93 protein-coding genes and 1 tRNA gene (2 of these 94 cut by a window edge) are annotated in these 115343 nt (G+C 66.0%); 50 read left to right on the forward strand and 44 right to left on the reverse strand.

Annotation, left to right across the window (positions count from 1 at the left end):
- From GGR73_RS01160 to GGR73_RS01180, 5 genes are all read right to left on the reverse strand, one after another.
- A protein-coding gene (locus GGR73_RS01160; RefSeq protein ID WP_184455299.1) for an XVIPCD domain-containing protein crosses the window boundary here: on the reverse strand, positions 1 to 1427 show its 5' portion. 508 nt of this gene lie to the left of the window's left edge; the window shows 1427 of its 1935 coding nt (coding positions 1-1427); it begins with the start codon at positions 1425 to 1427; its stop codon lies off the left edge, out of view.
- 130 nt (positions 1428 to 1557) lie between these two features.
- A complete protein-coding gene (locus GGR73_RS01165) occupies positions 1558 to 3585 on the reverse strand; it encodes a M2 family metallopeptidase (protein WP_184455301.1) in 2028 nt (675 codons plus the stop codon).
- 640 nt (positions 3586 to 4225) lie between these two features.
- A complete protein-coding gene (locus GGR73_RS01170; protein ID WP_104544241.1) occupies positions 4226 to 5881 on the reverse strand; it encodes a phosphoethanolamine transferase in 1656 nt (551 codons plus the stop codon).
- Positions 5878 to 6642: a phosphatase PAP2 family protein gene (locus tag GGR73_RS01175; RefSeq protein ID WP_184455303.1), complete on the reverse strand. Its 765-nt coding sequence runs from the start codon at positions 6640 to 6642 to the stop codon at positions 5878 to 5880. The genes GGR73_RS01170 and GGR73_RS01175 overlap by 4 nt, the downstream gene beginning before the upstream one ends.
- A gap of 101 nt (positions 6643 to 6743) precedes the next feature.
- Positions 6744 to 8477, reverse strand: coding sequence for an ArnT family glycosyltransferase (locus GGR73_RS01180; RefSeq protein WP_184455305.1), 1734 nt, complete (start codon positions 8475 to 8477; stop codon positions 6744 to 6746).
- A gap of 136 nt (positions 8478 to 8613) precedes the next feature.
- On the opposite strand from GGR73_RS01180, the gene GGR73_RS01185 reads away from it, so the two are divergent.
- The gene (locus tag GGR73_RS01185) at positions 8614 to 9330 is read left to right on the forward strand and encodes a response regulator transcription factor (RefSeq protein WP_016901685.1); all 717 of its coding nucleotides are present in this window, start codon (positions 8614 to 8616) and stop codon (positions 9328 to 9330) included.
- The gene (locus tag GGR73_RS01190; RefSeq protein ID WP_046342007.1) at positions 9323 to 10618 is read left to right on the forward strand and encodes a sensor histidine kinase; all 1296 of its coding nucleotides are present in this window, start codon (positions 9323 to 9325) and stop codon (positions 10616 to 10618) included. Before GGR73_RS01185 ends, GGR73_RS01190 begins: the two co-directional genes overlap by 8 nt.
- Positions 10619 to 10795: 177 nt before the next feature.
- On the opposite strand, the gene GGR73_RS01195 is transcribed toward GGR73_RS01190, so the two are convergent.
- The 5 genes from GGR73_RS01195 to GGR73_RS01215 form a co-directional block, all read right to left on the reverse strand.
- On the reverse strand, positions 10796 to 11287 hold the full coding sequence (locus GGR73_RS01195; protein WP_102252572.1) for a hypothetical protein: 492 nt from the start codon (positions 11285 to 11287) through the stop codon (positions 10796 to 10798).
- A 69-nt stretch (positions 11288 to 11356) separates the two neighbouring features.
- Entirely contained in the window at positions 11357 to 11614 is a 258-nt protein-coding gene (gene minE, locus GGR73_RS01200; RefSeq protein ID WP_005994583.1) for a cell division topological specificity factor MinE, read from the reverse strand.
- Positions 11615 to 11616: 2 nt separating this feature from the next.
- The gene (gene minD / locus GGR73_RS01205; protein WP_046342008.1) at positions 11617 to 12426 is read right to left on the reverse strand and encodes a septum site-determining protein MinD; all 810 of its coding nucleotides are present in this window, start codon (positions 12424 to 12426) and stop codon (positions 11617 to 11619) included.
- Between the two features lie 35 nt (positions 12427 to 12461).
- Positions 12462 to 13208, reverse strand: coding sequence for a septum site-determining protein MinC (minC, locus tag GGR73_RS01210; RefSeq protein ID WP_184455307.1), 747 nt, complete (start codon positions 13206 to 13208; stop codon positions 12462 to 12464).
- A gap of 3 nt (positions 13209 to 13211) precedes the next feature.
- Positions 13212 to 13811, reverse strand: a complete 600-nt coding sequence (locus tag GGR73_RS01215; protein ID WP_054590901.1) for a GNAT family N-acetyltransferase — start codon at positions 13809 to 13811, stop codon at positions 13212 to 13214.
- A 226-nt stretch (positions 13812 to 14037) separates the two neighbouring features.
- Between GGR73_RS01215 and GGR73_RS01220 the strand changes: the two genes are divergently transcribed.
- The 5 genes from GGR73_RS01220 to GGR73_RS01240 all read left to right on the forward strand — a co-directional run bounded on the left by GGR73_RS01220 (position 14038) and on the right by GGR73_RS01240 (position 18575).
- On the forward strand, positions 14038 to 15234 hold the full coding sequence (locus tag GGR73_RS01220) for a sensor histidine kinase (RefSeq protein WP_016901692.1): 1197 nt from the start codon (positions 14038 to 14040) through the stop codon (positions 15232 to 15234).
- A complete protein-coding gene (locus GGR73_RS01225; RefSeq protein WP_016901693.1) occupies positions 15234 to 15875 on the forward strand; it encodes a response regulator in 642 nt (213 codons plus the stop codon). The genes GGR73_RS01220 and GGR73_RS01225 overlap by 1 nt, the downstream gene beginning before the upstream one ends.
- A gap of 374 nt (positions 15876 to 16249) precedes the next feature.
- On the forward strand, positions 16250 to 17431 hold the full coding sequence (locus tag GGR73_RS01230; RefSeq protein WP_024939464.1) for a polyketide cyclase: 1182 nt from the start codon (positions 16250 to 16252) through the stop codon (positions 17429 to 17431).
- Between the two features lie 95 nt (positions 17432 to 17526).
- Positions 17527 to 17898, forward strand: a complete 372-nt coding sequence (locus GGR73_RS01235) for a DUF423 domain-containing protein (RefSeq protein ID WP_039815377.1) — start codon at positions 17527 to 17529, stop codon at positions 17896 to 17898.
- Between the two features lie 2 nt (positions 17899 to 17900).
- Complete coding sequence (locus GGR73_RS01240; RefSeq protein ID WP_184455309.1) at positions 17901 to 18575, forward strand: DNA-3-methyladenine glycosylase family protein; 675 nt, start codon at positions 17901 to 17903, stop codon at positions 18573 to 18575.
- A gap of 39 nt (positions 18576 to 18614) precedes the next feature.
- On the opposite strand, the gene GGR73_RS01245 is transcribed toward GGR73_RS01240, so the two are convergent.
- From GGR73_RS01245 to GGR73_RS01260, 4 genes are all read right to left on the reverse strand, one after another.
- A complete protein-coding gene (locus GGR73_RS01245) occupies positions 18615 to 19412 on the reverse strand; it encodes a M15 family metallopeptidase (protein WP_184455311.1) in 798 nt (265 codons plus the stop codon).
- Between the two features lie 173 nt (positions 19413 to 19585).
- Positions 19586 to 19765, reverse strand: a complete 180-nt coding sequence (locus GGR73_RS01250; protein ID WP_024939461.1) for a hypothetical protein — start codon at positions 19763 to 19765, stop codon at positions 19586 to 19588.
- On the reverse strand, positions 19762 to 20046 hold the full coding sequence (locus GGR73_RS01255) for a hypothetical protein (protein WP_016901699.1): 285 nt from the start codon (positions 20044 to 20046) through the stop codon (positions 19762 to 19764). Before GGR73_RS01255 ends, GGR73_RS01250 begins: the two co-directional genes overlap by 4 nt.
- Positions 20047 to 20055: 9 nt before the next feature.
- On the reverse strand, positions 20056 to 20925 hold the full coding sequence (locus tag GGR73_RS01260; protein WP_184455313.1) for an SPFH domain-containing protein: 870 nt from the start codon (positions 20923 to 20925) through the stop codon (positions 20056 to 20058).
- A gap of 127 nt (positions 20926 to 21052) precedes the next feature.
- Between GGR73_RS01260 and purT the strand changes: the two genes are divergently transcribed.
- Entirely contained in the window at positions 21053 to 22252 is a 1200-nt protein-coding gene (gene purT, locus GGR73_RS01265; RefSeq protein WP_184455315.1) for a formate-dependent phosphoribosylglycinamide formyltransferase, read from the forward strand.
- 107 nt (positions 22253 to 22359) lie between these two features.
- Here purT and GGR73_RS01270 read toward each other — a convergent pair whose 3' ends face one another.
- Complete coding sequence (locus GGR73_RS01270; RefSeq protein WP_226426676.1) at positions 22360 to 23589, reverse strand: endonuclease/exonuclease/phosphatase family protein; 1230 nt, start codon at positions 23587 to 23589, stop codon at positions 22360 to 22362.
- Between the two features lie 52 nt (positions 23590 to 23641).
- Positions 23642 to 24556 (reverse strand): arginyltransferase, encoded by a 915-nt coding sequence (locus tag GGR73_RS01275; protein ID WP_046342018.1) that lies wholly within the window; start codon positions 24554 to 24556, stop codon positions 23642 to 23644.
- Between GGR73_RS01275 and GGR73_RS01280 the strand changes: the two genes are divergently transcribed.
- Positions 24447 to 25184 (forward strand): EF-hand domain-containing protein, encoded by a 738-nt coding sequence (locus GGR73_RS01280; RefSeq protein ID WP_456362906.1) that lies wholly within the window; start codon positions 24447 to 24449, stop codon positions 25182 to 25184. The genes GGR73_RS01275 and GGR73_RS01280 overlap by 110 nt on opposite strands.
- A gap of 186 nt (positions 25185 to 25370) precedes the next feature.
- Here the strand turns inward: GGR73_RS01280 and GGR73_RS01285 are convergent, their stop codons facing one another.
- The 4 genes from GGR73_RS01285 to GGR73_RS01300 all read right to left on the reverse strand — a co-directional run bounded on the left by GGR73_RS01285 (position 25371) and on the right by GGR73_RS01300 (position 29078).
- Positions 25371 to 26564: a sigma-70 family RNA polymerase sigma factor gene (locus tag GGR73_RS01285; protein ID WP_184455319.1), complete on the reverse strand. Its 1194-nt coding sequence runs from the start codon at positions 26562 to 26564 to the stop codon at positions 25371 to 25373.
- A gap of 99 nt (positions 26565 to 26663) precedes the next feature.
- Positions 26664 to 27173, reverse strand: coding sequence for a putative signal transducing protein (locus tag GGR73_RS01290; RefSeq protein ID WP_184455321.1), 510 nt, complete (start codon positions 27171 to 27173; stop codon positions 26664 to 26666).
- Positions 27174 to 27321: 148 nt separating this feature from the next.
- Positions 27322 to 28236 carry an acyl-CoA thioesterase II gene (tesB, locus tag GGR73_RS01295; protein ID WP_016901707.1) on the reverse strand — a complete coding sequence of 305 codons (915 nt, stop codon included), beginning with the start codon at positions 28234 to 28236 and terminating at the stop codon, positions 27322 to 27324.
- 71 nt (positions 28237 to 28307) lie between these two features.
- Positions 28308 to 29078 (reverse strand): enoyl-CoA hydratase/isomerase family protein, encoded by a 771-nt coding sequence (locus tag GGR73_RS01300; RefSeq protein WP_046342022.1) that lies wholly within the window; start codon positions 29076 to 29078, stop codon positions 28308 to 28310.
- 53 nt (positions 29079 to 29131) lie between these two features.
- On the opposite strand from GGR73_RS01300, the gene GGR73_RS01305 reads away from it, so the two are divergent.
- On the forward strand, positions 29132 to 29569 hold the full coding sequence (locus GGR73_RS01305) for a copper chaperone PCu(A)C (protein ID WP_456362907.1): 438 nt from the start codon (positions 29132 to 29134) through the stop codon (positions 29567 to 29569).
- 251 nt (positions 29570 to 29820) lie between these two features.
- On the opposite strand, the gene GGR73_RS01310 is transcribed toward GGR73_RS01305, so the two are convergent.
- Positions 29821 to 30228 carry an acyl-CoA thioesterase gene (locus tag GGR73_RS01310; RefSeq protein WP_024940078.1) on the reverse strand — a complete coding sequence of 136 codons (408 nt, stop codon included), beginning with the start codon at positions 30226 to 30228 and terminating at the stop codon, positions 29821 to 29823.
- Entirely contained in the window at positions 30228 to 33194 is a 2967-nt protein-coding gene (gene uvrA, locus GGR73_RS01315) for an excinuclease ABC subunit UvrA (RefSeq protein WP_024940077.1), read from the reverse strand. Before uvrA ends, GGR73_RS01310 begins: the two co-directional genes overlap by 1 nt.
- A gap of 291 nt (positions 33195 to 33485) precedes the next feature.
- Between uvrA and rplU the strand changes: the two genes are divergently transcribed.
- From rplU to obgE, 3 genes are all read left to right on the forward strand, one after another.
- On the forward strand, positions 33486 to 33806 hold the full coding sequence (gene rplU, locus GGR73_RS01320) for a 50S ribosomal protein L21 (RefSeq protein WP_102252555.1): 321 nt from the start codon (positions 33486 to 33488) through the stop codon (positions 33804 to 33806).
- A 12-nt stretch (positions 33807 to 33818) separates the two neighbouring features.
- Positions 33819 to 34079: a 50S ribosomal protein L27 gene (rpmA, locus tag GGR73_RS01325; protein WP_003484326.1), complete on the forward strand. Its 261-nt coding sequence runs from the start codon at positions 33819 to 33821 to the stop codon at positions 34077 to 34079.
- 232 nt (positions 34080 to 34311) lie between these two features.
- Entirely contained in the window at positions 34312 to 35361 is a 1050-nt protein-coding gene (gene obgE, locus GGR73_RS01330; protein WP_016901714.1) for a GTPase ObgE, read from the forward strand.
- 91 nt (positions 35362 to 35452) lie between these two features.
- Here the strand turns inward: obgE and rpsT are convergent, their stop codons facing one another.
- Entirely contained in the window at positions 35453 to 35722 is a 270-nt protein-coding gene (gene rpsT / locus GGR73_RS01335; RefSeq protein ID WP_002807888.1) for a 30S ribosomal protein S20, read from the reverse strand.
- A 116-nt stretch (positions 35723 to 35838) separates the two neighbouring features.
- On the opposite strand from rpsT, the gene murJ reads away from it, so the two are divergent.
- The 13 genes from murJ to GGR73_RS01400 all read left to right on the forward strand — a co-directional run bounded on the left by murJ (position 35839) and on the right by GGR73_RS01400 (position 52393).
- The gene (murJ, locus tag GGR73_RS01340) at positions 35839 to 37431 is read left to right on the forward strand and encodes a murein biosynthesis integral membrane protein MurJ (RefSeq protein WP_184455324.1); all 1593 of its coding nucleotides are present in this window, start codon (positions 35839 to 35841) and stop codon (positions 37429 to 37431) included.
- A gap of 219 nt (positions 37432 to 37650) precedes the next feature.
- Positions 37651 to 38700 carry a bifunctional riboflavin kinase/FAD synthetase gene (locus tag GGR73_RS01345; protein ID WP_184455326.1) on the forward strand — a complete coding sequence of 350 codons (1050 nt, stop codon included), beginning with the start codon at positions 37651 to 37653 and terminating at the stop codon, positions 38698 to 38700.
- A complete protein-coding gene (ileS, locus tag GGR73_RS01350) occupies positions 38697 to 41528 on the forward strand; it encodes an isoleucine--tRNA ligase (protein WP_184455328.1) in 2832 nt (943 codons plus the stop codon). Before GGR73_RS01345 ends, ileS begins: the two co-directional genes overlap by 4 nt.
- 320 nt (positions 41529 to 41848) lie before the next feature.
- Positions 41849 to 42367, forward strand: a complete 519-nt coding sequence (gene lspA, locus GGR73_RS01355) for a signal peptidase II (protein ID WP_046342029.1) — start codon at positions 41849 to 41851, stop codon at positions 42365 to 42367.
- Positions 42368 to 42431: 64 nt separating this feature from the next.
- Entirely contained in the window at positions 42432 to 43382 is a 951-nt protein-coding gene (gene ispH, locus GGR73_RS01360; RefSeq protein WP_184455330.1) for a 4-hydroxy-3-methylbut-2-enyl diphosphate reductase, read from the forward strand.
- A 176-nt stretch (positions 43383 to 43558) separates the two neighbouring features.
- Positions 43559 to 43634 (forward strand) — tRNA-Thr (locus tag GGR73_RS01365).
- 357 nt (positions 43635 to 43991) lie between these two features.
- A complete protein-coding gene (cyoA, locus tag GGR73_RS01370; RefSeq protein WP_024940071.1) occupies positions 43992 to 44927 on the forward strand; it encodes a ubiquinol oxidase subunit II in 936 nt (311 codons plus the stop codon).
- Positions 44927 to 46927 (forward strand): cytochrome o ubiquinol oxidase subunit I, encoded by a 2001-nt coding sequence (gene cyoB, locus GGR73_RS01375; RefSeq protein ID WP_167708606.1) that lies wholly within the window; start codon positions 44927 to 44929, stop codon positions 46925 to 46927. The genes cyoA and cyoB overlap by 1 nt, the downstream gene beginning before the upstream one ends.
- The gene (cyoC, locus tag GGR73_RS01380) at positions 46924 to 47553 is read left to right on the forward strand and encodes a cytochrome o ubiquinol oxidase subunit III (RefSeq protein ID WP_006450194.1); all 630 of its coding nucleotides are present in this window, start codon (positions 46924 to 46926) and stop codon (positions 47551 to 47553) included. The genes cyoB and cyoC overlap by 4 nt, the downstream gene beginning before the upstream one ends.
- Positions 47553 to 47888 (forward strand): cytochrome o ubiquinol oxidase subunit IV, encoded by a 336-nt coding sequence (gene cyoD / locus GGR73_RS01385; RefSeq protein WP_006450195.1) that lies wholly within the window; start codon positions 47553 to 47555, stop codon positions 47886 to 47888. Before cyoC ends, cyoD begins: the two co-directional genes overlap by 1 nt.
- 180 nt (positions 47889 to 48068) lie before the next feature.
- The gene (locus GGR73_RS01390) at positions 48069 to 49949 is read left to right on the forward strand and encodes a M61 family metallopeptidase (RefSeq protein WP_184455332.1); all 1881 of its coding nucleotides are present in this window, start codon (positions 48069 to 48071) and stop codon (positions 49947 to 49949) included.
- 363 nt (positions 49950 to 50312) lie between these two features.
- Positions 50313 to 51704 (forward strand): DNA repair protein RadA, encoded by a 1392-nt coding sequence (gene radA / locus GGR73_RS01395; protein ID WP_016901522.1) that lies wholly within the window; start codon positions 50313 to 50315, stop codon positions 51702 to 51704.
- A gap of 302 nt (positions 51705 to 52006) precedes the next feature.
- Entirely contained in the window at positions 52007 to 52393 is a 387-nt protein-coding gene (locus tag GGR73_RS01400; RefSeq protein ID WP_024940069.1) for a DUF805 domain-containing protein, read from the forward strand.
- A gap of 404 nt (positions 52394 to 52797) precedes the next feature.
- Here GGR73_RS01400 and GGR73_RS01405 read toward each other — a convergent pair whose 3' ends face one another.
- A complete protein-coding gene (locus tag GGR73_RS01405; RefSeq protein ID WP_102581795.1) occupies positions 52798 to 53583 on the reverse strand; it encodes a winged helix-turn-helix domain-containing protein in 786 nt (261 codons plus the stop codon).
- Positions 53584 to 54492: 909 nt separating this feature from the next.
- On the opposite strand from GGR73_RS01405, the gene GGR73_RS01410 reads away from it, so the two are divergent.
- The 3 genes from GGR73_RS01410 (at position 54493) to GGR73_RS01420 (ending at position 60287) form a co-directional block, all read left to right on the forward strand.
- Positions 54493 to 55848 carry a helix-turn-helix transcriptional regulator gene (locus GGR73_RS01410; protein WP_024940067.1) on the forward strand — a complete coding sequence of 452 codons (1356 nt, stop codon included), beginning with the start codon at positions 54493 to 54495 and terminating at the stop codon, positions 55846 to 55848.
- Positions 55849 to 56069: 221 nt separating this feature from the next.
- Positions 56070 to 57938: an ATP-binding protein gene (locus tag GGR73_RS01415; protein ID WP_167762906.1), complete on the forward strand. Its 1869-nt coding sequence runs from the start codon at positions 56070 to 56072 to the stop codon at positions 57936 to 57938.
- Positions 57939 to 57962: 24 nt separating this feature from the next.
- On the forward strand, positions 57963 to 60287 hold the full coding sequence (locus tag GGR73_RS01420; RefSeq protein ID WP_184455334.1) for a hypothetical protein: 2325 nt from the start codon (positions 57963 to 57965) through the stop codon (positions 60285 to 60287).
- Positions 60288 to 61268: 981 nt separating this feature from the next.
- Here GGR73_RS01420 and GGR73_RS01425 read toward each other — a convergent pair.
- Positions 61269 to 62369 carry an NADH:flavin oxidoreductase/NADH oxidase gene (locus GGR73_RS01425; RefSeq protein WP_104647180.1) on the reverse strand — a complete coding sequence of 367 codons (1101 nt, stop codon included), beginning with the start codon at positions 62367 to 62369 and terminating at the stop codon, positions 61269 to 61271.
- Positions 62370 to 62914: 545 nt separating this feature from the next.
- Here GGR73_RS01425 and GGR73_RS01430 point away from each other — a divergent pair.
- From GGR73_RS01430 to GGR73_RS01455, 6 genes are read left to right on the forward strand one after another with little or no spacing between them, the layout of a single operon-like run.
- Positions 62915 to 63757, forward strand: coding sequence for an STAS domain-containing protein (locus tag GGR73_RS01430; protein WP_184455336.1), 843 nt, complete (start codon positions 62915 to 62917; stop codon positions 63755 to 63757).
- 1 nt (position 63758) lies between these two features.
- Entirely contained in the window at positions 63759 to 64121 is a 363-nt protein-coding gene (locus GGR73_RS01435) for an STAS domain-containing protein (protein WP_039511434.1), read from the forward strand.
- On the forward strand, positions 64118 to 64513 hold the full coding sequence (locus GGR73_RS01440) for an ATP-binding protein (RefSeq protein WP_016901512.1): 396 nt from the start codon (positions 64118 to 64120) through the stop codon (positions 64511 to 64513). Before GGR73_RS01435 ends, GGR73_RS01440 begins: the two co-directional genes overlap by 4 nt.
- Positions 64504 to 65514, forward strand: a complete 1011-nt coding sequence (locus GGR73_RS01445) for an ATP-binding protein (protein WP_126965686.1) — start codon at positions 64504 to 64506, stop codon at positions 65512 to 65514. The genes GGR73_RS01440 and GGR73_RS01445 overlap by 10 nt, the downstream gene beginning before the upstream one ends.
- Positions 65511 to 66386 (forward strand): sensor histidine kinase, encoded by an 876-nt coding sequence (locus GGR73_RS01450; RefSeq protein WP_065031873.1) that lies wholly within the window; start codon positions 65511 to 65513, stop codon positions 66384 to 66386. Before GGR73_RS01445 ends, GGR73_RS01450 begins: the two co-directional genes overlap by 4 nt.
- Positions 66376 to 68334, forward strand: a complete 1959-nt coding sequence (locus tag GGR73_RS01455) for a response regulator (protein WP_104568783.1) — start codon at positions 66376 to 66378, stop codon at positions 68332 to 68334. The genes GGR73_RS01450 and GGR73_RS01455 overlap by 11 nt, the downstream gene beginning before the upstream one ends.
- 231 nt (positions 68335 to 68565) lie before the next feature.
- Here the strand turns inward: GGR73_RS01455 and GGR73_RS01460 are convergent, their stop codons facing one another.
- Positions 68566 to 70215, reverse strand: coding sequence for a glycoside hydrolase family 43 protein (locus GGR73_RS01460; RefSeq protein ID WP_184456458.1), 1650 nt, complete (start codon positions 70213 to 70215; stop codon positions 68566 to 68568).
- A 433-nt stretch (positions 70216 to 70648) separates the two neighbouring features.
- Between GGR73_RS01460 and GGR73_RS01465 the strand changes: the two genes are divergently transcribed.
- On the forward strand, positions 70649 to 73018 hold the full coding sequence (locus GGR73_RS01465) for a TonB-dependent receptor domain-containing protein (protein ID WP_184455338.1): 2370 nt from the start codon (positions 70649 to 70651) through the stop codon (positions 73016 to 73018).
- A gap of 156 nt (positions 73019 to 73174) precedes the next feature.
- Here the strand turns inward: GGR73_RS01465 and trxC are convergent, their stop codons facing one another.
- From trxC to GGR73_RS01495, 6 genes are all read right to left on the reverse strand, one after another.
- A complete protein-coding gene (gene trxC / locus GGR73_RS01470; RefSeq protein WP_184455339.1) occupies positions 73175 to 73621 on the reverse strand; it encodes a thioredoxin TrxC in 447 nt (148 codons plus the stop codon).
- 177 nt (positions 73622 to 73798) lie between these two features.
- The gene (locus GGR73_RS01475) at positions 73799 to 74164 is read right to left on the reverse strand and encodes a DUF1428 domain-containing protein (protein WP_046345870.1); all 366 of its coding nucleotides are present in this window, start codon (positions 74162 to 74164) and stop codon (positions 73799 to 73801) included.
- Positions 74165 to 74543: 379 nt separating this feature from the next.
- Positions 74544 to 75674: a hybrid sensor histidine kinase/response regulator gene (locus GGR73_RS01480; protein ID WP_102252541.1), complete on the reverse strand. Its 1131-nt coding sequence runs from the start codon at positions 75672 to 75674 to the stop codon at positions 74544 to 74546.
- Entirely contained in the window at positions 75671 to 76249 is a 579-nt protein-coding gene (locus GGR73_RS01485) for a chemotaxis protein CheB (protein ID WP_184456460.1), read from the reverse strand. Before GGR73_RS01485 ends, GGR73_RS01480 begins: the two co-directional genes overlap by 4 nt.
- 5 nt (positions 76250 to 76254) lie before the next feature.
- Positions 76255 to 77106, reverse strand: a complete 852-nt coding sequence (locus GGR73_RS01490; protein WP_172454412.1) for a CheR family methyltransferase — start codon at positions 77104 to 77106, stop codon at positions 76255 to 76257.
- Positions 77079 to 80243 carry a response regulator gene (locus GGR73_RS01495; protein ID WP_104568779.1) on the reverse strand — a complete coding sequence of 1055 codons (3165 nt, stop codon included), beginning with the start codon at positions 80241 to 80243 and terminating at the stop codon, positions 77079 to 77081. Before GGR73_RS01495 ends, GGR73_RS01490 begins: the two co-directional genes overlap by 28 nt.
- Positions 80244 to 80399: 156 nt before the next feature.
- On the opposite strand from GGR73_RS01495, the gene GGR73_RS01500 reads away from it, so the two are divergent.
- Positions 80400 to 81563: a PAS domain-containing sensor histidine kinase gene (locus tag GGR73_RS01500; RefSeq protein WP_046342045.1), complete on the forward strand. Its 1164-nt coding sequence runs from the start codon at positions 80400 to 80402 to the stop codon at positions 81561 to 81563.
- Entirely contained in the window at positions 81556 to 81924 is a 369-nt protein-coding gene (locus GGR73_RS01505; RefSeq protein WP_102581770.1) for a response regulator, read from the forward strand. The genes GGR73_RS01500 and GGR73_RS01505 overlap by 8 nt, the downstream gene beginning before the upstream one ends.
- Positions 81925 to 81986: 62 nt before the next feature.
- Here GGR73_RS01505 and GGR73_RS01510 read toward each other — a convergent pair whose 3' ends face one another.
- Both GGR73_RS01510 and GGR73_RS01515 read right to left on the reverse strand, forming a co-directional pair.
- A complete protein-coding gene (locus tag GGR73_RS01510; protein ID WP_104568777.1) occupies positions 81987 to 83336 on the reverse strand; it encodes a glycoside hydrolase family 16 protein in 1350 nt (449 codons plus the stop codon).
- A 428-nt stretch (positions 83337 to 83764) separates the two neighbouring features.
- Complete coding sequence (locus GGR73_RS01515; protein WP_039511453.1) at positions 83765 to 84040, reverse strand: DUF2798 domain-containing protein; 276 nt, start codon at positions 84038 to 84040, stop codon at positions 83765 to 83767.
- A gap of 136 nt (positions 84041 to 84176) precedes the next feature.
- On the opposite strand from GGR73_RS01515, the gene GGR73_RS01520 reads away from it, so the two are divergent.
- Complete coding sequence (locus GGR73_RS01520) at positions 84177 to 85142, forward strand: LysR family transcriptional regulator (RefSeq protein WP_184455341.1); 966 nt, start codon at positions 84177 to 84179, stop codon at positions 85140 to 85142.
- Between the two features lie 186 nt (positions 85143 to 85328).
- On the opposite strand, the gene GGR73_RS01525 is transcribed toward GGR73_RS01520, so the two are convergent.
- Positions 85329 to 86912, reverse strand: coding sequence for an alpha-N-arabinofuranosidase (locus tag GGR73_RS01525; protein WP_065031874.1), 1584 nt, complete (start codon positions 86910 to 86912; stop codon positions 85329 to 85331).
- Positions 86913 to 87151: 239 nt separating this feature from the next.
- Here GGR73_RS01525 and GGR73_RS01530 point away from each other — a divergent pair, with 239 nt between their 5' ends.
- Positions 87152 to 88201 carry an aldose epimerase family protein gene (locus tag GGR73_RS01530; protein WP_104568776.1) on the forward strand — a complete coding sequence of 350 codons (1050 nt, stop codon included), beginning with the start codon at positions 87152 to 87154 and terminating at the stop codon, positions 88199 to 88201.
- A gap of 52 nt (positions 88202 to 88253) precedes the next feature.
- On the opposite strand, the gene GGR73_RS01535 is transcribed toward GGR73_RS01530, so the two are convergent.
- Entirely contained in the window at positions 88254 to 89045 is a 792-nt protein-coding gene (locus GGR73_RS01535; protein WP_016901491.1) for a cytochrome C assembly family protein, read from the reverse strand.
- A gap of 429 nt (positions 89046 to 89474) precedes the next feature.
- Between GGR73_RS01535 and ffh the strand changes: the two genes are divergently transcribed.
- The 7 genes from ffh to rplS all read left to right on the forward strand — a co-directional run bounded on the left by ffh (position 89475) and on the right by rplS (position 95090).
- Positions 89475 to 90851 carry a signal recognition particle protein gene (ffh, locus tag GGR73_RS01540; protein WP_016901489.1) on the forward strand — a complete coding sequence of 459 codons (1377 nt, stop codon included), beginning with the start codon at positions 89475 to 89477 and terminating at the stop codon, positions 90849 to 90851.
- Positions 90852 to 90943: 92 nt separating this feature from the next.
- Positions 90944 to 92014 carry an NAD(P)H-dependent flavin oxidoreductase gene (locus GGR73_RS01545; protein WP_104627402.1) on the forward strand — a complete coding sequence of 357 codons (1071 nt, stop codon included), beginning with the start codon at positions 90944 to 90946 and terminating at the stop codon, positions 92012 to 92014.
- Complete coding sequence (locus GGR73_RS01550; protein WP_184455343.1) at positions 92005 to 92802, forward strand: aminotransferase class IV family protein; 798 nt, start codon at positions 92005 to 92007, stop codon at positions 92800 to 92802. Before GGR73_RS01545 ends, GGR73_RS01550 begins: the two co-directional genes overlap by 10 nt.
- 97 nt (positions 92803 to 92899) lie before the next feature.
- Complete coding sequence (gene rpsP / locus GGR73_RS01555; protein WP_011036396.1) at positions 92900 to 93160, forward strand: 30S ribosomal protein S16; 261 nt, start codon at positions 92900 to 92902, stop codon at positions 93158 to 93160.
- A gap of 44 nt (positions 93161 to 93204) precedes the next feature.
- On the forward strand, positions 93205 to 93717 hold the full coding sequence (gene rimM, locus GGR73_RS01560) for a ribosome maturation factor RimM (protein ID WP_184455345.1): 513 nt from the start codon (positions 93205 to 93207) through the stop codon (positions 93715 to 93717).
- Positions 93718 to 93778: 61 nt separating this feature from the next.
- Positions 93779 to 94537, forward strand: coding sequence for a tRNA (guanosine(37)-N1)-methyltransferase TrmD (trmD, locus tag GGR73_RS01565; RefSeq protein ID WP_054590930.1), 759 nt, complete (start codon positions 93779 to 93781; stop codon positions 94535 to 94537).
- Between the two features lie 145 nt (positions 94538 to 94682).
- On the forward strand, positions 94683 to 95090 hold the full coding sequence (gene rplS / locus GGR73_RS01570; RefSeq protein ID WP_005989873.1) for a 50S ribosomal protein L19: 408 nt from the start codon (positions 94683 to 94685) through the stop codon (positions 95088 to 95090).
- 364 nt (positions 95091 to 95454) lie between these two features.
- Here rplS and GGR73_RS01575 read toward each other — a convergent pair whose 3' ends face one another.
- The gene (locus GGR73_RS01575) at positions 95455 to 96930 is read right to left on the reverse strand and encodes an MATE family efflux transporter (protein ID WP_039810029.1); all 1476 of its coding nucleotides are present in this window, start codon (positions 96928 to 96930) and stop codon (positions 95455 to 95457) included.
- A 278-nt stretch (positions 96931 to 97208) separates the two neighbouring features.
- Between GGR73_RS01575 and GGR73_RS01580 the strand changes: the two genes are divergently transcribed.
- Positions 97209 to 97616, forward strand: a complete 408-nt coding sequence (locus GGR73_RS01580; RefSeq protein WP_039528472.1) for an RNA-binding S4 domain-containing protein — start codon at positions 97209 to 97211, stop codon at positions 97614 to 97616.
- Positions 97617 to 97996: 380 nt separating this feature from the next.
- Here the strand turns inward: GGR73_RS01580 and katG are convergent, their stop codons facing one another.
- The 3 genes from katG to mutS form a co-directional block, all read right to left on the reverse strand.
- On the reverse strand, positions 97997 to 100243 hold the full coding sequence (gene katG / locus GGR73_RS01585; RefSeq protein WP_184455347.1) for a catalase/peroxidase HPI: 2247 nt from the start codon (positions 100241 to 100243) through the stop codon (positions 97997 to 97999).
- 363 nt (positions 100244 to 100606) lie between these two features.
- Complete coding sequence (locus tag GGR73_RS01590; RefSeq protein WP_184455349.1) at positions 100607 to 101221, reverse strand: DUF937 domain-containing protein; 615 nt, start codon at positions 101219 to 101221, stop codon at positions 100607 to 100609.
- A 301-nt stretch (positions 101222 to 101522) separates the two neighbouring features.
- Positions 101523 to 104078: a DNA mismatch repair protein MutS gene (mutS, locus tag GGR73_RS01595; protein WP_308632363.1), complete on the reverse strand. Its 2556-nt coding sequence runs from the start codon at positions 104076 to 104078 to the stop codon at positions 101523 to 101525.
- A gap of 878 nt (positions 104079 to 104956) precedes the next feature.
- Here mutS and GGR73_RS01600 point away from each other — a divergent pair.
- Both GGR73_RS01600 and GGR73_RS01605 read left to right on the forward strand, forming a co-directional pair.
- Complete coding sequence (locus tag GGR73_RS01600; RefSeq protein ID WP_184456461.1) at positions 104957 to 106882, forward strand: alpha-L-fucosidase; 1926 nt, start codon at positions 104957 to 104959, stop codon at positions 106880 to 106882.
- Between the two features lie 165 nt (positions 106883 to 107047).
- On the forward strand, positions 107048 to 107401 hold the full coding sequence (locus GGR73_RS01605) for a hypothetical protein (RefSeq protein WP_046342088.1): 354 nt from the start codon (positions 107048 to 107050) through the stop codon (positions 107399 to 107401).
- A 202-nt stretch (positions 107402 to 107603) separates the two neighbouring features.
- Here GGR73_RS01605 and galA read toward each other — a convergent pair whose 3' ends face one another.
- From galA to GGR73_RS01625, 4 genes are all read right to left on the reverse strand, one after another.
- Positions 107604 to 110171, reverse strand: coding sequence for a beta-galactosidase GalA (gene galA / locus GGR73_RS01610; protein ID WP_184455350.1), 2568 nt, complete (start codon positions 110169 to 110171; stop codon positions 107604 to 107606).
- Complete coding sequence (locus GGR73_RS01615) at positions 110168 to 111367, reverse strand: arabinogalactan endo-1,4-beta-galactosidase (RefSeq protein ID WP_184455352.1); 1200 nt, start codon at positions 111365 to 111367, stop codon at positions 110168 to 110170. Before GGR73_RS01615 ends, galA begins: the two co-directional genes overlap by 4 nt.
- A gap of 162 nt (positions 111368 to 111529) precedes the next feature.
- Positions 111530 to 114220 (reverse strand): TonB-dependent receptor, encoded by a 2691-nt coding sequence (locus GGR73_RS01620; protein WP_184455353.1) that lies wholly within the window; start codon positions 114218 to 114220, stop codon positions 111530 to 111532.
- A gap of 362 nt (positions 114221 to 114582) precedes the next feature.
- Positions 114583 to 115343, reverse strand: partial view of a short-chain fatty acyl-CoA regulator family protein gene (locus GGR73_RS01625; RefSeq protein ID WP_046342092.1) — the 3' portion only. It continues 625 nt past the right edge of the window; 761 of the gene's 1386 nt are visible here — the last part of the coding sequence; its start codon lies off the right edge, out of view; the stop codon is at positions 114583 to 114585.

Raw genomic sequence — 115343 nt, forward strand, 5'->3', positions numbered from 1 at the left:
GGATACGGCTCGCCGCCCACATTGCGGGCCATCGCGATCGCGAAGCGTTCGGGTGACTGCGCTGCGGCGTTGCGGTCGCCGACCAGCGCCGTCAGCGAGCTGCCGCCGATCCTGCCGGCTTCGACGCTGGCCTGGGTCTGCTGCATCAGCGCCTGCATCTGCGCCTCGCTGAAGGCCAGCGTGGTCTTCTGCCCTGGCGCAATCGCACCGGTGCCCGCCATGTCGCCGCTCAGCGCGCTGTTGAGATTCTGTGCAATCGCCTTTTCCTCGCTGGCCTCGTTGCGCCCGCCCAGGCGTTGCAGCAGCCCCGGCGCGGCGACATCGCCATCGATCTCGAAGCGGTAGCTGCGTTCCTGCACGCGTTCGGTGTCGTTGCCGTCGTACTGGCGCACGATCGTCAGCGGCACGTTGCCGCCGTATTGCAGCTGCTGTACCACGGTGTAGCCGTCCTGGCCCGGTGTGCTGATGCGCACCTGGCTGCCCTGATTCCGGTTGCCGGCCACATCGGCGCTGAGCGGGCCCAATTCCAGCTGCAGACGCTGCTGCGAGCTGAAACTGATCCGCTCCACCGTCTGTAGCTCATCGACGCCGGGCACGCCCGGTGCCATCTTGCCCTCGCGTATGAACGCGCCCATGGCTGCGCGCGCACGCGGATCGGCCAGGTCGAATTGCGCGCTCTCCACACGCGACTGGCCCAGGGCGTCGGCGCGCCCGAGCAGGGCCTGCGCCGGTCCCACCTTGACGCCAACGGCGTTCACTGCCTCGATGGCTGCGTTGGGCCCGGTCACCACACGCACATGGCGCTCGTCCACCCGCTCGATCAGGTAGCTGCGGCCGCTGGCTTCGGTGATCTCGCTTTGCATGGTGAGGTGTTGCAGGCTCGCCGAGGCGTCGCGCTGGGTGTAGGTCTGGGCGTCCATCACCGCGCGCGCGCCGATCGGCAGGCTCTCCGGCTGCAGCGGATTGACGCGGGTGGCCGCCTCTGCAGGCTGGTCGGCACCGGGCAGCGTCAGTGCGTAACGCATGCGCTGCCCGGCACTGGTGCTGGTCTCGATGCTCAGCTTGCTGTCGCCGAGCTTGGTCTGCAGGCGTTGCTGCTGGCCGGTGTTGGCGTCGGCCTCGAGGTTGAAGGTGGTGGTCTTGGCCTCGGCGTCGCTGAGCTTGCCCAGGCCGAGCGAGCGGCTGCTACGCAGGCTGTTCTCGCCCAGTGGCTGCGTCGGACTGCCGCTGCTCTGCTCGCTGGTATGGGAATACTTGACCGTCTGATCTTCGGGGCTGAGCTCGATGTTGCTGCCGCCCACTTCCAGCGCGTAGTCGCTGCTCTTGCTGCTGTAGATCGGGTCGAATGCGCGGTCGTTTGCGTCGTCGATGAACTGCTTGTTGCGGTCCGCGTCGCGCGGGTCCGGGCCGGTGGAGGGGTTGTTCACTGGATGCATCCTGCATGCTGCGCCGGTGCAGCGGGCGCGCAGTATATCGCCGGCGTTTTGTGCGTTTATCAAATCAACGTTATGCGGCGGCCAGGGTGAGGGCCGCCGCATACTGCGAGAAGCGCGTGCGTCAGTGCGTTGCGGCAGGCACAGGCGTAGCACTGGCGGCCGCGGGTGCGTTCGCCTGCCAGCCGCACAATTTCCCCTGGTTCTGCTGCTTCAGCCACTCGTTCATCGGCGCGAAATATTCCAGCATCGGGCCGGCATCCAGGCGGTCGTTGCCGGTGAGTTCCTTCAGCGTGGTCTGCCAGGGTTGGCTGGAACCCCGTTGCAGCATCGACCAGAACTTCTGCCCGGCGTCCTTGTTGCCGTAGAAACTGCACTCGTACAACGGGCCTTGATGGCCGGCGGCTTCGCACAGGCCCTTGTAGAACTGGAACTGCAGGATGTGCGCAAGAAAATACCGGGTGTACGGCGTGTTGCCGGGCACATGGTACTTGGCGCCGGCATCGAAGAACTCTTCGCCGCGTGGGTTCGCCGGTGCAACGCCCTGGTACCTGGCTTTCAGTTCCCACCAGGCCTGGTTGTAACGCTCGGGGGGGATCGAGCCGTCGAACACGCCCCAGCGCCAGCGGTCGATCATCAGCCCGAACGGCAGGAAGGCAACCTTGCTCAGCGCCATGCGCATCTGCGAATTGAGCAGCGCCTCGCGGCTGGTTTGCTGTTCGCCCACCATGCCGATCGACTGCAGATACTTGGGCGTCATCGCCAGCACGATGGTGTCGCCGATCGCTTCGTGGAAACCGTCGTTGGCGCCGTTCTGGAACAGTGGCGGCAGCGGGTTGTAGGCCAGGTCGTAATAGATGTGCCCAAGCTCGTGATAGATGGTGGTGAAATCTTCTTCGGTCGGCTTGATGCACATCTTGGTGCGCACGTCCGCACCGATGTTCTGCGTCGCTTCGCCGCCCATGTTCATGTCCCATGCGCTGGCATGGCAGACCACGTCGCGGTCCAGCGGTTTGATGAACTGCGAACGCTGCCAATAGGTGTCGGGGAGCTTGGGCATGCCGAGCGAGGTGTAGAAATCCTGCGCACGTTCGGTCATCTGTTTTGCGGTGCGCAGCTGCGCTTCGCGCTCGGCCTGGAAGCGTGCGCCGCTGCCGCCTTCGGTGCCGGTGGTGCCGGTGGTGCGTGCCAGTACCGCACTCAGGTTGCCCTGATACTGTTTTTCCAGCGCAGCGGTGATGTCCAGGTCGCCGGCACCCGGGTACGGCTGCAGCAGGTCCCACAGATTGCTCCAGTCCTGCTGCCACATGTTGCCCATCAGATGTGCGGGCAACATGCCTCCGGCGAGCTCGCCCTTGTCCTTGCCGTACTGCGTATCGAGCTTGCCGCGCGCATAGCACTGCAGTTGTGCGTACAGCGGCTTGACCTGGTCCCAGAGACGGTCGGTCTCGCTGGCCAGTTGCGCTGGCGGCATGTCGTAACCGCTGCGCCACAGCACGCCGACATCGGCAAAGCCCAGCCCGCGCGCGCCCTCGTTGGCGAGCTCGACAAAGCGCTGGTAGTCCTTGCGCATCGGGACTGCAGTGCCATGCCAGCCCTGCCAGGCATCCAGTTGTTCGGCGTAATCACGGCTGCTTGCCAGCACCTGTTCCAGCTCGCCAAGCTGGCGGCAGCGGCGTTGTTCGCCATCGCCCACGCAATAACTGGCCGCACCATAATCGCCTTCCATCTTGGCGGCGATCCGGGTGAGCTCTGCCAGCTTGGCCGGGTCGCGTGGGGCGGGCAGGGCGCTCATCAATTTCAGCAGTTGCAATGCACGCGCGCTGTCGGCCGACATCGGGGTGCCTGCATACTGCTTGGACTGTCCGATCCAGCGGTCCAGTTGCGCCAGCGAGCGTTCGTTGGCCTTGGCGGCCAGCAGCTGCGAGTCGCCGTTGATATAGGTCGAGGACAACCATTGCGCGGCGGTGAGTTCCGGGTACGCGGCCTTGTACTCGGCGCTGATGCGCGCGACGAACTGGTCGGCGCTTTCCTCCGGCGCGGTTTTGGCGGCAGCGGGCTTGGCGGGCGCTGCCGCGTCCTGACGGCAGGCCGACAACGACAGGGTGCCGGCGGCCATGGCCAGTGCCAGCCACAACAAACGAGGATTCACGGGTGGTCCTTGCGGTGAAGTCCGACGCAGGCTAGAGCGCGTCGGGGTTCACCGCAAGCGCTGTCACGGTGTACGCGACTTGGGTGGGCTGCAAATCCATCTGTGCTCGTCAGAGCAAGTGCCACATTGGCGTGCTCATCGCAGGCGGGCACGGCCGTTACCTGTTTGCCCGCCATGTACTGCCAGTTGCTTCAAGACTGGGGGACCGGTGGCATTGGGTTGATGGAGCGGTGCAGGCGGATCAGTTGCAGAGCGGATGATCTGCCGCTTGGCTGCAAGGCCCCCGCCCGCCCACCATCGCGGGACACGCCGCAAATACGTCCGTGTAGGCGCTTACGCGGCATCCATGCCGCGTAAGGTCCCGCGACGGTAGGCGGGCAAGGGCCCGTCGAGATAGTCGGTGTGCACGGTAAGAGCAGTGCCTGATGCGCGTTGTTCGGAGTGTCGTGCGTCCGAAAATCTTTCCATCGCAAGTTGCGCAGCAAGTCTTCAAAAAAGAATCCGACCAACTTACTGGCGCGGTGTCCTTGCCGGCATGGATGCCGCCAGGGCGCCTCCACGGGAAGATTCACGGCGTGTCGCGCGAGCGGCTAGGGCACCGTGCCTTCGATAAGCCATGCTTGAAGAAATCCAGCTGCATTTATCCCGTGCATTGCGCGAACAGATCGCGCTCGCGCGCATAGGCGCTGGTCTTGACCTGCATCAGACCGAGCACCGACGGAAACAGCGCGTCCTGATCGGTGTACTGGCCGGCACGGTGGCGCAGGCAGGTTTCGTCCAGGCCGCGGTCGCGCGCGAACTCCGGCGAGAACCACATCACCATCGGCACGTGGGTCTGTTCCTTGGGTGCGATCGCGTATGGCACGCCATGCAGGTAGAGGCCTTTTTCTCCGAGTGATTCGCCGTGATCGGAGAGGTAGATCATCGCGGTGTCGTAGTCCTGCAGCCCGCGTAGCGTGTGGATGGCCTGGTTGAGGAAGTGATCGGTATAGGTGATGGAATTGTCGTAGGCGTTGACGATGTTCTGGCGGCTGCAACTACCCAGGTCGGCGGTCTTGCACACCGGTTTGAAGCGCTCGAACTGTGCCGGGTAGCGCTCAAAGTAACTCGGCCCGTGGCTGCCGAGTTGATGCAGCACCACCACACGGTCGCCGGGCTTTGCGCGCACTTGCGCAGCCAGGTCGCTCAGCAGGATCTCGTCCATGCAGCGGCCATCGGCGCACAGCCCTGGCGTGGTGGCATCGTCCAGCTTCTGGATGTCCAGGCCATCGCAGACGCCCTTGCAGCCGGACTGGTTGTCGCGCCACAGCGTGGAAATGCCGGCATGTTCGAGCACATGCAGCAGCGACTGGTGACCGCGGATCATGTCCTCGTTGTAATCGCGGCGGCCGAACGGCGAGAACATGCATGGCACCGAGACCTCGGTGCTGGTGCCGCAGGAATGCATGTCGGGGAAATTGATCACTCCGGCCTGCGCCAGCTCGGGCGTGGTCTGGCGCGCATAGCCGTTGAGGCCCCAGTTCTGCGCACGTGCGGTTTCGCCCAGCACCACCAGCAGCAGGCGCGGACGGCTTCCGGGTGCACGTGGTGTGGCCATGGCGTCGTGTTCGACCGGTTGCTTGGGCGCATGCTTGATCGGCGAATCGGATTTGAGGTTCTGCCGCAGTGCCACGATGTAGTTGATCGGCGTGGCCAGGTAACGCACCTCGCGGTGATTGCGCATCAATGCCGAGACGTCCTGCGACGACAGCATCGCGCCGGCCGCGCCGACCACTGCCACCACCAGCAAGAAGCCGGCGCGGATTGCCAGTGATCTGCCGATGCTGCGTGCTTGCAGGCGCGTGCGCCACAACAGCGTGGCCGGAATCAGGAAGTAGCACAGCAGCGGCAGGATCAAGCCGGGCGTGAGCAGTTCACGCGATTCCTTGTGGTCGGTGTGCAGCACATTGCGCAGCATGTCCGCATCCAGGTAGACGTTGTAGCTGTCCATGTAGTGCGCAGCCAGTGCGGTGGTGAACAGCAGCAGCGTCAACAGCGGCTTGGCGTTCCAGCGCCACACCAGCAGGCCCAGCAATAACGCATGCACGGCCACCAGCAAGGCCATCAACGAGATGGCAAATCCGAGACTGCCCGGATGCGTGGCCATGGCCGTGTGCCAGAACAGCTGATTGCACACCAGCGCGAAGAACAGACTCGACAACAGCACCAGAGTCTCGGTCGAGACCGTCGGTCGCGTCGTCCAGCTCAGTGCGCGCAGGCGCTTGAGCCCACGCGATTGCGGTAGATAGGTACTCATGCTGCATCCCCTGATTGCAACACCACATCATTGGCGCGATGCGGTCGAGCCAGCATCACGCAGTACAGTGCAAGTGCAGTTCCCCAACACACCGCCAGCGACCATAGGTCGTGCGACAGAAAATGCGCGCCGCGTAATTGCTGCGCAATCCCGAATAACAACCCTGCCGCGATGCCCAGCCACAATGCAGGAACACGCCACGCAGGACGCAGTGCTAGCGCACAGAAATACAAAGCCACCCACGCATAACCGGCACTGGCGTGGCCTGCAGGAAAACAACCGGACGCAGCAATGCCGTGGCGCGATTCGAATAGCCCGATCATTGGATGGGTGCCGCCATAACGGCTTAAATCCCATGGGCAATCCATCGCCGTCCACGACTTGAGCAAGGACACAAGCGATGTCGACAAGGCGATTGAGGTCGCGAGATATGTCAATGGCCAGCGCATTGCGCGCAGACGTTGGTTGCACCAAGCAAGCACAGCCAGCACCAATACACCGATGGCTGCAGCCGTGCTCAACCACTTTCCAATTCGATGGACGAGGTCGCTGGTAAACCAGTGGTCTTTCAGTAGCCAGTGTCCGCCTTCCAGTCGATACAGCGCATCGGCAATCCATTGGTCACCGCCGAGGTTCATCAATAGCGCACTGAGCAGTGCCACGCATGCCAGCGGAAGCCACAGGTGCAGAGCAAGAAATCGCGTCTGCAGCAATGCGGAAGAGCGCGCTGATCTCGGCGCGTAAATGGGAAGCGTGGTCATCGAAGAATCGGGCTGGTCGTCATTACCCTGCATCTTCGAAAGCGGCATGTCGGAAAGTGGTCGGACCCGAGTTGCGCGAACGTTAACGTTTATCGGGTATATCAATCCGCGTCGGAATCCGCACTTATCTCCTTTTCATCGGATATTCGTGAGATGCAGCCGGCATGCCATGCCGTGCCGTGTATTAACTGCCATTGATTGCGGTTGGACTCGCCAATATCGATCCGTTGCGCCGGATCGATGCACGCCGGTACCGCCTGCTTGAGGACGAACAGCCAACGGCGCTCAGGTGCGTCTGCAAGCCATTGACCTGCCTTGGCCCACTGCTGCTGCCAACTCGCCTTGAAGCCGAAGTCGGTGACCGGTCGATCCGCCTGCAGCATGTTCTGCTCGCGCCAGGCCAGCATGCCGAGCTCGGCCTGCGGGCCGATGCGCTGTCCCACGCGCTGCATCAAGCCAGCGGCAGAACTGTAAGGGTCCAGTGCCGGCATCAAGCCCAGGCCATACACGCTCCATAGTGCGGCGGTCACCACCACCACCGCGGTGCCGGTGCGCTTGCCACGCGACCATGCAATTGCCGCCAGGCCGATCACGCCCAGGCCGATCAACCAGAGACCCACCGATCGCAGCGAGGCCAACTCCATCCCGCGCTGCAGGGCGGTGTTTTCCGCCCAGTGCAGATGCAGTGCGATACCGCTGCCCAATGCAAGAGCGGCCAGCGCAAGCAGCAGCAGGTAGCCGGTCAGCAATACGCGGACGCCACGTTTGCGCAGCAGCCCGGCCAGAAGCGGTGCGGCGGCGATGCACAGGGCCGGCAGCATCGGAAAGATGTAGACCTCGCGCTTGCCCGGGCTGGCGCTGAAAAACACCAGCACCAACATGCTCCAGGCAAGCAGCAACAGATAGCGCGGGTCGCCGTGTCGCAGCCGCCGCCACCAGGCCGGCAGCAGCCAGGGCAACAGCAGGCAGCCGGGCAACCACAGCGTGGCGATCACCTGCAGGTAGTACCAGGCCGGCTTGAGGTGATGCCAGGCGTGCGCATAACGGGTACCGGTCTGCTTGAACAACAACTCGTGCGCGTAGGCATGCAGCGCCGGGTCGTTGCTCTGCCACAACGCGATGCCCAGCGGACCAAGCCACACCGCGGTCCCCGCCAGGAACGCGGGCAGCACCAGCAACCAGCTGCGCCCGGCCTGTGCGCGTGCCGGCAGCACGCGCCAGTGCCTGCGCGGCAGCGCCATCCACGGCAGCAACAGCAGCAAGGGCAGAAAGCCCACGCCCTTGGTCACCGTGCCCACGCCGGCGGCGAACAATCCCAGCGTCCATGCGCGCCAGTCCGGCCCGCGCAGCAGATGCCGCAGCATCCCCCACAACGACAGCGTGGTCAGCGCCACCAGCACCATGTCGATCTGCGCACGCTTGGCCATCAGGCCGAACTGCAGCACCGCAAACAACGCCAGTACCGCATGCCGCGCCACGCGCCGGTTCCACAACCGCCGCGCAATGTCCCAGGTCAGCCATAACGTGGCGAGCGCAGCCAGCAGCGACGGCAGCAGGAACGCGACCGGCCAGTGCGGCACCAGCTCGTAGCTGGCTGCCTGCAACCACATGAAGACCGGCGGTTTTTCGGCATACAGCTCGCTGCCCCGGTGCGGCAATAGCCACTGACCGGTCGCGACCATGCTGCGTGCGGCCAGCACAAAGCGCGGCTCGTCCGGCGGGTTGGGCTGGCGCAGGCCCAGCCCGGCCAGCAGGCTGACGACGATCAGCAACACGGCGGCGAGCAGTGCGCGCTGGCGGGAAGTGGCGGCGGAGATGGCAGGCGACACGCGCACGCCCCGATCGGTGGGGCGCCACACTATCCGGCAAGCAGGTCGGAATTTTGTCGGAGCCATCCAGAGCGGCTGTGTTCGGCCAGGCTCGGTTAGGATGCGCACATCGTCCCTGCCGGGCCGCCCTGGAAACGCGCTCATGCGGCTGCTGGTCATCGAAGACAATCGCAACATGGTTGCCAACCTGTTCGACTATTTCGAAGCGCGCGGGCACACCCTGGACGCAGCGCCCGACGGCATCACCGGCCTGCATCTGGCCACCACCCAGCAGTACGACGTCCTGGTGCTGGACTGGATGATGCCGCGCATGGACGGCCCGGAAGTGCTGCGCCGCCTGCGCGAGCAGCACCAGTCCGAGCTGCCGGTGATCATGCTCACCGCCCGCGACGAGTTGCCCGACAAGATCGCCGGCTTCCGGGCTGGTGCCGACGACTATCTGACCAAGCCGTTCGCGCTGCCGGAACTGGAGGTCCGCATCGAGGCCCTGCTTGCGCGTGCGCATGGACGCCGACGCGGCAAGTTGTTGCAGGTGGCCGATCTGCGTCTGGACCTGTCTACGCTGGAAGCCACCCGCGCCGGCCAGGTGCTGCACCTGTATCCGGCCTGCCGCAAGCTGCTGGAAGTGCTGATGCAGGCCAGCCCCGCCGCGGTCACCCGGCAGCGGCTGGAGCAATCACTATGGGGCGACGATCCGCCCGATGGCGACATGCTGCGCTCGCATATCTACGAGTTGCGCCGCAGCGTGGACGGCCCGTTCGCGCAGAAACTGATCCACACCCTGCCGCGGCTGGGCTATCGCCTGGCGCCGCTGGAAGGTGCCGGCGATCCGGCTGCGGGCGAGTGCAGCGATGCTTAGGCAGCGCCCGTTGGGCCGCCGCGTGCTGGTGTGGTTGTTCGGCTACACGTTGTTGATGGTGCTGGCGGTGTTCGGCACCGCGCAGTATCTGCACGAGCGCGCAGAACACGGCGTGTGGCGCTCGTTGCTGAATTCGGAGCTGGACAGCATCCTGGATCGCAGTGCGCAGAATCCGGATTACCGCTGGCAGGACTCGGACACCTTGCGGCTGTATCGCGTCGACGGCAGCGCGGCAGTGCCGCCGGTGTTGCGCACGCTGCATCCCGGCCTGCACGACGAGCTGGAAATCGCCGGCCGCCAGAGCGCGGTGATGGTGCGCGACACGCCGCATGCCGGGCGCCTGGCGCTGGTGCTGGATATCACCGACTTCGAGGCGCTGGAGCAGTTCATCACCCGCTGGATGCTGGCGGCAGGCGTCGCGCTGATCGGCATCACCTTGCTGATGGGGACTTATGCGATGGCGCGGCTGGTGCGCCCGCTGGTGGAGCTGGCGCGCGACATCGGCGCGCTGCGTCCGGAGCGGCGTGCGCAACGCATTGCTGTTGGCCCGCAGGGCAGCGCCGAGCTGTACGTGATTGCCGATGCGCTCAACGACTATCTCGATCGCAACGGCCAGTTCGTCGAACGCGAACGCGCCTTCATCGACAGTGCCAGCCACGAGTTGCGCACCCCGCTGGCGGTGATCGGCAACGCCGCCGAACTTGCGCTGGAGCAAGCCGGCACACCACCGGCGGTGCGCCACCAGCTGGAGCGCATCGCCCAGACCAGCGCCGCGGTGGAGCAGTTGATCACCTTGTTGCTGGTGCTGGCCAAGGACCCCGGCCGGCTGACGCGCAGCAGCGATACGCTGCGTCTGGACCAGTTGCTGCCGGAGATCGTCGCCGACCACGCGCATCTGCTCGCCGACAAGGACCTGCAGGTACTCACCGACCCGCTTCCGCCATGCAGCCTCACCGCACCGGTGGCGATCGTGCAGACCGCCATCGGCAATCTGTTGCGCAACGCGATCGAGAACAGCGACCGCGGCATCATCCGCGTCTCGCTATCGGCACCAGGTGTGGTGCGCATTGCCGACCCGGGCCACGGCATGACGCCGGAGGAGATCAGCGCGATCTACGCGCGCCTGGCGCGCGGCAACGCACGCCAGGGCAACGGCATCGGGCTGGAATTGATCGGACGGCTCTGCGAGCATCTGGGCTGGCATCTGAACCTGGATTCCAATGCCGGGCAGGGCACGGTGGCGACGCTGGACCTGTCCGGGGCATTGGCCGCGACAGCGAAGGGCTGATGGGGCAGTCACGCAGGCGGTGACATCGCACGTGGTCGCGCACACGCCGCGTGTGCGGCATCTGCCAGCGCCCGACGGCCGTTTACTGCAGCGTGGCAGCCACTGCGTTGAGTGGACCCATCGACTGATCTCGAGAGCCGCATCCAGCGCAACGCCCCTCGACCACGGCGCGGGCACTCAGGCCGGCAGCAAACCGCGCGCGCTCAACCAGCTGCGCGCATTTTCCGCGTCCTGCTCGAACCAGGCGCGCGTGGATCCCAGCCGGTAGGTGTAGCCCCAGGTGTCCATGTCGGTCATCAGGCGCGCGCTGCCCACGCCCGGCAATTGCTCGGCCAGCAGGATCTGCAGATAACAGGTGGCGTCTTCCTCATCCACCGAATCGGTGGCGTCGGTATGCACAGCCGCGCGCTTGTCGGCCGGCAGGACGATCAGGTGCCCGGCCTCGTGCAACAGCGAATGCACCGGCGTGTCGTCACGCACATAGACATCGCAGCCGATGATGCCGGCTTCCGGTTCGCCCCAGAAACTGCCAGGGATCGGCGCGCCGGCTTCCACGCGATGCAGGCGCAGGCCATAGCGGGCGAGCAGCGCGGCCGGTGCGTCCAGGCCGATATCGCCCACGCACAACACGCTGGCTGGCTCGGGGCTGGGAGAGGAATCGATGGTCACACGCAAAGGCTCGCGGTCGGTTCGGGCCGTCAAGGCGGCACCGTGCAAACACGGTGCCGCAGGGGACGCTTACTTGTCGCCGTCTTCGGGCAAGGCAACCGAAATATCGAGCACGTCATGCTCGCCATCCTTGACCAGATCAACCCGCACCGCATCGGCGTCGATGTTGACGTACTTCTTGATCACTTCCAGCAATTCGCGCTGCAGCAGCGGCAGGTAATCCGGCCCGCCGCGGTGGTTGCGCTCCTGCGCAATGATGATCTGCAGGCGGTTCTTGGCCGTCTCGGCGGTGTTCTTCTTGCTCTTGAGAAAATCGAGCAGGCCCATGCTTACCCTCCGAACAGCTTGCTGAAGAAGCCTTTCTTCTCCACGGATGTGAATCGCATCGGGCGCTCTTCGCCCATGATGCGGGCGACCGCGTCGTCGTAGGCCTGGCCGGCCGGGGACTCGGCATCCAGGATCACCGGCTCGCCCTTGTTGGAGGCGTTGAGCACATCGCCGGATTCGGGAATCACGCCGATGGCCTTCAGCCCCAGCACTTCCTCCACGTCGGTGATGCTGAGCATCTCGCCGCCTTCCACGCGGCCCGGGCTGTAGCGGGTCAGCAGCAGGAAGGCCGGCACGGTCTGGCCTTGCTCGGCCTTGCGGGTCTTGGAATCGAGCAGGCCGATGATGCGGTCCGAGTCGCGGACCGAGGAAACTTCCGGATTGACCACCACCACCGCACGGTCGGCGAAATACATCGCCAGGAACGCGCCTTTCTCGATGCCGGCGGGCGAATCGCAGACGATGTAGTCGAAGCCGTCGGCGGCCAGGTCCTTGAGCACCTTCTCCACGCCTTCCTGGGTCAGCGCGTCCTTGTCGCGGGTCTGCGAGGCAGCCAGCACGTACAGGTTGTCGAAGCGCTTGTCCTTGATCAGCGACTGCTTGAGCGTGGCTTCGCCATGCACGACGTTGACGAAGTCGTACACCACGCGCCGCTCGCAGCCCATGATCAGGTCCAGGTTGCGCAGACCGACGTCGAAGTCGATGACGGCGACCTTCTTGCCGCGCCGTGCCAGCCCGCAGGCCAGGCTCGCGCTGGTGGTGGTCTTGCCAACGCCGCCCTTGCCGGAGGTGACTACGATGATTTCAGCCAAAGGATTTCTCCGAATATTTCTGTGGTTGGGCTGCGTCAGTCCAGCGCAGCGATCTTGATCTGATCCTGCTCCAGCCAGACCTGGACGGCCTTGCCACGCAGGTCCATGGGAACATCGTCCAGCACCTTGTAGTGGCCAGCGATGGCAACCAGTTCGGCGTGGAAGTCGCGGCAGAAGATGCGCGCGTCAGGGTTGCCCTGGGCGCCGGCCAACGCGCGGCCACGCAGGGTACCGTAGATATGGATGCTGCCGTCGGCGATGACCTCCGCCCCGGCACCGACCGTACTGAGCACAGTCAGGTCGCAGTTCTCCGCATACAGCTGCTGGCCCGAGCGCACCGCGTTGCGTTGCATGCGTCCAGGCGCCGGCCGCGCCGCGGGCGCTGCGGGTTCGGCACGCGCCGGTGGTGGCGGGGGCGGCGGCGGGCTCACCGCGGTCGGCTCGTATTGCGCACGGAACTTGGCCAGCAGCGGTACGCCGAGCTGCTGCGAGAGCAGGTCGATCTCGCTGGTGCCGTAGGCCAGTGCCACCGGCAACACGCCGGCATCGCGCAGTCCGTCCAGCAGCGCCTTGGCCGTGGCCAGGTCCGGTACCTGCGACAAACCGCCGAAATCCAGGATCACCGCCGCGCGTCCGAACAATTTCGGCGCGCGGATCACGCGCTCGCGCATCTCGCGCACCAGGCGCGGCACGTCCAGCGTGCGCACGCGCAGGTTGGCAATGCCCACCTGGCCGATCTTCAGTTCGCCGGCCTGTTCAAAATCCACATTCACGCTCGCCACGCCTCAGCTCCCCATCGACGGGTTGTCGGTGGCGGCGGCATGACGCGGCCGGCCGACCCACGGCAGGTGGTCGGGCAACTTGCCGGCATAGGTCTCCTTGACCCACGGATAGCTGCACATGTCTTTCATCAGCATGCTGGCGCGCACCTCGACATCGGCCATGGTGTTCTGGCCGACCTCGCGGAAGCCGAAGCTGCCATGGAACAGCAGCGCCGCATCGGCGCCATGGTCCAGGAACACCTCGCAGGCCAGTTGCGGGTAGCGCAACTCGGTGTAGCTCTGCACATCGGCGTAGAACGCACGCCCGACGCCACCGCCGCGACGGCGGCTGGCGACCACGATGCGGTCGATATAGAAGAATTCCGGGTAACGGTCCCGGAACCAGGCGAAATTGCTGCTGTCATGCGCACTGCCGCTGCCGAACCCGACCAGGAACCCGGCCAGGTTGCCGTCGCGCTCGGCGACGCGGAAATATTCGGCCTGCTCGTAGAAACGTTGCAGCTTGGTTGAATCCAGCGGCAGGATTGCCAGTCCGGCATTGTTGTTCAGGGCCAGGACGGAATCGAGCTCGTGCTCGCGCACGTCGCGGATAACGATCGACATTGGGACTCCGTGGGGTAACGCTCTCGACCCGAAATCGGATCTGCGTCGGATTATTGCATGCGTGGCCTGAAGCGGCGACCCGCTGTGTGCCGCCAGCCAGGCATGAGAGCCGACTGCAGCATGCCGACGCCGGCAGCTCCTGCTACCAGGGCCGTCGCGCCATGCCACGCGTATGCATGACTTCCGGCAAGAGGGCAGCCGCCCGGCGAGCGCCTAAGATGCCTGCATGTTGGGATACCTCAGTCATACGCGCGTCCTGCGCTTCGCCGGCCTGTTCACCTGGGCAATGATCGCCATGCCCTTGGTGTACACCTATTGGCCGGCCGCCGAAGAGGGCGACCACCGCAGCGTGGCCGAAGGCTTGCTGATGTCGGCGTTCTTCGTCGGCTTCGGCGCCAGCTACTTCTGGCTGACCCGCGGCCTGAGCAGCGGCGGCCATGCGCATTGGTACGACCGGCTGATCCTGCTGCTGCTCACCATCTTCGCGCTGGCGGTCAGCTATCTGAGCGGCACCGGGCTGGGCAGCATCCTGATGATGGTGGCGGCCGGGGTGATCCCCTGGCTGCTGCCGCTACGCATCGGCGTGGCCTGGCTGGTGCTCAGCCAGCTGGCGGTGCTGCCGGTGTTCTATTACCTGCGCCCGGACTTCACCCTGTTCGCCGCGCTGATGCAGTCGCTGCTGTACGGCGGCTTTTCGATGTTCATCTTCGTGACCAGCCTGGTCGCGCGCCAGCAGACCGATGCCCGCGAAGAACAGCGCCGGCTCAATGCCGAGCTGCGCGCCACGCGCGCGCTGCTGGCCGAAAGCGCCCGCGTCAACGAGCGCACCCGCATCTCGCGCGAGCTGCACGACCTGCTTGGCCACCACCTCACCGCGCTGAGCCTGAACCTGGAAGTGGCCGGCCACATCACCGACGGCCAGGCCCAGGAACACGTGCGCCAGGCGCATACGCTGGCCAAGCTGCTGCTCACCGATGTGCGCGAAGCGGTCAGCCACCTGCGCGACAGCGGCGCGATCGACCTGGAAGCGGCCCTGCGCCCGCTGGTGACCCAGGTGCCGTCGCTGGACATCCACCTGGACATCGCCCAGCCGCTGACCCTGGACGACCCCGAGCGCGCCCACGTGCTGCTGCGCTGTACCCAGGAAATCATCACCAATGCAGTGCGCCATGCCGGTGCGCGCAACCTGTGGATCCAGGTGCGGCGCGATGCCGACACCGTGTTGATCGACGCGCGCGACGATGGCCACGGCGCCGACACGGTGGCGCCCGGCAACGGGCTGCGCGGCATGCGCGAGCGGCTGAACCAGTATGGTGGGCAGCTCGAGATTCAAACCCGGCGGGGTGACGGCTTCGGCCTGCGCATCTCCGTTCCAGGCGCGCCGGCACTGATGCCTGCGGCCGTGACTCAAGGAGTGTTCTGATGATCCGTGTGTGCCTGGTCGACGACCAAACCCTGGTACGCCAGGGCATCCGCTCGCTGCTGGCGCTGGATAACGGCATCGAGGTGGTGGCCGAGGCCTCGGACGGCAAGCAGGCGGTCGAGCAGATCCCGCAGGTCCAGCCCGACGTGGTGCTGATGGACATGCGCATGCCGGTGATGTCCGGCCTGGAGGCGCTGCAGATGCTCTCGCGCAACGGCACGCTGCCGCCGACCATCATCCTGACCACCTTCGACGACGACCAGCTGGTGCTGGCCGGGCTCAAGGCCGGCGCCAAGGGCTACCTGCTCAAGGACGTCTCGCTGGAACAACTGGTCGGCGCGATCCGCACCGTGGCCGACGGCGGCTCGCTGGTGCAGCCGGCGGTGACCCAGCGCCTGCTGTCGGGCCTGGAGCACATGCGCAACGAGTTCGTCAGCCTGGACCGGCCCGATCCGCTGACCGACCGCGAGACCGAGATCCTGCGGCTGATGGCCAGTGGCTTCTCCAACAAGGAGATCGCCAACTCGCTGGGCGTGGCCGAGGGCACCATCAAGAATCACGTCTCCAACATCCTGTCCAAGCTCGGCGTGCGTGACCGCACCCGCGCGGTGCTGAAGGCCTTCGAGCTGCAATTGGTCTGATCGGCAGCGCAGGCGGCGCGGCGTGCGGCATGGCGGCCACGCGTGCGCGACGCTGCGCGTACGCCAGGGCACCCGGCGGGGTGGTCTGGTCGTTTCCGACCTGATCACGCACGCGGCCGGGAGGCAGAACGTGGCGCCGGCGGCAATCGCATCACACACAGGCATCGCGCGATGTGCATGATAGCTGCGCGCAATCTGACCAAACCCTTGTGCAGGTTGGGGTTGCGCAGTCATGGGCTGCGCGGTTGCGCGGTGGATGACACCGCAAGACCGCGCTACCCGTCGCACAACTGAACATCTTTCTCGAAGCCTGCTAGGATGGCGGCTTCGCTTCACTCAACCCGGCCGTGGGATCGGCCCCGGAGACCTCCTGAATGACCCGTATTATCGAGTTCCTGATCGCCTTGGGGATCGTGGCTGGCTTGTTTGTCGTGGTGGGCTTGGTGTTGCCCTCGGAGCGGCAGATGTCCGAGAGTGTTGAGACCAACCGCAGGATGACGATTGTTTACGACACCGTGAACAGCTTCCGTCGTTTCAAGGATTGGAACCCGCTTGTGCTGCGTGACCCGAAGATCCAGCTGAAGCTGGTCGGCCCGAACGAGGGCAAGGGTGCACGCGTCGAATACAGCTCCACCGAAGGCTACATCGGCGACGGCAGCTGGGAGATCACCAACAGCGTCAAGAACGAGCGTGTTGAGATTTCGATCGACGATCCCACCAAGGGCTACGACAAAGTCACCAACTTCACCCTTGCGCCAACCGGCAAGAACAACAAGAACGTCAAGATCACCCAGGACTACAGCGTCAAGTACGGCTGGAACCTGTTCGGTCGTTATGCCGGCCTGTATGTCAGCCGTCACGTGGGCGACGACCTGAAGCTGGGTCTGTCGCGTCTGGCGACCGCACTGGCCACCGTGCCGAATTTCGACTACCGCGCCCAGCTCGACGGCAAGCCGGTGTTGAGCGATCTCAAGCTCGTCGATGTGCCGGCCGAGGACCTGCTGGTCGTCAACGCGGGCAACATCGATCGTGACAACGAGACGATCAAGAAGTCGATCAAGGACAACCAGGAGTGGATCAAGCGCGTGATGGACGCCAACGGCCTCGAGGCTGCTGGTCCGGTCCGCATCGTGACCACTGACTTCGCTAGCGACAAGTACGCGTTCGACGTCGTGCAGCCGGTCCGCAAGCGTGCCGGTGGCGCGCCGAAGACCGATGCCAAGGCCGACACCGCCAAGGCTGATGCCAAGAAGGATGACGCCGCGGCTGCCGCACCTGTGGATGCAACCCCGGTTGCTGCAGCGGGCGAGGAGTTGAAGGTCAACATCCCGTCGGAAGCACCGGTCAAGTACGAGCGCACCAAGGCACACCGTTCCGCGTTTGCGACCTACGCAGGCCACATGGCCGGCCTGGACGCAGTGCGTAGCTCCCTGCGTGCCTGGGCTGCCACCAACGGCAACGACGTGACCGAGCGTCCGTACGAGTCGTGGAAGGGCGGCGTAGACAAGTCGTTTACGCAGGACGGTACCTACGACGTCTACTGGGCCATCAAGTAATCGTCTCACCACGATGATCTGATCCAGACGAAAACGCGCCGCAGTCCTGCGGCGCGTTTTTTTTTGCGCCACGGCGCTGCAATGGAATCGCCTTTATGTCACTGCTCGAACGTCGCAAGAAACATCCGTCGCTGCTGGCGTTTTGCGGCGCCTTGCTGGCCGCCAGCGCGGTGGGCCTGTCGGCCTATGCCTCGCATGGGGTGGCCGATGCGCTGGTGCAATCGCGGCTGCAACTGGCAGCGCTGTATGCCTTTGGCCACGGTGCCGTGCTGACGGTACTCGGCGCCACCGAAACGCGCGCGCTTGGCCGGCTCGGCCTGTATCTGCTGTTGCTCGGCACGCTGCTGTTTGCCGGCAGCCTGGTCGGCGGCGCGCTGCTGCACTGGCCCACCAGCCTTGCACCGGTGGGCGGCGTCAGCCTGATGCTGGGCTGGGCGGTGCTGGCGATCGGCGCGTTGAGGCGCTGAGCATGCCGCGCCATACCCGCGGATTCGATGTGGAGGCCGCCTTTGCGTACCTGAGCCGGCGCGATCGTGCGCTGGGCGCGTGGATGAAGCGCATCGGCCCGATCACCGCGCAGCCGGGTTGGCGCAAGCCGTTCGATCCGGTGGACGCGTTGGCGCGCGCGATCCTGTTCCAGCAACTCAGCGGCAAGGCCGCATCGACGATCGTGGCGCGGGTGGAAGCGGCCATCGGTGCGTCGCGCCTGCATGCAGACACGCTCGGTCGCATCGACGACGCGGCACTGCGCGCGTGTGGCGTGTCCGGCAATAAGTCGCTGGCGCTGCGCGATCTGGCGCGCCGCGAGCGCGATGGCGAGATTCCCTCCCTGCGCAGGCTCGCCTTCATGGACGAGGAAGCGATTGTGCAGGCGCTGATCCCGGTGCGCGGTATCGGCCGCTGGACGGTGGAGATGATGCTGATGTTCCGCCTGGGGCGCCCGGATCTGCTGCCCGTCGATGACCTGGGCGTGCGCAAGGGCGCCCAGCGCGTGGACAGGCAGGAACAGATGCCCACGCCGAAGGAACTGGCCATCCGTGGCGAACGCTGGGGCCCGTACCGCAGCTACGCGGCGTTTTATCTATGGAAGATTGCCGACTTCAGCGTGGCAGCCAAGGTGCCGACGCCGCGCTCGCAGGAGTAGGGCGTTGGATTGCGCGGTGCGTGCGGCTTGCCGCGCGCATTACGCCGCCGACCAACGCCAGTGCCAGGGCTCGTAGATGATGCCGTAGGGATTGTCGCGCGGATAACTCAGCCGGTAGCCAAAGCGATCCGCGTTGTCGCGCAGCCACGCGAAGGCCGGCGTGGTCTCGAAGGATTCTTCCACCGGCGGCTCGCCGGGCGTGCCGATATCCAGTGCATCGCCGCTGTGGTGCTCGCTGAAGCCGGGTGCGGTGTTGACCGCCAGGATCTGCGGCACCGTCAGGCCGCGCGCCAGCTTGCGTTCGAAGATCGCCAGTTGGTAATCGTGGCTGCGATACCCGGACAACGCATCCAGCAGCACGCCAGCGCGTGCAGCGTCGGCCTGCATCTGCCGCCATGCACGGCTTGCGCCGGCGCTGAGCCACAACGGCCGTGCAAAACGATCGCGTCCGGCAAAGTGCAGGGCAGCAGGTTCGGCCACCAGGCTCAGCCCGGTCTGCCGTGGATACGCCTCCACGTCGATTTCCAGTTGCGCCAGCCGCTGCTGCACGCCGCTGACCGGCAACAGCGTGTTCGTACGGTCCGATGCACGCCCGCCTGGCAGTTCCAGCAGCGCCAGTGCCTCGTCCAGCCCCGGCTCGTACGCCAGTCGCGGGATCAACGGCATCACGCCCTGCGGCAGATGCGCGGCCAGGTAGCGTCCGTCGCGCTTGCGCCGCAGCAGCCAGTCGGCCTGCGCCAGCACGCGTGCATCCGCATTGCCGCGCGCACGCGGCAGGTCTGCCGGCCACAGTTCGATGTCGGAGGTGTTGAGCAGAAAGCGTGGGGAGTTGCGCATCGCCGCAGCTTAGCGGGTGCCACGTGAGGGCTGCCAGTCCGGAGCGGCGCGAACGCTTGCCTGCAGCGATAAAGATGCTCCGCTGAGCGGCGGCGGGGCGGATGCATGCGAGCGGAAGCTGATCCGTTCTGACGATCACTCACGCCTGTGCTTGTTCTCAACCGGGCTTACTTTCAGGCATCGGCGTCCTTGTCGCCCTGCGGCTTCGGCAGGCGCCCGGCCTTGCGTAGCGCATCGCGCAGTACGTATTCGATCTGCGCGTTGAGGCTGCGCAGTTCGTCGTCGGCCCAGCGCTGCGCGGCGGCCAGCACGTCGGCGTTGATGCGCAGCGGATAGGCCTTCTTCTCGCTCACTCGCGCTCCTGGCGGCCGCTGTGGCGGCGCAGGTGCATCACCATCGACACGATCAACACATTCACACCGACGAGCATGCCGATCACCACCGCGTAGATGCCGGCGCGGTTGTCGCCGGCCCAGTACAGGCAGGCAGCACCGATCAGGATGACCAGGCTGATCAGGGCCCAGCGCAGCCCCAGGCCGCGCGCGCGGTCGTCGTCGTCCGCACCGATGGAGGCGGCGATTGCCAACGCAGGCAAGCCGGAAAGCGCGACGACCAACGGCACCATGACATTCATTGCATCACCTCAATACAGCGAGCCGGCGTTGACCACCGGTTGGGTACCACGATCAGAACACAACACGGTGAGCAGGTTGCTGACCATATGCGCCTTGCGCTCTTCGTCCAGCTGCACCACGCCGTTTTTCTGCAGTTCGGCCAGCGCCATTTCGACCATGCCCACCGCACCGGCGACGATGCGCGTGCGTGCGGCGATCACCGCATTGGCCTGCTGGCGTTGCAGCATGGCCTGGGCGATTTCCGGCGCGTAGGCGAGGTGGCTGATGCGTGCTTCGATCACGTCCACGCCGGCCTGGGTCAGGCGCTCGTCCAGATGGCGCTTGAGCTGTTCGCTGATTTCGGCCGGATGGCTGCGCAGCGAGATCTGATCGTCTTCGTGCTGATCGTACGGGTAGCTGGTGGCCATCGCGCGCAGCGCCGCTTCGGACTGGATATGCACGAAGCTTTCGTAATCGTCGACGTTGTAGACCGCCTCGGAAGCGTCCAGCACCTGCCACACGATGACCGCAGCGATCTCGATCGGGCTGCCGTCCAGTTCGTTGACCTTGAGCCGGCCGCTCTCGAAGTTGCGCACGCGCTGGCTGACCCGGCGCTTGGCGTAGAAGGGGCTGTTCCAGCGCAGGCCCGGGTCCTTGACAGTGCCGACGTACTTGCCGAACAGGCTCAGCACCGCCGCCTGGTTCGGCTCCAGCGTGTACAGGCCGGCCAGCATGAAGATGCCCGCCGCCACCACCAGCAGCGCAATCAGGAGCCCGGCTGGAGTCGGGCTGCCGGCCGCCAGGGTCGTGAGAATGAACCAGGCGGCGCCCGCGAACGCGGCGCCAGCGGCGAGGATGACCGGGATGCCCGGCAGTGAGCTGATCGGCTTCTCTTTCATGAGGTGGGTGTCCTTGGGGAGTGGAAAAAAGATATCAAAGTGATATCAGTCGATGCAAGTCGCGCAGCCGGCGGCCATGGTGACGGCCCGTTAGAATGGCGGCCCCCTCCCGATCTGGACTGCGCTCATGACTACTCTCGGCACGCCGTTGTCGCCTTCCGCCACCCGCGTGTTGTTGCTGGGCTCGGGCGAGCTGGGCAAGGAAGTGGCGATCGAATTGCAGCGCTTCGGGGTGGAAGTGATCGCCGCCGATCGCTATGCCGACGCGCCGGCGATGCAGGTGGCGCACCGTTCGCACGTGCTGGATATGCTCGATCCCCAGGCACTGCGCGCGCTGATCGCCCGGGAGCAGCCGCATCTGATCGTGCCGGAGATCGAGGCGATCCATACCGAAACGCTGCTCGCGCTGGAACGCGAGCAGGGCCAGCGGGTCATCCCGACCGCGCGCGCCGCACGCCTGACCATGGACCGCGAGGGCATCCGCCGCCTGGCTGCCGAAACACTGGGCCTGCCGACCTCGCCGTATCGCTTCGTCGACACGGCTGCCGAGTATCGCGAGGCGATCGCCGCGGTGGGCCTGCCGTGCGTGGTCAAGCCGGTGATGTCGTCCTCGGGCAAGGGCCAGAGCACCCTGCGTAGCGAGGCGGACATCGAGGCGGCCTGGGACTACGCGCAGACCGGCGGACGTGCCGGTGCCGGCCGCTGCATCGTCGAGGGCTTCATCGACTTCGATTACGAGATCACCATGCTGACCGTGCGGCATGCCGGCGGTACCTCGTTCTGCGACCCGATCGGGCATTGGCAGAAGGACGGCGACTACCGCGAGAGCTGGCAGCCGCAGCCGATGTCAGCGGCCGCCTTGCAGCGCTCGCAGCAGATCGCGCAGGCCATCACCGACGACCTGGGTGGTCTGGGCCTGTTCGGCGTGGAATTGTTCGTCAAGGGCGACGAGGTGTGGTTCAGCGAGGTCTCGCCACGCCCGCACGACACCGGCCTGGTCACGCTGGTCTCGCAGGAGCTGAGCGAATTCGCCCTGCACGCGCGCGCGATTCTCGGCCTGCCGGTCGGTGCGGAAAACGGCGGCGTGATCCGTCAGAGCGGCCCGTCGGCCTCGTGCGCGCTGCTGGCGCACGGTCATGGCGTGCCGGCCTTCGACAATGTCGCGCAGGCTTTGCGCGACCCGGACACCGCACTGCGCCTGTTCGGCAAGCCGCGCGTGGACGGTCACCGCCGCGTCGGCGTCACGCTGGCGCGTGCCGACAGCATCGACGCCGCGCGCGAGAAGGCGCGGGTAGCCGCAGAGGCAGTGCAGATCCGGCTGGACTGAGCGCTGCGCGGGTCATGGCGCGGTTGCGGCGACCAGCCGCAATCGCGCCACGACACAAGCAACCACCCGACGCGTCAAATCCTCAATCCCGAATCACCGTTGCCGAATCACTGCGCCCCAGCCACATCCACCCAAACCGCATGATGATCGCTGCCATCGGCGATCGCCGCTTCCGGCGTGGCGCTGGCGGGCCAGAAGATGCCGCTGCCGACCAGGGTGAACTGGCGCGAAGGCAGCACGTAGTCCAGCCGCATCGTGCCCGCCTGCGGCCCGAAGTCGCCGGTGACCTGGTGCGGGTCGCCCGCATGGGCAATGCCTTGCGCGGCGTATGCGGCGGTTTTTTCCGGGCCGCCTGCACTGTGCGGCGTGGGGTACTGCAGCACCCGCGGGTGCGTGATCAAGGCGCGGATCGCATCGTGCCGGCCGGCGCCGTCGACCGGGTCGTTATTGAGGTCGCCGAGAATGACGAAGCGCGCATCGGCGGGCAGCCCGCCGCAGCGGCCCTGGTCGTCGCACAGCCAGCTGGCGTCCTTGGGATTGTCCAGATACTCGCGCCAGAGCCGCAGCTCGTCGTGGTTGCGGGCGACGTTACGCTTCTCGGCGCCATCGAACACCGGCGGGGTGGGGTGCGAGACCAGCGCGTGCACCACACCGAGCGGCGTGCGCACCGGCACGTCCCAATGCGATTTGGACGACAGCCGCAGTTGCGCCCAGATCGCGTCGCGATAGAACGCTTGTTTGCTGGACGGGTCGGTCGGGCGCAGCGCACCCGGCAGCGCGCTCCATTTCAGCAACTGGAAACTGCGCACCGCCTGCGTGTCGATCGGGTAGCGCGACAGCACCAGCATGCCGTACTGGCCGGGATGCAATCCGTAACCCCAGGCATCGTTGCCGCGGGTGCGGCCATCGCCACCGACGCTGCCGTTGTTGTCCAGATCCAGGCCGCTCGGCACGCCGGTATTGACCGGGGCCAGGTAGCGATACGGGTAGCGCAACGCTGCGCCGCCGCCCGGCTGGGCGACCTGCAGATAGCGCTGCTGAAACAGATCGGCGGCGCGGTGCTCGGGGTCGAAGTCGAACTCGTTGAGCAGCACCAGATCCGGACGCACCCGCTGCAGCACCGCGGCGATCTTGCGCGCATGCGCGCTGTCGCCCTGCAGTTCGCGCACCAGGCCGCCGGCCTGATCCGAATACAGCGAGGTGTTGTAGGTCGCGATGCGCAGCTGGGCCGGCGCGGAGGCGGCAGTTGCCTTGGCGCTTGTCTCCGGAGAGGTCGCCTGATGGGCGCAGGCGGCGCAGAGCGCGGTCAGCGCAAGCAGTAAGAGAGGTCTGATCATCGCGATATTCTCGCATGTGCAAGACGACAGCCCGATGTCGTCCCGGCGGGGTTCACCCTTCCGGTGCAGCGGCAGGAAGCCCGCGCCATTGGCGGCCGTCGTAGGCCTCCAGCGCGCTGAAGCGGCGCTTGTAGTTCATCTTGGCATGGCCGTCGATCCAGTAGCCCAGATACACATGCGCGCGGCGCTCGCGTTGCGCCCACTGGATCTGCTGCAGGATCGCAAAGGTGCCCAGGCTGCGCGCAGTGGCATCCGGTGCGTAAAACGTATAGACCGCCGACAACGCATGCTCGGTGACATCGGTGACCGCAACGGCGAGCAGCCGCCCAGGCGCATGCGCCACCGCCGGTTCGCGGATTTCCAGGAAGCGTCCATGCGACCAGCCGCCGATCAGGAACTGGTCGAATTCGGTGGCGCCATGCTCGTCCATGCCGCCGCCGGGATGGCGGTGCTTGAGGTACTGCCGGTACAACGCGAGTTGTTCGTCGGTGCGCTCGGCAGCAACCACGCGCACCACCAGGTCCTGGTTGCGCGCCAGGCAGCGGCGCTGGCTGCGATCGGGCCGGAACGCATCCACCGCGATGCGCACCGGCACGCAGGCGCGGCAACGTTCGCAATGCGGCCGGTAGACCAGATCACCGGAGCGACGGAATCCCCATGCCAAGGCCTGCGGATAGATCGCACCCAGACGCGGGTCGTGTGGATCCAGCACCAGGTCGCGCGCACGGCGCTCGGACCAGTAGCCACAGGCATGCTCGCCGGTCTGGAACAGGCGCAGGTCGTCATGGGTGTCGGCGTGGATGGCCATGGCGTCAGGATAGCGCCTGCGCGTCGCAACGGCGGCGACTGTCCGCCGGATGAATACGCCCGGTTGCCGCGTCAACGCGCACGCCGATGGCTCGTTGATGTGGGTGTTGGTGGCAGCGCACGGTGGATCCGGATGCGCCACCCACGCGATGCGGCCCATGCAGGTGCCGCGTGTGGTTCCCACATTCCAGGAGTTTCTCATGACGTCTCGCAAACCGTTTTTCGCACTGGCCGTGCTGGCTGCCCTGTCCACCGGCGCGGTGTTCGCCGCTCCGCCCGCAGCCGGCGATGCGCCGCGTCCTGCCAAACTCGACAAGAACGGCGATGGCGTGATCGATCGCAGCGAAGCCGCCGCCGACCCCAGGCTGGCCGCACAGTTCGACACGCTGGACACCAACAAGGACGGCAAGCTGTCGCGCGACGAGCGCCCGCATCATCGCGGCCCGGGGCGCGGTGGACGCGGCGAATGGCTGAGCAAGCTCGACACCAACAAGGACGGCCGCATCAGCCGCGAAGAGGCCAAGGCCGACCCCAAGTTCGCCGCGCGCTTCGATGAGATGGACATCAACAAGGACGGCTTTGTCGATCGCGCCGACCGTGAGCTGCGCATGCAGCAGCATCGCGATGAATGGTTTGCCAAGGCTGATACCGACAAGGACGGCAAGTTGAGCAAGGCCGAGTTCGATGCCGCATCCAAGCAGCGCGGCGAGCATGGCCGCTGGGGTCAGGGCGAGCATGGCGATCACGGCAAGCGTCCGATGCCGGCCAAGCCTGCCGCGGGCAACTGAGTTCATCCAGTCGCTTACCCGGTCGCAGTGCTGCGACCGGGGCAGCACTGACGTCACACGCAGCATGTAAACCGCAACACGCAACAAGGCGCCGATCGACCAACGGCCTCCCGCGCAAGCAGGAGGCCGTTTTTGTTGATTGGAATGGCCGCACTTGCCGCATGCGGCGATGAGCTCACGCCGGGATCAGAGCATCCCCAGCTTCATGTAGTGCCGCACGATGGGCAGCATGACCGCCGCCGTGCTCACCAGCATCGCGGCCGGGCTGAACATGCAGCGATACAGCAGCGGTGCCCGCGTGGTGCCGCGTCGTTGCGCATCGCGTTCCAGCATCGGGCGCATGACGCGTGGCAGCACCCGGATGGATTGGTAGTTGAGCACCGCCATGCCTGCGCCCAGCAACAGCAGCGACGTCCATGCGCCGGCATCCAGGCGTTTGAGCAGCAGCGTGCTGCCCACCACCAGCACCGACGTCAACGTGGTGATGTGCAGGAAACGACGAATCGCCGCTGCTTCGGCGGCGGTCTGCGCAAAGCGCAGCAGATACCAGCACGACCAGTACGTGCCGACGCCGGCAACCAGCACGGCGCCGGCGGCGAACAGCGACGGCAGGCCGAGCCAGAGGCTTAGCGCACCAGCGGCGCCACCCCCGCCCAATGCCGAGCCGGTCAGCCCGCTCACGCCTAATTTGCCCGCGCCCCCCATGCCGGTCAGCACGATGGCCGCGCTCGCCGTCCCCGGCGCGGCCAGCAGGGTTGCCGAGGTCACCGCGGTGGCAGAGGCCACGCTGGGCGCGCTGGCACGGGCGAACTCGCCGAACCGGCGCAGCAGCTCGCCGCGCACGCTGGCACGTGCCCGCGACAGGCGCTTGCGCACGGCCGCATCGCTCAGTCCGAGCAGCGAAGCGACCTGCCGCGAACTCTGGCCTTCGCGATAAAACAGCAGCAGCGTCTCGCGGCTCTCTTCGGGCAATGCAGAAATGATGTCGAGCGCGGCGATCTCTTCTTCCACCTGCAGCAACTGGTCGGCGGGCGAGGGGGCCGGGTCGGCGGCCATCGCGATCGCCAGGTCCGCCGCTTCGCCGCTGAGCGCGCGATGCCGGTTGGCGCGCAGCCAGTCGCGCGCCAGGTTGCGGGTGATCTGCCGCAGCCACGGCAGGAAACTGGCCGGCTGATGCAATTGCGCCAGCCGCTGCCAGGCGCGCAGGAAGGCTTCCTGGGCGATGTCTTCGCTGGCGGCGATATCGCGGGTGATCGCCAGTGCGATGGCGGTCACCGTGTTCTGGCAGGCGCGCACGATGCGGCCGTAGGCCTGCTGGCAGCCGGCGGCGGCGACCGGCAATTCGCGTTGCAACATCAGGTCCAGCGTGTCGGTGTGCATCGGCGCAATCCATGTCCTGGTCCCAGCATGACGCAGGCGAGCAGCGGATGTGACCGAGGCGATGGCGGTGGCGCCTGGCGCAGCGCCGGGTGGCTGCGCTCAGTGCGCCGGCTGGATCCGTACACGCACTTCGTCATCCTCTGCGGCGGGCGGTGCGGTGGTGGCGGGCGCTGGCTGCGCGGCCGGCGGTACCACTGGCCTGGCCGCATCCGGGGCATTGCGATGGCGCAGCACCACGAACATGGCGACCGCGCCGATCACCAGCAGCAGCACCAGCCGGATGCGCCAGGCCCAGCTGCGCGCATTGGTGCTCGAGCCGTTTTCGCCGTCGCGGAAGGTGTACTCCACATTCGGCAGGTCGCGGCGGGTGGTGTCGAGCAGGCGTGCGTCGCGCAGCAGATCGCGGGCACGCGGCTGGTCGTCGGCGTGCACGATCCACACCGTGGGGTAGGCCTGGGCGTTGCCTTGTTCGAGATAGCTGAACTGGCCGCTGCGCTTGCTCTCGTAGGAGCGGCCGTTGCTCATGCGCACGTCGATACCGGCGTTGCGCAGGAGATCGGCCACGCCTTCGGCGGTTTCGATACGTTGACTGCTGAAGATCTTGCGCATGCTTAAGGAGTGCCAGCGATTGCCGAGCAGGGCGCGCTGCGAATGCGCTTGCTCAAGCTGAAAGAAAGGAGCGGCAAGGACGTCGATCCAGGCCGGAAAGTGCAGGCGGCCATCAGCATGCCTGCGCGCGACGAACGCGGTGCAGCGATCAACATGGCGAGTCGTTTGCCGGCACCGCGATCGCGCTGCCGTCGGGCACCACGCGGATCAGGCCTTCCTGGGTGGTGCTGGCGACCAGCACGCCATCGCGGGTGAAGAACTGCCCGCGCGCCAAGCCGCGCGAACCCTGTGCGGTGGGGCTGTCGAGCGAATACAGCAGCCAGTCGTCGGTGCGGAACGGGCGGTGGAACCACAGCGCGTGATCGAGCGAGGCCATCTGCACGTTCGGCGTGTAGTAGCTGATGCCATGCGGAAAGGTGGAGGTGCCCAGCAGCTGAAAATCCGAGGCATAGGCCAGCAAGGCCTGGTGCAGGCCGACGTCGTCGCCGACCGGGTCGCTCAGGCGCAGCCACATCTGCTGGAACGGCGGACGCTTGGGCGGCTTGAGTTCGTCGCGCGGAAACACATGGCGAAACTCGAACGGGCCGCCACGCGACAGCCAGCGCTGCACCTTGGCAGGCAGTTTCTCCAGCACCTCCGCCGCCAGCGGCGGGGTGGGTTCGATGTCTTCGGGCGGCGGTACCACCGGCATCGCGGACTGGTGTTCGGCGCCGTCTTCGCGCTGCTGGAACGAGGCCGCGCAGAAGAAGATCACCTTGCCATGCTGGATCGCAGTGACCCGGCGCACCGAAAAACTGCCGCCATCGCGGGTGCGGTCGACGTCGTAGACGATCGGGTGGTCGATATTGCCGGCGCGCAGGAAATAGGCATGCAGGGAGTGCGCCTGGCGGCCGTTGTCCACGGTGGCCTGCGCGGCGGCCAGTGCCTGGCCCAGCACCTGTCCGCCGAACACGTACTTGGTGCCGATGTCGCGGCTTTGGCCGCGGAACAGGTTGTCTTCCAGGCGCTCCAGCGACAGCAGGCTGATCAGTTCGGAGACGACGGGTTCGGCAGTGGCGGACAAAGGGCTGGCCTGGGCGTGCGACGGACCGCGATTATAGCGGGCCGCCCCCTGCGCGCCGTGCGGGAGCGGCGTCAGGCCTTCTGCAGCCGCGCCACCAGGCCGTGCAGGGCGGCCTGCGCATCCGGCGCGTACCAGCCGTCGATGAAGCGCTCCAGCTGGATCAGCTCCGGCGCCAGTGCCGCGCGCAGATCTGCGCGGGCAATCGCGCGCGTGGCCAGCATCGGCTGGCGCGGCAGCTGCTGCAGGTCCTGCAGCCAGGCCACCGCGCGCGCGGTGACCAATTCGCCATCGACCAGTTCGTCGACCAGGCCGATCGTGACCGCCTGCTCGGCCGGCAGCAGCTGCCCGGAGATCAGCAGGCGCTCGGCGCGGTGCGCGCCGACCACGCGGCGCAGCAGGCGCTGGATGCCTTCCGGCGCAGCCAGGCCCACCTGCACCTCGTTCAAGCCGATCGCATACGGTTTGGCGGTATCGGCGCTGCGTGCCATCACCCGGTAGTCGCAGCACAGCGCCAGCACGCAGCCGCCGGCCGGCGCATGCCCGCCGATGGCCGCGACCACCGGCACGCGGCTGTTGGCCAGCGCCTGCGCGGCCTCGAAGAAGGCCGTCCAGCTGGCCAGCAATGCGGCGCGGTCGGTGCCATGCGCCAGCAGGTGCGGCACGTCCATGCCACCGGAAAAGATCCGCTCGCTGCCCGACAGCACGATGCCGTCGGTCTCCTCGCCGGCCTGCTGCACCGCAACGCTCAGGGCCTGGCACAGCGCGCTGTCCAGTGCATTGACCGGCGGGCGCGCCAGACGGATTTCGCGAAGACGGCCATGGTCTAAGATCTGGATGCTCATTCGGGGCTCCTGGAGGTTGGGTCATGATAGACGGCAGTCGAAGCAGGCAGCGCATGTACGCACGCGTGCTCGGTGCATGGGTGATGCTGGCAAGTGCAGGCGCTGGCGCGCAGTGCCTGCCCGAGTTCAAGGGCGGCTGGATCCGCATTCCGCCACCCGGTGGCATGGGCATGGCAGCGGGCTTCGGGCAGTTCCACAATGGCTGTGCGCAGCCGTCGAAGGTCACCGCGGCCAAGAGCAGTGCGTTTGCCGATGTGTCCATCCACGAGACCACGCAAACCAACGGTGTCAGCCGCATGCGCGCGATGCCGGAGCTGGCATTGCCGGCCGGCAAGTCGGTGCCGCTTGCGCCGGGCGGCCTGCATCTGATGCTGATGGAAGCGCGTGCGCCGCTGCAGGAAGGTGCGCAGGTGCCGGTGACCTTTACCTTGCAGGATGGCCGCGAGATCAGGACCACGCTGCAGGCGCGCAAGCGCGCGCCGGGTTCGTAAACGCGCGCAGTGCGCGGCTGAGCGGAGCCTGGGTCCCGCAGTGTTTGCCGAGCCCACTGCGCGATGTTGCCGATCAAACGCGATGCGTGGTGGCGAGCAGGCTGCCACTTCACGGTGTCGGTCTCGATCACGCGGCCTGTCAGTGGTATCGCGCAGCGGAAGGACAGGAGCGCTGCAAACAACAACGGCGGCTCTCGGAAGAGCCGCCGTCGTCTTATGGCGCTGGCAAGCCAGCGCGCAACTGGCAAGTCTCAGCTGCTGGCGGCGCGTACCGCATCCGGCAGCGATGCGCTCTTGCCGGTCTGCGTATCGATCCACACCACCACCACGTTGCCATCGGAATACAGCACGCCCTCGTCCTTCTGGTCGAGGATGCGGTGGCCGATGGTGATGCTGCTGCTGCCCAGGCGCTCGACGAACAGTTCCACCAGGATGTCGTTCGGCCATATCAGCGGGCGCTTGTAGTTGACGTTGGTGGCCGCAACCACCGGCGCGATGCGGTCGGTCATCGCCACGCCTTCAACGCCCAGCATCCAGCGCACGCGCGCTTCCTCCAGGTACGAAATGTACTTGGCGTTGTTGACATGGCCCATGCTGTCCATGTCGCGCCAGCGCACGCTGATCGGGATGCGTGCCAACACCTTGTGCTCTTCGCTCATCAGCTTGCCTTCTTCTTTGCGGTTTTCTTGGTGGCGGACTTGGCGACTTTCGCCACCTTCTCCGGTTTGATCTTGCGTGGCGGGCGCGCATCGGGCTTGTTGGCCATCGCCGCCGGCCGGGTCTCGCGCGCCTTCACCGATGGCAGCATCTTGGCCAGGAACTGCCCGGTGTAGGACGCCTTGTGCGCAGCCACATCTTCCGGCGTGCCGGAGACCAGGATGCTGCCGCCGCGATGGCCACCTTCCGGGCCCAGATCCACGATCCAGTCGGCGGTCTTGATCACGTCCAGATTGTGTTCGATCACCACCACCGTGTTGCCCTCGTCGCGCAGCTTGTGCAGCACGCCGAGCAGCGCTTCGATGTCATGGAAGTGCAGGCCGGTGGTCGGCTCGTCGAGGATGTACAGGGTGCGTCCGGTATCGCGGCGCGACAGCTCCTTGGACAACTTGACGCGCTGCGCCTCGCCGCCGGACAGCGTGGTCGCGCTCTGGCCCAGCTTGATGTAACTCAGGCCCACATCCACCAGGGTTTCCAGCTTGCGTGCGATCGACGGCACCGGCTCGAACAGCCGCAGCGCGTCCTCGACGGTCATCTGCAGCACGTCGCTGATGTTGAAACCCTTGTAGCGGATCTCCAGCGTCTCGCGGTTGTAGCGCTTGCCGTGGCAGACATCGCAGGGCACGTAGACGTCGGGCAGGAAGTGCATCTCCACCTTGATCAGGCCATCGCCCTGGCAGGCTTCGCAGCGGCCGCCGCGTACGTTGAAGCTGAAACGGCCCGGCGAATAGCCGCGCGCGCGCGCCTCCGGCACCTGCGCGAACAACTCGCGCAACGGCGTGAACATGCCGGTATAGGTGGCTGGATTGGAACGCGGCGTGCGCCCGATCGGCGACTGGTCGATATCCACGACCTTATCGAACAGATCCAGATTCTCCACCTCGCGATGCGCGGCCACCGGATGCGAGGCGCCGTTGATCTCGTTGGCCGCCAGCGAGAACAAGGTGTCGTTGATCAGCGTGGACTTGCCCGAGCCGGACACGCCGGTGATGCAGGTCAACAGGCCGGCCGGAATATCCAGGTCGACATTCTTCAGGTTGTTGCCGGTCGCCCCGCGCAGATGCAGCATCATCTTCGGGTTGGGCTTGTGGCGCTGCTTGGGAATCTCGATACGGCGTTTGCCCGACAGGTACTGGCCGGTCAGCGAGCCGGGCGCATCCAGGATGTCCTGCAACGAGCCTTGCGCACAGATTTCGCCACCGTGCACGCCGGCGCCGGGGCCGATGTCCAGCACGTAATCGGCCAGGCGGATCGCGTCTTCGTCATGCTCGACGACGATCACGGTATTGCCCAGATCGCGCAGCCGCGTCAGCGTGCCGAGCAGGCGTTCGTTGTCGCGCTGATGCAGGCCGATCGACGGCTCGTCCAGCACATACATCACCCCGACCAGGCCGGCGCCGATCTGGCTGGCCAGCCGGATGCGCTGCGCCTCGCCACCGGACAAGGTGTCGGCCTTGCGTTCCAGGGTCAGGTAATCCAGGCCCACGTCGACCAGGAAGCCCAGCCGTTCGCCGATCTCCTTGACGATCTTGCTGGCGATCTCGCCACGCCAGCCCGGCAGCGACAAGCCGCGGAAAAAGCTCAGCGCCTCGTTGACCGGCAGCACCACCAGTTCGGGCAGCGGGCGGTCGGCGACGAACACGTTGCGCGCGGCACGGTTCAGGCGCGTGCCGTTACAGGCCGGGCAGGGCTGCTGGCTGACGTACTTGGTCAGCTCCTCGCGCACGGCCGGCGATTCGGTTTCGCGGTAGCGGCGTTCCAGGTTCGGCAGGATGCCCTCGAAGCGGTGCTTGCGCGTGGTGCGCCCGCCCGCATCGGTGAAGTAAGTGAAACTGATCACCTCATCGCCGCTGCCGAACAGCACCGCCTGGCGCACCTTGGCTGGCAGCGTGTTCCACACCGCGTCCACGTCGAACTTGTAGTGCTTGGCCAGCGAGGCGATCAGCTGGAAATAATAGGCATTGCGCCGATCCCAGCCGCGCACCGCGCCGGCCGACAGCGACAGCTCCGGATGCACCACGACGCGATCCGGGTCGAAGAACTCGGCCACGCCCAGGCCATCGCAGCTGGGACAGGCGCCCACCGGTGCGTTGAACGAAAACAGCCGCGGCTCCAGCTCCGGCAGCGAGTAATCGCAGACCGGGCAGCTGTACTTGGACGAAAACAGGTGCGGCGCCGCGGCCGGGTCGTCCAGCGATTGCACCGCGACCATGCCTTCGCCGAGCTTGAGCGCAGTCTCGAAACTTTCCGCCAGCCGTTGCTTGATGTCTTCGCGTGGACGGAAGCGGTCGATCACCGCCTCGATGGTGTGCTTCTGGCGCAGCGCCAGCGGCGGCACCGCGTCGATCTCGTACAGCTCGCCATCCACACGTACGCGCACAAAGCCCTGCGCGCGCAGCTGCTCGAACACCTGCGCATGCTCGCCCTTGCGCTCGCGGATCACCGGCGCCAGCAGCATGTAACGCTGCTCCTGGTCCTGCGTGAGCATGTGGTCGACCATCTGGCTGACGGTCTGCGCCTCCAGCGGGAAGCCGTGGTCCGGGCAGCGCGGCTGACCGACGCGCGCGTACAGCAGGCGCAGGTAGTCGTAGATCTCGGTGATCGTGCCGACCGTGGAACGCGGGTTGTGCGAGGTCGACTTCTGTTCGATCGAAATCGCCGGGGACAGGCCTTCGATGTGGTCCAGGTCCGGCTTTTCCATCACGCTGAGGAACTGGCGCGCATACGCCGACAGCGACTCGACGTAACGGCGCTGGCCTTCTGCATAGATGGTGTCGAACGCCAACGACGACTTGCCCGAGCCGGACAGGCCGGTGATCACGATCAGTTTGTCGCGAGGCAGGTCGAGGTCGATGTTCTTGAGGTTGTGCGTCCGCGCGCCGCGGATGCGGATGAAATCCATCGCCATGGGGGATCCGATGTCGGGCCGGCGAACCGGCAGTGGTGCGAGCGTGCTCAGCAGGAATGAGTGGCAGTCGATCAGCCTACCCGCCGACCTAGGTGAGGGCAATTACCCCAAATGCCAGTCTGACCGGGCGCCTGTGGCGGCCGGATGATGCGTTGCACGGGTGGATCGGGCAGGGCCATGGCCGGCTGGCCGGCAGGTTGACCCCAAACCCCGCAAGCCCGTACAATCCCGCTCCTGTCTGCCCTAGGGCACGTCAGTGCGACCATAATAACTACAGAGGAAAACCTGGTCATGTACGCAGTTCTGGTAACCGGCGGTAAGCAATACCGCGTCGCGCAGGGCGAAACGCTCCGCGTGGAAAAGCTCGATGTCGAAGCTGGCAACGAGATCAAGTTCGACACCGTCCTGATGCTGGGCGATAGCGATGGCATCAAGCTGGGCGATGCGCTGAAGGGCGCCTCGGTCACCGCCAAGGTCGTGGCCCATGGCCGCGCCGACAAGGTGCGCATCATCAAGTTCCGTCGCCGCAAGCACCACATGAAGCGTCAGGGACACCGTCAGTACTACACCGAAATCGAGATCACCGGCATCGCCGGTGGCGATAAGAAGTAAGGAGAACCAGTCATGGCACACAAAAAAGGCGTAGGTTCCTCGCGCAACGGTCGCGATTCCAACCCGAAGTACCTGGGTGTGAAGATCTTCGGTGGCCAGGCCATCGATGCCGGCAACATCATCGTGCGTCAGCGTGGCACCCAGTTCCATCCGGGCGCCGGCGTCGGCCTCGGCCGTGACCACACCCTGTTCGCGCTGGTCGACGGCAAGGTGGAGTTTTCCACCAAGGGCCCGAAGAAGCGTCGCACCGTCAGCGTGGTTGCCGAGGCGTAATCGCCCGCTCCATGCAGGCCAGTCCGTCAGGCATCGCTGCCTGGCGGACGAGACGGAAAGCCCCGCTTTTGCGGGGTTTTTCGTTTGACGGCCGGGAGTGGGGATTCGGGATTGGGGATTCGCAACGGCGGATTTCGAGAGTTCCGATACTGTCACTTCCTGCTGTTTCCGCGGCTGCCTGGCGGCGTCCTGCGGTGGTGTTACCAATCCCAAATTACGAATCCCAAATCTCATGAAGTTAGTCGACGAAGCAGAAATCCTGGTCAGTGCCGGCAATGGCGGCAATGGCTGTGTCGGCTTTCGCCGCGAGAAGTTCATCCCGCTCGGTGGGCCCGATGGCGGCGACGGCGGTAACGGCGGCAGCGTGTGGATCGTGGCCGACGAGAACGTCAATACGCTGGTCGACTTCCGGCATGAGCGGACCTTCAAGGCGCAGCGCGGCGAGAACGGCATGGGCCGCCAGGCCTACGGCAAGGGCGGCGAAGACCGCATCATCGTGGTGCCGGTCGGCACCGTGGTGATGAACGTGCAGACCGACGAAGTCATCGGCGACCTGACCCAGCATGGCGATCGCCTGCTGGTGGCCAAGGGCGGCAAGGGCGGCCTGGGCAACATGCATTTCAAGAGCTCGGTCAATCGCGCGCCGCGCCAGTCCACCACCGGTGAAGAGGGCGAGGAGCGGTTGCTCAAGCTGGAGCTGAAGCTGCTGGCCGACGTCGGCTTGCTGGGCTTTCCCAATGCGGGCAAGAGCACCCTGATCCGCGCGGTGTCCTCGGCAACCCCGAAGGTGGCCGATTACCCGTTCACCACCCTGTACCCGAATCTGGGCGTGGTCAGTGTCGAGGCATACCGCAGCTTCGTCATCGCCGACGTGCCGGGCCTGATCGAGGGCGCGGCCGACGGTGCCGGGCTGGGCACGCAGTTCCTGCGCCATCTGCAGCGCACCCGTCTGCTGCTGCATCTGGTGGACATTTCGCCGATGGATGGTGGGGTGGAGGCGTCGCCGGTGGATCAGGTGCGCACCATCGAGCGCGAGCTGGAGCGCCACGATCCGGAGTTGCTGAAGAAGCCGCGCTGGCTGGTGCTCAACAAGGCCGACCTGATGTTCGAGGACGAGGCGCGCGCTGCGGCCGAGACGATCGTGGCCGAACTCGGCTGGACCGCGCCGTGGTATCTGGTCTCGGCGCTGGGTCGCGATGGCACCTTCCCGATCATGAAGGACATCATGGCGTTCTTCGACCGTCAGCGCGAGGACGAGCTCGAGGCGCGCAATGCCGGCTGAGCGCATGCGCAGGCACACAAAAAACCCGGCCAAGGCCGGGTTTTTCTATGCCACCGCAAGCCAGGCCTGCGGTGATGCCAGCACGGCTCGCTTACGCGGCCTTGATGGCCTTGATGCGAGCGGTCAGGCGGCTCTTGTGACGCGCAGCCTTGTTCTTGTGAATCAGGCCACGGGCGCTGAAACGGTCGAGGATGGGCTGGGCAACGGCGAAAGCAGCTTCGGCGCCTGCAGCATCGTTGGCGTCAAGGGCCTTGATCACCTTCTTGACGGCGGTGCGCAGCATCGAACGCTGGCCCGTGTTGCGCTCATTGCGCACGACGGTCTGCTTGGCGCGCTTCTTGGCGGACTTGATATTGGCCACGGTGGTGGGTTCCTGAAAAATCGGTGTAGTGGAAAAAGCAAGCGGGAAAGTATGATGGGCTTAGTTATGTACGTCAAGTCAGTTGTCAAGAGGGATGCAGCGTGAGCAAGCCCGGCATGTTGAGAGGCCTGCTCTCATTCAGCAGTATGACCATGGTGTCGCGGGTGTTGGGCCTGATCCGCGACCAGGCGATCTCCACCACCTTCGGCGCCAATGCGGTCACCGACGCGTTCTGGGTGGCGTTCCGGATCCCCAATTTCCTGCGTCGGCTGTTTGCCGAGGGCTCGTTCGCCACCGCCTTCGTGCCGGTGTTCACCGAGGTCAAGGAGACCCGCCCGCATACCGACCTGCGCGAGCTGATGTCGCGGGTGTCCGGCACGCTCGGCGGCATGCTGCTGCTGATCACCGCGCTGGGGCTGATCTTCACCCCGCAGCTGGCGTCGGTGTTTTCCGATGGCGCGGCCACCGATCCGGATAAATACGGCCTGCTGGTCGATTTGTTGCGGCTGACGTTTCCGTTTCTGTTGTTCGTCTCGTTGACCGCGCTGGCGGGCGGGGCGCTCAACAGCTTCCAGCGGTTTGCGATTCCGGCGCTGACGCCGGTGATCCTCAACCTGTGCATGATCGCCGGCGCGCTGTGGCTGGCGCCGCGGCTGGACGTGCCGATCCTGGCGCTGGGCTGGGCGGTGCTGGTGGCCGGGGCGCTGCAGTTGCTGTTTCAGCTGCCGGCCCTGAAGGGCATCGACCTGCTGACGCTGCCGCGCTGGGGCTGGACGCACCCGGATGTGCGCAAGGTGCTGACCCTGATGATTCCGACCCTGTTCGGTTCGTCGATCGCGCAGATCAACCTGATGCTTGACACGGTGATCGCCGCACGGCTGGCCGACGGCTCGCAGTCGTGGCTGTCGCTGGCCGACCGGTTCCTGGAACTGCCGCTGGGCGTGTTCGGGGTGGCGCTGGGCACGGTGATCCTGCCGGCGCTGGCGCGCCATCACGTTAAGACCGACCGCAGCGCGTTCTCCGGCGCGCTGGACTGGGGGTTCCGCACCACGCTGCTGATCGCGATGCCGGCGATGCTCGGCCTGCTGCTGCTGGCCGAGCCGCTGGTGGCGACCTTGTTCCAGTACCGCCAGTTCACCGCCTTCGATACGCGCATGACCGCGATGTCGGTCTACGGCCTGAGCTTCGGCCTGCCGGCGTACGCCATGCTCAAGGTGTTGTTGCCGGCCTTCTACGCCCGTCAGGACACCCGCACTCCGGTGCGTGCCGGTGTGGCGGCGTTGATCGCCAACATGGTGTTCAACTTCGCGTTGCTGGCAGTGGTCTACCAGATTATGGTGACGCCCGAGCTCAAGGCGCAGGGCGTGATGCAGGCGCTGGGCAAGCAGCCGGGTCTGCATCTGGCGCTGGGCATTGCCAGCGCGCTGTCCAGTTATCTCAACCTGGGTTTGCTGTGGTACTGGCTGGGCAAGTCCGGCGTGTACCAGCGCCGGCCGGGTTGGGCTGGCTATGCGCTGCGCCTGCTGCTGGCATGCGCGGCGATGGTGGCGGTGCTGTTGGGCCTGCTGTGGTGGCTGCCATCGTTCACCGTGATGGACAAGTGGGATCGCATCGGCTGGCTGGCGGTGCTGGTCGGCAGCGGTGGGGCGACCTACCTGGTGGCGCAAGTGGCGCTGGGATTGCGGCCGCGGCATCTGCGCGAGGGCTAGTCGTCCGCCGAGCTGGCCGAGCAGGTGCGGAGCCAGCCGTCATGCACGGTGGGTGGGGCCGGTCCCGGGCCGGGAAGGCGCGCAATCGCCTGCCCGCCTCCGGGACGCGGCGGCACAGGCCCGGGGCCGCGCCCATGCGGATTGACAGGCACGGCTATACTTGCGGGTTATGCATCAACGAGGGTCGGCCGGCAGGCCGGCATCTGTTTGGATCGAGGAATGAGCAGGCTGTTTAGAGACGTCGAGGGCGGGACGCTGTTCCCGCACGGAAGCGTGGTCTGCATCGGCGCCTTCGATGGCCTGCACCTGGGGCATCGGGCATTGGTGCAGCACGCAGTCGCGCGCGCGCGCGCGCTGGGGGTGCCCGCGGTGGCGGTGAGCTTCGAGCCGCTGCCGCGCGAGTTTTTCGCCCCGGCCGCGCCGCCGCCACGGCTGACCCTGGCCCGCGCCAAGATCGAAGGGCTGCACGGCTTCGGTGCCGACAGCGTGGGCATGATCCGTTTCGATGGTCGCCTGTCGGCGATGAGTGCCGAAGACTTCGTGCGCCTGGCCCTGGTCGGCCGACTGTGCGCCAAAGAGGTCTGGATCGGTCCGGAGTTCCGTTTCGGCCATCGGCGTGGCGGCGATATCGGCCTGCTGCGCTCGCTTGGTGCGCACTACGGCTTTGCAGCGGGCGAAATCGCGCCGGTGCACCTGCACGGCGAGCGCATCTCGGCCACGCGCATCCGAGAGCTGCTGGGCGCGGGCGAGTTCGCGCACGCCGGGCAATTGCTTGGCCGTCCGTATGCCATCGGCGGGCGGGTGGTGCGCGGCAAGCAGCTCGGCCGCACCCTGGGCTATCCCACCGCCAATCTGCGCTTTCCGCGCACGCCGGCGCTGTCGGGTATTTACGCGACCTGGGTGCATGGCGTGGCCGAGCGGCCGTGGCCGTCGGTCTCGAGCTTTGGCACGCGCCCGACCGTGGCCGGTGTGGAGCCGCTGCTGGAAGCGCATCTGTTCGATTTCCAGGGCGACCTGTATGGCCGGCATATCGAGGTCGAATTCGTCGCCAAGCTGCGCGACGAAGAGAAGTTCGATGGCCTGGACGCGCTGACGGTGCAGATGCATCGTGATGCCGAGCAGGCGCGTGCGGTGTTGGACAGGCACGCAGTTTCTGCAACACATGCGAGTTCCTCGCAACAGCCCGCCTATGATGCGAGTCCCTCGCAAGAGCCCGCACATCCATGTGCGGACTTTTTAAAAATCCAGCGCAACGGTAGAGACCTGTGACCCAAGACTACAAAGCCACTCTCCATCTGCCCGCGACGGAATTCCCGATGCGCGGCGACCTGCCCAAGCGCGAGCCGGCGATGCTGGACCGCTGGGAGCGCGAGGGGCTGTACGCGCAACTGCGCGCCAATGCGGCAGGGCGCCCGCTGTTCGTGCTGCACGACGGCCCGCCGTATGCCAATGGCCAGATCCATCTGGGCCATGCGGTCAACAAGATCCTCAAGGACATCATCGTCAAGTCGAAGTACCTGGCTGGCTTCGATGCGCCCTACATCCCGGGCTGGGATTGCCACGGCCTGCCGATCGAGATCGCGATCGAGAAAAAGTACGGCAAGGTCGGCGTCAAGCTCGATGCAGCGCAGTTCCGCCAGAAGTGCCGCGAGTACGCTACCGAGCAGATCGATCTGCAGCGCCGCGATTTCAAGCGCCTGGGCGTGATCGGCGATTGGGACAACCCGTACAAGACGCTGGATTTCCGCTTCGAAGCCAACGAGATCCGCGCGCTGGCCAAGGTGGTCGACAATGGCCACCTGACCCGTGGCGTGAAGCCGGTGCACTGGTGCTTCGACTGCGGCTCGGCGCTGGCCGAAGCCGAGATCGAATACGCCGACAAGGTGTCGCCGACGGTGGATATCGCCTATCCGGCGCGCGACCCGGCGGCTGTCGCTGCCGCGTTCGGCGCCAGCCTGCCGGCGGGCGTGGGCGTGGCGGTGCCGATCTGGACCACCACGCCGTGGACACTGCCGGCGTCGCTGGCGGTGAGCCTGGGCGCGGAACTGGACTACGTGCTGGTCGAAGGCCCGGCCGATCGCGGCCAGCCGCGCTGGTTGGTGGTGGCCGAGGCCCTGGCCGGCAAGGCGCTGTCGCGCTATGGCGTGGACACGGTGGTGGTGCACGGCCATGCCAAGGGCGCGGCGCTGGAGCAGATGCTGCTGAACCACCCGTTCTATGCCGAGCGCGAGATTCCGCTGCTGCTGGGCGACCACGTGTCGGCCGAGGACGGTACCGGCGCGGTGCATACCGCACCGGGCCATGGCCAGGAGGACTACCAGGTCTCCAAGCAGTACGGCCTGCTCGAGCGTTACGGCGCGGCGCAGATCAACCCGGTGGACGGGCGCGGCGTGTACCTGCCGTCGACGCCGCCGCTGGGCGACACCGTGCTGGCCGGGCTGCACATCTGGAAGGCCAACGACATCATCATCGAGGCGCTGCGCGACACCGGCGTGTTGCTGGCGGCCAGCAAGATGGAGCACAGCTATCCGCATTGCTGGCGCCACAAGACGCCGATCGCGTTCCGTGCCACGCCGCAGTGGTTCATCTCGATGGAGCAGGCCAACCTGCGCGCCGATGCGCTCAAGGCCATCGACAACGTGCACTGGTATCCGTCCTGGGGCCAGGCGCGTATCGCCGGCATGGTCGATGGACGTCCGGACTGGACCATCTCGCGCCAGCGCACCTGGGGCGTGCCGATCGCCTTGTTCGTGCATCGCGAAACCGGCGAGCCGCATCCGCGCAGCACCGAGTTGCTGCGCCAGGTCGCCGACCGGGTGGAACTGGGCGGCGTGGACGTGTGGTACACGCTGGATGCGGCCGAACTGCTGGGCGACGAGGCGGCCGATTACGACAAGATCACCGACATCCTGGACGTGTGGTTCGACTCCGGCGTGACCCATGAAGCGGTGCTGGTGGACCGCGGCCTGCCCAAGCCGGCCGACCTGTACCTGGAGGGCTCCGACCAGCACCGTGGCTGGTTCCAGTCCTCGCTGCTGACCGGCGTGGCGATGGACAAGGCGGCGCCGTACAAGCAGTGCCTGACCCACGGCTTCACCGTGGACGAGCACGGCCGCAAGATGTCCAAGTCGCTGGGCAACGGCATCGAGCCTCAGGACATCATGAAGACCCTGGGCGCGGACATCCTGCGCCTGTGGATCGCCTCGGCCGATTACAGCAACGAGATGTCGCTGTCGCAGGAGATCCTCAAGCGCAACGCCGATGCGTATCGCCGCCTGCGCAATACCGCGCGCTTCCTGCTCGGCAACCTGCACGGCTTCGATCCGCTGCAGCACCTGGTGACGTTGGACGACATGGTGCTGCTGGACCGCTGGATCGTGCACCGCGCGCACGAATTGCAGGAAAAGATCGTTGCCGCGTATGCGCGCTACGACTTTGCCGAAATCGTGCAGGCGCTGCTGAATTTCTGCAGCGTCGACCTGGGCTCGCTGTATCTGGACGTGACCAAGGACCGCCTGTACACGATGGCCGAGGATGCACGCGGCCGCCGCTCGGCGCAGAGCGCGATGTATCACGTGGCCGAGGCGTTCGTGCGCTGGATCGCGCCGGTGCTGAGCTTCACCGCCGAGGAACTGTGGGGCTACCTGCCGGGCAAGCGGGTCGACAACGTGTTGTTCGCCACCTGGTACGACGGCCTGGCGCCGTTGCCGGCCGACGCCGCGCTGAGCAGTGCCGATGTCGACAGGCTGCTGGCCTTGCGCGAGCAGGTGGCCAAGGTGCTGGAGCCGATGCGTGCCAATGGGGCGATCGGCGCGGCGCTGGAAGCGGAGATCACGGTGGCCGCCGATGCGCAGACCGCCGCGCGCTGGCAGCCGCTGGCCGACGAGCTGCGCTTCCTGTTCATCAGTGGCGATGTGACCGTGACTGCGGCCAGCACCGACGACATCTTCGTCAGCGCGCAGCCGACCAGCAAGGCCAAGTGCGTGCGTTGCTGGCACCACCAGGCCAGCGTGGGCAGCGATCCGCGTCACCCGGAACTGTGCAGCCGCTGCGTCAGCAATATCGAAGGCCCCGGCGAGCAACGCCGCTGGTTCTGACGGTGTTGCGTGAAGGCGCGCGGCGGGCAGGTCCTGCCACGCGTTGTCGAGACCCCGTACGGGCTGCGTGCGCCTCTATCGCGGCATCATGGGCAGGCGCTGGTGCCGGATGACGAGTGCCTCGGCGCTGCACGCACGCCCTTGCTGAAGCGTGGCGCATACGGCACGGCGGGGCAGGGTAGCCGGCTCCGGTGCCCATGCCATCCTTGCCTGCCTGTCATCCCGCTTTCGTCAGCTTCATCTGCCACCGCCATCACCTATCGCCATCCAGGCATCTTCTCCGACGTCGGAGAAGTCACCACCAACTGCGACCTTTCGACATGAGTCAACGCCCCAAACCCTCCGCCCTAATCTGGCTGCTGCTGTCGGCACTCGTGGTCGGGCTGGACCAGTGGAGCAAGGCCTGGGTGCTGTCCAGCCTGCCCGAATACACCCCGGTGCCGGTGATCGACGGCTTCTGGAACTGGTACCGCACCTACAATACCGGCGCGGCCTTCAGTTTCCTGAGCGATGCCGGCGGCTGGCAGCTGTGGTTCTTCACCGCGTTGGCGGTGGGCATCAGCGGCCTGCTGGCGTTCTGGCTGTCGCGCACCGCGCGTGGGCAGTGGCGCAGCGCGCTGCCGTATGCGCTGGTGATCGGCGGGGCGATCGGCAACGTGATCGACCGCCTGATGCACGGCCACGTGGTCGATTTCATCCAGTGGTACATCGGCACCCATACCTGGCCGGCGTTCAACATCGCCGACTCGGCGATCGTGGGCGGCGCCATCGGGATTGCGGTATTCGGTCTGTTCGACACGGCCGGCAAGCAGAAGTCGGAAATCGGGAATCGACGCTGAAGTCGCGGCGCACCGGCGCCGCCCGTTCCCATCCTCCAGTCCCCATTCCCGTAGAATGCCCGCCATGGATGTCCTGCTCGCCAATCCCCGTGGTTTCTGTGCCGGCGTCGACCGTGCGATCGAGATCGTCAAGCGTGCGATAGAAACGCTGGGCGCGCCGATCTATGTGCGCCATGAGGTGGTACACAACCGTTTCGTGGTCGACGACCTCAAGCAGCGCGGCGCGGTCTTCGTCGAGGAACTGGACGAGGTGCCCGACAACGCCACGGTGATCTTCAGCGCACACGGCGTCTCGCAGGCGGTGCGTCAGGAAGCCGAGCGCCGCGGGCTCAAGGTGTTCGACGCGACCTGTCCGCTGGTGACCAAGGTGCATTTCGAGGTGGCGCGGCATTGCCGGGCCGGCCGCGACGTGGTGCTGATCGGCCACGCCGGGCATCCGGAAGTGGAAGGCACGATGGGGCAGTGGAGCCGCGAGCGCGGTCCGGGCACGATCTATCTGGTCGAGGACATCGAGCAGGTCGTCACGCTGCAGGTCAGCCAGCCGGAGAACCTTGCCTACACCACCCAGACCACGCTGTCGGTGGACGACACCATGGGCATCATCGAGGCCCTGCGTGCGCGCTTCCCGGCGATGCAGGGGCCGCGCCACGACGACATCTGCTACGCCACCCAGAACCGCCAGGACGCGGTGCGCGATCTGGCGCGCCAATGCGATCTGGTGCTGGTGGTCGGTTCGCCCAACAGCTCCAATTCCAATCGCCTCAGCGAGCTGGCCCGGCGCGACGGGGTGGAGTCCTACCTGATCGACAACGCTGGCGAGATCGACCCGGCTTGGATCGTCGGCAAGCAGCACATCGGCCTGACCGCCGGCGCCTCCGCACCCCAGGTGCTGGTCGATGGCGTGCTGGCGCGGCTGCGCGAGCTGGGTGCCGAGGGTGTGTCCGAGCTGGAAGGCGAGCCGGAATCGATGGTGTTCGCGCTGCCCAAGGAACTGCGGTTGCGTCTGGTCAGCTGACGCCGGGCACGCCGGACTGGCTGAACCGGCGTCCACTGCCTGCAGCAAGTCCGGGTGCCTTACCGTTGCAGGTGGCCATACCGGCCAGCCGCAGCCCGCGTCCGGCGCCGGACATGCCGTCTTCCGCCTGGCGGCGATTGACCCGGCACCGGCTCCGCTCCTACAATTCACGGCTCGCCGGAATAGCTCAGTTGGTAGAGCGGCGCATTCGTAATGCGTAGGTCGTAGGTTCGATTCCTATTTCCGGCACCATCGCTTCAGTACTGGGTCGACCATGGGTCGGCCCAGTTGCGTTTTGGGCCGATCACGCACATCCCGGCACTGCGCCGCCATATACGCCGCACATCACACAGGCCGCAATCGATGGCCGCAACCGCATCTTTTCCGCCCTGCGCAGCGCTGCGACAACATGTCGCACAGTTTTGCGCGCATTAATTGCGGCAGATCATTGCCGATGGGTTTCGTGCAGGTGCAGCAAAGTCTAAAATCAGGGAGCTAACTCGTGTCTTCGGTCTGCGTGGCTGCCTTCCCCCGGGAAGCGCGCCGTCAGGACGAGTCCACATGGATACGACGAACGAGGCTGGCGTTCCTTCGCACTTGGATCGACCGATGATTCCGTTGAAACATCTCGGGCGTGTACTTCGTCCAGGCCTGATGCTGCCGTTCCTGCTGTTGGCAGGCTGCAACTCGGCCATTCTCAATCCGAAAGGCCAGATCGGTCACGACGAGAAGCAGCTGCTGATCACCTCGGTCGTGCTGATGCTGATCGTGGTCATCCCGGTGATCGTGATGACGATTGCGTTCGCGTGGAAATACCGCGCGTCCAACACGAAGGCGCGCTACGAGCCGGACTGGTCGCACTCCACCGCCATCGAAGTGGTGGTGTGGTCGATCCCGTGCGTGATCATCCTGGTGCTGGCGGTGCTGACCTGGCGCTCCTCGCACGCGTTGGACCCGTACCGTCCGCTGGATTCGGACGTCAAGCCGATCACCATCGAAGCGGTGTCGCTGGACTGGAAGTGGATGTTCATCTACCCGGACCAGAACATCGCCACGGTCAACGAGATCGCGTTCCCGGTGCATACGCCGCTGAACTTCAAGATCACCTCCGATACGGTGATGAACTCGTTCTTCATCCCGCACCTGGGCACGATGATCTACGCGATGGCCGGCATGGAAACCAAGCTGCACCTGGTGGCCAACGAGCCGGGCGAATACTTCGGCCTGTCGACCAATTACAGCGGTCACGGCTTCTCGAAGATGAGCTTCAAGGCGCATGCGGTCGATCAGGCCGGCTTCGATGCGTGGGTGGCCAAGGTCAAGGCATCGCCGACCGCGTTGAACGCCGCCGAGTACCAGGTGCTGGCCGCCAACCGCAACGACAAGGAACAGTATCCGGTCACCTACTACTCGTCGGTGCAGGACGGCATGTTCCGCTCGCTCGTCGACAAATACATGAATGGTCCGGGCCATAACAAAGGCCATGGCGACCATCAGGCAGCGGCTGCAGAGCCGGTTGCCATGTGCACTTCTGGAGACAAGTGATGCTAGGCAAACTTACGATCGAGGCGGTTCCGTACCACGAGCCGATCATCATGGTCGCACTCGGTGGTGCCGGCCTGCTCGGCCTGCTCATCGCGGGCGCCATCACCAAGTACAAGCTGTGGGGCTACCTGTGGAAGGAGTGGTTCACCTCGGTGGATCACAAGCGCATCGGTGTGATGTACATCATCGTGGCGCTGGTCATGTTGCTGCGCGGCTTCGCCGATGCGGCGATGATGCGCACCCAGCAGGCGCTGGCGGGTAACGGCGGCGAAGGTGTGCTGCCGCCGCATCACTACGACCAGATCTTCACCGCGCACGGCGTGATCATGATCTTCTTCATGGCCATGCCGTTCATGACTGGCCTGTTGAACCTGATCGTGCCGCTGCAGATCGGCGCACGCGACGTGGCGTTCCCGTTCCTGAACTCGCTGAGCTTCTGGCTGTTCGTGGCCGGTGCGGCGCTGATCAACATCTCGCTGGGTGTCGGCGAATTCGCGCAGACCGGCTGGCTGGCCTACCCGCCGTTGTCGGGGCTGGAATACAGTCCGGGCGTAGGTGTCGACTACTACATCTGGGCGTTGCAGGTCTCAGGCCTGGGCACCTTGCTGACCGGCATCAACTTCTTCGTGACGATCATGCGGATGCGCGCACCGGGCATGACCCTGATGCGCATGCCGATCTTCACCTGGACCGCGCTGATCACCAACATCCTGATCATCGCCGCATTCCCGATCCTGACCGTGGCGCTGGCGCTGCTGGGTGCCGACCGTTACCTGGGCACGCACTTCTTCACCAACGACGGTGGCGGCAACGCCATGATGTACGTCAACCTGATCTGGATCTGGGGTCACCCGGAAGTTTATATCCTGATCCTGCCGGCGTTCGGCATCTTCTCCGAGCTGATCGCGACCTACAGCCGCAAGCGCCTGTTCGGCTACACCTCGATGGTCTACGCCACCTCGTGCATCGGCGTGCTGTCGTTCGTGGTGTGGTTGCACCACTTCTTCACCATGGGTTCGGGTGCCAACGTCAATGCCTTCTTCGGCATCACGACGATGATCATCTCGATCCCGACCGGCGTGAAGATCTTCAACTGGCTGTTCACCATGTTCCGCGGTCGTGTGCACATGACCTCGCCGGTGCTGTGGACGATCGGCTTCATCATCACCTTCACCATCGGCGGCATGACCGGCGTGATGCTGGCGATTCCGGCCGTGGACTTCGTGCTGCACAACAGCCTGTTCCTGATCGCGCACTTCCATAACGTGATCATCGGCGGCGTGGTGTTCGGCTACCTGGCCGGCCTGACCTACTGGTTCCCGAAGGCGTTCGGCTTCAAGCTCAACGAGAAGATCGGCAAGGCCTCGTTCTGGTGCTGGATCATCGGCTTCTTCGTGGCCTTCATGCCGCTGTACGTGCTCGGCTTCATGGGCATGACCCGTCGCATGAACACCTACAACCACCCCGAGTGGGCGCCGTGGCTGTACGTCGCTGCGGCCGGTGCTGCGATCATCGGCCTGGGTATCTTCCTGAACCTGGTGCAGATCGGTTACAGCGTGTGGAAGCGCAAGGAGCACATGGACTACACGGGCGATCCGTGGGATGGCCGTACGCTGGAGTGGGCCACCTCCTCGCCGCCGCCGTTCTACAACTTCGCCGTGCTGCCGCACATCGACGACCGCGATCAGTTCTGGGCCGACAAGCAGAACGGCAAGGGCTGGGTGCGTCCGTCCAAGTACGAGGCGATTCACATGCCGCGCAACACCGGGGCAGGCGTGTATATCGGTGCCTTCAGCGTGCTGATGGGCTTCGGTCTGATCTGGCACATCTGGTGGCTGGCCATCATCGGCCTGGTCGGCATGATCGGCAGCTTCATTGCGCGCACCTTCGATGACGACATCGATTACTGGGTGCCGGCCGAAGAAGTGGAGCGCATCGAAAACGCGCGCTTTGCCCTGCTCGAACAGCAACATGCGGCGCAGGCCGCGAAGGTGGTATGACCATGTCTTCCTCGACCACGCTTGACCACGCCGCCCACGCGGGCGGCCACGATGACCATGAACATCACGACGCCGGTGGCAACACCGTCTTCGGGTTCTGGGTCTACCTGATGAGCGACTGCCTGCTGTTCGCCGGCCTGTTCGCCACCTATGCGGTGCTCTCGGGCGCCACGGTGGACGGACCGACCGCCAAGGAGCTGTTCGACCTGAAGTTCGTGCTGGTGGAAACCTTCCTGCTGTTGTTCAGCAGCCTGAGCTTCGGCGTTGCGATGATCTCCGCGCACAAGCGCAGCATGACCGGGCTGTACGCCTGGCTGGGCGTCACCGCACTGCTGGGTATCGGCTTCCTGTGCATGGAAGTGTGGGAGTTCAACCACCTGATCCATGAAGGGGCGGGTCCGGGGCGCAGCGCGTTCCTGTCGGCCTTCTTCACCCTGGTGGGCACGCACGGCCTGCACGTGGCCTCCGGTCTGTTGTGGATGGCAGTGCTGGTGATCCAGATCTCCAAGAACGGCCTGACCCCGCGCAACAGCACGCGTCTGGCCTGCCTGAGCCTGTTCTGGCATTTCCTGGACATCATCTGGATCGGTGTGTTCACCGTCGTCTACCTGCTGGGAGCGCTGTAATGGCCAATCACCACGCGCATGAAACCGCTGCCGACGCACATGCCGGCGGCCTGAAGTCCTACCTGATCGGCTTTGTGATGGCCGTGATCCTCACCGTCATCCCGTTTGCGATGGTGATGAGCGGGGCGTTCTCCAAGGGCGTCACCGTCATCGTGATCTCGCTGATGGCGGCGGTGCAGATGCTGGTGCACATGGTGTACTTCCTGCACATGGATCGCTCGCCCGAGCAGCGCTCCAACGTGCAGGTGGGCCTGTTCTCGCTGCTGATCATCGGCATCGTGATCGTCGGCTCGCTGTGGGTGCTGCACAACATGAACGTCAACATGATGCATTGAGACGGCGCTGTGCCGGATTACGGCACGCCGGATCCAAGCATGCTGGACAAAAAGCCGCCGGGTCACCGGCGGTTTTTTTGTGTGTGAATCGCTGCGCAGCATGACCTATGGCATACGGGGAAGCGCGGGCAGGCGCTTAGCATCGTGGGCTTGCCTGTTCCAGGTCCCTGCGGAGTTGCGATGAAGATCCCCACCTTGTTGTCCGTGTCGTTGCTGGCGGCACTGTCGTTGCCTGCGGCCGCACAAACTGCCGCGCCGCAGGACGTGCCGTTCGACGGCACCTTGAAGATCGACGTCGATGCCACCGATCTGGCCCATCGCATCTTCAAGGTCAAAACCACCATGCCGGCCCGGCCGGGCCCGATGACGCTGCTGTATCCGCAGTGGATTCCCGGCAATCACTCGCCGACCGGGCCGATCGACAAGCTCGCCGGTCTGGTGATCAAGGTCGATGGCAAGGTGGTGCCGTGGAAGCGCGACCAGTTCGATGTGTATGCCTTCACCGTGGACGTGCCGCAGGGCGCCAGCGAGCTGGTGGCCGAGTTCAAGTTCCTCTCGCCGCAGGCCCCGAACCAGGGCCGGGTGATGATGACCCCGGAGATGCTCAACCTGCAGTGGAACACCACGGCGCTGTATCCGGCCGGCGTCTTCGCACGCAACATCAAGGCCCAGGCCAGCGTCACGCTGCCAGCCGGCTGGAGCTATGCCACGGCACTGGAGACCGACCGCCGGGTTGGCGACACGGTGACCTTCAAGCCGATCGACTTCGACGACCTGGTCGACTCGCCGATGTTCGCCGGCAAGTACTACAAGCGCGCGGAGCTGAGCGGCGGCAAGCAGCCGGTCTACCTCAACGTGTTCGCCGACGAAGCCAAGTCGCTGGAGGCCAAGCCCGAGCAGATCAAGGCGCATGCATCGCTGGTGCAGCAGATGGACAAGCTCTACGGCGCGCGGCATTTCGACCACTACGAATTCCTGCTGGCGCTGACCAAGAAGTTGGGCGGCATTGGCCTGGAGCACCATCGCTCCAGCGAAAACAGCGGCGTGCCGACCTACTTCACCGAGTGGGACAAGAGCTGGACCGGCCGCGACCTGCTCGCGCACGAGTTCAACCATTCCTGGAACGGCAAGTACCGCCGTGGCGCCGACCTGGCCACGCCCAACTTCAACGTGCCGATGGGTGACAGCCTGCTGTGGCTGTACGAAGGCCAGACCCAGTTCTGGGGCGAAGTGATGGCTGCGCGTTCGGGCCTGTGGACGCAGGATCAGGCGCGCGAGATGCTGGCCGGCGTGGCGGCGAACTACGAGCGTGGTCGCCCCGGCATGGCCTGGCGCACCGTGCAGGACACCACCAACGACCCGACCATGTCGATGCGCCGGCCCAAGGCCTACCGTAGCTATCAGATGGCCGAAGACTATTACTCCGGCGGCCAGATGATGTGGCTGGAAGTGGACAGCAAGCTGCGCGCGCTGACCAACAACAAGCGTTCCATCGACGATTTCGGCAAGGCCTTCTTCGGCATGAAGAACGGCGACTGGGACGTCAACCCGTACACCTTCGACGACATCGTCGCCACGCTCAATGGCATCGCCGCCTACGACTGGGCGAGCCTGTTGCGCAGCCGCATGGACGGGCATGGCTCCTTGAACGGCGGTATCGAAGCCAACGGCTGGAAGCTGGTCTATAACGAGGAGCCGAACCTGGCGACCAAGGCCGACGAGAGCGACGACAAGGACGCCAGCCTGACCTATTCGCTTGGCGTGTCCCTGAAGGCCTCTGGCGATATCAGCGATGTGCTGTGGGACGGCCCGGCCTTCAATGCCGGCCTGATCGCCGGCAACACCATCGTGGCAGTCAACGGCCGCGCCTTCAGCAGTGAGGTAATCAAGGACGCGATCAAGGCGGCCAAGGGCACCACCGCGCCGATCGAACTGCTGGTCAAGCGCCTGGACCGCTACGACACCGTGCGCATCGATTACCACGGCGGCCTGCTGTATCCGCATCTGGAACGCATCCCCGGCAAGCCGGATCGCCTGAGCGAGTTGTACAAGCCGCGCTGAGTGGCAGCCGCCCGCTCGCAGCCGTTGAAGCGGGCAATGGCAAGACCTGGAGCTGCATGACCGGCTGCGATCGATCATGCGGCTCCAGACGCTGGTTCTGGTCGGTACCGATGCCGACCGACCAAAAGACAGCGCGCCAGCCAAACGCTCGGCACCATCGATGTCCGAGTGAAAACGCAGCAGCAGGAATGCGCGGTTGCATCCATTCCAGCGCCGCCGCAGCCTGGCCGACTCCCGACTCCCGACTCCCGACTCCCGACTCCCGACTCCCGACTCCCGAATCCCGAATCCCGAGCCAGCGTCGCGCATCCTGAGACCGACGCCGACTATCCTGTCGCTCCAGAAGCGATTGGTTAACTGACGATGGCGAAGGCGAAAACGGCCTATGTCTGCGGCGAGTGCGGCGCCGAATACAACAAGTGGCAGGGGCAATGCACCGAGTGCGGGGTCTGGAACACGCTCAGCGAGATCGTGCTCGAAAGCGCCACGCCCGGCGGCAAAGCCTCGCCTGCGGCATCGCGGCGTAGCGGCTGGGCCGGCAAGGCCGAGGCGCCCAAGATCACCGCGCTCAAGGACGTGCAGCAGTCAGAGCAGGCGCGCGTGTCCACCGGCATTGGCGAGTTCGATCGGGTGCTGGGCGGCGGCCTGGTCGAAGGTGCGGTGGTGCTGATCGGTGGCGATCCCGGCATCGGCAAGTCGACGCTGTTGCTGCAGGCGCTGGCGAGCATGGCCAGCACGCTGCCGGTGCTGTACGTCACCGGCGAGGAATCGCTGGCGCAGGTGGCCGGGCGCGCGGTGCGGCTGGATCTGCCGTTGGAGGGCCTGAACGCGCTGGCCGAAACCGGCATCGAAAACATCCTGCAGCATGCCAGCGTGGCGCGGCCGAAGCTGATCGTGGCCGACTCGGTGCAGACGCTGTGGACCGAATCGCTGACCGCAGCGCCGGGCTCGGTCAGCCAGGTACGCGAGAGCGCGGCGCGGCTGGTGCGCTATGCCAAGGAGACCGGCACCGCGGTGTTCCTGGTCGGCCATGTGACCAAGGAAGGCGGCATCGCCGGCCCGCGCGTGCTCGAGCATATGGTCGATGCGGTGCTGTACTTCGAAGGCGAGAGCGGCAGCCGGTTCCGGCTGTTGCGCGCGTTCAAGAACCGCTTCGGTGCGGTCAACGAGTTGGGCGTGTTCGCGATGGGCGAGAAGGGCCTCAAGGAGGTCTCCAATCCGTCGGCGATCTTCCTGTCCGGTGGCAGCACCCAGCAGCCGGGCAGCTGCGTGATGGTCACCCGCGAAGGCACCCGTCCGCTGATGGTGGAGGTGCAGGCGCTGGTGGACGCCTCGCCGCTGTCCAATCCGCGGCGCGTGGCGGTGGGTCTGGAGCAGAACCGGCTGGCGATGCTGCTGGCGGTGCTGCACCGCCACGGCGGCATCGTGGTGGGCGACCAGGACGTGTTCGTCAATGTGGTCGGCGGCATCCGTGTGCAGGAAACCGCTGCCGACCTACCGGTGCTGCTGGCGGTGTTGTCCTCGCTGCGCGATCGGCCGCTGTCCGAGAAGACCATCGCCTTTGGCGAGGTGGGGTTATCCGGCGAGATCCGGCCGGTGCCCAACGGCGAGGACCGTCTGAAAGAGGCCGCCACCCACGGCTTCAAGCGCGCGATCGTGCCCAAGGCCAACGCGCCCAAGACCACCAGCATCAAGGGCATGGAGATCGTTGCGGTGGAGCGGCTGAGCCAGGCGCTGGAAGCGGCCGCCGAGTGATGCCGGTGCGGTAGGGGGAGCGACTGTCGGCACAGGCGTCGCTCTGCACGCGATGAGCTGACCCCGCACCCCCATGTAGTGGGCGACATGGCTGCCTGCGCCATGCTTGAATGACATCAATGAAGTTTCGGGCTGGCTGTCGCCAGCTCCGGTGACCGTCCGTCGGCCAGCAGGTCGCGATCCGCCATTCGTCGATAAGAAAACGTTTTCAGCGCAGGGTGGCTATGGCAACATGCGCGGCCCGTTGCACTGTGCACCGGATCACGGACAGCGCTCACTGCGCGTTATCAGGAGAAAACACGATGGAATGGATGTTGTTGCCACTCAAGCGCTACGCCGACTTCAATGGCCGCTCGCGCCGTAAGGAATATTGGATGTTCATGCTGCTGCAGGCGATCGTCCTGCTGGTGTTGGGCGGCCTGTTCGGCATCGCGGCTGCACTGATGGGCGGCGAGAACGGTCCTGGTGCACTGGCGTGGCTGGTCGCTGCCGTCATCGGGATCGTGGTGCTGGCATTGATTGTGCCGAGCATTGCAGTGACCGTGCGTCGCTTGCACGACCAGGGCAAGTCGGGTTGGTTCTATCTGATCAGCCTGGTGCCTTATGTGGGCGGCTTCATCGTGCTGGTCTTCATGTGCCTGGAAGGCACGCCCGGCCCGAACGAGTACGGCGAGAATCCCAAGCAGTAACCGGGTGCAAGGCCTGATCGAACAATGGCGCGGAGACTCCTCCGCGCCATTGTCGTTTCTGGAGATGTATGGTTGGCGCAGGCTCACCAACAACACGCGTGCGTTTGAGTGCCGGATTCGGCTCGATTGATGCGTTCTTCAACTGTCGGCAAAAACTTGGACGTCCTGCCAGGGTGTAGGAAGCAGTCGGCCGGCAATGCGCCAAGGCTCTATTTGTATGTTCAATACATTATTGAACTATTAACTGGGTGCGTTTCCACTCAACGTGGCGCCGGCGAACAAGCTCTGTCAGTTAATGCCTGACCAGCTCAACGCATGGCAGCGGCCGAGGCACTGCCATGCAGGCGCCGGTAGCAGATAGCAAGCGCAAGTCGCCGTGCTTCGCTCTTGCATGGCCGCATCGGTCAACAGGCCGCAGCATGATGGCCGGTGCTGGGGCTGACGACCTTGCCGGGCGTCGGTGCGTCCTTGTCCTGCAGGGCAAGTTCCAGCTTGTACCCATGCGAATACACGGTTCTGATGCGCACCACGCCGCTGTGATTGCACAGCTGCAGCTTCTTGCGCAGCTTGTAGATGTGCTGCTCCATCGTGCGGTCGGTGAACTCGGTGTGGCTACCCCACACCGCCTTGGCCAACTGGCAGCGGCGGAAACACACACCGGGGCTGGAAAACAGCAGCCAGGCGATCGAGAACTCGCGTGCGGTCAACACGATCGGCTTGCCGTGCAGGTATACGGTATTTTCGTCGCGGATCAGCTGGTAGGGGCCCACACTGAGCTGCTGGCTCTCGGGGCACGCCTCGGCTACCGGCGACAGCGCCAATGCTGCGCGCACATGCAGCTCGTGCGAATTGAAGGGTAGGGCGAGCACATCGTGTGCGCCGGCGCGGTACCAGGCCAGGATGTCGTGGGCACAGTCGAAACGCCCCAGCACGATCAGCGGCGTGGGATGGCCGCTGTGGCAGCGTTGCCAGGCCAGCAGCGAGCTGTCGTCCGAGGCGACGCAGGTCGCATCGAAGATCAACAGCTCGCAAGGGGAATGCCGCAGCGAGCGCAGAAGTTCGAGTTCATCGGAAAACACCGCAAAACTCGGGGCCAGCGGTGCGAGGCTCGCGTTGACCTGCGATGCCAGACGCGCGTCCTGCGTCAACAGGAAAGCCGATCCGTGCTTGCCGGGAAGGTTGCCGTGCATCAGCCGGCCTTCCCATGTCTGCACACGTACCAGGCGTGCGTCGGATGCCTGTTGCGGACAGCAGGCGTCAATACAAAACCCACATGTAGAGATAAGTGCATCGCCATCGCCTTCGGCTGCCAGGGGATCCGACCTGGGGTCGGACGAATGGTATGTACCATTGCCGAGCCAGAAAGTTTCACTGCTGCGTACTTTTCTTCGGCTTTGGGTAGGCCGGCTTTAACGTACGCTCATCTAGGCGTAAAGCAGCTCTTACATCCAGGGCATGCGTCGTCAGTAACTAACAAAATTCCGACATTGCGCAACGCGCAGTCGGTCGACGCGGCGAGACGACGGGCGCGGTCGCGGAATCCATTCCATTTCGCGTCCAGGTCTATACCACGGTATTGCGATTTGCACGCGCTTGCAGCGCACATGGAATATCTGAGCGATCCGCCGATGCAGCACAACGGCGCGGCCATCGTTTGACGCGCATCTTTCATTTGCTGAAGTACCGCGCATGCGGCCATTGCAACGTCATGCCGGGACAGCACTGAAGCCGACGCAAGGCATGGGATTTGGTTGGCCCTGCCAATCTTCTCTGGCTGCCGCCCTGTCTTCAATACGGTTTCGCATGGCGTGCAATGTCCTATGCACGACAGCGCCGGCGGTATGCAAAAAGTGCCCTTTATCTGCATGCCGCATAACTGGGTTGGCAGGAGACAGAGTGAGGTTTTTTGATTTTCTTAGTGCCTTGGAGTGAGAAATTCCATTGGATCCGCTGCATACAATCGGTTGCGCCAGCCAGACCGGCGCATTGTTGTTTTTGCTCATCCCCCTATGAGAGAGCCCGGCATGATCCTTTCAACCTACTTCGCGGCGATCTCTGCGTTGTCGTACGCAGACCGTCTTCCTACCTATACAAGCAGGATGCTGGTTGGTGCCTGGCCGCAAGGTCTGCAACATCTTCAACAACGCCGTGACGGCCAGGCCGCCGCGGATGGCGCTGACGATGAAGTCGGCCTGCTCGGCGCCAGCGGCGACGCCTTGTTGATCCTCGAATACCAGGAGGAGGCCGAAGATGCCTACCGCCACGCCTTGAAGGCGATGCGCGGGCATCAGCGCCAATTGCGGTTGCTGTCCTGCCGCAATACCGCCTGGTTGATGCTGAGCCAGCGCCGCCTGAGCGCTGCATTGAACTGCTTTGCACAGCTGGCGATGGACCGCGAGACGCCGGCCTGCCTGTGCGGGGAGAGTCTGCTGGGCAAGGCGCTGACCCACTTTCATCTGGGCCAGAGCACGCTGGCGTTGCAGACGCTGGAGCGTGCCAACGACGTGCTGGCGGACCTGGACAGCGGCGCAACCGAGTGGCTGCGCATCGCCAATGCGCTGCGCCTGGACATGATTGCGCAGTTGCGCATCCGGCGCGCCGACCGGATGAGCGACCACGTGTTCTGGCAGGCCACGCTGCGCCAGGAGGATGCGGCGCACGCGTTCGAGCCCAACGAGCTGCGCGCCTGCATCGCCGACCTGGCCGAGAGCATGCCGGTGCTCGCACAGCGCATGCGCCACGTGCGCAATCTGCTGCGCATCGCCGGTGGCGACACCTTCGGGTTCGATGCGCAGATCGACGCGCTGCCGGCCGCCGCCACCGGTTGCCCGCCCTGCGCCCGACAGGACGCGCAGGTGGAGCTGGCGCTTGCCGCATTGGCGGTGGGACGTGCCGATCTGGCGGAGCGCGCCCTGGCCGGCGCCGGCCGGCACCATGCGCCGCGCTGGAATCTGGAGTTCGAGTATTGCCAGGCCAAGATCAGCCAGGCGCTGGGCAAGACCGAGCAGGCACTGCTGCTGTACAACCGCTATGCGCTGGGTGCGGTGCAGTGCCTGCGCAGCGAGGTACAGGCGCCGCGGCTGCTGGAAAGCGGCACGCCGGCGCATGTCAGCGACGACATCTCCGCGCGGCTGCCGGCCAAGTACCGGCGCGCCTACGCCTACATGATCACCAATGCGCACCGCTCGGATCTGTCGATCAACGAGGTGGCCGCGCAGATCGGCGTCACCGGGCGCGCCCTGCAGCAGGCGTTCAAGTCCGCTACCGGGCTGTCGCCGACCCAGGTGTTGCGTCGTTACCGGATGCAGAGCATTCGCGACGAACTGCTGGCCGAAGGCGGCTGCGGCAGCGTGCTGCAGGCGGCCAGCCGCTGGGGCGTGGGCAGCCGCTCGGCGCTGGCCAAGGGCTATCGCCAGCATTTCAATGAGGCACCGATGGAAACCCTGCAGCGCTAGGCCGTTGCGCGCCACGGCCGGGCGTCGATGCAGGCCGTGGCGTGTCGTTTCCGAAGCGCATGCTGCAGTGGCGACCGAACGGCGGGCCAGCCATTGGAAGCCGTGAGAGTGCGGCACGCGTGCGTACGGCGTGGCTTGCGGCTATCCTGTTCGGCTCGCACTGCCACCCAGGAAGGCGCGTCCGAGGATGGGCGTGGCCGCCAAGGAAACGACGAACGATCATGCAAGATCACACCTCCGAGGCGACGGACGCCTCCCAGATCCGCCGTGCAGGCGTCGATCTCAACGGACTGATGTCCGTCCTCAGCAAGCATCTGTATTCCACGCCGGTGGTCGCGCTGCGCGAGCTGGTGCAGAACGCGCACGACTCGATCCTGCGTCGCCGGCTGGAACAACCCGACTGGCAAGGCGAATCGCGCATCGAAGTGCATGCCGACGCTGCCCAGGGCATCGTGCGCATCATCGACACTGGTGCCGGGCTGACCCAGCAGGAGATCCACGATTACCTGGCCACGGTCGGCGTGGGGTATACGCGTGGCCTGCGTCAGGGCGGGCATGAGGACAGCGGCCTGATCGGCATGTTCGGGCTGGGCTTTCTGTCGGCCTTCGTGCTGGCGCGCCGCGTCACCGTGCGCACCACCTCCTACCAGAGCCCGACGCTGGGGCATTGCTATATCTCCAGCAATGCCGAGCAATACACGGTGAGCCCGATCCCGGCGCGTGCGCAGGTCGGAACGGAAGTGGTGCTGGAACTGCACCAGGACTATCTGTCGTTGGCCCAGGAAGCACGGCTGCGCGAGATCCTGTCGCGCTATTGCGCGCTGTTGCGCGAGCCGATCTGGATTGGTGGCGATACCCAGGCGATCAACCCCGAGCCGCCGCCGTGGCGCATGCACGATGCGGTGCCGTTGCATCCGGTGCAGGCCTGGCGGCGCCAACGCGAGTTTGCTGCACGTTTCGAGCGCAACTTCGAACCCTTGTGCTGCATGCCGGTGCGCGCGGAGGAGGGCAGCGATGCGGTCGGCCTGCTGTGGGTGCAGGACGGAGCCACCTACGGCACCAGCGACAACCGCAATCTGTCGGTGTTCCTGCGCGGCATGCTGCTGGACGACAACGCGCGTGAACTGTTGCCGCCGTGGGCGGGCTTTATCGGGGGCGTGATCGAATCCAACCGCTTGACGCCCACCGCCAGCCGCGAAGACCTGCAGCGCGATGCCACCTACGCGGCCGTGCAGCACGCGTTGTCCGAGGCGCTGGTGCAGGGCCTGGCCGATGTGGCGCGTCAGCAGCCGGAAGCCTGGCGGCGCATCCTGCTGCGGCACAACGAGGCATTGCTGGGCGCTGCCTTGTGCGACGAGCGTCTGTTCGAGTTGCTGATGGAACACGTGCGGGTGCCGACCTCGCAGGGCGACCTGCCGGCGCAGCAATTGCCGGCGCGTGGTGCGGTGCACGTGATCCTGGACAGCGATAGCGGTTTCGAAGAAATGTTGTTCCGCGCGATGGGCGTGCCGGTGGCCTACGGAAATCGCTATGCGGTGGTGCCGTTCCTGCGCCGCTGGACGCAGGCCAAGGGCGTGCGCCTGGTCGAGCTGGGCACCGAGCAGGGCAACCGGCAGTTGTTCCAGCTGGACACGCTGCCGGCTGACGAACTGGCCTGGCTGGAACAGCATCTGGGCGATGGCGAAGCGCTGGTGCCGGCGCGTTTCAGCCCCGAGGCGTTGCCGTTGGTGGTGGTGCCCGACCGCGAGGCCGAACTGAAACGCCGCCTGGAGCAGGACGAAAACGACAAGCGGGTGTCCACCGCTGCGCTGCGGCTGGCCCGGCAGTTCACGGCGGGGATCGAAGCACGGCAGACCCAGCGGCTCTACCTGAATCTCGACAACCCGGCGTTGCAGGCGCTGCTGGCGGCGCAACGCGCCGGCAATCCGCAGGCGGCGGTGGCGGCGCGGTTGCTGCGCTCACTGAAGGTCATCGTGTCGGCGCAGGGGCGCACCCAGCCGCAGCCCGGTGCCAACGCATCGGGCGGATCGGATTTGAATCGGGCCTTCGGCGATCTTGCCGAGGCCGTGACCCAATTGCTGGCACGCTGAGCGCCGCATCGAAGGAGCAACACGATGGAAATCTGGAACTGGGTAGAAAAGCTGCAGGACGATCTGGGCGAAGCCGGGCAGCCGCAGAATGCGCAACTGCTGACGCGCCTGACCGACCATATCTGCGACCTGCAGATCGAACGTGCCGAAGCGCTGTTGCCCGAGGCGCGTGCGCTGGGCAAGACGCTGGCCAATCCGTGGCTGGAGGTGTTCGTCGGGCATTGGGAAATGCGCAACCGGGTCGGCAACCTGTGCGAGGGCGAGCGTGCGCTGAGCGATGCGGTGACGCTGTTCGAACGCGCGCACCGCCCCGATGCGGTGGAGTGCCCGCAGTCGGTGTGCGTCACCCAGGATCTGGCCGCGTGCTACGCCAATATCGACGGTCCGGGCTGGGTGGAAGAGCGCATCGAGGTGTGCGAGGAAACGCTGGGCCGCATCGATCCGAGCTGGTCGTGCTACCAGTGCCTGAGCTGCGAAAAAGCCGACGCCTTGCTCGACGACGGACGCGGCGAGGCGGCGCTGAGTTATCTGGACCAGCAGTCGCAGACCATTGTTGCGCATGGCGGGCAGATCTACGACGGCGTGCCGGACATGCGCATCTCGATCCTGCTCTCGCTGGGCCGCGCGGAAGACGCGCTGGCACTGATCGAGCAGCGAGAACGCGAGGCTGCGCGCGAAGGGGCGGAGTGGGCCAACTGCAGTCAGCCGCGGCGTTTGCAGAAAGCCCGCGCCTTGGCAATGTTGAATCGTGACGACGAAGCGCTGGAAGCGTTTCTGCCGTGGCGCGAGGTCGCGCCGCGCTATCGCCTGCACTGGTTGCGTGCGGTGGTGGTGCTGGTATCGCGCCAACCCGAGCGCAATACCTGGGATCTGGGCAGCCGCCTGCAGGTGATGCTCGATCATTACGCGCAGGTCGGTGCACATCGCATCCTGATCGAGGCGGCCGAGATGGCGATCGGGCTGGCCTTGCAGCGTGGCGCGGTGTGGACCGCACGCCGCCACCTGGCGCTTGCGCGTGCGCACGTGCCCAAGTTGCGCCAGGACCGGGGCGCCACGCAACTGCTGGACGGTCTGGCCGTGCGCATCGAAACCGCACCGGCCGGCGAGCCGGCGCCGGTGCCCGCCGAGCAGTTGCTGGCATGGCTGGATGCGCAGGGCGAAGACGTGGCGCGTAACCCCGAGCGCGAGGCGCAGTGGTTGCTGCAGGCAGTGGCCGAGCGACCCGACGATGCCGAGTTGGTGGACACCACGGCGTCGGCATTGAGCGCGTGTGCGGCCGACGACGAGGCGATCGCGCTGCTGTGGTCATTCGTGCAGCGGCATGCCGATCGCGAAACCAGCCCGACCTTCCGGCTGATGAATCTGCTGCTGGGCCGTGGCGACGAGGCCGGCCTGCGCCGGCTGGCGCAGCTGTATCGCCCGCTGGTGCCGGTGGCGGCGCTGTGGTGCGAAGCGCAGCTGGCCCAGCGGCTGGCCGATTGGCCGGCGCTGGAGCAGGCCTGCACCGCGTTGCTGGAACTGTCGCCCGGCTCGCACGGTGCGCGCGGCTTGCTGGGGCGCATGTATCTCAACACCGGCCGCTTCGCCGATGCCACCGAGGTGTATCGACAGCTGACCGAGTTGATGGAAGAGCCGCGCTCGGCGCATTGGGATCACATGACCGCGGCCAGCGCGGCGCAGCAGTGGGACGCGGTGCGCGCCTCGGCGCTGGCGCTCGGCATGGAGCTGAGCAGCACCAGCGGCGTGGTCGAAGAAACCTGGGGTTGGGTGATCGTGCGCTGCGTGGATGACGGCGAGGCAGCCGAGTACTACGCGCGGCGCACCGGCCCGGTCACCGCGCGTATCGTCGAAAATGCACCGGCGCATCGGCGCCAGCACGTCGGCGACTGGGTGGTGTTCGATGCCGAACTGCTGTATCCGCCGCCGGAGGACGAGGCCGAGCGCGAGCGCTTCGTGCCGACCTATGCGCAGGTGCATGTGCTGGAGGCGGGTGGTTACGGCAGCAGCTGGCTGGTGGATGGCGTGCATCCCGGCGAGCAGGCGATCGAGGCCTTGCGCGAGGACATCGAAGCGCGTGGCTGGAAACTGTGGCTGCATAGTCGCGACGACTATCGTGTGGTCGATCCGCAACACGCGGAGGCGTTCGACCCGGAAGATGCGAGCACGGGTCTGCCGGGCGTGCTGTTCACCGTGGCGCTGCCGGAAGCGGCGCCGCCGCTGGAACTGCATCGCGTCCTGCTGGCCACAACCGCGCAGTGGGCGCACCCGATGTGCTGGCTGCGCCTGGCCGAGGCCTGCGATCAGGACCCGCGCCCGCATCTGGACGCAGTGGAGCGTTACGGGCTGTAGGCGGCGATCAAGCTCGTCGTGCAGCGGCTGCTGATGCGGTCGCCGCTGCCGCCGGGATTGGGGATTGGGCATTCGGGATTGGCATGCGTGGTTTGCGTGCCAACTGCTGGCCTGTCGTCAGGAATGGTGATGCTCGGAAGAACGTGCAGCCCATCTGGCTGTTCGCATTTCTTTCCGCAACCGATAGCAATCGGTGGTGCTTGCGCGGTTGCCGGCGTGGGACCTTGCGCGGCATGGATCTCGCGCCAGAGCCTACACGGACGTACTTGCGGCGTGTCCTACGCTGGTACGCGTGCAAGCTCCCTCGGCAGACCGAGGCATTCGCGAAGAACCGGTGGATGTCGTGCGCAAGATTGATCGGTGTGCGGAGTCGTTCGGCGGCGCGGCGCCGCATCCAGTGTCGGGACACGCCGTGAATCCGTCCCTGGAGGCTCGGTGGCGACATCCATGTCGCCATACGGTCCCGCCACCGGACGCGGCGCCACGCTCCCCATATTGCTATCGCTGATCGGCAAGCAATACTTCAAGCAGGTGTTGATGCCTGCGGACTTCGTGGCCGATGTCATCAGTAAGCCTTCCATCTACTGTCACGTCGCCAGGAATGGACGCTAGGAAGAACGTGCAGCTCAGCTGACCCTCCGCATTTCTTTCAGCAACCGACAACAACCGGTGGTGCTTGCACGCGTGCCGGCGTGGGACCTTGCGCGGCATGGATGCCGCGCCAGAGCCTACAGGGACGTACTTGCGGCGTGTCCTACGCCGGTACGCGTGCAAGCGCCCTCGGCAGACCGCAGCATTCGCATGGAACCGGCAGAGGTCTTGCACAAGATTGCCAGGTCTGCGGAGCTGGTCGGCGGCGCGGCGCCGCATGCAGTGTCGGGACACGCCGGGAATCCATCCCTGGAAACCCGGTGTAAGCGCCCGCAGCAGACCTGAGCATTCGCCTGTACGGCTATCTCGCAGTGCATGGCAGCTGCCCGATCAGCTGCGCTTGCCGTAGCGCTCCAGCCAGTGCGCGTACGAGGGCGGCAGCACCCACGACGGGCGTTCTTCGCCCAGGGCCAGTGCGGCGTGATACGGCCAGTGTGGGTTGGCCAGGTGCGCGCGGCCGACCATCACCAGCTCCATCTGTCCGGCGGCGACGACGCGGTCGGCTTCCAGCGGATCGTCGATGTTCCAGGACGAGGCAACCGGCAGCTGCGCCTCGCGGCTGACCCGTTCGGCGTAAGGCGCCAGCAAGGCCGGTCCCCATGGAATCTGCGCAGTCGGGGTGCTGAAGCCGATGCTGACGTTGAGCAGATCCAGGCCGCCTTGCTTGAAGTTACGCGTCAGTGCGATGGCTTCCTGCAGGGTCTCTTCGTCGCGGCCATCGAATTCGATCACGCCAAAGCGTGCGGTGAGCGGCAGCTGTTCCGGCCAGACCGCACGCACGGCCTGCAGCGTTTCCAGCAGGAAGCGCGCACGGTTGTCGGCCGTGCCGCCGTAGTGATCCTGGCGTTGATTGGCGTGTACCGAGAAGAAGCTCTGCGCCAGATAGCCATGGGCAAAATGCAGCTCCAGCCACTGGAAGCCGGCATCGCGCGCGCGCTGTGCGGCGGCGACAAAATCGCCGCGCACGCGGGCGATGTCGTCCAGCGTCATCTCACGCGGCACTTTGGGCAGGCCGCCGCCGAAGGCGATGGCCGAGGGCGAGATGGTGTCCCAGCCGCGCGGGTCGCCGTCGGGGATGTGGTCGTCGCCTTCCCACGGCAGGTTGGCACTGGCCTTGCGGCCGGCGTGGCCGATCTGGATGCCTGGCACCGCGCCGGCAGCGCTGATCGATGCCGCGATGCGCGCCAGTCCCTCGGCCTGGGCGTCGTTCCACAGGCCCAGGCACCCGGGGGTGATGCGTCCTTCCGGCGACACGCCGGTGGCCTCGACGATGACCAGGCCCGCACCGCCGCGCGCCATGCTGGCGTAGTGCACCTGATGCCACGTGTTGCTGAGGCCGTCGACGGCGGTGTACTGGCACATGGGCGGCACCGCGATGCGGTTGCGCAGGGTGACGTCCTTGAGTTGATACGGAGAGAACAGCGATGACATGGAGAGCGACCACCTGAGAAAAGCAGGCTGCGATCAGAACACGCCCGGCCGCCGCGCAGACACTCTGCCGGTGGCACAGCGCGTTGCATGCGGTGCCGGTTGTGGACAAGCGGGCCAGCCGGCGCAGCGGGCGCGTCCGCTGGCATGGGATGCGCGCTTCCGACAGGTATGGGGCGGCGTCAGACGCGCTCCGCCCGCAAAACCATGACCACCGTTGCATAGCGGTCGGCGGCTGCACGCACGGCCGAGCCGGCGGTGGACGCCAACCGGCGGCCGTCGCGCCTGCAATCGTCGCGCCCGTGGCAAGGGAACGGGACGGCAGTTATCGCATCTTTCCAGGCGTGGTCGCGCTCACGTTCACCGCGTGCGCCGCAATGTCAAACTCTGTCTGGACCTTCCTCTGACCGCTACAGGTTCGTCGCTGGTTGCCGAAACTGAATTGCTTTATTCTGCTGCGCTTCGGCGTGGGGGCGCCGCGCCAGATAGGGGGCGCCATCGTCCCGCATGCCCAGCCTTCTCTCTTCATACTCTCGGCGGGTGATCTCATGGTGGCATTGCAGCAGCGCTCGATCGATGCGATTCGTGGCCAGGAAACGGGGTTGTTGGCTGCATGGCTGAGCTCCAGCCTGGGCAGCGATGGACGTATTTCCCGGCAGGACGTCGAAACCCAGAGCGCGGACTTTTTGCATCTGCTTGTCGCTTCCCTGAAGGACGGCGGCAGCAGCCTGGATAGCGCCGACTGGAGCGAGGTGCGTCGTTTCCTGGAAAACCTCTCGCGCGACCGCGCCACCCGTGGCTTCGATTCGCAGGAAACAGCCAACTTCATCTTCTCGCTCAAGCGGGTGCTGTTTGCGCTGATGCAGCGCGAGTATGCCGATGCGCCGGAGGATCTGGGCCAGCAGCTGTGGGCGCTGTCCGAGCTGCTGGACCGTCTGGGCCTGTACACCGTCAAGGCGTTCCAGAAGACCCGCGAAGACATCATCGTGCGCCAGCAGGAAGAAATGCTGGAGCTGTCCACCCCGGTGGTCAAGCTGTGGGAGGGCGTGCTGGCACTGCCGATGATCGGCACGCTGGATTCGCAGCGCACCCAGGTGGTGATGGAGTCGCTGCTGCAGCGCATCGTCGACACCGGCTCGGAAATCGCCATCATCGACATCACCGGCGTGCCCACCGTGGACACGCTGGTGGCGCAGCACCTGCTCAAGACCGTCACCGCGATCCGCCTGATGGGCGCCGATGCCATCATCAGCGGCGTGCGCCCGCAGATCGCGCAGACCATCGTGCACCTGGGCCTGGACCTGCAGGGCATCGTCACCAAGGCGAACCTGTCCGACGCACTGGCGCTGGCGCTCAAGCGCATCGGCGTGACCGTGGGCAAGGCGGGCTGACATGGAGCGCATCCCGATCCTGCGGATGGGCGACCTGCTGCTGGTCACCATCCAGGTGGACATGCACGACCAACTGGCGATGACGCTGCAGGAAGACCTGTCGGAAAAGATCAGCGCCACTTCCGCGCGCGGCGTGCTGATCGACATTTCCGCGCTGGACATCGTCGACTCCTTCATCGGCCGCATGATCAGCACCATCTCCGGCTTGGCGGCAATCATGGATGCCAGGACCGTGGTGGTGGGCATGCAGCCGGCCGTGGCGATCACGCTGGTCGAGCTGGGCCTGACCCTGCCGTCGGTGCGCACCGCGCTCAATGTCGAACGCGGCATGCGCCTGTTGCAGCAACCCGATCGCGCTTCATGACCACCGGTTCGCAACCGGTGCGCACCGAACAGGATGTGGTGCTGGCCCGGCAGACGGTACGCAAGCTGGTGGTGCAGTGCGGCCTGCGTCTGGTCGACCAGACCAAACTGGTCACCGCAGCCAGCGAGCTGGCCCGCAACACCGTGATCTACGGCGGCGGCGGCGACATGGATTGGGCCTTGGTGGAAAGCGGCATCCGCAAGGGCGTGCAGCTGACCTTCCGCGACGAGGGCCCCGGCATTCCCGACCTGGATCTGGCGCTCACCGATGGCTGGACCTCCGGCAGCGGGCTGGGGCTGGGCCTGTCCGGCAGCCGTCGGCTGGTGGATGATTTCGTGCTGGACACCGCGGCCGGCAAGGGCACGCGGATCACCATCACCAAATGGAAGTGATGCTCGCCGGCGAGGTTACGCGCGCGTTTCGCGTCGACGAAACCAGCCAGGTCGGGCAGGCACGCCGCGAGGCGGCGGTGCTGGCTCAGGCGCTGGGTTTCGATGAGGCCGCCTGCGGGCGCGTGGCGCTGGTGGCTACCGAGCTTGCCACCAACATGGTCAAGCATGGACGTGGCGGCGTGCTGCAGTTGTCCACGGTCGCCACCGCCCAGGGCATGGGCGTGGAGATCTGCGCCATCGACGGCGGCCCCGGGTTCGCACTCGTGGACGGCCTGCGCGATGGCTATTCCACCGCCGGCACGCCGGGCACCGGGCTGGGTGCGATCCAGCGCCAGGCGCAGGTGCTGGATGCGTATTCCGATGCCAAGGGTGCGCTGGTGATGGCACGGTTGTTTGCGCAGCAACGCGCCGAGCTGGACCTGCCGTACGGCGCCATTCGCCTGCCGCTGCACAACGAAACGGTGTGCGGCGATGCCTGGCATCTGGCGATCGGCGAGCAGCGGGCGACCGTTACCCTGATCGATGGCCTGGGCCACGGTCCGGGCGCCGCCGAAGCCGCCGACGCCGGCGCGCGCGCAGCGGCGGCGGCCCGCGGCGAACCCGGCGAGCGCATCGCGCAGCTGCATGCCGGTATGTCCGGTACCCGCGGCGGCGCGGCCGCGGTGATGCAGTTCGACAGCAGCACCGGCCGGGTGCGCTTTGCCGGGGTGGGCAATATCGTCGCCTCGCTGTGCGATGGCGACGGCGTGCGTGGCATGCCGTCGCATCCGGGCATCGTCGGGGTGCAGTTCCGCAAGGCGCAGCCGTTCGATTTTGCGGATGCCGCCGGCAAGCTGCTGGTCATGCACAGCGATGGCCTGCAATCGCGCTGGAACCTGCGCGATCACCCGGGCCTGCTGTCGCGCCATCCGCGCTTGATTGCGGCGGTGCTGTTGCGCGATTACACGCGTGGCCGCGACGATTGCGGCGTATTTGTCATGCGGCTGGGAGGCCTGCAATGAATGCTTCCGGTGAGACACCGCCGCTCGATCCGCTGGCCGAACTGGATGCGCTGCGGCGGCAGAACCAGGCCCTGCGCGAAGAGCTGGAAGAGACCAACCAGGGCGTGCTGGCGCTGTATGCCGAGCTGGATCAGCAGGCCGAACAGCTGCGCGATGTGTCCGAGCTCAAGAGCCGCTTCCTGTCGTACATGAGCCACGAGTTCCGCACCCCGCTCAGCTCGATCCTGAGCATCACGCGGCTGCTGGAAGACGGCATGGACGGGCCGCTGACTGCCGAGCAGTCCAAGCAGGTGCGCTTTGTCAGCGCCTCGGCGCGCGAGCTCACCGAGATGGTCGACGACCTGCTGGATCTGGCCAAGATCGAGGCCGGGCGCATCACCATCTCGCCGGGCTGGTTCGACCTGATGGACCTGTTTGCGGCCTTGCGCGGCATGTTCCGCCCGCTCACCGATGCCGGCAGCACCACCTTGATCTTCGAAGACCCGCCGGTGCTGCCGATGCTCTATACCGACGACAAGAAACTGGCGCAGATCCTGCGCAACTTCATTTCCAACGCACTCAAGTTCACCCCGCAAGGCCATGTGCGCGTATTCGCGCAGCTGGAAGGCGAGACCCATGTGCGCTTCAGCGTGCAGGACACCGGCATCGGCATTCCGGCCGAGCTTCACGACGCCTTGTTCGAGGATTTTGTACAGGTGGATTCGCCGTTGCAGAAACGCCTCACCGGCACCGGTCTGGGGCTGTCGATCTGCAAGCGGTTTGCCGAGTTGCTGGGCGGCACGGTGGGGATCAACAGCGTGGTCGGGCAGGGCTCGGAATTTTTCGTGGTGCTGCCGGTCACGCTGGCAGCGGAGGATGCACTTGGGCAGTAAGCCACACATTCTGGTCGTCGACGATAACGCGGTGACGCGTTATTCGGTGCGCCGCGTGCTCGAACACCATCAGTTCGTGGTCGAAGAAGCCGGCACCGGCACCGACGGCCTGGCCAAACTGGCCGAGCAGGCATTCTCTGCGGTGGTGCTGGACGTCAATCTGCCGGACATGAGCGGCTTTGACATCGTGCGCACGCTGCGCGCCGAGCCGCGCACCGCGTTGCTGCCGGTGGTGCACGTGTCGGCCGCGTCGATCGCCACCGGCGACATGATCACCGGCCTGGAGGCCGGTGCCGACGCCTACCTGATTCACCCGGTCGACCCCAGCGTGCTGGTCGCCACGCTGCGCACCCTGCTGCGCGCGCGCCAGGCCGAAGACGCCTTGCGCATCAGCGAGGCACGCTTCCGCGAGATCTTCGAGCACATCAGTGCACCGATTGCGGTGGTCGATGCGAGCTTGCACACGCATGAGGCCAACGCGGCGTTCCAGCGCCTGATCGGTACCGTCACGCCCGGCGAGGCGCTTGCCGTACCCGGCGTGGACCAGGCCGCCACCGTGCAGGCGCTGACCAACGCGCTGGCGCAACGCGAGCGCTGGAGCGGTGCCTTGTCGATCCTGCGCGAGGGCAAGGTGCGCGAAACCGAGTGGCGCGTGTCGCCGTATCGCGAACCGGATCTGGGCCTGCTGCTGGTCGAGGACGTCACCGAACAGCGCCTGCGCGAGCGTGAGCAGCGTCAGGAGCTGGATACCGCCACCACCGAGCTGGCCCACCAGATCGCCGAGCGCCAGCGCACCGAAATCCAGTTGCTGCAGGCGCAGAAGATGGAGGCGCTGGGCAAGCTCACCGGCGGTATCGCGCACGACTTCAACAATCTGCTGACCAGCATCATTTCCGGCCTGGACATGATCCAGCTGGCGGTCGAGTCCAACCGCATCGAGCGGGTGCCGCGGCTGGCCGAGATCGCCACCGGCTCGGCGCATCGCGCCGCCGCACTGACCCAGCGCATGCTCGCCTTCGCGCGCAAGCAATCGCTGGATGCGCAAGCCTTCGATATCAACACACGCGTGCGTTCGCTGGAAGACATGCTGCACCGCTCGATCGGCGAGAACATCGTGCTGGAGCTGGAGCTGGCCGACACGCCACTGGTGGCGGTGGCCGATGCCAACCAGCTCGAAAACGTGGTGCTCAACCTGGTGATCAACGCACGTGACGCCTTGAAGGGCCGGGGCACCATCCGCATCCAGAGCGCGGCCTACACCGCGCAAGGCGATCCGGAACTGGACGATGGCGATTACGTGGTGCTGAACGTGATCGACAATGGCAGCGGCATCGAACCGGCCATCCTCAATCAGGTCTTCGAGCCGTTCTTCACCACCAAGCCGATCGGCGAGGGCACCGGCCTGGGCTTGTCGATGACCTATGGCTTTGCGCGCCAGTCCGGCGGCACCGCACGCATCACCAGCACCGTGGGCCGCGGAACCACGGTGGCCTTGCTGCTGCCGCGCGGGCTCACTGCCAGCGCAGTGCCGCCGGCACCGGCACCGAGTTCGCCCCGTACACGCAGCGAGCGTATCTTGCTGGTGGACGACACCGATGTGGTGCGCATGATGGTGAGCGAGGTGCTCAGCGATGCCGGCTACCACGTGGTGGAAGCCGATGATGCCAACGGCGCGCTGGATCAGTTGCGTGCCGGGGTGGAGATCGATCTGGTGGTGTCCGACGTCGGCCTGCCCGGCATGAACGGGCGCGACATGGCCGACGTGGCGCGCGCGCTGCGGCCGGGCTTGCCGATCCTGTTCATCACCGGCTACGCCGAAAACGCCGCCACCCGCCAGGAATTCCTGGCCGACGGCATGGCGCTGCTGCCCAAGCCTTTCAGCCTCAACGATCTGCTCAACATGGTCGGGCAGATGCTCGATAGCAGCGTGATCGCCGCCCGCGCCTGACGCGGTTTACGCGCGTAGGCGCCAGCTGTCGGTGCCTGCCTGCCGCGCAACGATAACGATAGCGATGTGCCGCGACGCCTCAGGCGTTGCGCGCGTCCAAACCAGCGTCCAGCTGCGTGTGTTTCAGGTGTGCGCCGCCTGTGCCTGACACGCCGTGTTGCACGCACCTGGCTGCAGTGGATGCCTGTGCAGTGCGCCGGCAGCACCGGCGTGTCGTTGGCGTGCGTGCGCTCACTGCGCGTACGCGTACGGGCCGAACGTGGCACCCAGGAAACCGCCGGCGCTGTCGGTACTGAGCATGCGGGCATCGCCCTGTTCCAGCAGCGTCTGCCACTGGCCGCTGCCGACTGCGTAATCCACATGCACGCGTGCGCCATCCAGGGCAAAGCGCAGCGTGACCGGTTGGGTTGCATCGGCCAGCGGCGCGCGCGCCAGCACGGTGCCGCTGCCTGGCTCCTGCGTCCCGGCGCGGCGCGACAGCACCACCGACATGCCGGCATCCTCGCGCACCAGCAGTAAGGCCAGGTAATGCGTTTCCCTGGCGACGATCGCCAGCCCCGCCTGTTCGCCCGCTGCCAGCGTGCTGCCATCGACGGTCGCCGCCAGCGTGGCGTGGTGATGCTGCAGACGGTGGCCCAGATACGCCGGCTGCCCGCGGCCGATATCGCCCAGCGCCACGCTCGAGGGCGTGATGCGCAGACCCTGCGGGCCGGTGACATACCACGGCGCCGTTGGCGGATGGATGGTCATCCATTGCATCGGCACGCGCGCGTCCTGGAAATGCTCGCTCCACTGCATCGGCCCGCTGGTGGGTGCGTCCTGCGTGCCTGCCGGCAGCGGCGGGCGCGTGGCGACCGCAGGCACAGCCGTGCCGTGCGGCAGTATCACCGGCCAGCCGTCGCGCCATTGCACCGGCAGCAGGAAGGTTTCGCGACCCAGGGTGTAGTGGTTGCCTTGATACGGGCGGGTGGCCAGGAATACTGCCCACCAGGAGCCGTCCTGCAATTCGACCAATTGCGCGTGGCCGGCGGAGGTGATCGGCGCGCTGCGGCTGGGGTCCAGATCGCGCTGGGTCAGCACCGGATTGCCGCTCCAGGGCTGGTAGGGCCCGGCGATCTGGCGGCTGCGGTAGATCATCTGTGCATGCTGCTCGCCGGTGCCGCCCTCGGCTGCGGTCAGGTAGTAATAGCCATCGCGACGGAACAGGTGCGGGCCTTCGATATGCTCGGTGTTGCTGGCCGGCTGGAAGCCCGCATCCACCAGTACCTGGCGCGTGCCGACCAGTTTCATGCTGGCCAGATCCAGCCGCTGCAGCCAGATCGCGCGGTGCCCGTCGTAACGCAGCTTGCCGGCCGGCACATCGTTGTTGACCAGCCAGGCGCTGCCGTCGTCGTCGAAGAACAGCGATGGGTCGATGCCCTTGGCATCCAGCCAGATCGGGTCCGACCAGGGCCCGGCCGGGTCCTTGGCGGTGATCAGGAAATTGCCGCCATCGCAGTAGAAGCAGGTGTTGGCGATGTAGAAGGTGCCGTCGTGGTGGCTGATGCTGGCGGCGAACAGGCCGCGGGTGAGTTCGTCGTTGCCGTATTTGATCTGATCGGGGCGATCGATCGCGTTGCCGATCTGCGTCCAGTGCACCAGATCGCGGCTCTTGAACACCGGCAGGCCGGGGAAATAGCCGAAGCTGGAGTTGACCAGATAGAAGTCGTCGCCGACGCGGACCGCCGACGGGTCAGGATGGAAACCGGCCACGACCGGGTTGCGGTACTGTGCCGCGGTCGGTATCGGGCCGCCGTCATCGCCCTGGTAGTCGATCCGGCTGATCACCGCGCTGCCGGCCTGCGCCAGCTGACAACTCACTGCGGCCAGTACGCCCACCATCCATCCAAGTCGTTTCAAGCTCTGTTCCTCTCCGCTGAGCGCGTCCGCATGGCGCCAGCATGACAGCACGCGGCCAGCGCAGGCATGCCGTTTCGAAATGCCTGGCGCGCGCTGCGGCATGGCTCTGCAACGGCGGCCATGTGCGCAACGACACGCTTGCCATAGAGCTGCAACATTGCTGACATATCGTGCGCGCGGCGCCACTTTGCGTCGTCGGCCGGCATGCCCGGTGCCGACGGACGCTGGAGTGGCCAACAACACGTGGCGAGCAGGTTCAGGTGGGTGCGGACGGTGGGGGAGGAACCGGCGTGTACGAGTGCGACGTGCCGATTCCAAGTACCGGCCGTGCCCGCCTGATCGCCGCGCAGTCATGTTGATCGCCACGTTTGCCTCCGTGTCACCCCTCGCGTCACCTACCCAAGGATCATCTCGCATGTCGTTGTACTCGTCTGTCTCCGCGTCCCTGACGTCCGCCACCACGCACGCACCCGCACGCCGTCGCGCCGCCTTGCAGCGCACGCCGCTGGCGCGTGCCTGCGCCGGCCTGCTGCTTGCCTCGCTGGCCGCCGCTGCCTCTGCGCAGCAGGCGCCGACGCGTGAGGGTGACGGCAGCCCGACCGCGCTGGATACGGTCACCGTCACTGCCGAACACCGCGAGCAGAGCCTGCAGGAAGTGCCGGTGTCGGTGGGCGTGGTGCAGGGCGCGGCGATGCGCGAGTTCACCGCCGGTGGCGACGACACGCTGCTGGCGCTGTCCGGCCGCGTGCCGGGCTTCTATGCCGAGACCACCACCGGGCGCATCTTCCCGCGCTTCTATATCCGTGGCCTGGGCAATATCGATTTCTACCTCGGCGCTTCGCAGCCGGTGTCCATCATCCAGGACGACGTGGTGCTGGAACACGTGGTGCTCAAGTCCAACCCGGTCTACGACGTGGACCAGGTCGAAGTGCTGCGCGGCCCGCAGGGCACCTTGTTCGGCCGCAACACCACCGCCGGCATCGTCAAGTTCGACACCATCAAACCCGGCGATACCTATACCGGCCGCGTCGATGCCAGCTACGGCACCTACAACACGGTATCTCTGGACGGTGGCTTCGGCGGCCCGATCAACGACGTGCTGTCGTTCCGCGTGTCGGCCCTGTACCAGCACCGCGACGACTGGGTGGACAACACCTTCGCCGGCAGCAGCGCCGATGGCACGCGTACCCCGCGCAAGGATGCGATGGGCGGCTACAACGACCGCAATGCGCGCCTGCAGTTGCTGCTCAAGCCCAACGACGCGTTCTCGCTGCTGGGCTCGGTGCATACCCGCGACTACGACGGCACCTCCACGTTGTTCCTGCGCAATGCGGTCACGCGCGGCAGCGACAAGGTCGACGTGCCGCGCGATCGCGTGGCCTACGACGAGGCGCACGACAACCCGCAGGCGTATCAGACCGACGGCGGCTCGATCAAGGCGATCTACGATTTCGGCGGCGTGTCGCTGACCTCCATCACCGCTTACGAGACCACCTCCGGCTATAGCCGTGGCGACACCGATGGCGGCGCAGCGGCGAACTACCCGGTCAACGGCGTGCCGAACGGCTTCGGCCAGTCGATGGGGCAGATCCGCGACCTGGACCAGTACACCCAGGAACTGCGTCTGGCCAGCGAAGGCGACGACGCTCTGCAATGGCAGGTGGGCGCGTTCTACTTCGACGGGCGCGATACCACCGATTTCTATCAGCGGGCGTATTTCCTGCAGACCGCCGCGCGCAACCCCAACAACTGGGTGCGCCTGCGCAACACCAATACCTCCTGGGCCGGCTTCGGGCAGCTCAGCTACAAGGCCACCGATGCACTCACCCTGACTGCCGGTCTGCGCCAGACCAAGGACAGCAAGGAAACCCGCCTGCTCAAGACCGCCGATACCGCCGCCGGTGCGGTGACCTATCGCGGCCGTCGCGACGTGCGCATGTCCGATACCCAGCCCAGCTGGGATCTCAGCGCGATGTATGAGATCAATCCCGAGCTGAGCGTCTATGCGCGCGTGGCACGCGGTTTCCGCGGCCCGACCATCCAGGGCCGCAGCGCGGTGTTCAATTCGGATTTCACCACCGCCGATTCGGAAACCATCCTGTCGTGGGAGGCCGGCATCAAGAGCAGCCTGTTCGACAATCGCCTGCGTCTGAACGTCAGCGGCTTCACCTATACGGTGGACGACATCCAGCTCAACGGCAACGACTCGGACGGCAACGGCGTGCTGTTCAATGCCGACAAGGCCAAGGCCTACGGCCTGGAGGCGGATCTGGACTGGCGCCCGATCTCCAACCTGTCGCTGACCGCCGGCCTGAGCCTGTTGCATAGCGAAATCCACGACGATCGCGTCTACGCGCAGGCCTGTGCGCTCAACGGCGTGGTGGTGTGCACGGTCAACGACCCGACCATCCGCGTCGGTGCCAACACCTTTGCGCAGATCGACGGCAACCCGCTGCCCAACGCGCCCAAGTACAACCTCAACCTGGCCGCGCGCTACGACATTCCGGTGGGCAACGATGGCGCCTTCTTCGTCTCCACCGACTGGAACAAGCAGGGCGAAACCAGCTTCGTGCTGTACGACTCCACCGAGTTCCGCGCCAACGGCAATTTCGAAGGCGGCCTCAAGCTCGGTTACACCGGCGGCTATGGCGCGTGGGAGGTGGCGGCGTTTGCGCGCAACATCACCAACGAGAAGAACGTCAAGGGCGTGATCGAGAACTACATGGCGGCGGTGTACAACGAGCCGCGCGTGGTGGGTGTGTCGGTCAACGTCAACTGGCAGTAAGAGCGACTGAAAAGTCGCCAGCGGCTGCACAGTGCTCTGGTCAGCCGCTCCCGGTGCTTGATCGATCGACTGCATCACTGGGCGTGTGCCGCAGTGATGCCGATCGTAGAACGTAGAACAGACCCGCTGCGTGCATCATGCAGCGGGTTTTTTGTGTCAACGGCTGCGCAACACCGACTGCACCCAGCTGACGATCTGCGCGCTGCTCACCGCGCCGGAGTGACGGCCCAGCTCACTGCCGCCGCGGATGACCAGCAAGGTCGGGATGCTGCGGATGCCGAAGCGCGTGCCAAGCGCCGGATGCAGATCGGTATCGACCTTCGCCAGCCGGACCTGCGGTTCGAGCAGTGCCGCGGCTGCGGCAAACTGCGGCGCCATGCTCAGGCACGGCCCGCACCACGGCGCCCAGAAATCCACCACCAACGGCAGCGCGCTGCGCACCGCATGCTTATCGAAATCGGCCTCCGACAGCGCCACCGGCGTGCCCAGGAACAAGGGCTTGTGGCAACTGCCGCAGTTGGGTGCATCGCGCAGACGCGCAGCCGCAACACGGTTCATCGCAGCGCAGCTCGGGCAGGCGATTAAAAGCGGTGCGTCGATCATGCGGTGGTCTCCGGTGGCAGGCAATACAGTCGCTGCGCCCGCGCATCGTGGGCGGCGAGCGCGGCTGCATGCGGCCAGTGTAACGGCCAACGCCGAAGACCCGGTGCCGTCGGCCACTTCCGCAACACCGGGGGGAGCGCGCACGTGAAAGACAGATACGCGTGCGTGCTGCAGTGCTCAGCCCGATTGTCCCAGGCTCAGGATCGGAACAAAGCCGCCGTAGATCAGTCGCTTGCCATCGAACGGCATCGGGTTGACCGACGGGTCCATGCGCGGGTCGTCCATCATCTTGCGCATGCCCGCATCGCGGGTCGCCTTGTCCGGCCATTCGATCCACGAAAACACCACGGTTTCGTCCTCGCCGGCAGCGACCGCGCGGTGGAAGTCGGTCAGTTGTCCATGCTGGACATCATCGCCCCAGCACTCCACCACGCGCAGTGCGCCGTATTCGATGATGATGGCATCGCCCATGCGGGCATGTTCCAGAAATGCGGCCTTGTTGGCCGTGGGCACCGCGAGTGCAAATCCATCCACATACGACATGACCACCTCCTCGGACATGGCGCACGGCGTGCGCCGGATGATGACGACAGATGCTGGTGCGATCGAAACAGGCTGGAACGCTGCGCCGGGACGGGGCGTGGAGTACGAGCATACGGCGCATCCGTCATGCGGGCACTGGTCGCGCCCGCATGACGATGCAAACCGCTTTCGTGCCGGCTTCCGTTGTCGGACCGCATGCGCCGCGCGCTGCGTGAGGCGTCCTGGATGAGTTCGTCAGAGGGACTATGTTGTCGCGATGGGCTGGGGTTGCGACAGGCCGCCAGCATCGGGATTGCATGGGTTTCGATCACCCCGCACGCCTTGCCGGGTGCGCTGTGGCGGCAGCCCGGCGTGCTGCCCGGCCGCCGCATGGCCGCGACTACGCGGCCAGGTTGTGTCGCCGCAGCACGGCTTCAAACACCACGTCGCCGTCTTCGTTGCGCGCCTGCAGCGTGCCGCCGTGCGCCTTGACGAACTGGTCGGCGATGAACAGGCCCAGCCCCAGGCCCTGGCTGGCATGGAAGCTGGCCTTGAACGGCTCGAACAGGCGCGGCATCAGGCTGTCCGGGATGCGCCCGACATTGCGCACCGACAGCCGCAGCGTGTCGCGTTCGCGTCCGTCCAGATGCACCCGCACCGGCTGGCTGCCGCCATGCAGCACCGCATTGCCGACCAGGTTGGACACGACCTGGGCCAGGCGATCGCCATCGCCATCGCCATCCAGATCGCCTTCGGTACGCAGGTCGATCGGCGTGTGCGGGTTGGCCTGCGCCACTTCGCCCACCACGCTGTGGGTGACTTCGCCCAGATTGCAGGGGCCGAACTGCATCGACAGCCCGTCGCTGCGCAGGCGCGAGAAATCCAGCAACTGCTCGACCATCCGCGCCATCCGCCGCGCGCTGTTTTCCAGGTGATCGAGCGTGCGTGCGGCCGAGCCATCGGCCTCCACATCCAGGCCGAGCTTGTCGGCGCACAGCAGTATCACCGACAGCGGCGTACGCAGGTCGTGGGTGAGCACCGCCATCATGGTTTCGTTGAGCGTAAGCGCGCGTTCCAGCGAGGCGTTGCGTGCCTTGAGCAGGCGCCGCTGCTGGTACAACTCGATGAACACATTGACCTTGCTCAGGATCACGTGCGGCTCGATCGGCTTGTGCAGGAAATCCACCGCGCCGGTTTCGTAGCCCTGGAAGGCGCGCATCGGATCGTTCGGCGATGCGGTCAGGAAAATGATCGGCACATGCCGGCTGCGCTGCGAGCCGCGCATCAGTTCGGCCAGCGAAAAACCGTCCATTTCCGGCATGTGCACATCCAGCAGCGCCAGCGCCACGTCGTGTTCGAGCAGCAGCTCCAGCGCCTGCGCGCCGGACGCGGCACACAGCACCTGGAGGCCGTCGCGCTGCAGCAGCGCTTCCATCGCCACCAGGTTCTGCGGCACGTCGTCGACGATCAGCAGCTTGGCGGGCTCGTCGCCATTGCCGTGCGCAGCCAGGCCGGTCGCGGTGAGATTCATGGGTGAAAGTCTTCCAGTCGGCTGCAGATCGCCTGCAGGGTGAGCACCGCATCGGCGCCAGCATAGGCGAGAGCGGAGGCGGGCATCAGCGGTGAGGCGGCATCGTCGGGGCGCTGGATCCAGGCGGTGCCACCGACTGCACGCACCGCCGCCACGCCGGCGCTGCCGTCGCTGCTGGCGCCGGTGAGCAGGATCGCCAGCAGGCGCTGCCCGAAGACATCGGCCGCCGATTCGAACAGCGGGTCGATCGCCGGGCGCGAGAACAGCACCGGTGCATCCATCGACAACGCCAGGCTGTCGCGCGTTTCCACCAGCAGATGGTAGTCGGGCGGGGCGATGGTCACGCTGCTGGCAAGCAGTGGCTGCTTGTCTTCGGCCTCGCGCACCGGCAAGGCGCAGCGTGCATCCATCAGCTCGGCAAGATGGCTGGTGCGGTCGCGCGGCAGGTGCAACACCACCAGTACCGGCATCGGCAGGTCCGCGGGCAGGCTGGACAACAGCGCCTGCAGGGCCATGACGCCGCCGGCCGAGGCACCGATCACCATCGCGTCGAACTGCGCCGCCACCGCGTGCATTGCGTTCATGCCGCCGCCTTGCGGAACAGGCGCTGCTCGCGCGCCACGGTTTCGAACGCCTGCGCATGCGCACCGAACTGCAGCGACTCCTTGCTGCCCAGGCCCAGGAACCCACGGTGCACCAATGCATCGTGGAACAGGCCCACGGCACGGTCCTGCAGGCTGCGGTTGAAATAGATCAGCACGTTGCGGCACGACACCAGGTGTACTTCGGAGAACACCGTATCGGTGGCCAGGCTGTGGTCGGCGAAGACGATATTGCGCTTCAACCGGCGATCGAACACCGCGCCATCGTAGGCGGTGGTGTAGTAATCCGAGAGCGAGCCGCGGCCGCCGGCATCCAGGTAATTGCGGCTGAACTGCGCGATGCGGTCGATGCCGAAGGCGCCGGCCTCGGCCATGCCCAGGGCTTCGGGATTGATGTCGGTGGCGTAGATCACCGCCTTTTCCAGCAGGCCTTCTTCGTGCAACAGGATCGCCAGCGACCAAACTTCCTCGCCGGTGCTGCAGCCGGCTACCCACAGCTTGATCGATGGATAGGTGCGCAAGACCGGCACCGCATGCTCGCGCAGTACGCGGAAGTAGGCCGGGTCGCGGAACATCTCCGACACCTGCACGGTGAAGAACTGCATCGCCTGCGCAAAGGTGTCCGGTTCGTGCAGCAGGCGGTGCTGCAGATCGGCCACGCGGGTGCACTCCAGGCGTGCCATCGCGTGGCGCATGCGCCGGCGCAGCGACGACACCGCGTAATCACGGAAGTCGTAGTGGTAGCGCTGGTAGACCGCTTCCAGCAGCACCCGCAGCTCCAGGTCGAACAGCTCCACCGCGTTCATTGCCGCGAGCACCACACCCGGCACAGCGACACCAGCTTGTCCACGTCGATGGGCTTGGCGATGTAGTCGTTGGCACCGGCCTCCAGACAGCGTTCGCGATCGTCGGCCATGGCCTTGGCGGTCAGCGCGATGATCGGCAGATCCTGCCACTGGCGATTGGCGCGGATCTGACGCATCGCGGTCAGGCCATCCATCTCCGGCATCATGATGTCCATCAGCACCAGGTCCACCTCGTGCTTGGCCAGATGTTCCAGCGCCTCGCGGCCGTTGCGGGCGATCTGCAGCGTCACGCCGAGCGGCTCGAGCACGCTGGAGAGCGCAAAGATGTTGCGCACGTCGTCCTCGGCCAGCAGCACGGTGGCGCCGTCCAGCACCGCGTCGCGGCGGCGCGCTTCGCGCAGCAGGCGTTGCTGGTCGCTGGGCAGCGAGGCTTCCACACTGTGCAGGAACAGCGTCACCTCATCGAGCAGGCGCTCGGGCGAGCGCACGCCCTTGATGATGATGCTCTTGGAATAGCGGCGCAGGCGTTGTTCCTCGTCGCGGGTGAGCGCGCGCCCGGTGTAGACGATGACCGGCGGAAACGCGACTGCGTCGTTGCCGGCCATGCGCTCGAGCAGGTCGTAGCCGCTGCCGTCGGGCAGCGCCAGATCGGTGACCATGCAGTCGAAGGTCGAGCCGGCCAGCTGCTGCATCGCCTCGGCGATGCTGCCCACCGCGATGATCTCCAGTTGATCGCGCGCCAGCAGCAATTGCAGATTCGCACGCAGCGCGCTGTCGTCTTCGACGATCAGCAGGCGGCGCACCGCGCGTGCATTGGTGTCTTCCAGTTGACGGATCGCGCCCGCCAGCAGCTCGCGCGTGGCCGGCTTGATCAGATAGCCCACCGCGCCCAGTTCCAGCGCAATCTGGCTGCGCTCCAGCGCAGACACCACATGCACCGGAATATGGCGCGTGGCCGGATCGCGCTTGAGGCGTTCGAGCACGCTCAGGCCGGACGCATCCGGCAGGCCGATGTCGAGCAGGATGCCGCTGGGACGCAGTTCGGCGGCCAGACGCAGCGCCTCTTCGGCGCTGGGGGCCACCACGCAATCGAAGTCCAGCTCGTGCGCCAGGTCGACCAGCGCCTGTGCAAAGCGTGCTTCGTCCTCCACCGCCAGGATCAGTCGGCCGGGGCGGGTACGTTGGTCGCGATCGTCGTCGGCGCGCTGCAGCGGCGGGGCGGCGGCTGCCGGAATCGGCAGCGGCATCCCCGTGGACGCACCCGTTGCGCGCCCATCGAGGCGCGAGGCCATGGCCGTGCCACTGGCGGATTGCGACAACGGCGTGGCGCCGATCGCCATCGTGCCCGCGTTGGCCTGCGCTGCGGTGACCGGCTCGGCTGGCGCGCCGTCGATCGGCAATTCCAGCGTGAAACAGCTGCCGCGTCCGGGCTGGCTGTCCACGCGGATGCTGCCGCCCATGCGCTGGGCCAGGTCGCGCGAGATCGACAGGCCCAAGCCGGTGCCGCCGTAGCGACGGCGCGTGCTGCCATCGGCCTGACGGAACGCTTCGAAGATGATCTCGGTCTGTTCGTGCGCGATGCCGATGCCGGTGTCGTTGACCTTGAACAGCACTCGTCCCGGCGTGTGCGCCTGGATCGACAGGCTGACGCTGCCGTGCTCGGTGAACTTGATCGCGTTGGCCAGCAGGTTCTTGAGGATCTGCTGCAGGCGCTGGCTGTCGACGACCAGTTGCGTCGGTGCGTCCGATTCGGCAGCCAGCTGCAACGCCAGGCCCTTCTGGCGCGCCAGCGGTTCGAAGGTCTCGCGCAGGCGCTGCAGCACCGAGCTGGTGGCGACGGTTTCGTCGGCCAGTTCCACATGCCCGGCCTCGATCTTGGACAGGTCGAGAATGTCGTTGATCAACGCCAGCAGATCGTTATTGGACGACAGGATCGCCTGCGCGTATTTCACCTGCTCGGGGCTGAGCGTGCCGTCCTTGTTGTCCGACAGCAGCTTGGCCAGGATCAGCGCGCTGTTGAGCGGCGTGCGCAGCTCGTGCGACATGTTGGCCAGGAACTCGGATTTGTAGCGCGAGGCGGTGGACAGCTCGTTGCTGTTGCGCACCAGCTGATTCTGCGCGATCAGCAAGGCCTGCTTCTGCGCTTCCAACGCCTGGGTGCGTTCTTCCAGCTGCACGTTGGTCTGTTCCAGCTCGGCTTGCTGCAGTTCCAGATCGCTCTGCGACTGCTGCAGGCTGCGGCTTTGTTCCTCCAGCTCCTCGTTGGCCACGCGCAGCTCTTCCTGCTGGGTCTGCAGCTCTTCGCTTTGGCGCTGGGTTTCTTCCAGCAGGGCCACCAGCTGCGCGCGCAGCAATGCCGTGCGCAAGGCCAGGCCGATGTTCTCGCCGCAGCGCGTGAGGAGTTCTTCCTCGCGCGTGCGGGCAGTGCCCGGCGCAGCGGAGCGGCCCAGCTCGAGGATGCCGATCACCCGCCCATCGGCGATGACCGGTGCCAGCAGCAGTTCCTGGCAGGCGCTGCGGCCCAGGCCCGAGGCGATCTGCAGATGTCCGGCTTCCACGCCGCGCACCCGGCGCACCGTGCCGCTGCGCAAGGCCTCGCCGAGTTGGCCGGCATCGGTCGGCAATGTCCTGGACACATCGGCCGGCAGCGCGGCGCCGCCAGTCAGACGCAGGCGCTCGCCCTCGATGCGATACAACGCGCCGACCTGCGCATCCAGTGTGTCGCATAGCGCGCGCACGGCGGCATTGGCCAGATCGTCGGGGCTGTGATCGCCGCGCAAACTGGCTTCGACGGTGTTTTCGGCCTGCTGCAGCCACAGCGCCAGTTCGGCCTGGCGGCGCGCGCGGATCGCCTGCATCACCACCAGCGCCATCGCCAGGAACGACACCCCGCCGATGCTGCGGTTGATCGAGGAAAAACTCGAGCTGGTACTGGATGGCGCCAGCTGAAAACCGACGGCCAGCAGCACGCACGAGAGCGCGGCGACCACCAGGGGCACCTGCACGCGATTCTGGAAGACCGTCACGCCTACCGCGACGAAATAGGTCAGCCACACCGCATAGCCGAGCGGCGTGACCAATTCCACGCCGAGCGTTCCGGCCATCAGGGCCCCCGCGATCACCCACACCCAGCGGTCGCGTGTGGTCGAGATGTTCTGCATAAAGGCGCGGACCGGACGGGGAGGGCGGTCATGGTAGCCGATAACTTTCACGCGCAAATCGCCGGGATTTTGACGCTCTGCAGCCGGGTCGGCTTGCACGCAGCCTTCACGCACTCGTCACTATGGTCGCGCGCTTTTCCGGGGGAAAGTTGCGTGATGGATGCGGAAACGGCCGTCGACAGTGCGGGGCCGCTTTCTCACGACAGCCGGCAGTGCCAGCTGTTGGTGCAGAGCGTGTCCGATTACGCGATCTACATGCTCGATACGGGCGGCCACGTGTGCAGCTGGAATCCCGGCGGCGAGCGCATCAAGGGTTACACCACCGCCGAGATCATTGGCTCGCATTTTTCGCGCTTCTATCTGCCGGAGGATGCGCAGGGCGGCGAACCGGCCCGCAATCTGGACACCGCCAGACGCGAGGGGCGTTTTGCCACCGAAGGCTGGCGGGTGCGCAAGGACGGCAGCCGCTTCTGGGCAAGCGTGGCGATCGAGCCGGTGCTGGAATTCGGTGTGCTGGTGGGGTTTGCCAAGGTCACCTGCGACATCGACCAGCGGCACCAGGCGCAGCAGCTGTTGCAGCATGCGCAGCATGCCCTGCTGCAGTCGCAGAAGGTGGACGCGCTGGGTCGCCTGACGCTCGGCATGGCGCACGATTTCAATAACCTGCTGACCGTGATGGTGACCAGCCTGGACCTGATCGCGCTGCGTGCCGGCGACGATGCGCGTACGCGCATGCTGGTGGACGCGGCGCAGACGGCAGTCGATCGGGGCACCTTGCTGACGCGCCAACTGCTCGCCTTTGCGCGCGGGCAGCGCCTGATTCCCGAACGCCACGGCGCCAACGCGGTGGTGACGCGCTCGCTGGAGCTGCTGCGGCGTGCCTGTCCGGCCGGGATCGTGCTGTCGCTGGCGTTCGCCGAGCAGTTGCCCGATATCCGCGTGGACCCGGGCCAACTTGAGGCGGCCTTGCTAAATCTGGTGTTCAACAGCTGCGATGCCATGCCGGGCGGCGGCACCATCGTGCTGGAAACGGCGCTACAGCAGCGTGCTGCGCCATCCGATCCGCATGGCCGGCCGCGCGCTTACGTCAGCATTGCCGTACGCGATGATGGCCCCGGCATGTCGGCACACGTGGCGCAATGCGCCAGTGAGCCGTTTTTCACCACCAAGGACGTGGGCAAGGGTTCGGGCCTGGGATTGAGCCAGGTACACGGCTTTGCGTCCCAATCCGGTGGCTTCGTCGAGCTGGACACTGCGCCTGGCCGCGGCACCACCGTTACCCTGTTTCTCCCGGCCATCGAGGAGGCTGAGCATGACTGAATCCCTGCGTCTGTTGATGGTGGAAGATCAGCAGGAATTGCGCGAACTGATCGGCGAGGCGCTGCGCGACGCAGGCATCACCGTCGAAACCGCCGACGACGGCCACACCGCCTTGCGCATGCTGCGCGAGAACGGCCCCTACGATGTGGTCTTCAGCGACATCCGCATGCCCAACGGCATGTCGGGCATCGAACTGAGCGAACACGTGGCGCAGCTGCTGCCGCAGGCGCGGGTGATCCTGGCCTCGGGGTTTGCAAAGGCGCAATTGCCGCCGCTGCCGGCGCAGGTGGATTTCCTGCCCAAACCGTATCGCCTGCGTCAGCTGATCGATGTGTTGAAAGGCGTGGCAACCAACGCCTGAGCGTTGGCTGCGGGTGTCCTGCGCTGCAGGGGCCGTGACCGAGCGTCCTGCGCCTGCGCTGCTCAACGGCTCTGGTAATACACCTTGTCGATGGCGATCTCCACTGGCGCAGCCGGCGGATCGGCCACCAGCATGAACATCTGTTTGACCGCCTGCAGATCCAGGTCGTAGAACGCACTGAAGGGAATGCTCACCTCATGCCAGGCGCCATCGCGCACCAGGCCGTACTGATTGCCGCCCGCGACAAAATCCACCCAGCTGTCGCCAAAGCTGGTGTTGATGCCGATCTTGAAGGTCGATGGCGTGGTGGTTTTCAGGTGCAGCTTCAGCGCGCCGCCGGCATAGGCGGCCATGTTGCGATAGTCGGTCTGGATGCCCAGGCCATACCAGGCACCGGCGTTGGCGCGGTAGGCCATCACGTTGCTGCCTTCGAACGGCGCCTGCGCAATCGGGGTGAGGTTGTTCCACAGATACAGCTCGGCATCCTGGCCGAAGTTGAGTCGCCCGCTGGTATCGGCCTGCTCGGTGAACACCCCAAATCGCCCTGCGGGCGCTGCGTGTTGCGCACCCACATACAGTTGCGAACCGGGGTTTTGATACAGGCGGATGTAATCGATCTCCATCCTGCCCGGCAACGGCGCGGTCACCGCCGCAGGCGAGGTGATGCCGGTATAGGTGCCGCCCACGGCGAGATTGAGCAGCAGATACTGCTGCTGATGGAATTCGTGCAGCGAGGCACCTTCGATATTGGAGATCGCAAACTCGAAGTATTGCTGGCCATCGATCGACACGCGGATGAACTGCGGGTCCCAGGTCAGGCGGTACACATGGAAGTCGGCATGCAGATCCACCGGGCTGGTGTAGCTGGTGTCGTAGTCGGCCTGCTGGCCGTTGTAGTCCCAGTGCACCGCAGCGCCGATACGGCGATTGGCGGTGCCATTGGCGATCGCCGCGGCCATGCCGGCTTCCAGCAGGTCGATCTCGCCGCGACCTGGCCACACGCCGATGGTGCCCAGCATCCAGTACGCCGGCCATAGCCCGTTGCCCACCACCGGCGTCTTGATGCGCGCCTCCAGCGTGCCGTATTTGAAGTGCATGCGGCCTTCGGTCTTGAGACGCGCCGAGGTAAACGGCATGCCCTGGAACGCTTCGCGTCGCGCTTCGATCACCAGCCGGCCGTTATCGATACGCGCGTTTTCGGCGCGGCTGGTGTAGTACTGCATCTCCCCGTTACCCCAGCCGCACAGGCCGATCTGACAGCCGTTGCCGACGTCGTAGGTCCACTTGTTGCCATCGATGCCGGGGCCATTGAAGTTGTCTTCCCAGACCAGGGTTTGCGCGTGCGCACCTGGCGTCATCGCCACTGCGCATAGCAAGGCGAACTGCACAGCGACACTGCGTAGCATGTTCATTGCGTGCGTCTCCAAAAAGTGGACCGACGTCCAGGGAGAGGTGACGCTGCGCAGCGGCTACTTCAGTGTCAAAGCAATTGTGTGGCGCGTTTCAGTTCCGTGGTGTTCATTCCGGAATAATCCATCATTGGCATGACGGCGGTCGCAGACTGCATGGGGCGGATGCTGCGTGGCAGCAGCTAGATGCGGATGTTTCGTTCTGGCGCGACGGCATCTGTGGCGTCCAGGTCACTGCATTCAAGCCGGCAGATGCTTCGAGCGCCAACGCATGCACGCGTTGGCAGGCTCTGGAGTGGCTACGGCGCTGGGAACGCCATCGGAATGCCACCGTGGTGGGCAAGCCGCGTGCTGCGGCACATCGATGGCCTTGCGGATGCATCGGCACGATTGCCTGCGGCAGCGTTTCGCGCATGCCGCATACGCCAGACTCAATGCCCGGCATGCACCGTCCAGGCCACCAGCCGTATCACCAACGGTCGCACCACCAGCACGCAGCAGAACGCGGTGGGCATCGCAATGCGGTAGGCATCCAGCACGCGCCACAGGTAGCCGGGGGCAAGGCCGGTATTGGCGCCGGTGATCACCAGGCACATCAGCAAGGCCATGATCGCGGCCATATAGAACGCGAACACGAACGGGGTGGTGCGCACGCCGAGTTTCCAGCGCGGGCGCAGCAATGGGGAGGAGGGGGGAGATGACGACATGCTGTGGCCTTTGGTTGCCGCGGATCGGCGTGATGGGCAGCACTGTAGAGACGCCACCGCGGGCGGGGTAGATCGCGTAGCCTTGCGGCTTACGTAAGAAAAAATTATGAATCCTTTGGTAATACTTGCCTGACCAATGAACATTCTTCAGTCCATCCGTAGCTTTGTCAGTACTGTCGATGCCGGCAGCATTGCCGGAGGCGCCAAGTTGCTGGGGATCAGTGCGGCTGCGGTCAGCCAGAACATTGCGCGGCTGGAGCAGCACCTGGGCGTGCGTCTGCTGCACCGGACCACGCGCAGCCTGGCGCTGACCGAGCGCGGCACGCTGTACTTCGAGCAGGTGCGGCAGCTGGAGCGCGACCTGGAGCGCGCGCGCCAGTCGGTGGCCGGGCCGCAGCAGGCGCCGGCGGGGCGCTTGCGGGTGGCCAGCACCGCGGCCTTCGCGCGGCACGTGCTCGCCCCGATGCTGCCGGCCCTGCGTCAGCAGTACCCGCAGCTGGAGATCGAGCTGCTGTGCACCGACCGAGCGGTGCAGCACGCGCAGGAAAGTGTGGATGTCAGCCTGCGCATCGAAGCGCAGCTGGAAGACGGCCTGGTCGCACGCTGCATCGCCCAGGTGCCGCTGGTGGTCTGCGCGGCGCCCGAGTATCTGGCGCGTTGCGGGACGCCGCAGGGTGCGGACGACTTGAAGTATCACGATTGCCTGCTGCTGCGTTACCCGGTCGACGGGCGCTGCCTGCCGTGGAATTTCGTGCGCAATGGCGTGCGCTTCCAGCCCGAGCTGGGAAAGGCGATGGTCAGCGACGATATCGATGCGCTCGCCACAATGGCCGCGGCCGGCGGCGGCATCGCGCGCCTAGCCGCCTATGTCGTGCAGCCTTACCTGCAGCGCGGCGAGCTGCAGCCGCTGTTTGTCTCCGATCTCGGCAGCACCGCCCAGGCATTACCGGAGCCGCTGCGGATCTACCTCTGCGTCGCCGACCGCTGCGACTTCACCCCGAAGGTGCGCGCCTTCATGGAGCACGTGCTCGAACGCCTGCCGGTGCAATGGCGTACTGCCGAGCCCGCGCCGGCGCCGGCTCATGCAGCGACCGGGGTGTAGCCAGCATCTGACATCTGGAGCGCGCCTGGTCCGTGCGCTGTTCGACAGGGCGCACGCGGGCGTGGCGTGCTGATGCCTGATGCATGCCGGGTTGCTTGAGAGCGAACGACGCTGAAGACACAGTTTGCGCAGTCGTCGTTCTCGACCAACGACTAAGGCGGCAGTTGATGCTGCCGCCGCCATCGCTCACTCCAGCTTGAGCATCACCACCGAGCGTGCCGGCAGCGCGATAGTCACTGCGTTGCCTTGCATGCGTGCCCCCTTGAACGCCTTGGGTTCCACCGCATGTGGCTGGGCGAAAGTGTTGTGCGCAGTGATCGCCGGCCCGGTCAGAATCTGCCCGGTCACCCCGCGCGCCGTTAGGCCATCCACCTGCACATTGACGTTCGCGGCCGACGTCGCATCCAGATTGGTCAGAGCGATATAGACGTGTCCATCCCTGGCCTTGACCGCCGAGCCGTGCACTGCGGGCACGTGGACATCACCATGGCGATACTCGGGTGTACTTAGTTGCAACGGCAGCTGGGTGGCGTCCTGGTAGGGCTTGTACAGCGCGAACACGTGATAGGTGGGCGTCAGCACCATCTTGTCGCCGTCGGTGAGGATCATCGCCTGCAACACGTTGACCATCTGCGCGATGTTGGCCATGCGCACGCGCTCGGCATGCGCGCTGAAGATGTCGATGTTCAACGACGCCACCAGTGCATCGCGCAGCGTGTTCTGCTGATGCAGGAAGCCCGGGTTCGCATCCGGCAGCCCGGCGTACCAGGTGCCCCATTCGTCCACCACCAGTGCGACCTTCCTGCCCGGGTCGTAGCGGTCCATGATCGCGCTGTGTTTGCGGATCAGCTCGTCCATTACCAGCGTGCGCGACAGCGTGTCGATCCATGCGGCTTCGTCGAAGTCGGTGGAGGAGGCGCGCGGTGGCCAGCCACCTGGCACGGTGTAGTAGTGCAGGCTCAGGCCGTCCATCAGCGTGCCGGCCTCGCGCATCATCACCTCGGTCCAGTGGTAATCGTCGTTGTTGGGGCCGGGCGCGATCTTGAGGATCTTCTGGTTTGCCGGCGCCTTGACGAAGGTCTGGTAGCGCCGATAGACGTCGGCCGCGTATTCCACGCGCATGTTGCCGCCGCAGCCCCACAACTCGTTGCCCACGCCGAAGTAGGGCACCTGCCACGGTGCATCGCGGCCATTGGCGCGGCGTTCGTTGGCCAGGCTCGAGCGGGTCGGCGCCGTCATGTATTCGGCCCACTGCGCGATCTCGTCCGGCGCCGCATTGCCCACATTGCCTGCGATATAGGCCTGGGTGCCGAGCAACTCGGTGAACTCCATGAACTCGTGCGTGCCGAAGCGGTTGGACTCTTCCACGCCACCCCAGTGCGTGTTGACGCTGACCGGGCGCTTGGCCGGCGCACCGACGCCATCGCGCCAGTGGTACTCGTCGGCAAAACAGCCGCCGGGCCAGCGGATGTTGGGCACTGCAATCGCCTTCAACGCTGCCAGCACATCGTTGCGATAGCCGCGCGTATTGGCAATCGCCGAGTCCTCGCCGACCCACACCCCGCCGTAGATGCCGGTGCCCAGATGCTCGGCGAACTGGCCGAACAGCTGCCGCGACACCTGCGCACCGGGCTGGTCCACGCGCAGCGTGCCGGTCACCTTGACCTCGGCCGCGGGGGCGGCGAGCGCGCTGGCGAGCAAGGCCGCGCCAACGACAGCCTGCAACAGCCGTCCCGGTGAGATTCGCAAAGCGAGGGAAATCCACTGCATCGGCTTGGCGCTCCTGTGCTGATCGATCGAGGTGGTCACACGCCGCTGCGGGGCGGGCGCGTCGCTAGCCTAGTGCCTGCAATGGCAGGTTGTTGCTGCATCGCAATCAATCAGCCAGGGCTGGCGCAGGTCTCGCCGACACGATCATCGCATCGCACGCCAGGATGTGCGCCGGGGCATGGTCGGCGACCGCGCTCCCCCGCTATGCTCGCCAGCTTCCAGTATCGGCAGGACGATCCATGCAGCGAGTGTTCGGGCAGTTGCCAGACGGTGTCGAAGTCCACGCGCTCACGCTGCGCAGCACTGCCGGGCTGGAGGCGGAGGTGCTCACCTATGGCGGCATCCTGCATGCGCTGCGGCTGACCACCGAGCGCGGGGTGGTGCCGCTGCTGCTGGCATTGCCGGATCTGCCGGCCTACGCCGCCGATGGCGACAGCCTCAACATCCTGGTCGGCCGCTTCGGCAACCGCATCGCCGGCGCGCGCTACACGCTGGATGGGGTCACCCACACGCTGGCCGCCAATGAGGGGCGCAACCAGTTGCACGGCGGCCTGCGCGGCTTCGGGCGGCGTGTGTGGAGCGTGCTGGAGCAGGCGCCGGACCAGGTGCTGCTCGGTTACGACTCGCCCGATGGCGAAGAAGGCTATCCCGGCAATCTGCAGGTGCGGGCGCGGCTGCAATTGCACGGACGCAGCCTGCAGCTGGACTTCGAGGCGCAATGCGATGCCGCCACCGCGTTGAACCTCACCCATCACCCGTACTTCAACCTATCCGGCGACCCGCATCGGCGCGCCGCGCTGCAGGTGCTGCGGGTGCCGGCCGATCGCTATCTGCCGGTGGATGCCGAATCGATCCCGACCGGCGAAATCGCCTCGGTCGCCGGTACGCCGTTCGATTTCCGCCATGCTGCGGCGTTGGCCGACAAAAGCGATCCGTCGCATCCGCAGGTGGTGCTCGGCAAGGGCTACGACCAATGCCTGGTGCTGGCCGCCGGAGCCGATTGCGTTGCCGAGCTGTACTCGCCGCACAGTGGCGTGGCGCTGCGCATCAGCAGCGATGCGCCGGCGGTGCAACTCTACGAAGGCCAGCATCTGGACGACCACCATCCCGGACTCGGCCGCGGCGTCTGCCTGGAGCCGCAGGACTACCCGGACGCGCCCAACCACCCCAATTTTCCGTCGACGATCCTGCGGCCCGGGCAGGTCTACCGCCGCCGCATCGCCTATCACTTCGCCAGCCCGGGGCCGGATCAGCCGTGGGCGGCGGTGAGCGCTGCGCTGGACGCCTGAGCGCGAGCGGTGTGGCGAAGGCGGGGCCTGGACGGGCCTGGAGCCAACGCGATCAGCGCGGCCCCAGCACCAGTTCGATCACGAACTTGCTGCCGAAGAACGACAACACCAGCAGTGCCATCGCGGTCAGCGTCCAGTGCACCGCCTTGGTGCCGCGCCAGCCATTGCGCCAGCGCCCGATCAGCAGCGCACCGAACACGATCCACGACAGGATGCTGAGTACGGTCTTGTGCAGCAGCCGCTGCGCCAGGAAGTCCTGCACGAACAGCAGGCCGGTCAGCAGGGTCAGGCTCAACAGCACGAAGCCGACGGTGATCGTGCGGAACAGCAGCGTCTCCAGCTCGGTCAGCGGCGGCAGCGCGCGCAGCCAGGTGTGGAAGTCGCGCCGGCGCAGGGCGCGCTCCTGCAGCCACAGCATGATCGCCAGCAACGCGGCGATGCCCAACGTGGCGTAGGCCAGCAGCGCCATCCACGCGTGCAGTTCCAGCCGCCAGCCCAGGTCCGAGCTCGGTTCGTGGCCGTAAGCGTGATAGCAGGCCAGCAGGATTGCCGACAGCGGGAACACCACCACGCCCACCGCCGCCATGCGCCCGCGCGCGCCGAATACCGCCGTCAGCGCGGCCATGCCCAGGCCGCACAGCGATAGCGCCGCGAAGAAATGCATGTCCGGCCCGCCGGCGGTGCGCAGCGCCACCAGTACGTGGTACCCGGCGTGCAGAGCCACGGCCGCCAGTGCCGGGATCAGCCAGCGTGCAGGCGCCTGGTTGCCATCGCGCAGCACCGAGCGGGTGAGCAGTGCCGTGGCCAGCAGATACAAGGCGAACGCGATGAGAACGATTGTCATCGTGGAAGTTTCGCATATTGGGGGCTGGGATTCGGGATTCGGGATTCGGGATTCGGGATTCGGGATTCGGGATTCGGGAATCGGGAATCGGGAATCGGGAATCGGGAATCGGGAATCGGGAATCGGGAATCGGGAATCGGGAATCGGGAATCGGGAATCGGGAATCGGGAGAGCAGTTGCGAGCTGCGGGGCTGGAGGTGGGCTGGCGTGCTGGGGGCGGAGCGCGAGCGGGCAGGGGCTACCTGCTGGCACCGCAGTTGCCGTTCCTGTCCTGGCGCTGCTGCGCTGGCTGGCCGTGCGCATTGCTGCGCGTTGGTGAGGCTGCTTGCGGGTCGGCTTCGCCGGTCGGGCGCTGGCGGCCGCCGGGGCTGCCGGCTGGCCGGTGCCGCTATAATCGACGCCCGTTTCCCCTTACGCGGTCCCTTGCGCATGTTCGAGTCCCTTACCCAACGTCTCTCCGGCACCATGGAGCGCCTGCGCGGCCGCGGCCGCCTGACCGAGGAGAACATCCGCGAAGCCACCCGTGAAGTGCGCATCGCGCTGCTTGAGGCCGACGTGGCGCTGCCGGTGGTGCAGGCGCTGATCGAGCGCATCAAGGTGCGCGCGGTCGGTCAGGAAGTGCTCAAGTCGCTGACCCCGGGCCAGGCGCTGATCAAGATCGTTCGCGACGAGCTGACCGCCGTGATGGGCGCGGCCGCCACCGACCTCAACCTCAACGTGCCGGCGCCGGCGATCATCCTGATGGCCGGCCTGCAGGGCGCGGGCAAGACCACTACCGTGGGCAAGCTCGCCAAGCACCTCAAAGAAAAGCGCAAGAAAAAGGTCATGGTGGTCTCGGCCGACGTCTATCGCCCGGCCGCGATCGAGCAGCTCAAGACGCTGGCCGAACAGGTCGGCGTGCTGTTCTTCCCGTCCGACGCCTCGCAGAAGCCGGTCGACATCGTGCGCGCCGCCATCAGCGACGCCCGCAAGTCGTTCGCCGACGTGCTGCTGGTCGATACCGCCGGCCGCCTGGCAATCGATGCGGCGATGATGGAGGAGATCAAGGCGCTGCACGCTGCGGTCAACCCGACCGAAACCCTGTTCGTAGTCGATGCGATGACCGGCCAGGACGCGGCCAACACCGCCAAGGCCTTCGGTGAGGCGCTGCCGCTGACCGGCGTGGTGCTGACCAAGACCGACGGCGACGCCCGTGGCGGCGCCGCGCTGAGCGTGCGCTACATCACCGGCAAGCCGATCAAGTTCGTCGGTACCGGCGAAAAGACCGACGGCCTGGACGTGTTCCATCCCGACCGCGTCGCCAGCCGCATCCTGGACATGGGCGATGTGCTGTCGCTGGTGGAACAGGTCGAGCACAGCGTCGACCAGGAAAAGGCCGCCAAGCTTGCCGCCAAGGTCGCCAAGGGCAAGAAGTTCGACCTCAACGACATGAAGGAACAGCTTGAGCAGATGCAGAACATGGGCGGCATCCATGGGCTGATGGACAAGCTGCCGGGCATGGGCCAGATCCCGGACAACGTCAAGCAGCAGGTCACCGGCAAGGAAGTGCCGCGCATGATCGCGATCATCAATTCGATGACCAAGAAGGAGCGCCGCAACCCGGCGCTGCTCAACGGCTCGCGCCGCGCCCGCATCGCCCGCGGCTCCGGCATGCAGCCGGCCGACGTCAACAAGCTGATGAAGCAGTATCAGCAGATGGAAAAGATGATGGGCAAGCTGGCCGGCGGCGGCATGAAGGGCCTGATGCGCAACATGAAAGGCATGATGGGCGCCATGGGCGGCCGCGGCGGCATGCCGTTCCGTTGAGTTTCAATCGGCGACGCGCGCGGTAAGTCCTTCGACAGGCACGCGTGGCGTTGAACTCGCGCATGACGCGTCATCACTTCAGGCCGCGCACGATGGGTTCGTTTTCGCAGATCGACGCCTTCCAGCAGCGTTTTGGTTTAGGCCTTCCCATCCTGCTCAGCCCCATGGCCGGTGCCTGCCCGGTGCCGTTGTCGGCGGCGGTTGCCGAGGCCGGCGGCATGGGCGCGATGGGTGCGGTGTTGTCGCAACCGCAGGACATCGTGGCGTGGATGGCGGCGTTTCGCGGCGCGAGCGCCGGGCCCGCCCAGGTCAATCTGTGGATTCCTGATCCGGCCCCTGTGCGCGACGCCGCGGCAGAGGCGCGCGTGCGTGCGTTTGTGTCGCAGTGGGGGCCGCCGGTTCCCGAGGATGCGGGCGACGCAACACCGGCCGACTTCGATGCCCAGTTCGACGCCTTGCTCGCCGCACGACCCGCCGTCGCCTCATCGATCATGGGTGTGTTTCGGCCCGATCAGGTTGCGCGGCTGAAAAGCGCCGGCATCGCCTGGTTTGCCTGCGCCACCACGCTGGACGAAGCGCGTGCGGCCCAGGCGGCAGGTGCCGATGCGGTGGTTGCGCAGGGCGCCGAGGCCGGTGGGCATCGCGGTGCATTCGATGCCGGTCGCGCCGAGCGGCAGATGACCGGGTTGTTCGCCTTGTTGCCACGATTGGTCGATCACCTGGATCTTCCGGTGATCGCCGCAGGCGGCATCGCCGATGCGCGCGGCATTGCCGCGGCGCTGACGCTGGGCGCGAGCGCCGTGCAGATCGGTACCGGCCTGCTGCGCACGCCCGAGGCGGCGCTGCCCAGTGCCTGGGCGGACGCCCTGGCCCGGGCCGAACCGGAACAGACCCAGCCGACCCGTGCATTTTCCGGCCGGCTGGGGCGTGCGCTCGCCACGCCCTATGTGCGTGCTGCAATTGCCGCCGAGGCGCCGGTGCCGGCGCCGTATCCGGTGCAGCGCGCGCTGACCGCACCGATGCGTCAGGCCGCCGCGCGCGACAACCGTCTGGACGCCATGCAGGCCTGGGCTGGCCAATCGGCCTGGATGGCACCTGCCCAGCCTGCCGCGCAATTGCTAACCCAGTGGTGGGCTGAAGCACAGGCGCTGTTGTGCCGCTGATCTTCTGCAACGGCGCAGTGGCGACAGCGCAGCAGTTGGGCGCGGCCGCATTGATCAATTACGGCCACTTCACCACCCTGCAGGTGCGCGGCGGAGCGGTACGCGGGCTGGACCTGCATCTGCAGCGGCTGCAATACGACGGCGCTGCGCTGTTCGGTGCATCGATCGATGAGGCATCCCTGCGCGCCCAGTTGCGCGCTGCGTTGTCGGCTGCGAACTGCGAAGACGCCAGCGTGCGCATCACCGTGTTTGCGCAGGATTTCGACCTGCGCGATCCATTGCGCCAGCTTGCGCTCGATGTGCTGATCTCCATCGCGCCCGCAGCCCGGATGCCAGCTACCGCGTTGCGCGTGCAGCCGGTCCGTCATGTGCGCGAGCAACCCCGGCACAAGCATGTCGGCACCTTCGCGCTGCTGCATCTGCGTCGCCAGGCCATGGCGGCCGGTTACGACGACGCATTGCTGATCGACGCGCAGGCGCATCTGCTGGAGGGCGCCTTCTGGAATCTGGGCGTGTGGCAGCAGGGCAGGGTGGTGTGGCCGCAAGGGCCGGCGCTGCCCGGCACCCAGCAGCGTCTGCTGCAGGCCGGACTGCAGACGCTCGGTATCCAGCAGGAGTTTCGCCCGGTCATGCTGAGCGAGCTTGGCGGCTTCGATGGCGCCTTCAGCTGCAACGCGCGCGGCCAGCAGGCGATCGTGCAAGCCGGCGCGGCGTCGTGGCCGGCGCAGGCCGCGCAGCTGCCATTGCTGGAGCAGGCCCTGCAGACCCAGGCCTGGCAGGGGATCTGAGCGATTCCGGGGTGACTTGGCTTCGCCGCCGGAGCCCGCTATAATCGCCGGCTTACCGCGCCACTCTGGCGACTGGGCAAATCAGGAAAACGACACCATGGTCAAGATTCGACTGACCCGCGGCGGCGCCAAGAAGCGTCCGTTCTACCACATCATCGTGACCGACGTGCGCAGCGCGCGCGACGGCCGCAACATCGAGCGTCTGGGTTACTACAACCCGGTTGCGCAGGGCGCAGAACCGCGCGTCGTGCTGGACGTCGCACGCGTCGACCATTGGGTCGGCCAGGGCGCTCAGCTGACCGACAAGGTGCGCAACCTGTATCGCGAAGCATCCAAGTCCCAGGCCGCTGCGGCCTGATCCTGGAGGGCCAGGCGCCAGCGCCTGGCCCAGAGTCGACGCAGATGAAACCGACCGAGCGCCGCATCCTGTTAGGCAGGATTGTCGGCGCTTTTGGTGTCAAGGGCGAGCTCAAGCTCGAATCCTGGACCGAGCCGCGCAGTGCGATCTTCCGGTATCAGCCGTGGGTCGTGCGGACGCCCTCGGGGCAGGAATCGGTCGTGAGCGGCGTACGTGGGCGCGATCAGGGCAAGAATCTGATTGCGGTGTTCCCCGACATCACCGACCGCGACACCGTCGAGGCCATGCACGGAACCGAGATTTACGTCGCGCGCAGCGTGCTGCCGCCACCCAAGCCCGATGAATATTACTGGGTGGATCTGGAAGAGCTGCAGGTGGAAACCGTCGAAGGCGCCAAGCTCGGCACGGTGTCGCACCTGTTTTCCACCGGCTCCAACGACGTGATGGTGGTGCGCGGCGATCGCGAGCGGCTGGTGCCGTTCGTGCTGCCGGATTTCGTCAAGTCGGTCGACTTCGAAGCCAACCTGATCGTGGTGGACTGGGATCCGGATTTCTGACCGGAATGGCGCATCGCGCCGCTCCGCTATTGCTTTCCCCATTCCCACTTCCGATTCCCCAGTGCGCATCGACGTCATCAGCCTGTTCCCCGAGTTCATCGCGCAATGCGCGGCGTTCGGTGTGGTCGGGCGGGCGCAGGAGCGTGGCTTGCTGGAATTGCAGGGCTGGAATCCACGCGAGCATGCGCAGGGCAATTACCGCCGGGTGGACGATCGTCCGTTCGGCGGCGGGCCCGGCATGGTGATGTTGATCGAGCCGTTGCGGGCCTGTCTGGACGCGGTGCAAGCGGCAGACGCGCGTCCGGCGCCGGTGATCTATCTCAGCCCGCAGGGGCGGCCGCTCACCCAGCCGCTCGCTCGCGAGCTGGCGCAGTTGCCACGCATGGTGTTGCTGTGCGGGCGCTACGAAGGCGTGGACGAGCGCTTTCTGGCGCAGGCGGTGGATATGGAAATCTCCATCGGCGACTACGTGTTGTCCGGTGGCGAGTTGGGCGCGGCGGTGCTGGTGGATGTGGTGACGCGGTTGCAGGAGGGGGTGTTGAACGACGCCGAATCCGCAGCCCAGGACAGTTTCGAAGGCCCGCAAGGCCTGCTCGACTGCCCGCATTACAGCCATCCAGCGACCCATGACTGGGGCGATGTGCCGGAAGTCTTGCGCTCGGGCAATCACGCTGCAATTGCGCGCTGGCGTCGGCAGCAGTCGCTGGGCCGGACCTGGTTGCGTCGCCCGGACTTGCTCGATGAAGCCGGGTTGGACAAGAACGATCGCCGTCTGCTGGACGAGTTTCGCCGCGAACTCGCCCCGGGCGACGAGAAATAAGGGCTCCACCCCTAGCTCTTGCATTATCGATTGGGGTACAATATGCGGCTTGCTGGCCAGCCTTGCGTCTGGCCCTCCTACGAACCTCGAGCAATCGCCGTGCGGCGACTGCCGGTCCAATATCACCAGACACGCGGTGCCCATCATGAGCAAACTCAACAAGACCATCCTGGCTGACTTCGAAGCCGCCCAGATTCAGCGCAAGCTTCCCGAGTTCAACCAGGGCGACACCGTCGTGGTGAACGTCAAGGTGAAGGAAGGCAACCGCGAGCGCGTGCAGGCCTATGAGGGCGTCGTGATCGGTACCAAGAACGCCGGCCTGAACTCCGCGTTCACCGTGCGCAAGATCTCGCACGGCTTCGGCGTCGAGCGCGTGTTCCAGACCCACAGCGCCATCATCGACTCGGTCGAAGTGAAGCGTCGCGGTAAGGTGCGCGCCGGCAAGCTGTACTACCTGCGTGGTCTGGAAGGCAAGGCTGCCCGCATCAAGGAAGATCTGGCCGCCGCTGCACAGGCCAAGGCCGCTCGCCAGGCTGCTGCCAAGGCTGAGTAAGTTACTGGCAGGCTTGTCCTGCTGTTGCCAGACGGCCGCCTTCGGGCGGCCGTTTGCGTTGTGGGGATTGGGGAATCGGGATTGGGGAATCGAGATTAGGGATTAGGGATTAGGGATTCGCCGGTTGTGCGTACGCGATGCTCATAGGCGCGATGCTCATAGGTTTGCACGTGAGCACAGCGGTTGCTGCGCAGTGGGCGGGATGTCTTTTCGTCGCCACTCGGCGAGCGGTGGCGTCGGTCGGCTGGGCCGATCACTCAAGAAATCCCTGCGCGCTGTCTTGATCATTTCAATACAGCGTCTGGCTCCTGCTTTCGCGTGATGTCGGCCGGTGTGGCAGCGTGCCGCCTGGTGCCAGCCGATGTCAGTGCCGGCGGGGCTGTGGCGCGCCTGCGATCGGCGCGGTATCGGCGACCGGCGAGGCCGGATGTGCCGGCACTTCTGCGGCGGCGGCCAGTTCGGCAGGATCTGCCGGCGTGGTCAGCATGCGTGCCTTGCGCCAGCCGCCCCAGCGGTAATACGCCAGCGACAGCAGCATCGAACACAGCGAACTGATCGGAAGACTCCACCAGATGCCATCGGCTCCCAGATGCGGAATCAAGGCGTTTGCCAGCGGCACGCGCACGCCCCACAGACCGAATGCCAGGATCAGCAGCGGCGGGATCACCGCACCGGTGGCCCGCACCACGCCGGAAACCACAAAGCTCACGCCGAACAGCAGGAACGACCAGATTCCGATGTGGTTGAGATGCCGCGCGACCTCCAGTGTCGGGCTGTCGGTCGGCAGGAACAGCGCCAGCGTCCAGCGATCGAACACGATCAGCAGCCCGATCAGCACGCCGGTCATCAGGAAGTTGGCCGCAATGCCGGTGCGTGCGGTCGCATCCACGCGCGTCCACAATCCCGCGCCCACGTTCTGCGCGGCCATCGTCGAACATGCCGCGCCCAGCGCCATCGCCGGCATCTGCACATAGGTCCACAGCTGCAACGCGGCGCCGTAGGCGGCTGCGGTGTCGGTGCCGAAGCCGTTCACCAGCGTCATCATCGCGATCATGGCCAGCGAAATCAGCACCATCTGCAGGCCCATCGGCACGCCTTTGACGATGAGCGCGCGCAGGATCGTCGGCGCGATGCGGAACAGGTGCAGATCGGCGCGGCCCAGCCACAGCACATGGCGTTTGCTGCGCAGATACAGCAGCAAACCGCCCAGTGCCACCGCCTGCGCCAGCAAGGTGGCCCAGGCCGCGCCGGCGATGCCCAGCGCCGGGAACGGGCCCAGGCCGAAGATCAGCAGCGGGTTGAACACGATGTCCAGCACCACCGACACCAGCAAGAAGCGGAATGGCGTGCGGGCATCGCCGGTACCGCGCAGTGCCGCCGACAGGAACGCAAACACATAGATCAGCGGCATCGCCAGGAAGATCACCCGCAGGTACTCCTCGGCCAGTGTCTGCGACGCCGGTGGCGTGCCCATGGCGGTCAACAGATGCGGGGCCAGAAACCAGCCCAGCACCGCGATCAGCGCCGACAGCCCGCCGAAGAAACTGGCACTGGTGCCCATGACCTTGCGCGCCTGCGCGATGTCGCGCGCACCCATTGCCTGGCCGATGAGGATGGTCGAGGCCATGCCGATGCCGAATACCGAGCCGATCAGGAAGAACATGATGCTGTTGGCGTTGGCCGCCGCAGTCAGCGCCGCCTCGCCGAGGTAGCGGCCCACCCAGATCGCATTGATCGAGCCATTGAGCGATTGCGCGATGTTCCCGGCAAGGATCGGCATCGCAAACAGCAGCAGATTCTTGCCGATCGGGCCTTCGGTCAGGACAGCGGATTTGGGCATCGCAGGCGCGCCGTGGTGCGGAAGCTGCGAACACTAGCATTGGCAGGTGTGAGGCGTGCTGTCGCCAGGCCGATGACACGACGCACGCTGTGCGGATCAGTCTGTATGAGTCAGCCAGCGTGTGGAAGGTAGGCTGTACTTGGACGGCAGCCACGCTTGAGTTACAGCGGGCTCGCCCAGATATTTCCCGCTCAACGCAGCCCGTTGCGACGCGCCGATACAGTGGCGATCACGGCAGCGGCCCGCAGCCCATTGGATCCGACGGCAAGCACAACGCGATGACTCAACTGGTGGAACAAGCGACGACGGTCAGGCTGGATGTCTGGCTGTGGGCGGCGCGCTTCTTCAAGACGCGCAGCCTGGCCAAGACGGCGGTGGACAACGGCAAGGTGGACGTCGCCGGCCAGCGGCCCAAGCCCTCGCGCACGCTGCGCAGCGGCGAACAGTTGCGCATCGACCGTGGCGGCGAAATCTTCGAAGTCACCGTTGCCGCGTTGAGCGATGTGCGCGGCCCCGCTCCGGTCGCACAGACGCTGTACGTGGAAAGCGATGCCTCACGCGAGGCGCGGGCGCAATGGCGACTGCAGCGCGCCGCCGAACGTACCGGCTATCGCGCACCCGAGGGCAAGCCGGACAAGCGGGCACGCCGGCTGATCAACGCGCTGGGCGATATCGACGCGTTGTAGCACTGCGCGGGCTATTCGCTGCGAATCGACTGACGGAAACAAGAAACGCCTTGGCATCCGTCATGTTGTTCAATCAATAAAAACGGCGCTTCTCCATCGCGGGGGAAGCGCCGTTCGTGATGCTCTGCTCTCAACCATGCACACCGACCATCTCGACGGGTCCTTGCCCGCTCACCGTCGCGGGACCTTACGCGGCATGGATGCCGCGTAAGAGCCTACACGGACGTACTTGCGGCGTGTCCCGCGATGGTGGGCGGGCAAGGGCCTTGCAGCCAAACCGCAGACCCGCCGCTCCACTGACGTCTTCCGTGCCGAGTCGAGCTCTTGCGTGTATTTCAATACCGCTGCAGGCGCACGCACGATGGCGTGCGCCTTGCCACTCACGCCAGATCGAAACGATCCAGCTGCATCACCTTGGTCCAGGCGGCGACGAAGTCCTGGACGAACTTCTCCTCTGCATCGGCACTGGCATAGACCTCGGCCACCGCACGCAGGATCGAGTTGGAGCCGAACACCAGATCCACGCGCGTGCCGGTCCACTTGGCTTCACCGGTGCTGCGGTCGCGGCCTTCGTAGACCTCCTTCGATTCGGAGGTGGCTTTCCACTCGGTGCGCATGTCGAGCAGGTTGGCGAAGAAGTCGTTGCTCAGCACGCCGGGGCGGGTGGTGAACACGCCGTGGCTCGAGTCGCCGACATTGGCGCCGAGCACGCGCAGGCCGCCGACCAGCACGGTCAACTCGGGCGCGGTCAGCGTCAGCAGCTGTGCCTTGTCGATCAACAGCGCCTCAGCGGGCACCGCATAGCGCTGCTTGGCGTAGTTGCGGAAGCCATCGGCCACCGGTTCCAGCACCGCGAACGATTCGACATCGGTCTGCTCCTGCGAGGCATCGGTGCGGCCGGGTGCGAACGGCACGGTGACGCTGTGGCCAGCGGCCTGTGCGGCATGTTCGACCGCGGCATTACCGGCCAGCACGATCAGGTCGGCCAGCGAGATCTGCTTGCCGCCCGACTGCGCGGCATTGAAGTCGGCCCGGATGCGCTCCAGCGTGCCCAGCACCTGTGCAAGCTGCGCGGGCTGGTTGGCCTGCCAATCCTTCTGCGGTGCCAGACGGATGCGTGCGCCGTTGGCGCCGCCACGCTTGTCCGAGCCGCGGAAGGTCGATGCCGATGCCCACGCGGTGGACACCAACTGCGCCACGCTCAGGCCGGAATCGAGGATGGTCTGCTTGAGGGCGGCGGCGTCCTGCGCATCGACCAGCGGGTGGTCGACGGCCGGCACCGGGTCCTGCCACAGCAATTCTTCGCTCGGCACCTCGGTCCCCAGGTAACGCGAGCGCGGGCCCATGTCGCGGTGGGTGAGCTTGAACCAGGCCCGGGCGAACGCGTCGGCGAACTGGTCGGGGTGTTGGTGGAAGCGACGCGAGATGGCCTCATAGGCCGGGTCGAAACGCAGCGCCAGATCGGTGGTCAGCATGGTCGGCCGATGCTTCTTCGCTGCATCGTGCGCGTCGGGAATGATGGCGTCGGCATTCTTGGCCACCCACTGATGCGCGCCGGCCGGGCTCTTGCTCAGTTCCCACTCGAACTTGAACAGATGGTCGAAGAAGTCGTTGCTCCACTGCGCCGGGGTGGTGGTCCAGGTGACTTCCAGGCCGCTGGTGATGGTGTCGGCACCCTTGCCGCTGCCGTAGCGGTTGTGCCAGCCCAGGCCCTGGCTCTCCAGCTCGCCGGCTTCCGGCTCGGCACCAACGTTGTCGGCCGGGCCGGCGCCGTGGGTCTTGCCGAAGGTGTGGCCGCCGGCGATCAGCGCCACGGTCTCTTCGTCGTTCATTGCCATGCGTGCGAAGGTGTCGCGGATGTCGCGCGCGGCGGCGACCGGGTCGGGCTTGCCATCCGGGCCTTCCGGATTGACGTAGATCAGGCCCATCTGCACGGCGGCCAGCGGATTTTCCAGATCGCGGGTGTGCGGCACTTCGCTGTCGTCATCCTTTACCAGCACGCCGTGCGCTTCGTCCACGCCGGGCGAACCGCGCGAATAGCGCTCGTCGCCACCCAGCCACTTGGTTTCGCGGCCCCAGTACAGGTCCTGATCCGGTTCCCAGGTGTCTTCGCGGCCACCGGCAAAGCCGAAGGTCTTGAAGCCCATGCTTTCCAGCGCGACGTTGCCGGTGAGGATCATCAGGTCGGCCCAGGAGATCGCCTGGCCGTACTTCTGCTTGATCGGCCACAGCAGGCGGCGCGCCTTGTCCAGGCTGACATTGTCCGGCCAGCTGTTGAGCGGTGCGAAGCGCTGCTGGCCGCGACCGCCGCCGCCACGCCCGTCGCCGATGCGGTAGGTGCCGGCGCTATGCCAGGCCATGCGCACGAACAGCGGCCCGTAATGGCCGAAGTCGGCCGGCCACCAGTCCTGCGAGTCGGTCATCAGCGCACGCAGTTCCTGCTTGAGCGCGGCCAGATCGATGCGCTTGAACGCCTCGGCATAGTTAAAGGTCTGGCCCAGCGGGTTGGACTTGCTCGAATGCTGGCTGAGCAGGTCCACGCGCAACTGCTTGGGCCACCAATCGCGGTTGGTGGTTCCGGTACCGACGACGGCGTGGTTGAAAGGGCACTTTGCTTCGGTTGTCATGGCAATACCTGTGTGCGTGAGCACTTGGGGAGCTGTGTGCCGAAACTGCGGACACGTGCTGGTGGAATCGAAACGGTGGGCAATGCGTCAGTTGTGGTCATCGATCGAAGGCGCAGATGCGGCCATGGGAGTCATCGAGAATCGCCGCCGCATGGGCCGATGCTAGCGCCTGCCTGCAGGCGCCGGTATAGGTCGATATGCAGACTGTGACTGGCAGACAGACGCATCAGGCGGACTCATCGTGGTGGCATGCGCACACGATAAGCAGCATCGATCGGTTGGGGAATTCGAATTATTCAACCATATCGATAGCGAGACGCTATGGGTGGCACGCCGGTGCCGAACCGACCTGTGCCTGCGATCTCAGCGCTTGCCGAACAGGCTGCCGCCGAGCTTCATGACATCGCCCAGTCCAAGCTTTCCGTCGCCGTCCTGATCCAGCACGCTGCCCAGCAAGCCGTTGATCCCTGTGTCGCTGCTGGCGCGCTGCTGTTCCTGCGCCAGGGCCGGGCCGAGCTGGCTGCTGGCAGCGGCAGTGCCGCCGAGGAAGCGCTTGGCCAGATACGCCATCACGATGGGTGCCAGCAACTGCAGCAGCTGATTGGCCTTGCCGGTTTCCAGGCCGGTGGCCTGGCCCAGACCAGCGGCAGCCTGCGGCGCCCTGTCGCCGAACAGATGCCCCACGATACCGGCGCCATTGCCTTGCGCACCGCTGGCCGAGCCGCCCAGCAGCGCAGCGAGCAGGCTGCCGATGTCCGGGCTGCCGGCATGATCGCGCTGCAAGGCACCCAGCAACGCATCGGTGCCGCCGGCCTGCTGGCTGTTACGGCCCAGGGCGCCCATCAACAGCGGCAGCGCGGTCCGCACCGCCGATTGCGCCTGCTCGGGCGCAATGCCGAGCCGGCTGGCGAGTTGCTGCAACTGCGGGCCTTGCAACTGCGCGGCGAGTTGATCGGTCAACGAGGCAGAGGTGGTCATGGGTGTCTCCGGTTGGACAAAGCGTTGCCGCAGCGTGCGCCCGTCGCGGCAGCAGAGCAATCCGCGCGCTGCACGTCACCGCGCGATGCAGCGTTATCGCAGCGCAGCATTCAAGCAACCACGCAAACCTGCAACAGCAATGGATTATCAGGCCCCACAAGCATCAGTCATGCAGCTACACCGTGACGAACCTAAAAACCAGCATTCAAACGACCAACCAACCTTGTCGCCGTAACAGATCCGTAAGCGCAGCAAGCTGCGCTATTACGAATCCCAAATCCCGACTCCCCAATCCCCGCCCTCAAAGCAACGCCTTCAACCGATACAAGGCTTCCAGCGCCTGCTTGGGCGTGAGTTCGTCCGGGTCCAGCGCCTGCAGCGCTTCCTGCGCAGCGGACGAGGGCGCAGTGAACAGGCCGAACTGTTGCGGGGCGTCCAATGCGGCCGGCGCCATCTGTGCGACATGGCTTTCGCCGCCGCGCTGTTCCAGTTCGGCCAGGCGATGACGCGCCTGGGTCACGGCGGCCTTGGGCAAGCCGGCGAGTGCGGCGACCTGCAGGCCGAAGCTGCGATTGGCCGGGCCGTCCTTGACCGCATGCATGAACACCAGGCGCTCGCCGTGTTCGACCGCGTCCAGATGCACGTTGGCGATGCCGCTGGCACCGCCGGCATGCGATTCGTCGGCCAGTGCGGTGAGCTCGAAGTAATGCGTGGCAAACAGCGTGTAGCAGCGGTTGGTATGCGCCAGGTGGCGAGCGACGGCATCGGCCAGCGCCAGGCCATCGTAGGTGGAGGTGCCGCGGCCGATCTCGTCCATCAGCACCAGCGATTGCGGCGTGGCGTGATGCAGGATGTAGCTGGTTTCGGCCATTTCCACCATGAAGGTTGACTGCCCGCGCGCCAGATCGTCGCCCGCGCCGATGCGGGTGAGGATGCGGTCGATCGGCCCGATCACCGCGCGGCTGGCCGGCACATAGCTGCCGATGTGCGCCAGCAGCACGATCAGGGCGTTCTGGCGCATGTAGGTCGATTTACCGCCCATGTTCGGGCCGGTGATGACCAGCATGCGGCGGTCGGCATGCAGCTCCAGATCGTTGGGTTCGAACGGCTGGTCGCGCACCGCTTCCACCACCGGGTGGCGGCCGCGTTCGATACGCAGGCAGGGGGCACTCTCCAGTTCCGGCTGCGCCCAGTCCAGCGCCTGCGCGCGCTCGGCGAAGGCGGCCAGCACATCCAGTTCGCTCAATGCACTCGCGCAACGCTTGAGACCTTCCAGCTCGCTGCCGAGTGCATCGAGCAGGCCTTCGTACAGCAGTTTTTCGCGCGACAACGAGCGCTCGCGCGCCGACAGCACCTTGTCCTCGAAGCTCTTGAGTTCTTCGGTGATGTAGCGCTCGGCGTTGGTCAGCGTCTGCCGGCGGCTGTAGTGCAGCGGAGCCTTCTCGGCCTGGCCCTTGCTGATCTCGATGTAATAGCCATGCACGCGGTTGTAGCCGACCTTGAGCGTGGCGATGCCGCTGCTGGCGCGTTCGCGCTGTTCCAGGTCGATCAGGAATTGATCGGCATTGGTGGACAGGCGGCGCAACTCATCCAGATCGGCGTCGTAGCCGGTGGCGATCACGCCACCGTCGCTGAGCTTGAGCGGCGGTTGTTCCGCCACTGCGCTGATCAACAGGTGCGCGGTGGCATCGTGCTCGCCGAGTTCGGCATGCAGCGTCTGCAGGCGCGGCGAATCCAGTGGTGCGAGGATCGCGCGTACCTTCGGCAACAGCGCCAGGCCATCGCGCAAGGTGGAAAAATCGCGCGGGCGCGCCGAGCGCAGCGCCACGCGGGTGAGGATGCGTTCCAGATCGCCCAGCGCACGGAAGGCCTCGCGCACGTCGGCATCGGCGCCGCTGTCGATCAGCGTGCCGACCGCGTGGTGGCGCTGCACCAGCACCTCGCGCAGGCGCAGCGGGCGGTGCAGCCAACGCCGCAGCAGGCGCCCGCCCATCGGCGTGACCGTGCTGTCCAGCACCCCGAGCAAGGTGTTGCGGGTGTCGCCATCGACGCGCGTGTCCAGCTCCAGATGCCGGCGCGTGGCCGCGTTCATCGAGATCGCCTCGCTGGCCACTTCCATCGCGATGGAGGTCAGATGCGGCAGCCGCTGTTTCTGGGTCTCTTCGACATAGCCCAGCAGCGCGCCAGCGGCGGCGGTAGCGCAGGGCTTGTCGTCGATGCCGAAGCCGGACAGGTCGTGCAACTTGAAGAAGGCCAGCAACTGGCGCCGGCCGCTGTCGGCGTCGAACAACCACGGTGGCCGCCGCCGCACGCCGACGCGGCCACGCAGGAACTCCGGCCAGTTGTCTTCGTCGGGCACCAGCAGTTCGGCCGGTTCCAGGCGTGCGATCTCCGCTTCCAGCGCGTCCACGCTGTCCACTTCGTTGACCAGAAAACGCCCGCCGGCCAGATCGGCCCAGGCCAGGCCGTAGCCCTGCTTGCTGCGCGAGATCGCCATCAGCAAGGTGTCGCGACGCTCGTCCAGCAGCGCCTCGTCGGTGACCGTGCCGGGGGTGACGATGCGCACCACCTTGCGCTCGACCAGGCCCTTGGCCAGCGCCGGGTCGCCGATCTGCTCGCAGATCGCCACCGACTCGCCCAACGCCACCAGCCGCGCCAGATAGCCCTCGTAGGCATGCACCGGCACGCCGGCCATCGGGATCGGGGCACCGCCGGAGCTGCCGCGCTGGGTCAGGGTGATGTCGAGCAGCCGCGCAGCCTTGCGCGCATCGTCGTAGAACAGCTCGTAGAAATCGCCCATGCGGAAGAACAGCAGCAGGTCGGGGTAGTCCGACTTGGCGGCGAAGAATTGCTTCATCAGCGGGGTGTGCTCTACAGCCCCGTTAGCGTTCTTGGTTTTTTCTTTTGTATCAGTGCTTTGCAAGAAATGTTCTTCCGGGATGTGGCGGTCAATCAGGGTCGCCAGCGGCGAGTAACGGTGATTTGTTGCGAGGCTGTTGCGACGACCCTCCAAACGAGATCAATCGATGTTGCGACGAAACGGACGAAGCGTTGGAATGGCACAGGATGTTGCGACGGATCCAGGAGCCGTCTCACGTCGGCGCGGATGCAAGTTTAAGCCCACCCACCGACAAATCCTTGCGCTGGCGGTCGAGAGGGTGCCGGCCCTGGGGCCCGGTGGGCGATTGGCCGTTGCGCCGGGGCCTTCAAACGTCCATTGCCGGATCGCTCAACGCATACCGGCGCTGTCGCGGATGAATCTGCGATAGCGGCGCTGGTGCGCACGGCTGCCGGCTGGGCGGCCTGATCCCTGAGCGTGTGGCTCGGTCAGCTCGGGCACGTGCCGCTACATCATGACCTGTGGACTTGCCGCAAGTCAGTACCAGCCAAGATGAGACGTCGACGGTCAATGTTGATGACAAAACTTGGCAGGTGTTGGCGCGCCGACGCTGTCGCGCAGTCCTTGCTGGTTGTCGTCGGCCAGCCATTGTGCGTTCTGTTCGCGGAACGCGCTTCGCGTACGCAAGATGCAGCCACGCGGGCCCCAACAACGCAGCGTGCGGCGCGGCCATCAGCCGTCAAACGACGCATGCCCGGCTTGCTTGGCACGCTGTTCGGCGCTCGCCGCGCAAAGGCCGCGTGTGCGCGGTGCATTGCACGAACCGCCTGTTGTTTTGGGACTCTTTCGCCTTGGGAAAAGCTAAGATCGAAACTTGTGCAAAGTCGGAGGCGCTAATGATCGATCGTCGTACCTTTCTTGCCACGGGTGTGGTGGCCGCCGCCAGCTTCAGTGCCTCGGCAGCTCGCATCGCGCAAACGCCACGCGCCAGCAGCCCCGCGCCGTGGGGTGCGGTGCCCAGTGCGCGACAGCTGCGCTGGCATCGGTGGGAGCAATACGCCTTCGTGCATTTTGCGATGAACACCTTCACCGACAAGGAATGGGGCTACGGCGACGAGGATCCGCGCAAATTCGATCCCAGCGATTTTTCAGCCGATCAAATTGTTGCTGCTGCCAAGGCCGGCAATCTGAAAGGGCTTATTTTCACGGCCAAGCATCACGATGGGTTTTGTCTTTGGCCGACGCGCCTGACCGAGCATTGCATCCGGAACTCGCCCTACAAGAACGGCAAGGGTGACATCGTCGGCGAAATGGCAGCGGCGTGTCGTCGCGCTGGCCTGGCGTTCGGCATCTATCTGTCCCCCTGGGATCGCAATCATGCCGAGTATGGGCGTCCCGGCTATCTCGACTATTTCCGCAAGCAGATCGTCGAACTCTGCACAGGCTATGGCGACCTGTTCGAGTTCTGGTTCGACGGCGCCAATGGCGGCGACGGCTACTACGGTGGAGCGCGCGAATCGCGCAAGATCGATGCGCCCGCTTACTACAACTGGCCACGGATGATCGAGCTGGTGCATCGGCACCAGCCGATGGCCTGCACCTTCGACCCGCTCGGCGCCGATATCCGCTGGGGCGGCAACGAGGACGGTATCGCTGGCGATCCGAGCTGGCCAACCATGCCCAATGCCCCGTACACCCAGGAAAACGGCAATTCCGGCGTGCGCGGCGGGGCGCTGTGGTGGCCGGCCGAAACCAATACCTCGATCCGCCCTGGCTGGTTCTACCATGCCGATGAAGACGGCAAGGTACGCAGCCCGGAAAATCTGGTGCGCTATTTCGACACCTCGGTCGCGCGCGGCACCAACATGAACCTCAATCTTCCGCCCGACCGACGTGGCCGCATCCCCGACCACGATGTGGCGGTGCTGCAGAGTTTCGGCGACGCGATCCGCGCCAGCTTCGCCATCGATCTGGCCAAGGGTGCCAAGGCCAGTGCCAGCGCATCGCGCGGCTCCGGGTTCGAGCCGGCGCGCGTCCTCGACCGCCAGCCGGACAGCTACTGGTCCACGCCGAACGAGGTCACCACGCCGACGCTGACGCTGGAGTTGTCGGCGGTGCACAGCTTCGATCTGATCCGGCTGCGCGAGTATCTGCCGCTGGGCGTGCGCGTCACCCGCTTCGCGGTCGAAGCCGAGGTCGATGGGCAGTGGCGGCGGCTGGCCGAAGCGCAGTGCATCGGTGCACAGCGCATCGTGCGACTGGATCGCCCGATCGCCGCACGCCGGGTGCGCCTGGTCGTGCTGGAGGCGCCGGTGTGCCCGGCGATCAGCGAATTCGCGCTGTTCCGCGCCGTTGCGCCAGTGCCGGTCGCGCGGCCGACCGCGAACGCGCCAGACGTGCTGTCCACCGCCGGCTGGCGAATCGTCGAGGCCAGCGCGCCAGGGGCGGACATGTTGCTCGACGACGATGCCAGCACGATCTGGATCACGCCCGCTCCCACGCCGGGCCATCCCGTACAGGCGACCATCGACCTTGGTGCGCTGCGTCAGGTTGCCGGTTTCAGCCTCACGCCCTCGCGCACGGTGATGAACGGTGCGGCGCCGCCTAAAGGCTATCGCGCTGAAACCAGCGAAAATGGGCAGCACTGGCAGCCGGCTGGCGCCGGCGAGCTGTCCAATATCGCCTATGCGCTCTCGACCCAGCGCCTGAATTTCCCCGAGGTTCGCCAGATCCGCTACCTGCGGCTGTCGTTCGCGGAGACGGCGGTGCCCGCCGATCGGTTGGCGATCGCGGGTATCGGTGCGTTCTCGCGCTTGCGATGAGGCTTGTGCTCCCGCGCCGCCCTGCGCCGCGCGGGAGCACATCGTTGCGGTGATGCAGTGTCGCGGGCCTGAGATGGATCAGGTGAAGCGATGGAGAGAGCAATCACCTGTTCGCATCACGTGGTGACCTGAATCTCGAACCGTGCTTGCACACTGCCGTTCCGGATGACGCGCTATGGTGCGCGGCGCACGAGGCAAGCGATTCGGTTGGGTATGGAACAGAAACAGCAAGAGTGGATGCAGGCCGTGACCGAGGCGCTCAGCGACCTGCTGGCCGCACGCGTGGCCCAGGCCACGCTGCTGGAAGCGATGATGGTCTCGCATCCGGATCCGGTGATGCTGCGCAAGGCGTGGGACGAGCTGTCGTCCCAGCGCATCGCGTATGTGGCACAGAAAAAGGCGGTCGCCGCCGATCCACGGCCGATGGATGCCTACACGCTTGAGCAGTTCCAGGCGTGGGAAGAAAAGCTCAGCCGCTACTTTCCGCGTGCGCCGGATGCAGGGAGCACGGATGCCTGAACCCGCCCGCCAGCGGTCCAGTCGCGCGACCTAGCGGCGGTGGGCCGGGCGGGTGTCGCCACTGCCTGTCGCTTGCGCACGCAGGCGCAGGCGCAGGCGACTGACTGTGCCGGGAGCCGGTCATGGCTCCCGGCATTGCGGCGCGCTCAGGTGGTGCCAATCTGGTCGTTGGTGATCACTGCAGCCGCTGCGACGGCCTGCGTCAGGCCACCGATGCGCGCGGTTTGGCCTTGTCGGCCTCCAGGCGCAGGGTGGCAGCGGCGAGGCCGGGTGCGGTGGCCTGCAAGACGATGCTGCCGGCGCTGCGCGTGCTCTGCAGCAGGGCCGCACACAGTCCATTGAAGGCCTTGCGTTGCGGCGCCTTGTCGTCCTCATGGCTGGCGGGGTCGCCGTTGCCCACGCCGATCAACCGCGCAGGGCCGCGCAGCGCGAACTGCACCAGGTTGTCGGCGGTCGGCACCAGGCGGCCCTGCGCATCGACGATCTCCACCTTGACCACCGCCACGTCTTCGGCATCGGCGCGCACTGCATTGCGGTCGCAGCTCAGGCGGATCGCTGCCGGCTTGCCGGCCGTCTCGCGGCGTTCGCTGAGCACCAAGTTGCCGCCGCGATAGCCGCGTGCCTCGATCACGCCCGGTGCGTAGGCCACGCGCCATTCGACATGGCCGTAGGCCGGCACCTGCTGCAGGCCCTGGCTGACGCCGTTGACCAGCAGTTCCACCGCTTCGAGATTGCTGTGGCACCAGACCTGGACGCGGCCCTTGTCGTCGGGCTGCAGCAAGCCGTCCCAGTTCCAGTGCGGGAACAGATGCAGCACCGGTTCGCTGGTCCATTGCGCGCGGTAGTACCAGTAGTTGTCCTTGGGAAACCCGCAGCTGTCGAGCACGCCGAACTGCGAGGCGACATTCGGCCAGCGGTTGTAGGGCGTGGGTTCGCCGCGGTAATCGAAGCCGGTCCAGATGAAGCCGCCAGCGATATACGGGCGCTGCGCGACATAGCTCCACCAGGCTTCGGCGGTGCTGGCCCACCATGGGTGGTCGGTGTCGTAGGCGCGGGTGTAGCCGCGCGCATCGTCGCGCCGGTAGTTGCCACGCACCGACACCGTGCTGCCGGTTTCGCTGCCGTAGATCGGAATATGCGGATATTGCGCGTGGAAGCCATCCATCTGGCTGGTGCGGTAGTTGAAACCGACCACATCGACGACCTGGCCGACGCCATCGCCAAAGCCCTTGTCCATGGCGAAGGTGGTGGGGCGGGTGGGATCGAGCTGGCGCACGCGTTGCTGCATGCGGCTGACGATGCGCGCGCCGCGCTCGGTGACCTGCTGCGGCTCTTCGTTGCCGAGCGACCACAGGATCACGCTGGGATGATTGCGCCCGCGCCGCACCATCGTCTCCAGCTCGCCCATGGCTTCGGGGTCGGTGGACATGCGGCGGGTTTCCTCGATCACGAACATGCCGAGCCGGTCGCACAGCGCGAGCAGTTCGGGTGTGGCCGGATTGTGCGAGCTGCGGTACGCGTTGCAGCCCATCGATTTGAGCTGGCGCAGGCGCCACTCGTGCAGGCTGTCGGGGATGGCGGTGCCGACGCCGGCGTGGTCCTGGTGGTTGTTGGTGCCGTGCAGCTTGAGCGGCGTACCGTTCAACAGGAAGCCGCGCTGTGCATCGAAGACGGCCGTGCGCACGCCGAACGGGGTGACCAGCGCATCCACCGCCTTGCCATCGCTGTGCACGCTGGTGGTCAGGCGGTAGAGCTGCGGGGTGTCGATCGACCATAGCGCCGCTTCACCGAGCGGCAGGGTCTGTTCGACGAGGTGCACCTGGCCGGGTGCAACGGTGACCGCGGTACTGGCTGCCTGTGCGACGACGCGTCCATCCGGCGCGGTCACGCGCGCCTGCACCGTGCACTGGCGCGGGGCGCTGCCGTCGTTGCGCACCTCGGTGGACAGTTGCGCGATGGCGGTGGTGCCTTGCAGCGTGCTGCGCACGAACACGCCGTCCTGCGGCAGATGCAGCGGGTCGGTCTTGTGCAACCACAGATGGCGATAGATGCCGGCGCCTTCGTAGAACCAGCCTTCGCCCAGCGTGGCGTCCACGCGCACCGCGATCAGGTTGGGCTTGCCGTAGTCGAGCACCTCGCTGAGGTCGACCTCGAAGCCGCAATAGCCGCTGGCATTGCGCCCGACGATGTGGCCATTGCAGAACACGATGCAGTCGCGGAACACGCCGTCGAACACCAGGCTGATGCGCTTGCCCAGATCGTCTGCGGGAATTTGCAGCACGCGGCGATACCAGCCGACGCTGGTCTCCGGAAAGCTCGTGCCCAGTGGCTTGTAGCCGTGCGCGGCGGCCGGATCTTCCTCGGTGATGGTGGCCGAGATCGGTTCCTGCCGGAAGGGCAGTGTGACGGCCCAGTCGTGCGGCAGATCCAGCAGTTCCCAGCCACTGTCGTCGAAGCCGAGTTGCGCGGCGGTGGCGGTGTCCTTGCCCGCCTTGGCGAAGCTGCGCTGGAAGGTGCCGAACTCGAAGTCGCGCGATGGGTCGCTGGCATGGCCCAGATGGAAGCGCCAGCCGAAGTCGAACAGCAGCCGTTCGCGCGGTGCCAGGGCTGCATCGCCGAACGCGGCAAGCGGCGTGGCGGTGTTACCTGCAGCTGGTGCTGCAGCGGCAATGCTGGGCAGCAACGCACCGGCCGTACCGACCGGGAGTGCGGCGCTTACGCCACTGGCGAGCATGCCGCGCAGCAGCTCGCGGCGATTGATGCCGGTCATGGCTGGGTCCTCTTGTCGGTATCCGCAGCGTTGCCTGACGTGCCCGCAGCAGGCTTGCTTGTCGTTGCAGGTACGCCGGTATACGGGTGGCGCATGAAGTCGATCGCCGGCAGCAGTTCATTGCCATGCTTGAAGTCGAAGAAGCTGGCGTTTTCCCACGACGAGCCGGTGCCCCAGCGTGTCTTGCAGCTGCTGCTGGTCCATGCCGGCTCCCAGTACACGACGCCGGCGCCGCCGGTGTCGATCACCAGCTGGGTGAGGTCGACCATGTAGCGAAACTGGCCCTGCGGCGCGGCCGGGTAGCCGGGAATCAGCGAGTCTTGGCCGAGCAGATTGTGCGAGGTGTCGCCGGAGTCCAGCGTCCACGGATAGGCGGTTTCCACCACCACCACGTCGGCATCAAAGCGGCCGCGCAGGCGCTTGATGGTCTTGCCCAGCTCGGCCATCGACTGGGTCGACCACTTGCGGTAGTAGCTGATGCCGATCAGATCGTAGTCGGTGACGCCGGCCTTGGTCGCGGCGGCAAACCACGGTTCCACATTCTCCGGCTGGGCGATATGCAGCATCACCCGCGGCTTGATCGCCGAGCGTGCGCCGATATCGCGTACCGCCTTGATGCCGGCGTTGAACAGCTTGGCGTTGCGCTGCCAGTCGATGGGGCGCTTTTTGTCCCACGGCTTGCTGTCCATCAGATCGGAATTGCTTTCGTTGCCCACCTGCACCAGCTCCGGCATCAGGCCGGCACGGTCGAGCGCGCTGAGCGTGTCATAGGTGAAGCCGTACAGCGTGCGTGCCAGTTCATCGGTATCGGTGATGCTGGCCCAGGCCTTGGGAATCAGCTGTTTTTCGCCGTCGGCCCAGTCGTCGGAATAGTGCAGGTCCAGCAGCACCTGCATGCCTTGCGCGCGTGCGCGTGCGATGGTCTTCTTGACGTCGGACAGGTCGCTGTAGCGGGTCCAGCGGGCATCGTTCCACAACCGCACGCGCACCAGATTGGCGCCGTGCGCATGGAACAGTTCGAACGGGTCCTTGACCACGCCGTTCTCGCGGTACTGCACACCGCATTCCTCCATCTCGTTGACGTAGGACAGGTCCGCGCCCAGATACAGCGTGGCGGGGGCCGGGGCGGCGTGTGCGAAGGTGGAGATGGCCAGCGCGAGCAGCGCGGGCGTCCAGAGGCGGCGTGTGGAGCGCATGCAATTCCTCGACAGATGAAACGCGGAGCGGGTGACAGCCTGCCGCATGCGGCGGTGCCGTCGTGCGGGCGGTGCGCGCAATCACAACGTCAGTGACGTAGGCGATTGCGCACACCGCGCGCAGTGGTGGAGCAGGCGTGCAACAGCGGTGTCAGCGGTGCTTTAGAACTTGTAGGTCGCTTCCAGCGCGTAGCGACGGCCGAACACCTGATAGCCGCCGTCGTCCTGGTTGGCCAGACGGTTGGGCTTGTTGTCGGTGTAGGCGCGCAGCGGTTCGTTGGTGAGGTTGCCGGCCTGGAAGCGGAAACCGAGCTGCTTGCTGTACTGCCAGTTCAGGCTCAGATCCACCGTGCCTTCGCTCTGCAGCCGTGCCAGCCGCGCCGCATTCCAGCCGTACACCACGGTGTAGGGGCTGTGGTACTTGTAACCCACGCGCGCCTCGAAGCTGCCGTTGCTGTACCACAGGTCGAAGGTGCCGGTCTTGCGTGCCAGCCCGCTCAGCGGCAGCGGGTTGTCTTCCGGTGAGAATTCCTTGAGGTTGGAATCGACCAGCGAGAAGTTGGAGTAGACGCCGAAGTTTTCCATGTGCGGGATGAAGTAGAACGGCGTCTGGAAGGTGAGTTCCACACCGTTGATATGCCCGCCGCCGCCATTGAACGGCGCACTGACCAGGTAATCCAGGCCGTTGATCACCTCACGGTCGGTGCGGTAGCCGATGCTGGAATCCACTTCCTTGCGATACACCGCAATCGCCGCCAGCGCTTCCTTGTGGAAGTACCACTCGTAGGACAGGTCGACCTGGGTGGCCTTGAATGGATCCAGCTGCGGGTTGCCGCCGCTGCCGGTGAGCTGGCCGACGGTGACGTTGGGGTCGTCCAGGCGCCGGCCGGTGCGCAACTCGTCCAGCGGCGGACGTGCGATGACCTTGGCCACCGCAAAGCGCAGGATGCGTTGATCGTCGATCAGGAAGTTGACGGTGGCGCTGGGCAACACGTCGGTGTATTCCTTGCTGTCGCTGCTGGCCTGCACGGTGGTGCCGACCGAATCGAAGCCGTCGCTGGTGGTCTTGGTGTTGACCAGGCGCACGCCGATGTTGCCGGTGACATCGGTGCCGAACAGCTGCGAGCTGAACACCGCCTTGGCGAAGGCTTCGCGCACGTCTTCCTTGACGTTCCAGTGGTCGAGCAACTGCTCGTCGAGCGTGGCCGGGTCGAAACCGCCGAAGCCGATCTGGGCGATGGCATCCATGTTGCCGCCGGTCAGCGTGGGCACGTTCAAGTCCGGCATGGTGACCGGATAGATCAGGCCCTGGTACGCCGAGATCGGTTGGTCGTAACCGGACTGGTTGCTGATGAAGCGCCGGTTCTGCTTCTCGCGGCGCGCGGCGCGTGCGCCGAATTCCAGCGAGGTGAACGCTGCGGCATCGACCGGGCGGCTGGCGTTGAGCGCCAGCGCGGCGATCTTGTCGCGCAGCCCCTGCGGCTCGGTCTGGCCGGCGATGCCCCACTCGGGCGTGTCCGAGCTGGTGCTGATGGTGGGGGTGACGCTGCGGCGGAAATCGAACGAGACGGTGTCCGGGTTGCTGCCGAAGCGCACCGCCTGCCAGGTGTTGTCACGCTTGGCCTGCGAGAACGACAGGTCGCTGCCCAGCGTCCACACGTCGCCGCTCCACTTGGCGTTGAGGCCGCCGGCGGTGAGCGTCTTGACCTCGTTGTAGTGGCTGACCACATGGTCGACCTGCAGGTTCGAGTTGGCCAGCGTGCCGGCCACCACGTCGCCATCGACGATGGTGTAGGACGAACCCGGTGTGGTGTACGGATTGGCGCCGGTCGAGAAGGTGCTGTAGGCCAGGCCGTTGAACCAGTTCTGCAACTGGTCTTCGTCGATTTCGATACGCGAATACAGGCCGTCGAACTTCAACTCGAAGTTGCCCGAGCGCCACTGCACGGTGCCCATCGCGCCGGTGCGGGTCTGCTCGGTGAGCTTGAGCTGGTCGGCCGCGCCGAACGGGGTCGGGTCCACGCGGCCGTCGCCATCCACATCGCGCGAGGTGGTGGCATCGGTATAGCCCCAGCTGCCGATCGAGGAGTTGGAGTTCTTCTGCTTCTGGTAGGTGGCGCCGAGCGCAACCGCCAGGTTGTCGTTGATGTGGTGCACCCAGCTGGCACCGAAGCGGCTGCCCCACGGGGAATAGCCGTCCACGTCCTTGGCGTGGTCGTAGAACACCGGGCCGGCGGTGCCGACAAAGCCCGGGCCGGTGTAGTCCAGCGGGCTGATGGTGGAGATGTCCACCGTCGCGGCAAGGCCGCCGGCGACCAGGTCCGCCGACTGGGTCTTGTAGACCTTGACGGTGGAGACGATCTCGGTGGGAAACACTTCCCAGCGCACGGCGCGATTGGGCTCGGAGGAGGCGATTTCGCGCCCGTTGACGGTGCCCATGGTCATGCGCGGGCCAAGGCCACGCACGGTCGCCAGGCTCTCGTTGCCGCGGTCGCGGGTGCCGTTGACGCCGGGCAGGCGCACCAGCGCTTCGGCGACGGTGACATTGGGCATCTGGCCCATGTTGTCGGCGGAGATCACTTCCATAACGTGATCGGACATCTGCTTGGCCTGCACCGCCTGATTCAGGCTGGCGCGCTGGCCGATCACGGTGATGTTGTCGAGCGTGACCGGCGGCGCAGCCGTGGTGGTGGCATCAGTGGCCGGCGGCGCGGCAGGCGCGCTGTCCTGTGCGTGCGCACTGAACGCGGTGGCCAGCACACAGGCGATGGTGGTGCAGAGAACGTCGCGCACGGGGGTGCGGCGCAGGCGCATGCGCCGGCTGGCCGGGTGGCCGGTGTGGTGAACGGGCATCGTTTGATCCCTCCCAGGACAAAGTTACCGAATGAAATAGTGGCCGCTGGTGCGGCGCTGTGGCGCGGCTGCGCGTTGGCGTGTCCAACGCGGGCATGGCGGTTGCTGCGGTGTGGAGCTGATTGATCGCTTGCGTGACGCTGCGACGATGGTCGATCGCCTTGACGTCCCCCTGTCCTGCATGTGTCCGCTTCAGGGTAGAAGCGCAAGTCATTCCATTCCAATGAAGCATTTTGCGGGAGCTATCTCGCGTTGGAATGCTGCAGTGCAGCGGTAGCGTCTGCCCGGTCACAGTTGCGGTGTGCGTGGCCTGTACCGCGGACCAAGGTTGCCTGGTCGGCGCGACGGACCAGGGTTCTGCACTAGCGCGGGTGGGCAGATAACCGGGGCAATGCCGGAAAGGCGCGCTGCATGCAGTCGTTGCGTTCGCAGGTCAGGCAGCCGGGGCCGATCGGCACCGCATCGTCCACCGCGTCCAGGTCCCAGCCGCGCGCATACACCAGTTGATCGGCATGGCGCAGGTCGCAGCCCATCGCCAACGCGAATGTCTTGCGCGGGCGGCCGTAGCCGGGCGCGCCGCTGCTGACCTGGCGCGCCAGCCAGAAGTAGCGCCGGCCATCGGGCATGCGCGCGATCTGGGTCAGGATGCGGTCGGGCTGGTTGAAGGCCTCATAGACGATCCACAGCGGGCAGGCGCCGCCGACATGCGAGAAGTGGAAATCGGTGGCCGAGTGGCGCTTGGACACGTTGCCGGCACGATCGACCCGCATGAAGAAGATCGGCAGCCCGGCCGCACCGCGCCGCTGCAAGGTGCTGAGCCGGTGGCAGACCGCCTCGAAGCCGACGCCGAAGCGATCGGCCAGCCATTCGATGTCGTAGCGCGAGCGCTGGGCGCTGCGCAGGAATTGGCCATACGGCATCACCAGCGCGCCGGCGAAATAGTTCGACAGCCCGATCCGTGACAACGCGATACGCTCGGCATCTTCGAAGCCGGCATCGGCGATGCGTGCGTCGAGCAAGGGCGCGCATTCCAGCAAGGCCAGTTGCGCGGCCATCTGGAAGGCCTGCTGGCCAGGGCGCAGATGCGCGGGCAGCCACAGCACGCGCGCCTGCGTATCCACAC

This window comes from Xanthomonas sp. F14, assembly GCF_014199865.1.

Bases quoted from the DNA above. Each gene is read 5' to 3' on its own strand.
- GGR73_RS01305 (WP_456362907.1), top strand. From the start codon at position 29,132: ATGTACGCACGCGTGCTCGGTGCATGGGTGATGCTGGCAAGTGCAGGC.
- GGR73_RS01520 (WP_184455341.1), top strand. From the start codon at position 84,177: ATGAACATTCTTCAGTCCATCCGTAGCTTTGTCAGTACTGTCGATGCC.
- GGR73_RS01495 (WP_104568779.1), bottom strand. From the start codon at position 80,243: ATGCAGAACATCTCGACCACACGCGACCGCTGGGTGTGGGTGATCGCG.
- GGR73_RS01475 (WP_046345870.1), bottom strand. From the start codon at position 74,164: ATGTCGTATGTGGATGGATTTGCACTCGCGGTGCCCACGGCCAACAAG.
- GGR73_RS01445 (WP_126965686.1), top strand. From the start codon at position 64,504: ATGGAAGTGATGCTCGCCGGCGAGGTTACGCGCGCGTTTCGCGTCGAC.
- GGR73_RS01290 (WP_184455321.1), bottom strand. From the start codon at position 27,173: ATGCGCAAGATCTTCAGCAGTCAACGTATCGAAACCGCCGAAGGCGTG.
- minE (WP_005994583.1), bottom strand. From the start codon at position 11,614: ATGGGCCTGCTCGATTTTCTCAAGAGCAAGAAGAACACCGCCGAGACG.
- GGR73_RS01450 (WP_065031873.1), top strand. From the start codon at position 65,511: ATGAATGCTTCCGGTGAGACACCGCCGCTCGATCCGCTGGCCGAACTG.
- obgE (WP_016901714.1), top strand. From the start codon at position 34,312: ATGAAGTTAGTCGACGAAGCAGAAATCCTGGTCAGTGCCGGCAATGGC.
- GGR73_RS01170 (WP_104544241.1), bottom strand. From the start codon at position 5,881: ATGAGTACCTATCTACCGCAATCGCGTGGGCTCAAGCGCCTGCGCGCA.
- GGR73_RS01230 (WP_024939464.1), top strand. From the start codon at position 16,250: ATGACCCGTATTATCGAGTTCCTGATCGCCTTGGGGATCGTGGCTGGC.
- GGR73_RS01390 (WP_184455332.1), top strand. From the start codon at position 48,069: ATGAAGATCCCCACCTTGTTGTCCGTGTCGTTGCTGGCGGCACTGTCG.
- GGR73_RS01615 (WP_184455352.1), bottom strand. From the start codon at position 111,367: ATGCGCTCCACACGCCGCCTCTGGACGCCCGCGCTGCTCGCGCTGGCC.
- GGR73_RS01270 (WP_226426676.1), bottom strand. From the start codon at position 23,589: ATGATCAGACCTCTCTTACTGCTTGCGCTGACCGCGCTCTGCGCCGCC.
- rplU (WP_102252555.1), top strand. From the start codon at position 33,486: ATGTACGCAGTTCTGGTAACCGGCGGTAAGCAATACCGCGTCGCGCAG.
- radA (WP_016901522.1), top strand. From the start codon at position 50,313: ATGGCGAAGGCGAAAACGGCCTATGTCTGCGGCGAGTGCGGCGCCGAA.
- GGR73_RS01245 (WP_184455311.1), bottom strand. From the start codon at position 19,412: ATGCGCAACTCCCCACGCTTTCTGCTCAACACCTCCGACATCGAACTG.
- GGR73_RS01480 (WP_102252541.1), bottom strand. From the start codon at position 75,674: ATGAATCTCACCGCGACCGGCCTGGCTGCGCACGGCAATGGCGACGAG.
- GGR73_RS01190 (WP_046342007.1), top strand. From the start codon at position 9,323: ATGCTTAGGCAGCGCCCGTTGGGCCGCCGCGTGCTGGTGTGGTTGTTC.
- GGR73_RS01485 (WP_184456460.1), bottom strand. From the start codon at position 76,249: ATGCACGCGGTGGCGGCGCAGTTCGACGCGATGGTGATCGGTGCCTCG.
- GGR73_RS01525 (WP_065031874.1), bottom strand. From the start codon at position 86,912: ATGCAGTGGATTTCCCTCGCTTTGCGAATCTCACCGGGACGGCTGTTG.
- GGR73_RS01425 (WP_104647180.1), bottom strand. From the start codon at position 62,369: ATGTCATCGCTGTTCTCTCCGTATCAACTCAAGGACGTCACCCTGCGC.
- GGR73_RS01580 (WP_039528472.1), top strand. From the start codon at position 97,209: ATGACTCAACTGGTGGAACAAGCGACGACGGTCAGGCTGGATGTCTGG.
- cyoA (WP_024940071.1), top strand. From the start codon at position 43,992: ATGATTCCGTTGAAACATCTCGGGCGTGTACTTCGTCCAGGCCTGATG.
- GGR73_RS01535 (WP_016901491.1), bottom strand. From the start codon at position 89,045: ATGACAATCGTTCTCATCGCGTTCGCCTTGTATCTGCTGGCCACGGCA.
- mutS (WP_308632363.1), bottom strand. From the start codon at position 104,078: ATGAAGCAATTCTTCGCCGCCAAGTCGGACTACCCCGACCTGCTGCTG.
- GGR73_RS01435 (WP_039511434.1), top strand. From the start codon at position 63,759: ATGGAGCGCATCCCGATCCTGCGGATGGGCGACCTGCTGCTGGTCACC.
- GGR73_RS01420 (WP_184455334.1), top strand. From the start codon at position 57,963: ATGGAAATCTGGAACTGGGTAGAAAAGCTGCAGGACGATCTGGGCGAA.
- GGR73_RS01545 (WP_104627402.1), top strand. From the start codon at position 90,944: ATGGGTTCGTTTTCGCAGATCGACGCCTTCCAGCAGCGTTTTGGTTTA.
- GGR73_RS01310 (WP_024940078.1), bottom strand. From the start codon at position 30,228: ATGAGCGAAGAGCACAAGGTGTTGGCACGCATCCCGATCAGCGTGCGC.
- GGR73_RS01345 (WP_184455326.1), top strand. From the start codon at position 37,651: ATGAGCAGGCTGTTTAGAGACGTCGAGGGCGGGACGCTGTTCCCGCAC.
- GGR73_RS01590 (WP_184455349.1), bottom strand. From the start codon at position 101,221: ATGACCACCTCTGCCTCGTTGACCGATCAACTCGCCGCGCAGTTGCAA.
- GGR73_RS01575 (WP_039810029.1), bottom strand. From the start codon at position 96,930: ATGCCCAAATCCGCTGTCCTGACCGAAGGCCCGATCGGCAAGAATCTG.
- GGR73_RS01465 (WP_184455338.1), top strand. From the start codon at position 70,649: ATGTCGTTGTACTCGTCTGTCTCCGCGTCCCTGACGTCCGCCACCACG.
- cyoC (WP_006450194.1), top strand. From the start codon at position 46,924: ATGACCATGTCTTCCTCGACCACGCTTGACCACGCCGCCCACGCGGGC.
- galA (WP_184455350.1), bottom strand. From the start codon at position 110,171: ATGACCGGCATCAATCGCCGCGAGCTGCTGCGCGGCATGCTCGCCAGT.
- GGR73_RS01430 (WP_184455336.1), top strand. From the start codon at position 62,915: ATGGTGGCATTGCAGCAGCGCTCGATCGATGCGATTCGTGGCCAGGAA.
- ispH (WP_184455330.1), top strand. From the start codon at position 42,432: ATGGATGTCCTGCTCGCCAATCCCCGTGGTTTCTGTGCCGGCGTCGAC.
- GGR73_RS01225 (WP_016901693.1), top strand. From the start codon at position 15,234: ATGATCCGTGTGTGCCTGGTCGACGACCAAACCCTGGTACGCCAGGGC.
- GGR73_RS01235 (WP_039815377.1), top strand. From the start codon at position 17,527: ATGTCACTGCTCGAACGTCGCAAGAAACATCCGTCGCTGCTGGCGTTT.
- GGR73_RS01400 (WP_024940069.1), top strand. From the start codon at position 52,007: ATGGAATGGATGTTGTTGCCACTCAAGCGCTACGCCGACTTCAATGGC.
- GGR73_RS01405 (WP_102581795.1), bottom strand. From the start codon at position 53,583: ATGCACGGCAACCTTCCCGGCAAGCACGGATCGGCTTTCCTGTTGACG.
- GGR73_RS01620 (WP_184455353.1), bottom strand. From the start codon at position 114,220: ATGCCCGTTCACCACACCGGCCACCCGGCCAGCCGGCGCATGCGCCTG.
- GGR73_RS01300 (WP_046342022.1), bottom strand. From the start codon at position 29,078: ATGAGCATCCAGATCTTAGACCATGGCCGTCTTCGCGAAATCCGTCTG.
- GGR73_RS01410 (WP_024940067.1), top strand. From the start codon at position 54,493: ATGCTGGTTGGTGCCTGGCCGCAAGGTCTGCAACATCTTCAACAACGC.
- GGR73_RS01175 (WP_184455303.1), bottom strand. From the start codon at position 6,642: ATGACCACGCTTCCCATTTACGCGCCGAGATCAGCGCGCTCTTCCGCA.
- GGR73_RS01260 (WP_184455313.1), bottom strand. From the start codon at position 20,925: ATGAAAGAGAAGCCGATCAGCTCACTGCCGGGCATCCCGGTCATCCTC.
- lspA (WP_046342029.1), top strand. From the start codon at position 41,849: ATGAGTCAACGCCCCAAACCCTCCGCCCTAATCTGGCTGCTGCTGTCG.
- GGR73_RS01215 (WP_054590901.1), bottom strand. From the start codon at position 13,811: ATGTCGATCGTTATCCGCGACGTGCGCGAGCACGAGCTCGATTCCGTC.
- rpmA (WP_003484326.1), top strand. From the start codon at position 33,819: ATGGCACACAAAAAAGGCGTAGGTTCCTCGCGCAACGGTCGCGATTCC.
- GGR73_RS01415 (WP_167762906.1), top strand. From the start codon at position 56,070: ATGCAAGATCACACCTCCGAGGCGACGGACGCCTCCCAGATCCGCCGT.
- uvrA (WP_024940077.1), bottom strand. From the start codon at position 33,194: ATGGCGATGGATTTCATCCGCATCCGCGGCGCGCGGACGCACAACCTC.
- cyoB (WP_167708606.1), top strand. From the start codon at position 44,927: ATGCTAGGCAAACTTACGATCGAGGCGGTTCCGTACCACGAGCCGATC.
- GGR73_RS01510 (WP_104568777.1), bottom strand. From the start codon at position 83,336: ATGAACATGCTACGCAGTGTCGCTGTGCAGTTCGCCTTGCTATGCGCA.
- ffh (WP_016901489.1), top strand. From the start codon at position 89,475: ATGTTCGAGTCCCTTACCCAACGTCTCTCCGGCACCATGGAGCGCCTG.
- rpsP (WP_011036396.1), top strand. From the start codon at position 92,900: ATGGTCAAGATTCGACTGACCCGCGGCGGCGCCAAGAAGCGTCCGTTC.
- GGR73_RS01275 (WP_046342018.1), bottom strand. From the start codon at position 24,556: ATGGGCCGCATCGCGTGGGTGGCGCATCCGGATCCACCGTGCGCTGCC.
- GGR73_RS01500 (WP_046342045.1), top strand. From the start codon at position 80,400: ATGGATGCGGAAACGGCCGTCGACAGTGCGGGGCCGCTTTCTCACGAC.
- purT (WP_184455315.1), top strand. From the start codon at position 21,053: ATGACTACTCTCGGCACGCCGTTGTCGCCTTCCGCCACCCGCGTGTTG.
- GGR73_RS01285 (WP_184455319.1), bottom strand. From the start codon at position 26,564: ATGCACACCGACACGCTGGACCTGATGTTGCAACGCGAATTGCCGGTC.
- rimM (WP_184455345.1), top strand. From the start codon at position 93,205: ATGAAACCGACCGAGCGCCGCATCCTGTTAGGCAGGATTGTCGGCGCT.
- GGR73_RS01240 (WP_184455309.1), top strand. From the start codon at position 17,901: ATGCCGCGCCATACCCGCGGATTCGATGTGGAGGCCGCCTTTGCGTAC.
- murJ (WP_184455324.1), top strand. From the start codon at position 35,839: ATGTTGAGAGGCCTGCTCTCATTCAGCAGTATGACCATGGTGTCGCGG.
- cyoD (WP_006450195.1), top strand. From the start codon at position 47,553: ATGGCCAATCACCACGCGCATGAAACCGCTGCCGACGCACATGCCGGC.
- GGR73_RS01605 (WP_046342088.1), top strand. From the start codon at position 107,048: ATGACGCGCTATGGTGCGCGGCGCACGAGGCAAGCGATTCGGTTGGGT.
- GGR73_RS01505 (WP_102581770.1), top strand. From the start codon at position 81,556: ATGACTGAATCCCTGCGTCTGTTGATGGTGGAAGATCAGCAGGAATTG.
- GGR73_RS01460 (WP_184456458.1), bottom strand. From the start codon at position 70,215: ATGGTGGGCGTACTGGCCGCAGTGAGTTGTCAGCTGGCGCAGGCCGGC.
- GGR73_RS01440 (WP_016901512.1), top strand. From the start codon at position 64,118: ATGACCACCGGTTCGCAACCGGTGCGCACCGAACAGGATGTGGTGCTG.
- rplS (WP_005989873.1), top strand. From the start codon at position 94,683: ATGAGCAAACTCAACAAGACCATCCTGGCTGACTTCGAAGCCGCCCAG.
- trxC (WP_184455339.1), bottom strand. From the start codon at position 73,621: ATGATCGACGCACCGCTTTTAATCGCCTGCCCGAGCTGCGCTGCGATG.
- GGR73_RS01280 (WP_456362906.1), top strand. From the start codon at position 24,447: ATGAATACGCCCGGTTGCCGCGTCAACGCGCACGCCGATGGCTCGTTG.
- GGR73_RS01530 (WP_104568776.1), top strand. From the start codon at position 87,152: ATGCAGCGAGTGTTCGGGCAGTTGCCAGACGGTGTCGAAGTCCACGCG.
- GGR73_RS01220 (WP_016901692.1), top strand. From the start codon at position 14,038: ATGTTGGGATACCTCAGTCATACGCGCGTCCTGCGCTTCGCCGGCCTG.
- GGR73_RS01185 (WP_016901685.1), top strand. From the start codon at position 8,614: ATGCGGCTGCTGGTCATCGAAGACAATCGCAACATGGTTGCCAACCTG.
- GGR73_RS01515 (WP_039511453.1), bottom strand. From the start codon at position 84,040: ATGTCGTCATCTCCCCCCTCCTCCCCATTGCTGCGCCCGCGCTGGAAA.
- GGR73_RS01255 (WP_016901699.1), bottom strand. From the start codon at position 20,046: ATGAATGTCATGGTGCCGTTGGTCGTCGCGCTTTCCGGCTTGCCTGCG.
- katG (WP_184455347.1), bottom strand. From the start codon at position 100,243: ATGACAACCGAAGCAAAGTGCCCTTTCAACCACGCCGTCGTCGGTACC.
- GGR73_RS01600 (WP_184456461.1), top strand. From the start codon at position 104,957: ATGATCGATCGTCGTACCTTTCTTGCCACGGGTGTGGTGGCCGCCGCC.